At 71.4% G+C, this 113380-nt stretch carries 104 protein-coding genes and 1 pseudogene (2 of these 105 cut by a window edge); 61 read left to right on the top strand and 44 right to left on the bottom strand.

What is annotated here, in order from left to right:
- From ACGF3C_RS26100 to ACGF3C_RS26080, 5 genes are all read left to right on the top strand, one after another.
- Positions 1-300: the end of a glutamate--cysteine ligase gene (locus ACGF3C_RS26100; protein ID WP_393226089.1), read on the top strand. 2370 nt of this gene lie to the left of the window's left edge; the window shows 300 of its 2670 coding nt (coding positions 2371-2670); its start codon lies beyond the left edge, outside the window; the stop codon is at positions 298-300.
- A gap of 98 nt (positions 301-398) precedes the next feature.
- On the top strand, positions 399-2177 hold the full coding sequence (locus tag ACGF3C_RS26095) for an N-acetylglutaminylglutamine amidotransferase (protein ID WP_357233755.1): 1779 nt from the start codon (positions 399-401) through the stop codon (positions 2175-2177).
- Positions 2178-4025: a S9 family peptidase gene (locus ACGF3C_RS26090; RefSeq protein WP_393226086.1), complete on the top strand. Its 1848-nt coding sequence runs from the start codon at positions 2178-2180 to the stop codon at positions 4023-4025.
- A gap of 17 nt (positions 4026-4042) precedes the next feature.
- Positions 4043-4609, top strand: coding sequence for a hypothetical protein (locus tag ACGF3C_RS26085; protein ID WP_357234719.1), 567 nt, complete (start codon positions 4043-4045; stop codon positions 4607-4609).
- 73 nt (positions 4610-4682) lie between these two features.
- On the top strand, positions 4683-5237 hold the full coding sequence (locus tag ACGF3C_RS26080) for a dihydrofolate reductase family protein (RefSeq protein ID WP_357234717.1): 555 nt from the start codon (positions 4683-4685) through the stop codon (positions 5235-5237).
- 7 nt (positions 5238-5244) lie between these two features.
- Here ACGF3C_RS26080 and ACGF3C_RS26075 read toward each other — a convergent pair whose 3' ends face one another.
- Positions 5245-8286, bottom strand: coding sequence for a BTAD domain-containing putative transcriptional regulator (locus ACGF3C_RS26075; RefSeq protein WP_393226082.1), 3042 nt, complete (start codon positions 8284-8286; stop codon positions 5245-5247).
- A 430-nt stretch (positions 8287-8716) separates the two neighbouring features.
- On the opposite strand from ACGF3C_RS26075, the gene ACGF3C_RS26070 reads away from it, so the two are divergent.
- From ACGF3C_RS26070 to ACGF3C_RS26050, 5 genes are all read left to right on the top strand, one after another.
- Entirely contained in the window at positions 8717-8989 is a 273-nt protein-coding gene (locus ACGF3C_RS26070) for a GlsB/YeaQ/YmgE family stress response membrane protein (protein ID WP_393226079.1), read from the top strand.
- 511 nt (positions 8990-9500) lie between these two features.
- Complete coding sequence (locus ACGF3C_RS26065; RefSeq protein WP_393226343.1) at positions 9501-11294, top strand: adenylyl cyclase; 1794 nt, start codon at positions 9501-9503, stop codon at positions 11292-11294.
- 312 nt (positions 11295-11606) lie between these two features.
- Positions 11607-11687: a putative leader peptide gene (locus tag ACGF3C_RS26060; RefSeq protein WP_355006783.1), complete on the top strand. Its 81-nt coding sequence runs from the start codon at positions 11607-11609 to the stop codon at positions 11685-11687.
- 174 nt (positions 11688-11861) lie between these two features.
- Complete coding sequence (locus ACGF3C_RS26055) at positions 11862-12008, top strand: hypothetical protein (RefSeq protein ID WP_357207237.1); 147 nt, start codon at positions 11862-11864, stop codon at positions 12006-12008.
- Positions 12008-13210, top strand: a complete 1203-nt coding sequence (locus ACGF3C_RS26050; protein WP_393226076.1) for a YeiH family protein — start codon at positions 12008-12010, stop codon at positions 13208-13210. The genes ACGF3C_RS26055 and ACGF3C_RS26050 overlap by 1 nt, the downstream gene beginning before the upstream one ends.
- 65 nt (positions 13211-13275) lie before the next feature.
- Here the strand turns inward: ACGF3C_RS26050 and ACGF3C_RS26045 are convergent, their stop codons facing one another.
- The 6 genes from ACGF3C_RS26045 to ACGF3C_RS26020 all read right to left on the bottom strand — a co-directional run bounded on the left by ACGF3C_RS26045 (position 13276) and on the right by ACGF3C_RS26020 (position 19132).
- Positions 13276-14736: an acyltransferase family protein gene (locus ACGF3C_RS26045; protein ID WP_393226073.1), complete on the bottom strand. Its 1461-nt coding sequence runs from the start codon at positions 14734-14736 to the stop codon at positions 13276-13278.
- A gap of 127 nt (positions 14737-14863) precedes the next feature.
- Entirely contained in the window at positions 14864-16024 is a 1161-nt protein-coding gene (wecB, locus tag ACGF3C_RS26040; RefSeq protein ID WP_393226070.1) for a non-hydrolyzing UDP-N-acetylglucosamine 2-epimerase, read from the bottom strand.
- Positions 16025-16030: 6 nt separating this feature from the next.
- On the bottom strand, positions 16031-16894 hold the full coding sequence (locus tag ACGF3C_RS26035; RefSeq protein WP_393226067.1) for a choice-of-anchor P family protein: 864 nt from the start codon (positions 16892-16894) through the stop codon (positions 16031-16033).
- A 6-nt stretch (positions 16895-16900) separates the two neighbouring features.
- Positions 16901-18454 carry a glycosyltransferase gene (locus tag ACGF3C_RS26030; RefSeq protein ID WP_393226065.1) on the bottom strand — a complete coding sequence of 518 codons (1554 nt, stop codon included), beginning with the start codon at positions 18452-18454 and terminating at the stop codon, positions 16901-16903.
- Positions 18444-18986, bottom strand: coding sequence for a hypothetical protein (locus tag ACGF3C_RS26025; RefSeq protein ID WP_357234149.1), 543 nt, complete (start codon positions 18984-18986; stop codon positions 18444-18446). The genes ACGF3C_RS26030 and ACGF3C_RS26025 overlap by 11 nt, the downstream gene beginning before the upstream one ends.
- Positions 18983-19132 carry a peptidase gene (locus ACGF3C_RS26020; RefSeq protein ID WP_088989215.1) on the bottom strand — a complete coding sequence of 50 codons (150 nt, stop codon included), beginning with the start codon at positions 19130-19132 and terminating at the stop codon, positions 18983-18985. Before ACGF3C_RS26020 ends, ACGF3C_RS26025 begins: the two co-directional genes overlap by 4 nt.
- A gap of 245 nt (positions 19133-19377) precedes the next feature.
- Here ACGF3C_RS26020 and ACGF3C_RS26015 point away from each other — a divergent pair, with 245 nt between their 5' ends.
- On the top strand, positions 19378-20367 hold the full coding sequence (locus ACGF3C_RS26015) for an LCP family protein (protein WP_357234146.1): 990 nt from the start codon (positions 19378-19380) through the stop codon (positions 20365-20367).
- Positions 20368-20436: 69 nt separating this feature from the next.
- Here ACGF3C_RS26015 and ACGF3C_RS26010 read toward each other — a convergent pair whose 3' ends face one another.
- The 11 genes from ACGF3C_RS26010 to ACGF3C_RS25960 form a co-directional block, all read right to left on the bottom strand.
- Positions 20437-21300 carry a TylF/MycF family methyltransferase gene (locus ACGF3C_RS26010; protein ID WP_355006647.1) on the bottom strand — a complete coding sequence of 288 codons (864 nt, stop codon included), beginning with the start codon at positions 21298-21300 and terminating at the stop codon, positions 20437-20439.
- Between the two features lie 87 nt (positions 21301-21387).
- Complete coding sequence (locus ACGF3C_RS26005; RefSeq protein WP_393226061.1) at positions 21388-23397, bottom strand: hypothetical protein; 2010 nt, start codon at positions 23395-23397, stop codon at positions 21388-21390.
- On the bottom strand, positions 23397-24596 hold the full coding sequence (locus ACGF3C_RS26000; RefSeq protein WP_393226059.1) for a glycosyltransferase family 4 protein: 1200 nt from the start codon (positions 24594-24596) through the stop codon (positions 23397-23399). Before ACGF3C_RS26000 ends, ACGF3C_RS26005 begins: the two co-directional genes overlap by 1 nt.
- The gene (locus ACGF3C_RS25995) at positions 24596-25543 is read right to left on the bottom strand and encodes a glycosyltransferase family 2 protein (RefSeq protein WP_393226056.1); all 948 of its coding nucleotides are present in this window, start codon (positions 25541-25543) and stop codon (positions 24596-24598) included. Before ACGF3C_RS25995 ends, ACGF3C_RS26000 begins: the two co-directional genes overlap by 1 nt.
- Complete coding sequence (locus ACGF3C_RS25990; protein ID WP_393226053.1) at positions 25540-26856, bottom strand: hypothetical protein; 1317 nt, start codon at positions 26854-26856, stop codon at positions 25540-25542. Before ACGF3C_RS25990 ends, ACGF3C_RS25995 begins: the two co-directional genes overlap by 4 nt.
- Positions 26853-28019 (bottom strand): glycosyltransferase, encoded by a 1167-nt coding sequence (locus tag ACGF3C_RS25985; protein WP_393226050.1) that lies wholly within the window; start codon positions 28017-28019, stop codon positions 26853-26855. Before ACGF3C_RS25985 ends, ACGF3C_RS25990 begins: the two co-directional genes overlap by 4 nt.
- Entirely contained in the window at positions 28012-29319 is a 1308-nt protein-coding gene (locus tag ACGF3C_RS25980; protein ID WP_393226047.1) for a glycosyltransferase family 2 protein, read from the bottom strand. The genes ACGF3C_RS25985 and ACGF3C_RS25980 overlap by 8 nt, the downstream gene beginning before the upstream one ends.
- Positions 29319-30170, bottom strand: a complete 852-nt coding sequence (locus ACGF3C_RS25975; RefSeq protein ID WP_393226044.1) for a class I SAM-dependent methyltransferase — start codon at positions 30168-30170, stop codon at positions 29319-29321. The genes ACGF3C_RS25980 and ACGF3C_RS25975 overlap by 1 nt, the downstream gene beginning before the upstream one ends.
- Complete coding sequence (locus ACGF3C_RS25970; protein ID WP_387349637.1) at positions 30170-31018, bottom strand: class I SAM-dependent methyltransferase; 849 nt, start codon at positions 31016-31018, stop codon at positions 30170-30172. Before ACGF3C_RS25970 ends, ACGF3C_RS25975 begins: the two co-directional genes overlap by 1 nt.
- Positions 31015-32580, bottom strand: coding sequence for a lipopolysaccharide biosynthesis protein (locus tag ACGF3C_RS25965; RefSeq protein WP_393226041.1), 1566 nt, complete (start codon positions 32578-32580; stop codon positions 31015-31017). The genes ACGF3C_RS25970 and ACGF3C_RS25965 overlap by 4 nt, the downstream gene beginning before the upstream one ends.
- Positions 32573-33634, bottom strand: a complete 1062-nt coding sequence (locus tag ACGF3C_RS25960) for a sugar transferase (protein ID WP_393226038.1) — start codon at positions 33632-33634, stop codon at positions 32573-32575. Before ACGF3C_RS25960 ends, ACGF3C_RS25965 begins: the two co-directional genes overlap by 8 nt.
- Before the next feature lie 269 nt (positions 33635-33903).
- On the opposite strand from ACGF3C_RS25960, the gene ACGF3C_RS25955 reads away from it, so the two are divergent.
- Together ACGF3C_RS25955 and ACGF3C_RS25950 are read left to right on the top strand one after the other, a co-directional pair.
- Positions 33904-34956 (top strand): GDP-mannose 4,6-dehydratase, encoded by a 1053-nt coding sequence (locus tag ACGF3C_RS25955; RefSeq protein WP_393226035.1) that lies wholly within the window; start codon positions 33904-33906, stop codon positions 34954-34956.
- A 124-nt stretch (positions 34957-35080) separates the two neighbouring features.
- Entirely contained in the window at positions 35081-37468 is a 2388-nt protein-coding gene (locus ACGF3C_RS25950) for a discoidin domain-containing protein (RefSeq protein ID WP_393226033.1), read from the top strand.
- 90 nt (positions 37469-37558) lie between these two features.
- Here the strand turns inward: ACGF3C_RS25950 and ACGF3C_RS25945 are convergent, their stop codons facing one another.
- Positions 37559-38545, bottom strand: a complete 987-nt coding sequence (locus ACGF3C_RS25945; RefSeq protein WP_393226030.1) for an aldo/keto reductase — start codon at positions 38543-38545, stop codon at positions 37559-37561.
- Positions 38546-38673: 128 nt separating this feature from the next.
- Between ACGF3C_RS25945 and ACGF3C_RS25940 the strand changes: the two genes are divergently transcribed.
- Positions 38674-39522 (top strand): helix-turn-helix transcriptional regulator, encoded by an 849-nt coding sequence (locus ACGF3C_RS25940; protein ID WP_357233254.1) that lies wholly within the window; start codon positions 38674-38676, stop codon positions 39520-39522.
- Between the two features lie 57 nt (positions 39523-39579).
- Here the strand turns inward: ACGF3C_RS25940 and ACGF3C_RS25935 are convergent, their stop codons facing one another.
- Positions 39580-40446: a metallophosphoesterase gene (locus tag ACGF3C_RS25935; RefSeq protein ID WP_357233256.1), complete on the bottom strand. Its 867-nt coding sequence runs from the start codon at positions 40444-40446 to the stop codon at positions 39580-39582.
- Positions 40447-40583: 137 nt separating this feature from the next.
- On the opposite strand from ACGF3C_RS25935, the gene ACGF3C_RS25930 reads away from it, so the two are divergent.
- Positions 40584-41435: an alpha/beta hydrolase gene (locus ACGF3C_RS25930; RefSeq protein ID WP_357233258.1), complete on the top strand. Its 852-nt coding sequence runs from the start codon at positions 40584-40586 to the stop codon at positions 41433-41435.
- Positions 41436-41527: 92 nt separating this feature from the next.
- On the opposite strand, the gene ACGF3C_RS25925 is transcribed toward ACGF3C_RS25930, so the two are convergent.
- From ACGF3C_RS25925 to ACGF3C_RS25900, 6 genes are read right to left on the bottom strand one after another with little or no spacing between them, the layout of a single operon-like run.
- Positions 41528-42544, bottom strand: a complete 1017-nt coding sequence (locus ACGF3C_RS25925; RefSeq protein ID WP_357233260.1) for a methyltransferase — start codon at positions 42542-42544, stop codon at positions 41528-41530.
- Between the two features lie 42 nt (positions 42545-42586).
- Positions 42587-43216 carry a hypothetical protein gene (locus ACGF3C_RS25920; RefSeq protein WP_393226025.1) on the bottom strand — a complete coding sequence of 210 codons (630 nt, stop codon included), beginning with the start codon at positions 43214-43216 and terminating at the stop codon, positions 42587-42589.
- Positions 43213-44619 carry a selenium-binding family protein gene (locus ACGF3C_RS25915; protein ID WP_393226022.1) on the bottom strand — a complete coding sequence of 469 codons (1407 nt, stop codon included), beginning with the start codon at positions 44617-44619 and terminating at the stop codon, positions 43213-43215. The genes ACGF3C_RS25920 and ACGF3C_RS25915 overlap by 4 nt, the downstream gene beginning before the upstream one ends.
- 14 nt (positions 44620-44633) lie before the next feature.
- A complete protein-coding gene (locus tag ACGF3C_RS25910) occupies positions 44634-45365 on the bottom strand; it encodes an ABC transporter ATP-binding protein (RefSeq protein WP_393226019.1) in 732 nt (243 codons plus the stop codon).
- A complete protein-coding gene (locus ACGF3C_RS25905) occupies positions 45338-46171 on the bottom strand; it encodes an ABC transporter permease subunit (protein WP_357233146.1) in 834 nt (277 codons plus the stop codon). The genes ACGF3C_RS25910 and ACGF3C_RS25905 overlap by 28 nt, the downstream gene beginning before the upstream one ends.
- Positions 46168-47148 (bottom strand): aliphatic sulfonate ABC transporter substrate-binding protein, encoded by a 981-nt coding sequence (locus ACGF3C_RS25900; protein ID WP_393226016.1) that lies wholly within the window; start codon positions 47146-47148, stop codon positions 46168-46170. Before ACGF3C_RS25900 ends, ACGF3C_RS25905 begins: the two co-directional genes overlap by 4 nt.
- Positions 47149-47324: 176 nt before the next feature.
- Between ACGF3C_RS25900 and ACGF3C_RS25895 the strand changes: the two genes are divergently transcribed.
- The gene (locus tag ACGF3C_RS25895; RefSeq protein WP_393226013.1) at positions 47325-48500 is read left to right on the top strand and encodes an LLM class flavin-dependent oxidoreductase; all 1176 of its coding nucleotides are present in this window, start codon (positions 47325-47327) and stop codon (positions 48498-48500) included.
- An 83-nt stretch (positions 48501-48583) separates the two neighbouring features.
- On the opposite strand, the gene ACGF3C_RS25890 is transcribed toward ACGF3C_RS25895, so the two are convergent.
- Positions 48584-48994: a hypothetical protein gene (locus tag ACGF3C_RS25890; protein ID WP_357233153.1), complete on the bottom strand. Its 411-nt coding sequence runs from the start codon at positions 48992-48994 to the stop codon at positions 48584-48586.
- 323 nt (positions 48995-49317) lie between these two features.
- Here ACGF3C_RS25890 and ACGF3C_RS25885 point away from each other — a divergent pair, with 323 nt between their 5' ends.
- From ACGF3C_RS25885 to ACGF3C_RS25860, 6 genes are read left to right on the top strand one after another with little or no spacing between them, the layout of a single operon-like run.
- Positions 49318-49620, top strand: a complete 303-nt coding sequence (locus ACGF3C_RS25885) for an urease subunit gamma (RefSeq protein ID WP_030335444.1) — start codon at positions 49318-49320, stop codon at positions 49618-49620.
- Complete coding sequence (locus ACGF3C_RS25880; protein WP_393226010.1) at positions 49617-49964, top strand: urease subunit beta; 348 nt, start codon at positions 49617-49619, stop codon at positions 49962-49964. Before ACGF3C_RS25885 ends, ACGF3C_RS25880 begins: the two co-directional genes overlap by 4 nt.
- Complete coding sequence (locus ACGF3C_RS25875; RefSeq protein ID WP_355006678.1) at positions 49961-51664, top strand: urease subunit alpha; 1704 nt, start codon at positions 49961-49963, stop codon at positions 51662-51664. The genes ACGF3C_RS25880 and ACGF3C_RS25875 overlap by 4 nt, the downstream gene beginning before the upstream one ends.
- Entirely contained in the window at positions 51664-52440 is a 777-nt protein-coding gene (locus tag ACGF3C_RS25870; protein WP_393226007.1) for an urease accessory protein UreF, read from the top strand. Before ACGF3C_RS25875 ends, ACGF3C_RS25870 begins: the two co-directional genes overlap by 1 nt.
- 37 nt (positions 52441-52477) lie before the next feature.
- Complete coding sequence (gene ureG, locus ACGF3C_RS25865; RefSeq protein ID WP_393226339.1) at positions 52478-53230, top strand: urease accessory protein UreG; 753 nt, start codon at positions 52478-52480, stop codon at positions 53228-53230.
- Positions 53230-53946, top strand: a complete 717-nt coding sequence (locus ACGF3C_RS25860; protein ID WP_393226004.1) for an urease accessory protein UreD — start codon at positions 53230-53232, stop codon at positions 53944-53946. The genes ureG and ACGF3C_RS25860 overlap by 1 nt, the downstream gene beginning before the upstream one ends.
- A gap of 296 nt (positions 53947-54242) precedes the next feature.
- Here the strand turns inward: ACGF3C_RS25860 and ACGF3C_RS25855 are convergent, their stop codons facing one another.
- Entirely contained in the window at positions 54243-54707 is a 465-nt protein-coding gene (locus ACGF3C_RS25855) for a MarR family winged helix-turn-helix transcriptional regulator (RefSeq protein WP_393226001.1), read from the bottom strand.
- A 96-nt stretch (positions 54708-54803) separates the two neighbouring features.
- Here ACGF3C_RS25855 and ACGF3C_RS25850 point away from each other — a divergent pair, with 96 nt between their 5' ends.
- From ACGF3C_RS25850 to urtE, 6 genes are all read left to right on the top strand, one after another.
- Entirely contained in the window at positions 54804-55886 is a 1083-nt protein-coding gene (locus ACGF3C_RS25850) for a substrate-binding domain-containing protein (RefSeq protein ID WP_393225998.1), read from the top strand.
- 420 nt (positions 55887-56306) lie between these two features.
- Complete coding sequence (gene urtA / locus ACGF3C_RS25845; protein ID WP_355006684.1) at positions 56307-57551, top strand: urea ABC transporter substrate-binding protein; 1245 nt, start codon at positions 56307-56309, stop codon at positions 57549-57551.
- A 75-nt stretch (positions 57552-57626) separates the two neighbouring features.
- Entirely contained in the window at positions 57627-58514 is an 888-nt protein-coding gene (gene urtB / locus ACGF3C_RS25840; protein WP_357196276.1) for an urea ABC transporter permease subunit UrtB, read from the top strand.
- Positions 58511-59698 carry an urea ABC transporter permease subunit UrtC gene (gene urtC / locus ACGF3C_RS25835; RefSeq protein ID WP_393225994.1) on the top strand — a complete coding sequence of 396 codons (1188 nt, stop codon included), beginning with the start codon at positions 58511-58513 and terminating at the stop codon, positions 59696-59698. The genes urtB and urtC overlap by 4 nt, the downstream gene beginning before the upstream one ends.
- Positions 59695-60471: an urea ABC transporter ATP-binding protein UrtD gene (gene urtD, locus ACGF3C_RS25830; RefSeq protein ID WP_393225991.1), complete on the top strand. Its 777-nt coding sequence runs from the start codon at positions 59695-59697 to the stop codon at positions 60469-60471. Before urtC ends, urtD begins: the two co-directional genes overlap by 4 nt.
- The gene (urtE, locus tag ACGF3C_RS25825; protein ID WP_355006688.1) at positions 60471-61163 is read left to right on the top strand and encodes an urea ABC transporter ATP-binding subunit UrtE; all 693 of its coding nucleotides are present in this window, start codon (positions 60471-60473) and stop codon (positions 61161-61163) included. The genes urtD and urtE overlap by 1 nt, the downstream gene beginning before the upstream one ends.
- 15 nt (positions 61164-61178) lie before the next feature.
- On the opposite strand, the gene ACGF3C_RS25820 is transcribed toward urtE, so the two are convergent.
- Positions 61179-62237, bottom strand: a complete 1059-nt coding sequence (locus tag ACGF3C_RS25820; RefSeq protein ID WP_393225988.1) for a LacI family DNA-binding transcriptional regulator — start codon at positions 62235-62237, stop codon at positions 61179-61181.
- A 109-nt stretch (positions 62238-62346) separates the two neighbouring features.
- Here ACGF3C_RS25820 and ACGF3C_RS25815 point away from each other — a divergent pair, with 109 nt between their 5' ends.
- The 3 genes from ACGF3C_RS25815 (at position 62347) to ACGF3C_RS25805 (ending at position 66048) form a co-directional block, all read left to right on the top strand.
- Positions 62347-63294, top strand: a complete 948-nt coding sequence (locus ACGF3C_RS25815) for a hypothetical protein (RefSeq protein ID WP_393225985.1) — start codon at positions 62347-62349, stop codon at positions 63292-63294.
- Between the two features lie 37 nt (positions 63295-63331).
- A complete protein-coding gene (locus ACGF3C_RS25810) occupies positions 63332-65434 on the top strand; it encodes a PQQ-dependent sugar dehydrogenase (RefSeq protein WP_357232683.1) in 2103 nt (700 codons plus the stop codon).
- A 143-nt stretch (positions 65435-65577) separates the two neighbouring features.
- Positions 65578-66048, top strand: a complete 471-nt coding sequence (locus tag ACGF3C_RS25805; protein ID WP_357232681.1) for a molybdenum cofactor biosysynthesis protein — start codon at positions 65578-65580, stop codon at positions 66046-66048.
- Positions 66049-66063: 15 nt separating this feature from the next.
- Here ACGF3C_RS25805 and ACGF3C_RS25800 read toward each other — a convergent pair whose 3' ends face one another.
- From ACGF3C_RS25800 to ACGF3C_RS25785, 4 genes are all read right to left on the bottom strand, one after another.
- On the bottom strand, positions 66064-66441 hold the full coding sequence (locus ACGF3C_RS25800) for a nuclear transport factor 2 family protein (protein WP_393225982.1): 378 nt from the start codon (positions 66439-66441) through the stop codon (positions 66064-66066).
- Between the two features lie 105 nt (positions 66442-66546).
- On the bottom strand, positions 66547-66966 hold the full coding sequence (locus ACGF3C_RS25795; protein ID WP_357229916.1) for an ATP-binding protein: 420 nt from the start codon (positions 66964-66966) through the stop codon (positions 66547-66549).
- Positions 66967-67186: 220 nt separating this feature from the next.
- The gene (locus ACGF3C_RS25790) at positions 67187-68023 is read right to left on the bottom strand and encodes an oxidoreductase (RefSeq protein ID WP_357229914.1); all 837 of its coding nucleotides are present in this window, start codon (positions 68021-68023) and stop codon (positions 67187-67189) included.
- Between the two features lie 34 nt (positions 68024-68057).
- Positions 68058-68390, bottom strand: coding sequence for a nuclear transport factor 2 family protein (locus tag ACGF3C_RS25785; protein WP_357196243.1), 333 nt, complete (start codon positions 68388-68390; stop codon positions 68058-68060).
- A gap of 181 nt (positions 68391-68571) precedes the next feature.
- Here ACGF3C_RS25785 and ACGF3C_RS25780 point away from each other — a divergent pair, with 181 nt between their 5' ends.
- The gene (locus tag ACGF3C_RS25780; RefSeq protein ID WP_393225978.1) at positions 68572-68958 is read left to right on the top strand and encodes a DUF2267 domain-containing protein; all 387 of its coding nucleotides are present in this window, start codon (positions 68572-68574) and stop codon (positions 68956-68958) included.
- A gap of 161 nt (positions 68959-69119) precedes the next feature.
- Positions 69120-70088: a hypothetical protein gene (locus tag ACGF3C_RS25775; protein WP_393226336.1), complete on the top strand. Its 969-nt coding sequence runs from the start codon at positions 69120-69122 to the stop codon at positions 70086-70088.
- Positions 70089-70162: 74 nt separating this feature from the next.
- Here the strand turns inward: ACGF3C_RS25775 and ACGF3C_RS25770 are convergent, their stop codons facing one another.
- Positions 70163-72568 carry a ricin-type beta-trefoil lectin domain protein gene (locus ACGF3C_RS25770; RefSeq protein ID WP_393225975.1) on the bottom strand — a complete coding sequence of 802 codons (2406 nt, stop codon included), beginning with the start codon at positions 72566-72568 and terminating at the stop codon, positions 70163-70165.
- Positions 72569-72948: 380 nt separating this feature from the next.
- On the opposite strand from ACGF3C_RS25770, the gene ACGF3C_RS25765 reads away from it, so the two are divergent.
- Positions 72949-73467 (top strand): hypothetical protein, encoded by a 519-nt coding sequence (locus ACGF3C_RS25765; RefSeq protein WP_393225972.1) that lies wholly within the window; start codon positions 72949-72951, stop codon positions 73465-73467.
- A gap of 34 nt (positions 73468-73501) precedes the next feature.
- Here the strand turns inward: ACGF3C_RS25765 and ACGF3C_RS25760 are convergent, their stop codons facing one another.
- Positions 73502-74368 (bottom strand): copper resistance protein CopC, encoded by an 867-nt coding sequence (locus ACGF3C_RS25760; protein ID WP_393225970.1) that lies wholly within the window; start codon positions 74366-74368, stop codon positions 73502-73504.
- 103 nt (positions 74369-74471) lie between these two features.
- Here ACGF3C_RS25760 and ACGF3C_RS25755 point away from each other — a divergent pair, with 103 nt between their 5' ends.
- Genes ACGF3C_RS25755 through ACGF3C_RS25745 form a run of 3 tightly spaced genes read left to right on the top strand, consistent with a single transcriptional unit; the run spans position 74472 to position 77098 of the window.
- The gene (locus ACGF3C_RS25755) at positions 74472-74948 is read left to right on the top strand and encodes a hypothetical protein (protein ID WP_393225967.1); all 477 of its coding nucleotides are present in this window, start codon (positions 74472-74474) and stop codon (positions 74946-74948) included.
- A 5-nt stretch (positions 74949-74953) separates the two neighbouring features.
- Positions 74954-76294 (top strand): hypothetical protein, encoded by a 1341-nt coding sequence (locus ACGF3C_RS25750; protein ID WP_393225964.1) that lies wholly within the window; start codon positions 74954-74956, stop codon positions 76292-76294.
- Positions 76295-76330: 36 nt separating this feature from the next.
- Positions 76331-77098: a nucleotidyltransferase domain-containing protein gene (locus ACGF3C_RS25745; RefSeq protein ID WP_393225961.1), complete on the top strand. Its 768-nt coding sequence runs from the start codon at positions 76331-76333 to the stop codon at positions 77096-77098.
- Positions 77099-77125: 27 nt separating this feature from the next.
- Here the strand turns inward: ACGF3C_RS25745 and ACGF3C_RS25740 are convergent, their stop codons facing one another.
- Positions 77126-78520 carry an FAD-dependent oxidoreductase gene (locus ACGF3C_RS25740; protein WP_357231646.1) on the bottom strand — a complete coding sequence of 465 codons (1395 nt, stop codon included), beginning with the start codon at positions 78518-78520 and terminating at the stop codon, positions 77126-77128.
- A 267-nt stretch (positions 78521-78787) separates the two neighbouring features.
- On the opposite strand from ACGF3C_RS25740, the gene ACGF3C_RS25735 reads away from it, so the two are divergent.
- Positions 78788-79261: a hypothetical protein gene (locus ACGF3C_RS25735; RefSeq protein WP_393225958.1), complete on the top strand. Its 474-nt coding sequence runs from the start codon at positions 78788-78790 to the stop codon at positions 79259-79261.
- Between the two features lie 163 nt (positions 79262-79424).
- Here the strand turns inward: ACGF3C_RS25735 and ACGF3C_RS25730 are convergent, their stop codons facing one another.
- Positions 79425-81146 (bottom strand): hypothetical protein, encoded by a 1722-nt coding sequence (locus ACGF3C_RS25730; protein ID WP_393225955.1) that lies wholly within the window; start codon positions 81144-81146, stop codon positions 79425-79427.
- Between the two features lie 268 nt (positions 81147-81414).
- Positions 81415-82989 carry a methyltransferase domain-containing protein gene (locus tag ACGF3C_RS25725; protein WP_393225952.1) on the bottom strand — a complete coding sequence of 525 codons (1575 nt, stop codon included), beginning with the start codon at positions 82987-82989 and terminating at the stop codon, positions 81415-81417.
- A gap of 76 nt (positions 82990-83065) precedes the next feature.
- Between ACGF3C_RS25725 and ACGF3C_RS25720 the strand changes: the two genes are divergently transcribed.
- A complete protein-coding gene (locus tag ACGF3C_RS25720; RefSeq protein ID WP_393225949.1) occupies positions 83066-83662 on the top strand; it encodes a helix-turn-helix domain-containing protein in 597 nt (198 codons plus the stop codon).
- A 41-nt stretch (positions 83663-83703) separates the two neighbouring features.
- On the opposite strand, the gene ACGF3C_RS25715 is transcribed toward ACGF3C_RS25720, so the two are convergent.
- The 4 genes from ACGF3C_RS25715 to ACGF3C_RS25700 form a co-directional block, all read right to left on the bottom strand.
- Complete coding sequence (locus ACGF3C_RS25715) at positions 83704-85140, bottom strand: class I adenylate-forming enzyme family protein (RefSeq protein ID WP_393225946.1); 1437 nt, start codon at positions 85138-85140, stop codon at positions 83704-83706.
- The gene (locus tag ACGF3C_RS25710) at positions 85130-85948 is read right to left on the bottom strand and encodes a TauD/TfdA family dioxygenase (RefSeq protein ID WP_357223060.1); all 819 of its coding nucleotides are present in this window, start codon (positions 85946-85948) and stop codon (positions 85130-85132) included. Before ACGF3C_RS25710 ends, ACGF3C_RS25715 begins: the two co-directional genes overlap by 11 nt.
- A 59-nt stretch (positions 85949-86007) precedes the next feature.
- Complete coding sequence (locus tag ACGF3C_RS25705; protein ID WP_393225943.1) at positions 86008-87279, bottom strand: asparagine synthase-related protein; 1272 nt, start codon at positions 87277-87279, stop codon at positions 86008-86010.
- Between the two features lie 190 nt (positions 87280-87469).
- Positions 87470-88246, bottom strand: a complete 777-nt coding sequence (locus ACGF3C_RS25700) for an enoyl-CoA hydratase/isomerase family protein (protein ID WP_357223054.1) — start codon at positions 88244-88246, stop codon at positions 87470-87472.
- Between the two features lie 871 nt (positions 88247-89117).
- Between ACGF3C_RS25700 and argH the strand changes: the two genes are divergently transcribed.
- Genes argH through ACGF3C_RS25680 form a run of 4 tightly spaced genes read left to right on the top strand, consistent with a single transcriptional unit; the run spans position 89118 to position 93708 of the window.
- The gene (argH, locus tag ACGF3C_RS25695; RefSeq protein WP_393225940.1) at positions 89118-90671 is read left to right on the top strand and encodes an argininosuccinate lyase; all 1554 of its coding nucleotides are present in this window, start codon (positions 89118-89120) and stop codon (positions 90669-90671) included.
- A complete protein-coding gene (locus ACGF3C_RS25690; RefSeq protein WP_357223048.1) occupies positions 90668-91849 on the top strand; it encodes an argininosuccinate synthase in 1182 nt (393 codons plus the stop codon). Before argH ends, ACGF3C_RS25690 begins: the two co-directional genes overlap by 4 nt.
- 40 nt (positions 91850-91889) lie before the next feature.
- Entirely contained in the window at positions 91890-92834 is a 945-nt protein-coding gene (locus ACGF3C_RS25685; protein ID WP_393225937.1) for a methionyl-tRNA formyltransferase, read from the top strand.
- Between the two features lie 28 nt (positions 92835-92862).
- Positions 92863-93708, top strand: coding sequence for a DMT family transporter (locus ACGF3C_RS25680; protein WP_357223042.1), 846 nt, complete (start codon positions 92863-92865; stop codon positions 93706-93708).
- A 66-nt stretch (positions 93709-93774) separates the two neighbouring features.
- Here ACGF3C_RS25680 and argJ read toward each other — a convergent pair whose 3' ends face one another.
- The gene (gene argJ, locus ACGF3C_RS25675; protein ID WP_393225934.1) at positions 93775-94935 is read right to left on the bottom strand and encodes a bifunctional glutamate N-acetyltransferase/amino-acid acetyltransferase ArgJ; all 1161 of its coding nucleotides are present in this window, start codon (positions 94933-94935) and stop codon (positions 93775-93777) included.
- Between the two features lie 199 nt (positions 94936-95134).
- Here argJ and ACGF3C_RS25670 point away from each other — a divergent pair, with 199 nt between their 5' ends.
- From ACGF3C_RS25670 to ACGF3C_RS25595, 16 genes and pseudogenes are all read left to right on the top strand, one after another.
- Positions 95135-95830, top strand: a complete 696-nt coding sequence (locus ACGF3C_RS25670) for an alpha/beta hydrolase fold domain-containing protein (protein ID WP_393225931.1) — start codon at positions 95135-95137, stop codon at positions 95828-95830.
- A 16-nt stretch (positions 95831-95846) separates the two neighbouring features.
- Complete coding sequence (locus tag ACGF3C_RS25665; RefSeq protein ID WP_393225928.1) at positions 95847-95999, top strand: hypothetical protein; 153 nt, start codon at positions 95847-95849, stop codon at positions 95997-95999.
- Positions 96000-96008: 9 nt separating this feature from the next.
- A pseudogene (locus ACGF3C_RS25660) lies at positions 96009-96674 on the top strand (hypothetical protein); the annotation flags it as partial.
- Between the two features lie 1142 nt (positions 96675-97816).
- Positions 97817-98797 carry a DUF2804 domain-containing protein gene (locus ACGF3C_RS25655; RefSeq protein ID WP_393225925.1) on the top strand — a complete coding sequence of 327 codons (981 nt, stop codon included), beginning with the start codon at positions 97817-97819 and terminating at the stop codon, positions 98795-98797.
- Between the two features lie 150 nt (positions 98798-98947).
- A complete protein-coding gene (locus tag ACGF3C_RS25650; protein ID WP_393225922.1) occupies positions 98948-99931 on the top strand; it encodes a zinc-binding alcohol dehydrogenase in 984 nt (327 codons plus the stop codon).
- 2 nt (positions 99932-99933) lie between these two features.
- Positions 99934-100332 (top strand): 6-carboxytetrahydropterin synthase, encoded by a 399-nt coding sequence (locus tag ACGF3C_RS25645; RefSeq protein ID WP_357223027.1) that lies wholly within the window; start codon positions 99934-99936, stop codon positions 100330-100332.
- Positions 100329-101375 carry a glycosyltransferase family 4 protein gene (locus ACGF3C_RS25640; protein WP_357223024.1) on the top strand — a complete coding sequence of 349 codons (1047 nt, stop codon included), beginning with the start codon at positions 100329-100331 and terminating at the stop codon, positions 101373-101375. Before ACGF3C_RS25645 ends, ACGF3C_RS25640 begins: the two co-directional genes overlap by 4 nt.
- Positions 101372-102190 (top strand): class I SAM-dependent methyltransferase, encoded by an 819-nt coding sequence (locus ACGF3C_RS25635; protein ID WP_357223021.1) that lies wholly within the window; start codon positions 101372-101374, stop codon positions 102188-102190. Before ACGF3C_RS25640 ends, ACGF3C_RS25635 begins: the two co-directional genes overlap by 4 nt.
- A 66-nt stretch (positions 102191-102256) precedes the next feature.
- Complete coding sequence (locus ACGF3C_RS25630) at positions 102257-103195, top strand: lysylphosphatidylglycerol synthase transmembrane domain-containing protein (protein ID WP_357223018.1); 939 nt, start codon at positions 102257-102259, stop codon at positions 103193-103195.
- Positions 103196-103253: 58 nt separating this feature from the next.
- The gene (ribA, locus tag ACGF3C_RS25625) at positions 103254-103946 is read left to right on the top strand and encodes a GTP cyclohydrolase II (RefSeq protein ID WP_357223015.1); all 693 of its coding nucleotides are present in this window, start codon (positions 103254-103256) and stop codon (positions 103944-103946) included.
- On the top strand, positions 103943-104662 hold the full coding sequence (locus ACGF3C_RS25620; protein ID WP_393225917.1) for a RibD family protein: 720 nt from the start codon (positions 103943-103945) through the stop codon (positions 104660-104662). The genes ribA and ACGF3C_RS25620 overlap by 4 nt, the downstream gene beginning before the upstream one ends.
- 128 nt (positions 104663-104790) lie before the next feature.
- Positions 104791-105333 carry a DinB family protein gene (locus ACGF3C_RS25615; RefSeq protein ID WP_393225914.1) on the top strand — a complete coding sequence of 181 codons (543 nt, stop codon included), beginning with the start codon at positions 104791-104793 and terminating at the stop codon, positions 105331-105333.
- A 126-nt stretch (positions 105334-105459) separates the two neighbouring features.
- Positions 105460-106272, top strand: coding sequence for a TetR/AcrR family transcriptional regulator C-terminal domain-containing protein (locus tag ACGF3C_RS25610; RefSeq protein ID WP_357223008.1), 813 nt, complete (start codon positions 105460-105462; stop codon positions 106270-106272).
- A gap of 10 nt (positions 106273-106282) precedes the next feature.
- Positions 106283-106741: a GNAT family N-acetyltransferase gene (locus tag ACGF3C_RS25605; protein WP_393225911.1), complete on the top strand. Its 459-nt coding sequence runs from the start codon at positions 106283-106285 to the stop codon at positions 106739-106741.
- 102 nt (positions 106742-106843) lie between these two features.
- On the top strand, positions 106844-109582 hold the full coding sequence (locus ACGF3C_RS25600) for an Hsp70 family protein (protein ID WP_393225908.1): 2739 nt from the start codon (positions 106844-106846) through the stop codon (positions 109580-109582).
- A gap of 37 nt (positions 109583-109619) precedes the next feature.
- Positions 109620-110192, top strand: a complete 573-nt coding sequence (locus tag ACGF3C_RS25595; protein WP_393225905.1) for a nucleosidase — start codon at positions 109620-109622, stop codon at positions 110190-110192.
- A gap of 10 nt (positions 110193-110202) precedes the next feature.
- Here the strand turns inward: ACGF3C_RS25595 and ACGF3C_RS25590 are convergent, their stop codons facing one another.
- Positions 110203-111381 (bottom strand): low temperature requirement protein A, encoded by a 1179-nt coding sequence (locus ACGF3C_RS25590; RefSeq protein WP_357232277.1) that lies wholly within the window; start codon positions 111379-111381, stop codon positions 110203-110205.
- A gap of 171 nt (positions 111382-111552) precedes the next feature.
- Here ACGF3C_RS25590 and ACGF3C_RS25585 point away from each other — a divergent pair, with 171 nt between their 5' ends.
- On the top strand, positions 111553-112413 hold the full coding sequence (locus ACGF3C_RS25585; protein WP_393225902.1) for a S1 family peptidase: 861 nt from the start codon (positions 111553-111555) through the stop codon (positions 112411-112413).
- Positions 112414-112497: 84 nt separating this feature from the next.
- A protein-coding gene (locus ACGF3C_RS25580) for a sugar kinase (protein ID WP_393225899.1) crosses the window boundary here: on the top strand, positions 112498-113380 show its 5' portion. The gene runs 143 nt beyond the window's last position; 883 of the gene's 1026 nt are visible here — the first part of the coding sequence; its start codon is at positions 112498-112500; the stop codon falls past the right edge of the window.

The following is a 113380-nucleotide window of genomic DNA, read 5'->3' as shown; positions in this document are numbered from 1 at the left end:
GGCCCCCGCGCCGAGGCGGAGGAGTTGGACGCCGTCCGGGACCAGATCCTCGCGGCCCCGCACCGGTGGATCGCCCAGGAGATGATCGCGCTGACCACCCACCCGGTCTTCGACGGCACCGCGCTGGCTCCCCGCCACGTCGACCTGCGGGCGTTCGTGTTCCTCGGTGACACCGCCGAGGTCGCGCCGGTGGCGCTGACCCGGGTGGCGCCGGCCGGCAGCATGATCGTCAACTCGTCGCGCGGCGGCGGTTCGAAGGACACCTGGCTGCTCGGTGGAGCCGACGAACCGTCGGCGTAACCGACGCTTGACCCACCCGTCATCGGGACGCAACCCGGTCCGCCAAGCCTGGACCGGTCAGCGCCCCCAGCGGATCCAGCCGATGAGAGGTGTGAGCCATGTGTGGTATCGGAGGCGAGTTCCGCCTCGACGGGGCGCCACCGGACCTGGCCGCCGTCGAGCGGATGCTCCCCGCCCTGGCCTCCCGTGGCCCGGACGGCGAGGGTCGGTGGCAGCAGGGGTCGGTGGCCCTGGTTCACCGCCGGCTGCGCATCATCGACCTGTCCGACGCGGGCGCCCAGCCGATGGTCGACCACGAGCTGGGTCTGGCAGTGGTCTTCAACGGCTGCGTCTACAACTACCGGGAGCTGCGCGACGAGCTGACCGCCGCCGGCTACTCCTTCCGGTCCACCTCGGACACCGAGGTGATCCTCAAGGCGTACCACCGGTGGGGGACGGCCTGCGTCGAACGGTTCTACGGGATGTTCGCGTTCGCCCTGGTCGAGCTGGCCACGCACACCCTGGTGCTGGCCCGGGACCGGCTCGGCATCAAACCGCTCTACCTGGCCGAGGGGCCGGGCCGGCTGCGCTTCGCCTCGACCCTGCCGGCGTTGCTCGCCGCCGGTGACGTGGACACCGACCTCGACCCGGTGGCGCTGCACCACTACATGAGCTTCCACTCGGTGGTGCCGCCACCTCGCACGATCCTCGCCGGGGTCCGCAAGCTGCCGCCGGCCACCGTCCGGGTGATCACCGCGGACGGCCGGAGCACCGACACCATCTACTGGCGGCCGGAGTTCAACCGGGCCGCCGCCCCCACCATGTCCGCCGACGAGTGGCAGGAACGGCTCATGGCGGCGTTGCGCACCGCCGTACGACGGCGGATGGTCGCCGACGTGCCGGTCGGCGTGCTGCTCTCCGGCGGTCTCGACTCCAGTCTGATCGTCGCCCTGCTGGCCGAGCAGGGCCAGACCGGCCTGGCCACCTTCAGCATCGGCTTCGAGGCGGCGGCGGGGGAGAGCGGCGACGAGTTCCACTACTCCGACCTGATGGCCCGCCACTTCGACACCGACCACCAGCAGATCCGCATCGGCGCGAAGCGGTTCGTGCCCGCCGTGCACCAGGCCATCGAGGCGATGAGCGAGCCGATGGTCAGCCACGACTGCGTCGCGTTCCACCTGCTCTCCGAGGAGGTCTCGCAGCGCATCACAGTGGTGCAGTCCGGCCAGGGCGCCGACGAGATCCTCGCCGGCTACGACTGGTACCCGCCGATGGCCAACGTGGCCCGCGCGGACGCCGTCGAGGCGTACGCCCGGGTGTTCTTCGATCGTCGCCACGACGCGCTCGGCGGGCACCTGGCGCCCGAGTGGATGCTCGACCACGACGCCAGCCTGGAGTTCGTCGCCACGCACTTCGGCGCGCCCGGCGCGGACACCGCGCTGGACGCGGCGCTGCGCCTGGACAGCCTGGTGATGCTTGTCGACGACCCGGTCAAGCGGGTCGACAACATGACGATGGCCTGGGGGCTGGAGGCCCGCGTGCCGTTCCTCGACCACGAGGTGGTCGAGCTGGCCGCCGCCTGCCCACCGACCATGAAGCTGGCGCAGGGCGGCAAGGGGGTGCTGAAGGCCGCGAGCCGGGGCATCGTCCCGGACGAGGTGATCGACCGGCCGAAGGGCTACTTCCCGGTGCCCGCCATCCGGCACCTCTCCGGTCCACTGCTCGACGACGTGCGGGACGCGCTGACCGCCCGGCCGGCGCGCGAGCGGGGCCTGTTCCGCAAGGACTACCTGGAGGAGTTGCTGGACGCGCCGAACGCCCGGCGTACCACGCTGGGCTCCAACGCGCTCTGGCAGCTGGGGCTGCTGGAGCTCTGGTTGCAGCGGATCGGGGTTTAGATGAGCGTACGGATTGAGCCGCCGCGCACCACCCGGCGGACCCGACCCGCGAGCCACCGGCCGGTGTCGCTGCCGGTGCCGATCAGCGAGGACTTCGCCCCGGCACCGTCCCCCGACGGCCACCGGGTGGCGTTCCTCTCCGACCGGGCCGGCGCGCCCGGTGTCTGGGTCTGCCAGGTCGACGCGGGGGCGCCCGTCGCGCTGCCCGTCGGCGACGAACCGGTTCTCGCGGTGAGCTGGTCTCCGGACGGCCAGTGGCTGGCCTGTGTCGTCGCCCCCGGCGGAGCGCCCCGCACCGAGCTGTGGGTGCTGCGCCCGGACGGCACGCGACGCCACCAGGTTGCCGGGTTCGGCCGCCGCAGCGCCGCGCTGGCCGGCTGGCTGCCGCACGGCGCCGTGCTGGCGGTCACCGAAACCGACGAGCACGGGCAGGCCCTGCTTGTCGACGCGGCCACCGGGCACCGGCGGGTGCTCGCCCAGGGCGACCTGCTCACCCTCCTGGACGTGACCCCGGACGCGGGCACCGCGTTGCTGCGCCGCGGCCCCCGTAACGCCCGCTGGCTGGAGGTGCTCGACGTGGCCACCGGCGTCCGGCGGCGGCTCCTCCCGGACACCGGGCGGGGCAGCACCGACCAGGGTTGGTTCGGCCCGGACGGAACGAGCGTGCTGGCCCGCACCGACGCGTACTCCGAACTCGCCGCGCTGGTACGGGTCGACCTGACCCGGCCGGAGCAGCCGCCGACCCGGCTCGCCGGACGACCGGACGCCGAGCTGGAACACGTCACGCCCAGCGCGGACGGTCAGCGCGGCGCGTTGCTGTGGAACACCTACGGCGGGCGCAGCGAGCTGAGCCTGCTCGACTTCAACAGCGGTGTGCAGCGGGCCGTCGCCGCCCCCGGCGAGGTGCTCGGCGACGTCGTCTTCGCCGCCGACGGCGGCCTGCTCTGCCTCACCGCACAGGGGCCGGTGCAGCCCCGGGAGGTGTGGCTGGTCGACCCGCCGACCGGGGCGCCGCGCCCGCTGCGACCGGACACCGGCGTCCCGCGTACGGACAACGCCGGTGTCGCACCGCAACTTCTCGACCTGCGCGCCCGCGACGGGTTGCCGCTCTCCGGCTGGCTCTACCGCCCGGCCGGGCCAGGCCCCTGGCCGACCGCGATCAGCCTGCACGGTGGCCCGGAGGCGCAGGAGCGTCCCGGTTACAACCCACTGTTCCAGGCCCTGGTGGCGCAGGGCATCGCGGTCTTCGCGCCCAACGTCCGTGGGTCGTCCGGGTTCGGCCGTTCGTTCGTCGCCGCCGACAACCTCGCCGGCCGCTACGGCGCGATCGCCGACGTGGCTGCCTGCGCCGACTTCCTCGTCGACGCCGGCGTCGCCCGGCCCGGCCAGCTCGGCGTCCTGGGCCGCTCCTACGGCGGTTACCTGGTCCTCGCGCTGCTGGTGAACTTCCCCGGTCTGTTCGCCGCCGGGGTAGCCGAGTGCGGCATCTCCGACTTCCGGACCTTCTTCGCCGACACCGAGCCGTGGATCGCCGCCGCCGCCGTCAGCAAGTACGGCGACCCGGACCGGGACGCCGACCTGCTGCGCGACCTCTCCCCGCTCACCCACATCGACCGGCTGGACGTGCCGGTGCTGCTGATCCACGGCGCCAACGACACCAACGTGCCGGCGGGCGAGTCGGCCCAGGTCGCCCAGGCCCTCGCCGACCGGGGTGTGCCGCACGGGCACCTGGTGCTCGCCGGGGAGGGGCACGACTTCCTGTCGCGGGTCAACGCCGAGGCGGCCCGTGCGGCCACCACCGGCTGGCTGACCCGGCACCTCGCCGCGACCGCGACCGTCGTCGGCTGAGGCGTTATCCTGCGCCGGTGGAGGTCGCGGCGCAGGACGAGCGGTTGGCCGCGGACCTGGGTCGCTGGCTGGCCGAGGTCACCTTCGTCGACCTGGACACCGACGAGGTCACCGCGCGGGTGATCGACTCGGTGGTGCGGTGGGCCGAGGCCCAGGGCTGGCGGGTCTACCGGCGCGCGCCCAGCGTGCTGCCGTTGCCACCGCCGCTGGAGCAGCGGCACTCGGTGCTCGACGTGGCGTGTGCCCGTCCGGACGGTCCGCCCGTCGTGGTGGAGGTCGACCACACCGACCGGGCCCGTACGGTGCAGAAGCTGCGCGCGGAGGCGGACGCCGGCCGGATCCCGATCTGGGTGCGGTGGGGCGTCGGGCGTTTCACCGCGCCGCCACCGCCGGTGCGGATGGTGACCGTCGAGGTGACCCGGCGGGCCGGTCCGGCCGGGCGCGGACGGTTGCACAGCCGCGGCGGTGACCGCCCCGCCCCGGCCCACTCGACCGGCGGCGGCACGGTGACCCCGCAGGCGCTGCCGATCCCGTCGACCGACCCGGCGCAGGGCCCGGTCGACGACGCCGGTAAGCGCACCTGAAGCGAATCGTAAGCGGGCTCCGGCAGAGTTCTGGGTGTCACCGGAGAGCACGACAGACACCCAGGAGATCCCGATGCGCAAGCTCGTCAACTCGACCTACATCACCCTCGACGGCGTCATCGAAAACCCGATGTGGACCATGCCGTACTTCGACGAGGAAGCCGCCGGCCTCGCCGGGGCGCAGACCGAGGAGGCCGACGCGATGCTGATGGGCCGGGCCACCTACGACGGCATGTCCGCCGCCTGGCCCACCAGGGACGAGAGCGACCCGACCACGGGCGCCGCGTACTTCAACAACGTCAAGAAGTACGTCGCCTCGACCACCCTGACCAACCCCACCTGGAACAACACGGAGGTGCTCCAGGGCGATCTGGTCGAGGCAGTCACCGCGCTCAAGGCCCAGCCGGGCAGGAACATCATCCAGTACGGCTTCGGCTCGGTCACCGCCCAGCTGATCCGGGCGGGCCTGGTGGACGAGGTCCGGTTCTGGATCCACCCGGTGCTGGAGGGCGGCCCCAGCCTCACCGCGCCGCTGGCCGACGTCAAGGCATCGTTCGACCTGGTCGACACCCGGGTCCACAAGAGCGGCGTGATCGTCGCCTCGTACCAGCCGAAGGTGACCTCCTGAGCACCGGTCAGAGCTGGGCCCGGGCCTCGCCCGGGCTCAGCCGCGCGCCCTCGGCGAGCAGCGCGTCGAAGCGTTCCGGCCCGAGTTCGGCCCGCAGGCGTGCGGTCACCCGGTCGGTGTCGTCGCGTTCGGCCGGCGCGGCGGGGGACAGTGTGGCGATCCGGGCGGCGGCCGCGGCGCCCAGCAGCCGGGCGGCGACCTCGGGGGAGCGCACCGCCGCCGCCATCCCCTCCAGCGGGCCGACCGCGTCCCGCATCGTCGCCATCGCCTCGGCGACCTCGAACGCCTCGATGTGCAGGGCCAACGCGGCGTCCGGGTCGCCGCCCTGCTCGACCGCGTAGCCCAGCTCCACCAGCACCATCGGCAGGTAGAGCGCGGGTTGGCTCTCTCCCCGACCCAGGTCGGCGAGGCGGCTGAGGTGGGTGACGGCCAGGTCGAGCTTGCCGTCGCGGCGGGCGGCCAGCCCGAGGCTCATCTCCGCGAAGATCAGCGCGCCGGGCGAGCCCTGCTCCACCGCCAGGTCGTAGGCGCGTTCGGCCAGTTCCCGACCCGGGGCGTAGTCGCGGGTCTGCACGGCGAGCCAGGCCAGCCAGGACAGCTCGGCGCAGACCTGCGGCCACAGCGCCAACTCCTCGGCCCAGCGCAGCCCCTCCCGGTGCAGCGCGGCGGCGCGCTCGTGCTCGCCGCGCATGTCCGCCAGCCCACCCACCCACTCCGTCGCCCGGAGCCGACCCCACCGGTCGCCGAGGTCGGCGAAGAGCGCGGCGCTGCGGGTCGCGGTGCGCTCCAGGGTGGCCTGGTCACCGTTGGCGTGGGCGATGTGGGCCAGGGAGGTGAGCACCGCCGCCTCGGTCCACGGGTCGGTGGCGGCGGTGGGTAGCAGCTCCGAGACCAGGGCCAGGTCGCCGTGTTCGATCACCGCGTTGGCCGCGAACCACGCGGCGTGGCTGTCCGGGTCGGCGGCCACTGCGGCGCGCACGTCGTCCGGTGCGATCACCTCGCCCTGCGACAGCGCGAAGCCGACCCGCCAGGGTGCGGCGCGGGCCTCCTGCTCCGCGTCGCCGGGCACGGCCAGCGCCCGCCGTGCCTCGGTGAGGCGGCCGCGCAGGAACCAGTACCAGCTCAGCGCGACCGCCAGGCGCAGCCCGCCACCGTGCGCCAGCGCCGAGCGCAGGTTCGCCAGCTCGGTGTCGAGCAGCGCCAGCCAGCGTTGCTGGTCGGCCCCGCGCAGCCCGGGGTCGGCGCGTTCGGCCAGCTCGGTGTAGTGGGAGGCGTGCCGCCCGCGTACCTCGTCGGCGTCGCTGAGACGGTCCAGGCAGAACGCGGCCACCGATTCGAGCAGCCGGTAGCGGGGGGCCGCGCCGGAATCGTCCAGCACCACCAGCGATCGGTCCACCAGCCGGGCGAGGGCGTCCAGGTCGGTTCGGCAGACCTCCTCGGCGGCCTCCGGGGTGCAGCCGTCCGGGAACACCGCCAGTCGGGCGAGCACCACCCGGTCGGACTCGTCCAGGAGGTCCCAGCTCCAACCGATCACCGCGGTGAGCGTCCGCTGCCGGGGTGGCACGTCCCGCTGCGCGGAGGTGAGCAGCCGGAACCGGTCGTCGAGCCGGTCCACCACCCCGCGTACGCCCAGCGCGCGGACCCGGGTCGCGGCCAGCTCCAACGCCAGCGGCAGCCCGTCGAGGCGGCGGCACAGCTGGGCCACCGGCGTCGCGGTCAGCCCGTCGAGGCGGAAACCGCGCTGCTGCGCGGCGGCGCGGGCGACGAACAACCGCGCCGCCGCCGACCGCCGGACCGCGTCCAGGTCACCGTCGTCGGGCACCGGCAGTGGGGGTACCTCCCAGAGCCGCTCACCGGTCAGCCCGAGTGGCTCCCGGCTGGTGGCCAGCACGCTCACCCCGGGCACGTCGCGCAGCAGCCGGGCGACCAGCTCGGCGACCGGTTCGATGACGTGTTCGCAGTTGTCCAGCACGAGCAGCAACTGCCGGTGCCGCAGGGCCGTGACCAACCGGTCGGCGGGGGACTGGGTTGTTCCGGCGGCCTCGTGTGCGCCCAGAGCGCCGAGGACCTGTTCGGCGACGCGGGCGTCACCGGCCGGGAGCGGGGCCAGCTCGACCAGTCGGACGCCGTCCGGGTAGGACGCCGCGCGGGCCGTCTCGGTGGCCAGCCGGGTCTTGCCGACGCCGCCCGGACCGACCAGCGTGACGAGCCGCTGCCGGGGCAGCAACGCCCGCAGTTCGGCCAGCGCCTCGTCCCGCCCGATCAACTCGTCGAGCAGGGCCGGCAGGTTGCCCCGGACGATCGCGGCCTTCGGCGGGGCGTTCAGGCCGGCGTCCTGTTCGAGGATCCTGCGGTGCAGGGCGACCAGCTCCGGGCCGGGGTCGAGGCCCAACTCCTCGGCGAGGCGGGCCCGCAGCTCGGCGTAGCTCTCCAACGCCTCGGACTGGCGGCCGGCCGCGTACAACGCGCGAAGCTGCACCGCCCGCAGGCCCTCGCGCAGCGGATGCCTCGCGACCAGCTCAGCCAGGTCAGCGGCCACCAGGTCATGCTCACCCCGGGCCAGCCGGGCCTGCGCCAACCGCTCCTGAACGACGAGGCGCTGCTCGGCGAGGCGGGCCGCCTCGGCCCGCACGAACTCGGCGTCGGCCACGTCGGCGTACGCCTCGCCGCGCCACAAGGCGAGGGCCTCGGTCAACCGTTCGACGTCGGCGCAGCGTGCCAGCTCGTCGAAGCGGTCGACGTCGACCGCGTCGACCCGCAGCAGGTAGCCGGGTGGCCGGGACTCGACCAGCTCGCGGGCGCCGGGCTCGGCATCGTTGAGCGCCTTGCGCAGTTGCGATATCCGCACCTGGAGGGCCCCGGTCGGATTGGCGGGAGCGTCGTCACCCCACAGGTCGTCGATGAGGCGGTCCGCCGAGACCACCTGGTTGCGGTTGGCCAACAGGTCGGCCAGCAACGCCCGCACCTTGGTGCCGGGCACCACCACCGGCTCGCCGACGTCCGTGGTCACGGCGAGCGGCCCGAGCACCCCGAACTGCACGGCGGTCATCCTAGCGCCGGTCAGGCGACCCAAAGCACACAGCGACGGACGGAAACCACCGACCCGCTCCCGCACCACAGAGCGACCCACCAGCACCGACCCCCGCCCCGCCCCCCGCCCCGCCCCCCGCCCCGCCCCGCCCCGCCACGCCCACTCCGTCGATCATGGATTTATGGTGGCCGCTTCAGCCACGAACAACCGTCCTGTGCCCCACCACAACTCCATCATCGACGGAGGAGTTGCCGCCGTCCGGGAGACCCACTCTCGCGCGATCTTGCACTTTCTGCGGTGACATAGGTGGCGTAAGCCGCATTACAGCAGCACAAAGTGCAAGATCGCGTGGGATGGGGTGCGTGGGCTGGGGTGGGGATGTTTTGCGGTTGGTTGCTTGGGGCAATTAAGGCGTCGACTACATCTCTCTCTTGAAGGACGGCTTTCCGTGGAAATCTCCGGCTTTTTCGCCGCCATCATCATCGGCCTGGTCATCGGCGCGCTGGGCCGGCTGGTCGTACCAGGCAAGCAGAACATCCCCATCTGGCTGACACTGCTCATCGGTGTGGTCGCGGCGATCCTCGGCACACTCGTCGCCGGTGCCCTCGGCGTTGACGAGACCAGCGGAATCGACTGGATCGAGCTGATCCTGCAGGTCGCTTTCGCCGCTGTCGGCGTGGCGATCGTCGCCGGTACCCACGGCCGCCGTCGGCTGCGCTGACCTCTCGCACCGTCGCGCCGCTCGCGACATCGCACCATCGCGCCGGCCCGCCCTCCACAGGAGGGTGGGCCGGCGCTGCGTCACCGTTCGAATGGGCCGGCCGTTCGGCGACCCGTCTGCCGTGCGCTGATGAATGCGCCCCGGCCTGATGCACGTCTCAGGGGAACGGAGCTGCGCCGCTCAGCACCGGCCGCCACCACGAGGCCCCCCGGGCATGCTTGCGTCGGTGCTGCCTGGCTGACAACGAGGCGGCTCGCATCACCGCATGACGAAGTTCGCCTGTCCGTGGTCATGGCGCGCGGCCGGCTCAGGGGGTAGAAACATGTCAACCCTTCGGTGCGACCCCACCCTCGGCCGCAGGGCTCAGAGAGCGCTCTCACCGCCCCCAGCTGCGCCGGAAGTACGCCGGCCAGCGGAGAGGACGAACCACGTGACAACCCTGTCCCGACGCGTACGCCGGAGATCCGGTCGTACCCTCCTGCTCGCCCTGGTGTTGACCACCGCCACCACGATGACCAGCACGGTGGCCAGCGCCGACCGCCCGACGCACGGCGCACCCGACTTCGGTCCGAACGTGACGATCTTCGACCCGTCCATGCCGGTCGGCGAGATCCAGCAGACCCTCGACGCGGCGCACGCCCGGCAGGTCGACAACGAGATGGGCACCGAGCGGCACGCCTACCTGTTCAAGCCCGGCACGTACGGCACGGCCGCGCAGCCGTTGCAGGCCAAGGTCGGCTACTACACCGAGGTGTCCGGCCTGGGCGCCTCGCCCACCGACGTCACCGTCAACGGCAAGCTGGAGGTCTACAACCGCTGCCTCGCCGACGGCGGCACCGGCAACTGCCTCGCGCTGGTCAACTTCTGGCGCACCCTGTCCAACCTCTCGCTCACCATCAACGCTGCCGGCCAGGACGACTGCCGGTCGTCGGCGAACTTCTGGGCGGTCTCCCAGGCGGTGTCGATGCGCCGCCTGAACATCGGCGGCGGCGGTCTGTCGCTGATGGACTACTGCACCGCCGGCCCGCAGTACGCCAGCGGCGGGTTCATCGCCGACTCCCGGCTGCCGGCCACGACGAACGGTTCACAGCAACAGTGGCTAACCCGCAACAGTGAGGTCGGCAGCTGGTCCAACGCGGTGTGGAACCAGGTGTTCGCGGGGGTCGAGGGCGCGCCGGACGACGCCACCTTCCCCGACCCGCCGTACACCACCCTGGAGACCACCCCGCTGAGCCGGGAGAAGCCCTACCTCTTCGTCGACGGCAAGGGTCGCTACCAGGTGCGGGTGCCCGCCGCGCAGCGCGACAGCCGGGGCGTCTCCTGGGCTGACGGCATCACGCCGGGGCGCACCATCGGGATCGGCGACTTCTACATCGCCAAGCCGTCGGACTCGGTACGCGTCATCAACAGCCAGCTGGCGCGCGGCAAGCACCTGCTGCTCACGCCCGGCACGTACGACATCGCGCGCAGCATCGAGGTTCGGCGTCCGAACACCGTGGTGCTGGGGATCGGGCACGCCACGCTGACCGCCGTGAACGGCGCGATCCCGCTGGAAGTGGCCGGTGTTCCCGGGGTGATCGTCGCCGGTGTCACGATCGACGCCGGCCTCGTCGAGTCGCCGGTCCTGCTGCGGGTCGGACGTGAGCACGGCCGCAACGCGAGCAGCCCGCACAACCCGACCACGCTCTCCGACGTGTACTTCCGGGTCGGCGGCCCGCACATCGGGCGGACGAACACCGCGCTGGAGGTCAACAGCGACAACGTGCTCATCGACCACACCTGGGTGTGGCGTGGTGATCACGGCGTCGAGGGCTTCACCGAGGGCGTCAACGGTGACACCGACCGCTGGCGTACGAACACCGGCCGCTACGGGGCCGTCATCAACGGCGACCACGTGACAGCGACGGGCCTCTTCGTCGAGCACTTCCAGCGCTACAACACGGTCTGGAACGGCGAGCACGGCACCACGATCCTCTACCAGAACGAGCTGCCGTACGACCCGCCGACGCAGGCCGACTGGATGAACGGCGCGGTCGAGGGCTGGGCCGGGTACAAGGTCGGTGACCGGGTGCGTCACCACACCCTGTACGGCGGCGGGGTGTACGTGTTCAACCAGAACAACCCGTCGATCCACACCGAGAACGGCTTCGAGGTCCCGAACCGGCCCGGGGTGCGGCTGCACCACATCATGACCGTCAACCTCAGCGCCGGCACGATCGACCACGTGGTCAACGGCGTCGGGGACGCCGCCGACATGACGAAGGTCGGCGCTCCGGTCTATCTGACCCAGTACCCGACCCCGTAGCGGCTATCGGGCGTACCGACGGGGCCGGAGCCGGCGATGGCTCCGGCCCCTCTGGGCTGGTTTGTCGGGGCCCCGGCCTGCTGCGGGTGGTTGCCTAGCTCGACTGCGACCCGGCGGCCGGTCCATACCGCGGCCGCAATCGCCAACGCGTGCTGGCGGCGACGAAGGCCCTCGCAGGGCCTGATCCCGCCTGCTCAGGGGAACCTCTGACACGGCTTGAGCCGCAGGGTCTCCTCCGCCTGCCGTCGACGGCTGGTGGGGAATCTCGCTCACGGTCTTGAATTCCTATCGAGTCGATAGGAAAATGGGCCAATGCCGGATGGTCCGTTCCTCACCTCGCGTCGGGCCGTTGACCTGATGCGGGTCGCCTCCGAGCTCTGTCCGGGTCGCTGACCACCGACCGGCTGGCACCACCCGCACCCTTCCTCTGGCCCCGCTGCCGAATCGCGCCGCGCCGTGGCCCAACCGGCCCGGCGGCCCTTCGCGCGGTCACCGAGGCCCCGTCTTGCCTGCTCGCCCTCAACCGATCCCGTCACGGCCGGATCGGGCCATTCCTGGAGGTACGTCATGACCACCGATCCGTCACCGCCCAGTCCGGAGACCGCCGGAGATTCCCGGCTCGCGTTCAACGAGGACTGGGCGGCGACCATCCTCGGCCTGGCCCTGCTCGCCCTGGTCCTGCTCGGTGCCATCCCCGCCGGGCTGGTGCCCTGATGACCGCCGACGCGACCCGCACCGGCAACGAGCCCGGCACCTCTGCCGACGACCCGCCCACCGAGAGCGAGCGCGACACGTCGTCGACCACAGCCGATCCCGCCGAGCCGACCAATGTGGCGCGTGACGGGGCGTTCTGGGCGTGGACAGTGCTCGGCCTGCTGATCGTGGTCGGTCTCGCCGCGCTCACCCGCTATCTGGAGCAGAACGTCCCGGCCTGGGCCGAGGGCACCACCGTCGAGGACATCGGAGCGGCGATCGAATACCCGGTGTACGCGATCCTGCTCGGCCTGCTCGGCAACGTCGCCGCCACGCTGCTCGGGTGGCGGGACCGGATCGCCGCCGCGTTCCGGACCGAGTTCTTCATCAAGACCGGTCTGGTGCTGCTCGGGGCGTCGATCAACCTGGCCGTCATCGCCAGCGCCGCCGGCCCGGCGATCGCCCAGGCGATTCTGCTGATCAGCGGGGTGTTCCTGTTCACCTGGTGGTTGGCCGGCAGGTTCGGTCTCGACGACAAGCTGCGGGCGCTGCTCGCGTCGGCGGTGTCGATCTGCGGGGTCAGCGCGGCGATCGCCGCCGCCGGCGCCGTGCGGGCGCGCCGCGAGCAGTTGGCCTACACGGCGAGTCTGGTCATCGTCTTCGCGTTGCCGTCCATCTTCGTCCTGCCCTGGTTGGCCGACGTGTTCGGGCTCTCCGACGCGGTGGCCGGCGCCTGGATCGGTGGCAACATCGACACCACGGCGGCGGTCACCGCAGCGGGAGCGCTCGCCGGTGAGGAGGCGCTCCAGATCGCCAGCATCGTCAAGGTCACCCAGAATGCCCTGATGGGTGTGGTGGCGGTCGCGCTCACCGCGTACTTCACACTGCGGGTGGAACGACGGCCCGGCGTGGCCCGACCGGGCCTCGGTGAGCTGTGGACGCGGTTTCCGAAGTTCGTCCTCGGCTTCATCGCGGCCTCGGTCATCGCCACCTGGTACCTCGACGCCGCTGGCGCGGACGGCAAGGCCACCATCGCCATCGTCAACGACCTGCGCGTGTGGTTCCTGATCCTGGCCTTCGTCAGCATCGGCCTGGAGGTCCGGGTCGCGTCGCTGCGGGAGGCGGGTTGGCGACCGGTGGCGGTGTTCGCCAGTGCCACAGTGTTCAACCTGGCGTTGGCGCTCGCCCTGGCGTCCCTGCTGTTCCGCAACTTCTCGGCCTGAGTCAGCCGGTTGCCCCTGCGGACGGTGCTGGGGCCGGAGCCAGCCTGGCTCCGGCCCCATTCTGATCAGCGGGGCGGTGTGGTCGGCGCGCGGTGTGACCGACCCGACCGGGCGTGCGAGGTGGGCGTCTTCACCGGGTCGAACGGAAGGTCCTTCCTGGTCCGTACGGGCACCGCCAGGAACGACGCCGCCGTCCCGGTGAGCCGCTTGGCGCGGCGCGGGGTGGCTGCGGTGGCCGGGGCGTTCTTCGACGACCGGCTGTGCCGGGCACCCGCCTTGTGTCGGCCGGCGCGCGCCTCGGCTCCCTTGACGCTCACCGGGCTGGGGATCAGCACGGCGTGAGGGCTGGTGGTGCGGCCCGCGCGCCGGTGCCGTGCGCGTCCGCTGCCGGTCTTGAACCCGAGAGCGGGCCGTTCCACCAGGTGCCAGGAGAGAACGGCGAAGAAGAGGGCGCCGAGCAGGCTCAGCGCGATGTAGCCGAGCATCCCGAATCGGGCGCCGCCGAGCAGGGCGATCAGCTGCTGCACCGGGAAGCCGTAGATGTAGATGCCGTACGTGTAGTCGTTTCGGCGGCTGATCGCGGACAGTCGCTTCGGCAGCGCGACGGCTGCGAAGAGCACCAGGTAGGCGAACGCCGGCACACCCACCGCGAAGAACCCACCCAGCCACAGCGAGCCGACCAACGCGACCCCGGCCAGCACGGCCAGCTCTCTGGTCACCGGAACACGGTGCGCGTACAGGCGGGCGGCGGCGCCGAGCAGGAACAGGAAGCCGAGCATCAGCGTCCAGTCGGCGGCGAACGCGCCGAGCAGCGGGAACGGCCCGATCGCGCCGTGTTGCGGCGGACGTGAGCTCCAGGTCGGCCCCGTGAAGAAGTCGCGTAGGACCAGGGCGTAACAGACGGCGGTGAGGACGAGCACCGCGCGAGGTGCCCGGTGCAGCACCGAGGTCACCACCAGGATGCCGACAATCCCGTAGAAGGCAAGGTCGTACCGCAGCGTCCACAGTGAACCGTCGAACGCGCTCGGCCCGCCGACGATCAGGCCGTACGGGGTGTCGGCCAGCAACCCGGAGATGGGGAACTGCTCCATCGAGGCGAGGAAGTTCGTCGTGACGTAGTCGAAGGGCCCCTCCGGGTGCCCCCAGAACCCGTCGAGGTTGCCGTTCTCGTACAGCGCGGCCAGCGGCGCGAAGACGAACGCGGTGACCAGCAGGCAGGCCCACAGCCCGGGGAAGACCCGCAGCAGGCGGGCGCGGACGTACTGGCGCAGCGTGGAGCGCAGCGCGCTGTCGGTGATGAGGAACCCCGAGATCAGGAAGAATCCGTACAGGCACAGGGTGCCGAGGTCGCTCTGCCGGCCGAAGGTGGCCGCGCCGAGGTTGTGCTGGCCGAAGCCGAGCGGGCCGGCGTGCGCGATGATCACGCCACACGCCATCGCCAGGCGAAGGACGCCGAAGGCGTTGTGCTGGGCGGAGTATCTGCCCTGCAGCGTCGCGGAACGCTGCCCGTTCAACTTCGCCTGCACCTGACGACTCCTCTGATCACTGAACTGTTGGACCGACGGATCGGAGCGCTGCCGATCGATGTGCCAATTATCAGTGGATAAGGGAGGTTTGTCCGGAAATTTAGATGATTGTCCGTATCGGCCGGCGTCAGCTGACAGCGGCGGCGGTGCGGCGACGCTGCACGACCCGACGGGCCGGTACGTTCAGCAGCCCCGCCAGGGCAACGACGGAGCGGTCACTCGCCCGCCCGTCACCGAACGGCGACCCCACGACGGCAGTCCGCCCGCTGGCGAGGTGGCGGAGCCCGGCCGACAGGAGCCGTTCGGGATCGGTGCCCACCAACTCGCCGCGGCCCGGTGTCAGGGCCTCCGGACGTTCCGTGGTCTCCCTGGTGACCAACAACGGCACCCCGAGGGTGGCGGCCTCCTCCTGGAGCCCGCCCGAGTCGGTGACGACCAGGTCGGCCGCCCGCAGCAGCCCGACCATCTGTGGATACGGCAGTGGTGGCGTGACCCGGGCGTTGGTCACGCCCGCGAGGCCCGCGGTGACCTCCGCGCTGAGCTGCGGGTTCGGATGGGCGACCATCACGATCTGGGCGTCGGGGCACGCCTGTGCCAGGCGACGGAGCCCGTCCACAGTGGCCGTGACCCCGTGGCCCCAGTTCTCCCGTCGGTGCACGGTGGCCACGACGAGCTTGCGGGCCGGGTCGACCCAGTCCGGTGCCTGGGCCATGCCGCGCTCGACCAGGTCGTGCAGGGCGTCCACGACGGTGTTGCCGGTCACCACGATCGCGCTGGAGCGAATGCCCTCACCGATGAGGTTCGCCCGCGCCGCCTGTGTCGGCGCCAGGTGCAGTGCGGCGATACGGGCGAGCATGGCCCGGTTGGCCTCCTCCGGGAACGGCCGGTCCAGGTCGTTGGTCCGCAGTCCGGCCTCCAGGTGGACGACCGGGACGTGCCGCCAGAACGCGGCGGTCCCGCCGGCCAGGGCGGTCGTGGTGTCCCCTTGCACCACGACCGCCGCTGGACGGTGGTGTGCGAGCAGCTCGTCGATGCCCGTGATCAGTGCCGCCGCCAGTTCGGCGAGCGAGCCGGTACGCCGTTGCGGGCGCAGACTCACCTCCGGGCGGAGACCGAACGGGGCGAGTGCCTCGGCGACGCGTCCCGGCTGTTGACCGGTATCCGCCACCCGTACCGTGAACCTCGGATCATCGAGGAGACGGTGGATCAGAGGCGCGGTCTTCACTCCTTCCGGCCTGGTGCCGGCGAGGATCAGGACCTCTCGCGGTGTCGAGCTGCTCGCACACATGTCGGGTCAGCTCCTGGCAGCCGCGCGGCGACGCCGGTAGAGCGAGAACCCGCCGGTGGTGCCGGCCACGAGCGCGCCGAGACCGAGCGCGAGCGGTGCCCCGGCGAGCGGGATCACCGGAATGGGGGGAGCGACCGCGTTGGCCCCGCAGCTCGACGTGCCGATGGTGACACCGGCCAGCGCTCCACCGAGCGCCGTCAGGTTCAGCGCCGTGACGGTGAGCTGGCCGACGCCCGAGCTGGACTGGCCGTTGAGGGTCAGGTCGATCAGCCCCGGGATGCTCAGCCCGGTGTTCGGCGCCGGGTTGATCGGCAGGCTCAGCAGGGTCGTCTCCACACCCAGGATCGTCGAGACGATCCGGGCGTTGAGCAGGCTCGCGGTGCCTGTCGCCGAGGGGCTGCTGGTGGCGGTGCACGACGAGTAGATGGCGTCCGCGACCAGTGAGATCGTGGCGAGGCCGCTGGTCCCGAGGTTCAGTGTCACCCCGGTGCCCGGCGTGACGATGCAGGAACCGCCGGGACCGATGGTGATCGTGCCGCCCGGGCCGAGAACCCCGGCACAGGCCGCCGAGGTGCCGTCGTTGAACGCCCGGACGTTCTGACTCAGCACACCCGCCGTGATGACCGTCTGCCCACCGAGCACGCCCAGCGGGGGATTCTGGTTACCGGAGATCGACTCGGTGGTGCCGTCGTTGGTGGCCGACGCCGTGCCGGAGCTGGCGAGGCCACCACCGAGCAGGCTGATCTGGAGCGCCGAGGCGGAGGACTGGGAGGTGTCGGCCATCGCCGGGGAGGCCGCCAGGACGACCATGGCGAGACCACCGGCCAGCACCGCGGCGGTGCGGGCGAGACCGGATCTAACTCGTGGCATAGATGTCTACTTTCTGATGTGGGCGATTGCGGGGCGGTCTGTGGTGGGGGTGGTGGTGAGGTGCGTGAGGTGGCTGAGGTGCCGGGGCGGTCGGATCGACCGCGGTCCGTCGTTGCGGCCCGACCGGCGTGCCGGCTGGGCCCGGCGGGGCTGTGCCGGCACGGCGGCCCGGCCCACGGCCGCCTGGCCGACAGCCACCCGGCCCACGGCCCGGGCCGGCTGCGGCTGCGGATCGGCGGCACGGGCGGTCTTCTGCCAGTCCGTGCGGGCCGTCACCATGCGGGCGAAGGCCAACCAGACCGCCAGCGACTGGGCATAGCTGTACAGCCAGTGGCAGACGCCCAGCAGCAGGGCCTTGGGAATCGACAACTGCGGCTCACAACGGATCCGGTAGACGATGCCCCACAGGGCGAACGGTCCGATGCCGAAGACGAGCACCAACGGGGGTACGCCCCAGCCGCCACTGCTCCACCAGCCGCGCAGTCCACCCATTGTGTTGTCGATGTAGTAGGACATCACCACCAGGCAGGCGATGTAGATCGGCGTGCCGAGCAGTTGGGTCCACGGTGCGGCCAGGAAGTGGGCGATCTCCAGGGTGGCCGAGTTGCGGATTCGTGGCGAGCGCAGCACCCTACCGAGGTAGCGGCCACACTGCATCGACCCCTGGGCCCAGCGGGTGCGTTGCCGCACCAGCGGGCGGATCCGGGTCAGCGCCTCCTGGGCCACCCAGCTCTCCGGGCAGTACTCGGTGCGGCCCCCGGCCAGCAGGATGTGCAGGCCCAGCTCGAAGTCCTCCAGGAGGGCGCCGTGCCACGGTGTGCCGTGCTGGTCGGCGATCTCGTTGAGCAGGGACAGCCGGGTGAACTGCCCGTTGCCGCCCATCGCCACGCTGCCGGTGCGTCGCCGCAGCGACTGCATGGCGGCGATCGGGGCGCGGAACTCCATGTCCTGTAGCCGGATCAGCAGCCGTCCCCAGCGACCGACCTCGGTGGTCGGGGCGTACCGGCGCGGCGCGCACTGGAGCATTCGCACCTCCACCTGGACCGCCCCGATCTGCGCCGAGCCGAAGTACTGACGGCCGGAGAGCGCGACGGGACCCTGCGGGTCAAGTCGGCTGTCCGCGTCCAGCACGCCGACGATCACCCGGCTGCGGTCCGCGTTGGCGGGCAACGACTGATCGATGCGTCGCCAGGCGGCGTTGAGCGCGGCGCCCTTGCCCTGTCGCGCGTCCGGTAGCTGACGCTGGATCACGTGCACCCGCGGTTGGTCGGTGAAGGCCGCCAGTTCGGCCATCGTGCCGTCGTCGGACGCGTCGTCGACGCACCAGACGGTCGCCTGCGGGAAGTCGCAGAGCAGACGCCGCACGGTGTCGCCGATGACCGACGCCTCGTTGCGGCACGGCACGATGATGTGCCAGTCGAAGCCGTCCGGGCTGCCGCCCCGACTACGTCCGCTCTTCAGGTGGAACACCAGGATGCTCAGCACGTACGCGCAGAAGCTGACGCACAGCAGGAACGCCGCGGTGTTGAGCAGGGCGAGCGACTGCGTCTCAGTGGACACCGGCGACCGTCCCGGCGATCCGCTTGGTCCGGCTGACCAGGACCACAAAGAGGATCGTGACGGCGATCAGACCGGCGGTCGTGATCACCGAGCCGATCAGCACGTGGCTGCGTTCGTAGCCCAGTTTGAAGCCCCAGGTCTGCATCGAGACCACCACCGCGCCGAGTCGGATCTGGTTCACAGTGACCAGCAGCGCGACGGCCATCGCCAGGGCGTTGATTCCACGCGTCAGAGAGATGCGGCGGAACCCGATCAACGTCGACGCGAGCACGATCGGCGGGATCAGCAACATCGCGACCGAGCAGCCGCTGGAGACCATGAAGCCGACCCAGCGCTCGTCCAGTGGGAAGATCACGGCCGCGCCGATGGATTTGGTGTCCGCCAACCCGACGGCGTTGACGAGATGGGCGTTCAGCCACGCCTCCGCGCTGGCGATGTCGTGCCACCGCCAGAGCATGGCGACGGCGGCGGCGACTCCGATCAGGCCACCTGCGCTGGCGCGCAGCCACGACCCGCGTCGGGAACCTGTCATCGCTCGCGGCCCAACATGGCGACGAGCCACAGTGCCAGACCCAGCACTACCAGCCCGACGCCGACCAGCAACCAGGATTGAACGGCAACCCCGGTGGCGGCAAGGCCACCTCCGATGTGTGGCCCCTTGGTGGGTACTCCGTACATGCCAACTCCCTCGCTCACTCGAAGGCCAGAATGGCACCGCAAAATCGGGCAAAGGGGATAAAGCGGCATAGAGACCCTAAAGAGTGATTAAATGCTTCGTGAGTGTGGCAGGCACGTGTCCCGAGCGGTCGCATCCCTTGCCACACAACAGGTTCAGCGTCCCGAGAGTTCGTGCAGAGGTGGTCAATATGGTGACCGGTATCCCCGGACGCACGGCCACGCCGGCGCCGTCGAGGTGGCGGGCGATGGCCGGGTGGAAGAAGGCGGGCCTCGCCCTGCTCCTGATGTTCGGCGTGCTCTGCGCGGGCCTCGTCACCGTCGGCTTCGGTGTGAAGCACCGGTACGAGGGCCGGGTCCAGCGCGAGGACATCCTCGGCCAGGGCACCCACGACGACCGCCGGTGGGAGTCGGGGCCGCTCAATCTCCTGCTGCTCGGGTCGGACTCCCGCGACGGCGAGCCGGACCAGGCCCTCTACCCCGGGCAGCGGTCGGACACCATCATGCTGGTGCACGTCAACGCCGCGCGAGAGGCGGCCACCGTCGTCTCCATCCCCCGGGACAGTTACGTCGACGTGCCCGCGGCGGGGCAGACCTGGGCCGGCGGCCCCAACAAGATCAATGCCGCGTTCGCGTTCGGGGGCGCCGCCCTGGCCGCCGAGACGGTCGCCAAGCTCACCGGGCTACCACTCGACGGCGTGCTGGTGGCCAACTTCGCCGCCGTCCGCAAGCTGGTGGACGCGGTGGAGGGGATCAACGTGTGCCTGCCGTACACCGTCAAGTCCTCGGACACCGGCACCACCTGGCCCGCGGGCTGCCACGACCTGGACGGCAAGGCGGCCGACGACCTGATGCGGCAGCGGCACGGCGTGCCCGGCGGAGACTTCGGCCGCATCCACGACCAACAGCTCGTGGTACGCGCCCTGGCCGAACGGGTCACCGCGACAGATCTGCTCACCAGCCCGACCCGACTCGACCGGGTGCTCACCACCGCGGCCGAATCGCTTGTCGTCGACCGAGACCTGAACCTCACCGACCTCGCCCTCGTGCTGCGCAAGGTGAATCCGGAGACCGTCCAGTTCGTCACCGTCCCGTTCAGCGACGCGAACCTGCAGACCCCGGCCGGGTCCGCGGTGCGGCTGGACGAGGTTAGGGCCCCGGCGCTCTTCGCCGCCCTGCGCGAGGACCGGGTGGCGCAGTGGGTCGCGGCCAACCCGCAGACGCCGCCGGCCAACTGAGCACGAGCAAAAAGTTGGCGGGTGGGAGGTCCCAGGACCTCCCACCCGCCGCCCTTTGTCCGGCCAGGTCTAGCGCGACCGCCGCCAGTAGCGGCAGGTCCAGTCCACCTGATGCAGCTCGTCCTCGATGCCGTGTTCGGCGCGGAAGTCGTCGACGGCCTGCTTGCAGCCGCGTACCGCGTGGTAGTCGTCGATGATCACGTAGCCTCCGACGGAGAGCTTCGGGTAGAGCGAGCGCAGCGCCACCATCGTCGAGTCGTAGAGGTCCCCGTCGAGACGCATCACCGAGATCTGCTCCACCGGCGCGGTCGGCAGGGTGTCCGAGAACCAGCCCTTGAGGAACCGGACCTGGCCGTCGAGTAGTCCGTACCGTTCGAAGTTCGCCTTCACCTGCTCCAACGACACCGCCAGGAAGGGCACCTGCCAGAGCGCGTCCTCGACGTCCTCGACCCGGTGGGGAGCCGGCTTCGGCAGGCCGCGGAACGAGTCCGCGACCCACACCGTCCGGTCCCGGTCGCCGTAGGCGCGCAGCATCCCGCGCATGAAGATGACCGCCCCGCCCCGCCACACACCGGTCTCGATCAGGTCACCGGGCACACCCCGCTCCAACACGTCCTTGACGCATCGCTCCAGGTTGTCCAGCCGCCGCAGCCCGATCATGGTCTCGGCCTCCGGCGGCCAGTCCCGGCCGGTGGCCCGCGCCTCCGCGTCGAACGGGAACTGGAGCACCAGCTCCAGGCCCTTACGTCGCAGCAGGTGCCGGCCGTGCTGAAGGATCCGGCCGTGCAGGGAGCCCTGACGTGGGTGATAGGGCATCCACGTCTCGCGGAAGACATAGCGGGTCAACGCCTTCTTGAGCAGATCGCAGTAGAGGGCGCGGGGGTCGTCCAGCGACGGCTCGGACGCCTGTGTGGGTATCAACATCTCACTCATCGGCCTGTCTCCTTCTCAGTGTCGTTTGTAGCCAGCTGGGCGGGCCGCCTGTCGTGGGCGTGCCGCCGGCCGTCGCTCCGGCCGTCGTCAGCCCCAGCGATCTGCGTCGCCGACGGCTACCGCCCGTCGCAGCACGATGGGCCCGGTGGAGGGTCGTTCCGCGCTCGGCCGCCCGGCGGCCAGAAACTCCTGCCCGAAGGCCGGCCAGTGGTCCGTCTGGTCGGCCACCGGGGCGTTCGGGGAAGGCTCCGGCAGCGCTGCCTCCACCACCGGTGACCGCCAGACCGTCTCGGGCCGGGCCAACGGTCGGCCGAGAACACCCGCCACGGCGGGGGAGCCACCCCAGGCCGGAGCCGCGGGCTCGGGCTGGACGCTGGGCGTCGGCACCTGCTCGGGCCGGTCCGGGGCATCCGTCACCACCGGATTCGGCTGGGTGATGGCATCCTCGATCCGGGTCGGCTCGGCCTGCGCCTCCGGGGGCGCCACGACGCCGCCCCGGGCGCTCTCGACCGGTTGACGCTCGACCGGCACGCTGCCAGCCGTCGCGCTTGCGACCGTCGTGCGCTCGACCGTCGTGCGCTCGACCGTCGTGCCCTCGACCGTCCTACCCTCGACGGTCCTGCCGGCCGGGGCCGACTCACCCGTGCTCTGTCGGCGGTGCCGTCCGGGCGGCCCGGACTTGTCCTCGACCAGAGCGCTGACCAGCTCACGGATGACCGCGCCCTGCGCGCCCGCCTTCGTTGCCGGCAGCGCCAGGGCATCCTGGGCCGCGCCCGGCACCAGGGCCGGTTGCTCGCTGCTCGACCGGTGATCCGGTCGGGGCACCGCTCCGATCACCACGACACCCGCCAGCGGCAGCCCGAGCTGTTGCACGAGCCGGGCCGCCCGGGTGCTGTCGTCCAGGTTCGTCCGGCCGGCGCGGACGACCAGCAGCACGCCGTCCGCGTGCTGGGCGAACGCCGAGATCTCCCGTCCGGCCAGGATCGGCGGCGCGTGGACGATCACGCAGTCCTCGTCCTCGCCCAGCGCGTTGAGCAGGCCGCCCAGCTCGTGCAGGGCCTCCGTGTCGGCGCCCTCGCGGGGCTCGGCCGGCAGCACGGTCAGGGTGGGGAAGTCGACCAGGCGCACCGGCGGGCACTTCTGGGCCAGCACCTGCTGCCAGGTGTGCGGCGCCTCCGGGAAGTGTCCCGACAGCACCGGGTCCCGTACCGCCCCGTCCACCAGCGTGGCCCGACAGTGCTCATCGGCCATGCCGAGACCGAGCAGGGCGGTCACCAACGCCTTGCCGTCGTCATCGTGCGCGCTGGTCACCAGCAGCCGACGACGGGGCAGGGGAGCGGTGAGCACACTGAGCGTCGAGATCGTGGCGCGCACCGCGTCGGCGACGTTGGTGCGGGCGTACAGCGCGGCGGCGTGATGGCGGGCGAAGCGGCGCGGCAGCTTCGGCAGCACCCCGACCACCGGCAGGCCCAGGCGCGCCTCGATCTGGCCGATGTCGCGCAGCCGGCTGTCGAACCGGTCGCGCAGCATGGTCGCGCCCCAACCGGCCAGCAGCCCGGCCAGGGCTCCGAGCACGCCGTTCAGCAGCGGCCTCGGGAAGGCCGGCCGGGCCGGCGGGCTGGCGGTGTCGAGAACCCGTGCGTTGATGCTGGTGGAACCGCCCATGTCCAGCCGGCCCAGCTGTTGACTGACGGCGCGGGAGGCGGCGTTCGCGATCGCGGCGGCCTGCGTGCCGGTGCCGGCGCTCGCGTGCACGGTGATGATCTGGAGGCCCAGTTCGTACTCGCCGCTGACGTGACCGAGCACGGCCCGCTCGGGAAGTTGCAGTGAACGCGCCGCTTCCAGCGCGACCTCCCGGGACCCGACCAGTCGGGCGATGGTGGGCGTGAGGTTCTGCGCGAGGGCCAGATCCGCCGGTCTGTCCTCGTTGGTCTGCTCGGCGCTGACCAGCACCGAGGCCTCCGCCTCGTAGCGCGCAGGGAGGAGCTGGGTCACTCCCTGGGCGGCGGCCAGGCCCGCGCACAGGCCGAGCAACGGTACGCCCACCCGGCGCCAGGAGGCACCGAGCAGGCCCTTGACATCTATCGACGCGCTCATCAGGCGATCGCCTCTCTGGTTGGGTGCCCGGCCTCGGCGGGCGATGTGCGCAGCGACCGGGCCGGGGACCGCAGTCCGCGCCAGGTCGTGCAGAGTGTTTCGGCGATCCGGTCCCAGCCGAACTCGGCGCCGGCGCGGGCCAACCCACGGTTGGCCAACTGGCCGGAGAGCGCCGGGTCGTCGCGCAGCCGCGCGAGGCGGGCGGCGAGCGCGGAGACGTCGCCGGCGGGAAAGACGAGACCGGCGTCGCCCACCACGTAGGGGATCTCGCCGACGTCGCTGCCCACGACGGGTACGCCACAGGCCATCGCCTCGACCAGCACCCGGCCGAACTGCTCGCGCAGCGGGATACCGATCCACGGCAGGGTGTTGCGCTGCACCACCTCGATCGATGGCATCGCCAACACGTCCATGTCGTTCAGCAGCGTGGGCAACTCGGCGTGCCCGGCCCAGCCGTGCCGGTGCACCCGGCCCGGTCGGCGCGCGGCGGCCCGTTCGATCTCGGCGCCGAGGCTGCCCTCCCCGACCAGCGACACGTCGCAGTCGATCAGCTCGGCGGCTCGTAGCAGGTCGACCACGCCCTTGTGCGGCTCGAACCGCCCGACGAACCCGACAGTGAACGGGCGCGCGACCGGATCGGTGGGCAGCGGCCGGAACATCCGGGTGTCCACGCCGAGCGGCACGATCGTGGCCGGGCCCCGGTAACCCTTGATCCGCAGCACATTCAGCGCCGCTGGTGTGATCGGGAAGGCGTGGTCGACGGAGAGGTAGGACTGTCGCTCGATCCGGGGGAACGGCACCGGAAAGCGGGTGACCACGTTCTGCGCTGCGTACAACGTGGTGGGCACCCCGGCCCAGCAGCGTTGACGCAGCCGCAGCGCCTGCCAGGTGGTGAGGTACGCGGCCTCGCCGATGACGTGCAGGATGTCCGGGCGGGCGGTGGTCACGTCGTGCTGGCCGGGCAGCCGGAACAGCACCGAGGCCATGTGCCCGGTCAGCGACTCGCCGAGCAGGTGCGGGACGACGTGGTACCGCAGCCGGTGGTGTCGACGGGCCAGCCGGGCCAGTTCGCGTCGGGTCGCCGGGGACACGTCCGCGGCGAGCACCGTGAGGGTGACGTCCGGCTGTTCGCACAGGATGTCGAACAGGTCCGTCCAGTGTTCGGTGCGCTTGCCGACGACAGTTGTCAGGACGTGCATCACGCTCCTCCTCTCGTTTCAGGTCGGGTGACGGCGATTCGGCCGACGCGGGTCCAGGCGCGCAGCCGGGCCGTCCCGGCCCGGGGTTGCACTGGCATCCGCGCCCCGGCCAGTCCGATGCCGATCAGTGCGCGCAGCAGCACCAGGCCGCGTACCGCGCGCAGGGTGCCGGCGCGGTGGCGGGCGAAGAACCGCAGCATGCTGCGGTACAGGTGGGGCCAGATCCAGGCCGGGTCGGAGCTGCTCGCCCCGCCGGTGTGCACGGCGGTCACCGAGGGCACGTACAACACCTGGGCGCCATGTCGGGCCGCCTGGAGGCACAACTCCTCGTCCTCGTAGTACAGGAAGTAGCCCTCGTCGAGGCCGCCGATCGCCAGGAACAGGTCGCGACGTACCGCCAGGCAGGCACCGGAGAGCCAGTCCACAGCCACCGGCTGCGCCCCGCGCACACAGGCGTCGTACGCGGCCCGGCGCTGCCGACCGCTGAGCAGCCGGCGCAGCGAGACCGGCACCAGCGACCCACCGAACCGGCTGGCCAGCACCGTGCCGAGGGATTCGAAGCGGTGGGCGCTGATCGCGACCCGGCCGTGCGCGTCGGTGAGCCGTGGCCCCGCGATGCCCACCGACGGTCGGTCGCGTAGCACCCGGACCAGTTCCGCCACCGCGCCGGGGGTGACCACGCAGTCCGGGTTGACCAGGAGCACGACGTCGGTGTCGACCCCGGCCGCGGCCCGGTTCACGGCGGTGGCGAACCCGGTGTTGGTGGGGCTGGCGAGGACCGTCACCTCGGGGAATCGGCGTCGGACGAGGTCGACAGTGCCGTCGGTGGAGGCGTTGTCCACCAACCGCACCGGCACCTGCGCCTGCCGCAGCGCGCTCAGGGCGGCGACGATCTGTCCCGCCGAGTTGTGGGTGACCACCACCGCGGTGGCGTCGGCCGCGCTCATGCCGCCACACCCGTTCGGGTCAGGACGCCGCGCAGCAGCGGCGGCCGGGCGGTTCGCCGTAGCCGCGCCCCCTCGTGGTGTGCTGTGAGGAGGGTCAGCGCCGGCAACAGGCCCAGCTCCCAGTGCCCGTCGGTCGGCGCGGCGAAGAGGGCGGCGGCCAGGAAACCGCAGCACAGCGCCGCGAACGGCAGCGCGATCCCGTCCCGGCTGCGCAGGCCGACGCGGATACTGCGCAGGATCGGCCAGAGGACCAGCAGGAGGCCGACCAGCCCGAGGTTGGCCAGCACCGTCACGTAGAAGGCGTGGTACACCGGCCCGACGTCGGTGAAGGTGAAGCCGGACAGGTAGATGTCCGGCGTGGTCTGTCCGAGGCCGGCCCCGACCAACGGCTGGTCGGCGAAGACGCCCAGGCCAACCTCGGACTCCACCCCCCGGTAACCGGCGGACTGCTCGAACCCCTTGGTGATCTCCGTGGCGCGCTCTCGCACCCCCGGTTGCAGGGCCAGGATCGCGGCCACCGCGACCGCCGCCGCGGCGGTCGCGGTCAGGCCGGTGCGGACCGTGCGACCACCGCGAACCAGCATGATCAGCCCGGTCAGTGCCGCGGCGAGCCAGATCCCCCGGTACGACGCGAGGAGCACGTCGACGGCGAAGAACCCGCCGAGCAGGAGGGCACCGGCTCGACGCCAACCCCGCACCCGACCGGCGATCCAGATCAGCGCGGGGATGGCCATGAGGGTGATGAGCCCGCCGTGGCGCCCGGGTGCCGTCACCGAGATGGCGGTGAAGGCCCCCGCCAGCACCACGTACAGGATGCCGGCGGCCAGGATCCGACGGGGTGTGGTGAGGGTGTGGGTGGCGACGAAGAAGTACACCGGGATCGTGGCCACCTGGTACGCGGCTACCAGCACCTCCGCCGGGAGGTTGCCGACGGCCAGGCCGTAGGTGGCCGCCACGACGGTCAACCCGACCAGGACCAGCATCCCCACGTCGGCGGCGGTACGCCTGATGCCCCGCTCCGCCCCGAGCCAGTGGCGGGTGGCCAGGGCGGCGCCGCCGGCGGCCAGCAGCAGCACCTTCACCGCGATGTAGCCGCGCACGTCGCCGCCGCTGAGCACAGCACCCACCACGGCGCCGCCGATGATGCCGACCGGCAGCACGGCCCAGGGCCAGAGCAGAAACGCGCCGAAACACAGCACTCCGACGGCGGCGGCCAGGCCGACCGGCCCGGGCAGCAGGGTCACCACTGTCACCACACCGCCCAGCGCGGCGCCGACGAGCACCACACCGGGCGCGACGATGGGCACTCTCATCGCGGCAACCCTGCCAACAGGGAACGCAGCTGGACGCCCCGCGCCGACCAGCTGTTGCGGGTGGCGACCTCTCGGCGTTGGGCGGCGTCGTCGGGCGCGCCGGCGCGGTCCAGCGCATCGCCCAGCGCCGCGGCGAAGCTCGCCGGGTCACCGGCGAGGGCGATGGTGTCGCCCAGGGACCGCAGCGCCGGCAGCGGCGTCGCGACGACGGGCTTGCCGAGGGCCAGGTATTCGTAGCACTTCTTCGGGTGCACGTAGTCGATCAGCCCACCAACCCGGTAGGGGATCATGGTGACGTCGCAGGCCCGCAGGATGCCCGGCACGTCCGCGAAGCGGACGGCGTCGACAAGCACCACGTTGGACAGTCCGGCGAGCGGGGCACGGCCGGCCCGGGTGGACGGGCCGACCAACACGAACGTCCACTCCGGGTGGGCCCGCGCCACCGACGCGACCAGGTCCGCGTCGAAGGCCCGGGTGTCGACCGCCCCGCTGTAGCCGATCAGTGGTCGGCGCAGGCCGAGCAACCAGGGTGCGACCGGGCCGTCCGGCGAGAAGCGGTCCGGGTCGCATCCGTTCGCCAGGACCACCGGTGCCGGGTCGGAGGTGGGCATCCGGTCGGGTAGCGCGGTGGACGAGGCGAGGACGAGGTCGGCGGCGCCGACGGCGGAGCGCAGCGCGCGGCGCAGATGCCAACGGTTCCAGGGGCGGGTGAACGTCCAGTCCAGGTCGGTGGCGTCGTAGACGACGGCGGACGCGTCCAGCCGGGCGGCGACCGGCGCGGCCAGGTCCTCGTCCAGCCAGAGCAGTCGTACGGATGCCTCCCGCCGCCGGAACCAGCGGCGCAGCACCCGCGCGGCGAGCCAGCGGTTGACCCGGTTGACCGGAGGCAGGTGCCTACCGAACGGCAGCAGCGCCGGCCCGGCGCACTGCCACAGGCCGTCGGCCACCTCCCGGACGTGGACCCGCCAGCGCGGGAGGTGCCCGGCCGGGTCGACGAAGAGCACCCGGTGGTCGACGGCCAGCTCGTGGGCCAGCGCGTGCTGCCGGTGGGCGCCGTTCGCCCACTGCGTGCCGCTGAAGATGACCACCCAGTCGCGGTCGCCGTCGGCGGGCGGCACGACCGCCGCGGTCGCCGGTTGCAGGGTGCTGGTGTGCTCAGCCACGGCCGGACCGTTCCATCGGCCGTGGCGCTCCGGCGGGCAGCAACTCGTCCTCGCCGAGGCGGCCGAGCACCGGGCGGGCGCGCTCGTCGTCGAGTCGCAGCAGTCGGGCGCCCGCGTGCCGGTCGAGCCAGCCACGCAGCGCGCCGGCCGCGATCCGCCGGTTGATCCAGTTGACAAGCGGCACCGAATCACTCAGCGGCAGCGCTGTCGGTGCGACGGCGTGCCAGGCCGCCGCACCGATCGGGGTCACCTCGCACCGCCAGTGCGGCCGGCGTCCCGGCGGGTCGACGAAGAGCAACCGTTGCCCGGGCGCCAACTGCCCCAGCACCGCCGAATGCCCGTCGACGGACCATCGGGTCCGGCTGAACAGCACCACCCAGTCGCGGGTGTCACCGTCGGGCAGCGGACCGACGTCGCCGCGCAGCGCGGCGAGCAGGTCGCTCAGGCCCAGCGGTACGGATCGACCGAAGAGCCGCTTGACCAGGTGGTCGGCGAGCAGCGCGGCCCGGAACACCGGCAACCGGTACCGGGGCTGGGTCAGCCGCAGATACTCGACCAGGCTGCCCAGCAGGTGTCGGAAGCGGATGGTCGGCCCGAGCAGCCGGCAGGACGCGCCCCGGCTGTGCGTCACCACGGCGTCCGGGAGCATCCACAGCTGGTGTCCGGCCTGGTCGAGCTGCCGCGCGAGGACCGCGTCGTTCCAGTAGACGGGGAACGCCTCGTCGAAGATGGTCTGTTGTCCGAGCACCGAGCGGCGCAGCAGCATGCAGCTGCCCGAGGCGAGCTGCCGGGGACGGCTGAAGTCCTCGCCGCGCATCTGGAACCGGTGCAGCGCCTGGCGGAACCCGGGCAGCCGGCGCAGCGCGGTCACCAGCGCGATGGTGGCGGTGAAGCTGGGCTGTTGGACGTAGTGCTGCTGGAAGGTGCCGTCCGGGTTGAGGTACAGCGGGCTGACCCCCGCCACGTCCGGCCGCTCCCGCAGGTGGTCGATCATCCGCGACAGCGCGCCGGGGTGGAACCGGATGTCGCTGTTGAGCAGCAGGATCAACTGCCCGTTCGCCCGGCGGTACGCCTGGTTGACGGCGGCGGCGAACCCGGTGTTGTGGTTGTTGCGGATCAGCCGGACCCGGGGTTGGTCGCTGAGCATCTCGGCGGAGCCGTCGGATGAGCCGTTGTCGACGGCCACCACCTCGTAGTCCAGGTCGGGGTCGACGGTCGAGGCCAGCGACTCCAGGCACTGCCGGGTCTGCTCGCGGGTGTTCCAGCTGATCAGGAGCACCGACAGCAGCGGGGCGGCCATCAGGACACCGCCCGGTCGTCGCGGCGGGCGAAGATCCGCAGCAGGTCGCCGAGCTGTGGGTGCGTCACCCGGGGCGACCGGCTGGCGGCGACGTCGGCGACCAGCAGATCGCGGGCGTTGCGCAGCCGCGCCGCCGGTTGCCAGTAGAACCGGGAGAAGACCGTGTCGTGGGAGATCACCCGGAACCCGGACTCCACGAGCATCCGGCTCAGCGTGTCCGGGGTGAAGTGCCAGCGGTGGTACGCGGGAGCGATGGCGGGCCAGTCGGTGCCGAGTCGGTTGGCGGCGGCGGAGGCGATGTTGGGTACTTCGAGGGCGAGCCAGCCGCCGGGGGTGAGGGCGGTGTGTGCGGCGTGCAGGAAGGCGCGGGGGTCTTCGACGTGTTCGAGGACGTGGAAGGCGCAGACGACGTCGGCGGTGAGGGTGGGTGCGATGGTTTCGAAGTAGCCCTGGCGTACGGGCATGTGGAGGTGGTCGCGGGCGAAGCTGGCGGCGGCGTGGCTGACTTCGATGCCGCTGGCGGTGATCCCGGCCTGGTGGGCGGCTTCGAGGAAGTAACCCCCCGCGCAGCCGGCTTCGAGCAGCACTGTGGGGTGGACGGTGGAGAGCAGCCAGCGCAACCGTCGGCTCGCCTCGAACCGGCGCTGACCGGCGGAGGCGAAGTAGTCCTGGTACCCGTCCGTCGTGTAGTAGGCCTCGTCGTACAGCTCCTCGGGAGCCGGGGCGCTGCCCGCGGTCCAGACGAAGCCGCAGTCCGGGCAGCTCCACAGCAGCTCGCCGAGGGTCGGCGAGTGCCCACCGGCGCGGCCGCAGAGCTGGCAGCGGACCAGCTCGATCCCATCGAGTTTCATCAGGTGCTCCGTCCGGTTCGTGGCGCCCGGGCGATCACCCGAAGCAGGTCGCCGAGGCGTGGGTGGGTCAACCGCGGTGAGCGGAGCCCGAGCACGTCGGCGGGGAGTAGATGTCGGGCGTGCCGCAGCCGGTAGGCGAGCGGCATGTAGTAGCGGAAGACGGTGGTGTCCTGCCGGACCACCTCGAAGCCGAGGTCGGTCACCAGCCGGACCAGGGTGTCGGGGGTGAAGTGCCAGCGGTGGTAGCGCGGTTGCAGGCCCGGCCAGTCGGTGCCGAGTCGGTTGGCCGCGGCGGAGGCGATGTTGGGTACTTCGAGGGCGAGCCAGCCGCCGGGGGTGAGGGCGGTGTGTGCGGCGTGCAGGAAGGCGCGGGGGTCTTCGACGTGTTCGAGGACGTGGAAGGCGCAGACGACGTCGGCGGTGAGGGTGGGTGCGATGGTTTCGAAGTAGCCCTGGCGTACGGGCATGTGGAGGTGGTCGCGGGCGAAGCTGGCGGCGGCGTGGCTGACTTCGATGCCGCTGGCGGTGATCCCGGCCTGGTGGGCGGCTTCGAGGAAGTAGCCGCCGGCGGGACCGGCTTCGAGCAGCACTGTGGGGCGGACGGTGGAGAGCAGCCAGCGCAGCCGCCGCCGTGCCTCGAACCGGCGTGGCGCGGCCCGGAAGTAGTCGTCGTAACCACCCTCGGCGAAGTAGTCCTCGTCGTATCGCCCGTCCTCGGTGGCCTGCTCCTGCGCGGTCCAGCTGAAGCCGCAGCCTTCGCAGCGGCGCAGCAGCCCGCCGAGTCGGGGCAGGTGGGCCTGCCGTGGCCCACACAGCACGCACCGCGCGGTGCGGTGGTCGACGCTCATCGCGGACCGCCCGTGCTCGGCGACAGCACTGCCGTCGGCGCGTGCAGCAGCCGGTGCAGTCGCATCCGGTCGCTCGCGCCCAGGTGCCCGCCGGCGATCAGCAGCGCGCCGGCGACGAGCACTGTCAGACCCGCCCGGGACGACACGGCGAGGGCGGCGTCGAGGCGTCCCGGACCGTCCGGCAGGAACTGGCTGGCCGCCGCCGTGACCAACCCGGCCGCGACAGCCGCGGCGAGCGGCGGCCAGATCGCCCGCGCCAGCGGGGCCAGCGGCCGGGCCGTGGCGCTGTGGAAGTAGACCAGGAAGTACCCGGTGCTGAGCACCACCGCCAGCGCTGTCGACAGCGGTACGCCGAGCGGCCCGCACAGCAGCAGCATCGGCACGGTCAGGACCAGGTTGAGGACGACGGAGAGCAGTACGTACCGCGTCTCCAACCCGGGTCGGCCCTCGGCGCGGGCCGCGATCGTCGCCGCCCCGGTGATCAGGTTGAGGGCGTACGCGGGCGCGAGGATCATGATGTTCGCCGCGGCCCACGGGACCTGGTGGCCCAGCCAGAGCCGGACCAGCGGATCGGCGCTGACCATCAGCGCGGCGGTGGCCGGGGCCAGGAACAGCGCGAGGTACCGGGTGGCGGCCAGGTAGAACCGGTCCAGCCAGCCGGTGCCCCGGGACACCGTGCGGGCGACCGCTGCGGGGAACAGCACGATGAGGGCGAAACCCGGGGGCAGACGGAGCAGGTTGAGCAGGCGACCGCCCAGGTCGAAACCGCCGGCCACGGCGGGGCCGAAGGCGCCACCGAGGACGAGGCGGTCCAGCTCCACGTTGACCATGCCGGCGCCACTGGAGACCTGCACCCGCAGGCCGTAGCCGCCGATGCGGCGGATGTCGGCCAGGTCCGTTCGCCCCCACAGTGGGGACAGGTCCGGGCACTGGCGGTGGGTTGTCGCGGCGAGCAGCAGGGTACGGATCGCCCCGGTCGCGGCGGCCGAGGCGGCCAATGCCACCAGGCCGCCGCCGAGGCGTACCACCAGGATGGCGAGGGCTGCCCCGAGGATCGCGGTGCCGGCGCTGATCGCGGCGAGTGACCCGTACCGTTGGCCGCCTTCGAGTACGGCCCGCCACGGCAGCTCCACGGCGCCGGCCACCAGGCCGACGACCAGCCAGAGGGTGGCCTGCCACGCCTCGTCGGCCAGGTCGCCGAGGCGCAGCAGCCCGGCGAGCCACGGCCAGCCGGCACCGAGCGCCCCGAGGGTGAGCAGGCCCAGCAGCAGGGCCCAGCCCAGCCCCAGCCCGAGCAGCCGACGTACCAGGTCCCGGTCGGCCGCGCTCTCGGCTCGGGCGACCTCTCGGACCAGTGCGGAGCCGAGGCCGAGGTCGATCAGGGCGGCCATCGCCAGCAGACCGGCGAGCACGACCCAGATTCCGAACTCCCGCGGCCCGAGCCGCTGGTAGATGACGGGCACCGAGACCAGCCCGGACACCGCCATGATCACCCGCGCGGCCAGCATGCTGGCCGTGTTGCGGGTGACCCGGGTTTCGACGGCGTGGGTCGTGTCAGCCACGGGGGAACCCCCGGAACAGCTCGACCACTGTCAGCAGGAGCAGGGTGAGGTCGACCCGCATGGAGCGGCAGTTGAGGTAGAGCAGGTCACAGCGGAGCTTCTCCTCCACTGTGGCCGCGTATCCGCCGGTGAGCTGCGCGATGCCGGTCAGGCCCGGCCGGATCAGGTGCCGCAGGTCGTAGTCGGGCAACCGGGTGAAGCCGGCGATGAACTCCGGTCGTTCCGGGCGAGGCCCGACGAGGCTCATCTCGCCGCGCAGCACGTTCCAGAGCTGGGGCAACTCGTCCAGCCGGGACCGTCGTAGCCAGCGACCCAGTCGGGTGATCCGGACGTCGTCCGGCAGGGCCAGGACCGGGCCGGTGGTCTGCTCGGCGCCGACCCGCATGGTCCGGAACTTGACCACCCGGAACAGGCGGCCACCCGTGCCGACGCGTCGCTGGAGGTAGAACGGTGGGCCGGTGAACGACACCACGGCCGCGATCACCGCGATCAGTGGGATCACCACGAGGGCACTGAGCAGGATCACGCCGAGGTCGAAGAACCGCTTGAGCCGCTCGCCTCGGGGTCGGCCGGCGCCGCCCGAACCCAGCCGGATCCAGGGCAGCCCACCGAAGCGCGCCATCGCGGGTGCCCGCAGCAGACCGTAGACGGGACGGGCCAGCACCATGATCTCGACGCCGGCACTCATGCAACTGGTGATGATGCGGTCGTCGATGCTCTCCAGGGAGTGCTTGAGCAACAGGAGTCGAGGGCGGACGCCGGCCAGCACTCCGGCGAGTTCCTCGGCGCAGACCGGCACCGGCAGTCGGACGGCCACGTCGAACTCCTCGTCGAGGCGGTCGGGCGTGGTGGCTGCGTCGTTCGCCTCGAGCACCACCACGCGGGCCCGCCGCCTGTGCTGTTCGGAGCGGGTGGCCTGCTCGTAGCGGGTGAACAACTCCTGAAGCTGCAGCGGGATCTCCGGCCGTTTTCGCGTGTCGGACCCCGGTGTCCCGGTGAGGCCGTGGGAGGTCGCGCTGTCGTTGCCCGGCAACGGAGCTGAGTCCGCGGTCACGGGTCCCGGGGTCTTTCTCAACGCGCCGACCTCCTTCTCCGTCAGGTGCCTGAGGGCATGCGGACGAGCACCCCGGAAGTAAGCTACTAGTCACAAATGCCCCATTAGTCCCGGATAGGCAAAAACAGGACTTCTTGTCCAGAACCTCGCATAGCTGCCCAAACCATTGGGCGAAACATCCCTTTGGTGGGTATTCAGTGGGTTACGGTCGTGCCGGCCGTCCGGTTGCCGCTGAGGGCCGACAACCCCGTCGTTCCAAGGAGTTCCACATGGACCAGCCAGTTGTTGCCGTCGGTGTCGACCCGCCGAAGGACCTGATCCCCGGACGCGTGCTGGTGACCGGAGGCGCCGGCTTCATCGGCAGCCACGTGGTCGCCCGGCTGATGTTGATGGGCAGTCAGGTCCGGGTGCTCGACAACTTCTCCACCGGTCGGATCGAGAACCTGGCCGATGCCGCGTACGGCGGACTGACCGAGGCCGACGTCGTCTCGGGAGACATCCGTACACCGGAGGGTGTCGAGGTCATCCACCAGTGGCAGCCGGACGTGGTGGTGCACCTCGCCGCGCAGCCCAGCGTTCCCGCGGCCCGTCGGTCACCCCTGTACGACGCCGACGTGAACGTCTTCGGCACCGTCAACGTGCTGGACGCCTGCGCCCGTGGCGGCGTACGGCTGCTGATCAATGCGGCCAGCAGTGCCATCTTCGGCAGCGTCGCCGCCCACGACCTGCCGGTCCGGGAGGACCATCCGATCGCCCCGGTGAGCCCGTACGGCGTCAGCAAGGCCGCCGGCGTGCACTACCTCGACTGGTACGGGCGTCAGCACGGGCTGCCGTACACCTCGATGGTGTTCGGCAATGTCTACGGACCTCGGCAGGAGGGCAGCGACTGCGGCGTGGTGTCCCTGATGGCCGACGCGCTGCTCGGCGGCCGGCAGGTGGTGATCTACGACGACGGTACGCAGACCCGGGACTTCATCCATGTCAGCGACGTCGCCGAGGCGATCGCCGTCGCCTGTCACCACCCCGGGATAGGTCTGGTCAACATCGCCTCGGGTCGGCAGACGAGCGTCAACGAGGTCTACGACACGGTCCGGGAGGCGTCCGGCGTCGGCAACGCGGCCCGGTACGAGCCGCTGCCCTGGCCGGGCGAGGTGCGCAACATGGCGCTGGACACCAGGAAGGCGCGCGAGCTGCTCGGGTGGTACCCGAAGATCGGCTTCACCGAGGGCGTACGGATGACAGTGCGTGACGCCCGTCGCCGCCAGGCCGGCAGCCAGATCCTGTCCCCGGTGCGGGCGCTGGAGCGCGCCGTCAGCCACTGAGGACTCAGCGCGTAATTCCCGTCATCTGATCGGTATTTTCATCGATCAGTCTAACTCTTGCGGGTCGGCATCCACTGCTGCCACGATGGCCGTCAATGCCTTCCGTCCCGAAGGAGTGGTCGTCATGGCGGTCTCCCGCCGCAGGTTCGTCACATCGGTGCTGGCCGGGTCCGCCCTCGCCACCGCCTCCACCACCGAGCTGCTCACCAGCCTGTCCAGCCCCGCGCACGCCGCCAGTCCCCCCGGGGACGTGGTCGGCAAGGTGACCGTCGGCTACCAGGGCTGGTTCAGCGCACCCGGCGACGGGGCACCGATCGGCGGCTGGTGGCACTGGGGCCGCGACCGGTTCCAGCCGCCCTCACCCGCCAACACCACGATCGTGTCCTGGCCGGACATGCGCGAATACACCCGCACCTACCCCACCGCGTACCCCAACCTGGGCAACGGACAGCCGGCCACCCTCTTCTCCTCCTACGACCAGCAGACGGTGGACACCCACTTCCGCTGGATGCAGGAGAACGGCTGCGACACCGCAGCGCTGCAACGGTTCAACCCGATGGGCGACGAGGGCCCGACCCGCGACGCGATGACCCAGAAGGTGCGCTCCGCCGCCGAGCGCTACAACCGCAAGTTCTACATCATGTACGACGTCACCGACTGGCTGACCTTCCAATCGGAGATCAAGACCGACTGGACGACGAAGATGGCCGCGCACACCGCGTCGTCGGCGTACGCCCGACAGAACGGCAAACCGGTCGTCTGCATCTGGGGCTTCGGCTTCAGCGAGCCCAGCCGCCCCTTCACCCCCGGGCCCTGCCTGGAGGTCATCAACTGGTTCAAGGCCCAGGGCTGCTACGTCATCGGTGGCGTGCCCACCTGGTGGCGGCAGGGCATCGAGGACTCCCGCCCCGGCTTCCTCGACGTCTACCACGCGTTCCACGCGATCTCGCCGTGGATGGTCTACCGGGCCAGGACGGTGGAGGAGCTGGACTCCTACTACAACAACGTCAACGTCGGCGACATGGCCGACTGCGCGGCGCGCGGCATCGACTACCTGCCCTGCGTGATGCCCGGCGACCTCGCCGGAGGCCACCGCAAGCACGGCGACTTCTACTGGCGGCACATCTACAACATGGTCCGGCTCGGCTCCCAGGGCCTCTACGTGTCCATGTTCGACGAGTACAACGAGGGCAACCAGATCGCCAAGACGTCGGAGACCCAGGCCACCACCCCGGCCGGCGCGAACATCCGCGCCCTCGACGAGGACGGCGTCGCCTGCTCCTCCGACTACTACCTGCGGATCACGGCCGACGGTGGCCGGATGCTCAAGGGGCAACTCGCGCTCACCGCCGTCCGCCCCACCCCACCGATGGTCGGCACCCCGCCCCCGACCAGCGGCGACCTGGCGGCCGGCCGGTCCACCTCGGCCAGCAGCCAGAACGGCCCGTTCCCGGCGTCGAACGCGGTGGACTCCGACGCCGGCAGCTACTGGGAGAGCGGCGGCGGTGCCTTCCCACACTGGTGGCAGGTCGACCTCGGCGCCAGCCACCAGGTCAACAAGCTCGTGGTGCGGCTGCCCGCCGGCTGGGGCGCGCGCACCCAGACCATCGCCGTGCAGGGCAGCGGCGACGGCAGCACCTTCTCGACCATCGCTGCGGCCTCGGCGTTCGCCTTCGACCCGGCGACCGGCAACACCGTCACCCGCACGCTGACGACCACCGCGGCCCGCTACGTCCGGCTGAGCATCGCCGGCAACACCGGCTGGCCGGCGGGCCAGCTCGCCAAGGTCGAGGTGTACGCCGGCAGCACCACCCCGGACAACCCGCCGACCGCCCCGAGCGGCCTCGCGGTCACCGGCAAGACGTCGACAAGTGTGTCGCTGTCCTGGACGGCCTCCACCGACGACACCGGAGTCACCGGTTACCAGGTGCGCCAGGGCGGCACCGTCGTCGCCACCGTCACGGGCACCACGGCGACGGTGAGCGGGCTCAGCGCGTCCACCGCGTACACCTTCACGGTCGTCGCCCGCGACGCCGCCGGCAACACCTCCAGCGCGTCCAACGCGGTCACCGTCACCACGGACGCCGCGGCCAACTCGGACCTGGCCCGGGGCAGATCCACGTCGGAGAGCAGCCACGTTCAGAGTTACGGGTCGGGCAACGTGGTCGACGGTGACGCCAACAGCTACTGGGAGAGCACGAACAGCGCGTTCCCGCAGTGGGTGCAGGTCGACCTGGGGTCGACGCGCACGGTCGGGCGGGTGGTGCTGAAGCTGCCTCCGTCGTCGGCCTGGGCGACGCGGACGCAGACCCTCTCGGTGCAGGGCAGCACCGACGGGGGAAGCTTCGGCACGCTCGTCGGATCCGCGGGGCGCGTCTTCGACCCGGCCACGGGTAACCAGGTGACGCTGACCTTCAGCGCCGCGCAGACGCGTTACGTGCGGATCACCGTCACTGGCAACACCGGTTGGCCGGCAGGACAGCTCTCAGCCCTGGAGGTCTACGCCAGCTGACCGAGGCGTGGGCGGCCGTCGGGGAGCGGCGGCCGCCCAGCCCCAAGGTCCGACACCCGGACTACCCGTTCAAGGCTGCCTGACGAGGCACTAGTTGCCGACGCCGAGGCTCGACATGAACGCCGCCGGGTAACGGTCACCCCGCGCGGCACCCTTCGGAACGGCCGCCTCGATCTCTTCGAGATCATCGGCCGACAGCTTCACGTCCAGCGCCGGCAACGCCTCGGCCAGCCGCTGCCGGGTGCGCGCACCGACCAGCGGAACGATGAACGGGTCCTGCGTTGCCACCCACGCGATCGCCAACTGCGCCACCGTGCACCCCTTCGCGTTGGCGACCCGGCGCAACGCCTCCACCAGCGCGAGGTTGTGCGACGCGTTCTCGGCGGAGAAGCGGGGACTGTGGTTACGCGGATCGTCCGCCCGCCCCGGCGTCCAGTTCCCCGAGAGCAGGCCACGGCTCAGCACCCCGTACGCGGTCAGCCCGATGCCCAGCTCCCGCAGCGTGGGCAGCACGTCGGCCTCGACCGCCCGCGACAGCAGCGAATATTCAATCTGAAGATCAGCAACCGGATGTACGGCGTGCGCCCGCCGGACGGTCTCCGCGTCAACCTCGGAGAGCCCCACATACCGCACGTAACCGGCGTCGATCATCTCCTTGATCGCGCCGATCGTGTCCTCGATCGGCACCGACCGGTCGAGTCGGGCCGGCCGGTAGATGTCCACGTGGTCGACGCCGAGCCGGGTCAGCGAGTAGCTCAGGAAGTTCCGCACCGAAGCCGGGCGGGAGTCCTGACCGGCGAACCGCATGCCCGGCCCCACCTGCTGCCCGAACTTCACACTCAGCAGATAGCTGTCCCGGTCGCGTCCCCGCAACGCCTCCGACAGCAGCAGCTCGTTGTGCCCCATGCCATAGAAGTCGCCGGTGTCGAGCAGCGTGACCCCCGCGTCCAGCGCGGCCCGTACGGTGGCGATGCTCTCCTCGCGATCGGCCGGACCGTACGTGCCCGACATGCTCATCGCCCCCAGCCCCACTGCGGAAACCTTGGGACCCGTTGTGCCCAGAGTGCGTGTCTGCATCGAAACTCTCCTCATCGGTCGATTTCGCCTCCACCCTGCGCCGCTTTCCGGCCCGCCGGCAGCGGAGCGCTTATCGTGGGAGCGCCGCTCCCTGGCTCGGTGCCCAGTCCCCGAGGCAGCATGGAGGCATGCAGCGTGAGCAGCTCGCCGACTTCCTGAGGCGTCGGCGCGAGGCCATCCGTCCCGCCGAGGTCGGCATCGCCGGCGGCCCCCGCCGCCGCACCGCCGGCCTGCGCCGCGAGGAGGTCGCCATGCTCGCCGGCATGTCCGTCGACTACGTCGTGCGCCTTGAGCAGGGCCGCAGCAGCCAGCCGTCGAGCCAGCTGCTCGGTGCCCTGGCCCGGGCCCTGCGCCTGACCGACGACGAGCGAAGCCACCTGTTCCACCTGGCCGGTCACCAGCCGCCGCCCGCCGACGGCATCGCCAGCCTGGCCCGGGCCGGCCTGGTCCGCCTGCTCGACCTGGTTGGCGGCACCCCCGCCATGGTCCTGTCCGACCTCGGCGAGGTCCTCGCGCAGAACCGCATGTCGATCCTGCTCACCGGCGACCACACCGGGCTGACCGGCGACCGCCGCTACGTCGCCTACCGCTACTTCACCGACCCGGTCATCCGCGACCTCCACGGCCCCGAGGAATGGCAGCGGCACGCCCGCCAGCAGGTCGCCGACCTACGCGCGGTGGCCGGTCGGCGGGCCGGCGATCCGGCCGTGACCGGTCTGATCGAACGGTTACGGGCTGCGAGCGACGACTTCCGGCGGCTGTGGGCCGAGCACGAGGTGGCGGTGCGCCGGGCCGACCGCAAGACGTTCATGCACCCGCGCGTGGGCCGCATCACGATGGACTGCGAGACCCTGGTCACCCCCGACCTCGGCCAGCAGCTGCTGGTGCTGACCCCGGCCGACGCCGAGGCGCGGGAGAAGCTTGAGTTGCTGCGCGTGCTGGGGGTCGAGGAGTTCCCGGCCGGTGTGCCGCACTGACAGTGCCCGCGGCATCCCTCTACCCACGTCAGCCTCGTCCTCCGCGTTGGTCAGGGTTTACCCGCTGACGGACGATCGCCGGCGCACGTCGTCCGCCGGGTTGATGGTGCGCACCGGGTCGGGCACCGACCCCCGGGGCTGCCACTCGCGGGGGTAGCCGAGGGAGACCTCCTCGAAACGCACCCCGTCGTAGAACGTGGTGCGGGGGATGTGCAGGTGCCCGTACACGACGGTGGACGCGCCGAAGCGCAGGTGCCAGTCGCTGGTGCGGACGGTGCCGCACCACTGGGCGAAGACCGGGAAACGCAGGACGTCGGTGGGGTCCCGCACCAGCGGGTAGTGGTTGACGAGCACCGTCGGCAGCGTCGGGTCGCGTTCGGCCAGCCGGCGTTCGGTCTCGGCGACCCGTGCCGCGCACCACGCCTCCCGGCTCGGGTACGGGTCGGGGTGCAGCAGCGCCTCGTCGGTGCACACCACCCCGGCCTGGTACGCCAGGGCCAGTGACTCCTGCTGGGTGCGCGCCTGGGGCACTCGGAACGTGTAGTCGTAGAGCACGAAGAGCGGGGCGATGGTGGCCGGGCCGCCGTCGCCGTCCCACACCGGGTACGGATCCTCCGGGGTGATCACCCCCAACCGCTGGCACATCCGCACCAGCTCGCGGTATCGCTCCTCGCCGCGCAACGTGACCGGGTCGCGCGGTGGCGTCCACAGCTCGTGGTTGCCCGGCGCCCACACGACCCGGGCGAACCGGCTGCTCAGCAGCCCGAGCGCCCACTCGATGTCGGCGAACCGGTCGGCGACGTCCCCGGCGACGAGCAGCCAGTCGCCGGCATTCTCCGGGTGCAGCTCCTGGACGAACGCGCGGTTCTGCGGGTGCCCGACGTGCAGGTCACTGACGGCCCGCAGCCGGGGCGGAAGTTTCACCCCCCGAGGTTAGGGCGGCGGTGGAGGGTCGGGGAACCCCTGTTCCTGCTGTTCGGGCCGATCTGACGGCCGCATATCCGTCGACCGGGCGGGAAAGCGCGGGGCGTCCGACAGCCCAAACCGGAGCAGGAGTAAACATGCCTTTCATTACCGTGGGGACGGAAAACTCCGCGCCCATCGACCTGTACTACGAGGACCACGGTTCCGGTAAGCCGGTGGTGCTCATCCACGGCTTCCCGTTCAACGGTGCGACCTGGGAGAAGGAGACCACCGCGCTGCTCAACGCCGGATACCGGACGATCACCATTGATCGGCGCGGTTACGGTAACTCCGCCCAGCCGGCGTTCGGGTACGACTACAACACGTTCGCGGCCGACCTGGACGTGTTGATGACCGAGCTGGACCTCAACGAGGCGACCCTGATCGGTCACTCGATGGGCACCGGCGAGGTGGTCCGCTACCTGGGTAACTATGGCTCGCAGCGGGTGAGCCGGGCCGTGCTGCTCAGCCCACTGCAACCGATGCTGGCCAAGGCGAGCGACAACCCGGAGGGCGTCGACCGGAGCCTGTTCAAGGGCTTCCAGGACGCCATCATCAAGGACCGCTTCGCCTACCTGACGTCGTTCTGCGACGCGTTCTTCAACCCGGACCAGAACATGGGTAAGCGGGTCAGCGAGGAGGCGTACCGGGCGCACTGGCAGATTGGTGCGATGGCTTCCGGTAAGGCCACCCACGACAGCGTGGATGCCTGGCAGGAAGACTTCCGCCCGGATCTGCCGAAGATCAACATTCCGGTGTTGATCGTCCAGGGTGACCAGGACCGGGTGCTTCCCTACCCGGTGACCGGTCAGCGGCTCGGGCCGATGATGCCGACCGCCCAGCTCGTCACGCTCAAGGGCGCGCCGCACGGCATCCCGTGGACCCACGCCGACGAGGTCAACAAGGCGATCATGGACTTCATGAAGCAGCCGGCCAAGGCTCGCGCCTGACCCGTACCGGTAGCCGATCGGACGCCAGCGCCAACACGGCGCTGCGACACCCGGCCCACGGTTTCGCACCCGGGGCCGGGTGTCGTCCGCGTTCAGGCCCGGCGGGCCACCACCGCGCCGTTGGCGCCCGGTGCGTCGAACGGCACCGTACGCACGTCGACGAAGCCGGCGTCGGTGAGCCAGGCAGCATACTCGGCGCCCGAGTAGTTCCGGCCACCCTCGGTCTCGACGAGCATGTTCAGCCCCATCAGGGCCGCTTCCGGCGGCCCGGTGCGCTCATCGTTGAGCAGCAGTTCGCAGACCACGATCGCTCCACCGGGCGGCAACGCCGCGTGGCAGCGGGCCAGCAGCGCGCGGTTGGTCGGCTCGTCCCAGTCGTGCAGGATCATGCTGAGCAGGATGACGTCGTGCCCGTCGGGTAGCGCCGGGTCGGCGAGGAAGTCACCGCCCACCGCGTCGATCCGCCCGGTCAGGCCGGCCTCCGCTATCCGCTCCCGGGCCCGCACGCAGACGTGCGGCAGATCCAGGACGGTGGCGCGCAGCTCGGGCAGGCGGCGGCAGAACTCGATCGGGAACGCGCCGGCACCGCCGCCCACGTCGAGCAGTCGGCGGTGCGCCGAGAAGTCGTACGCGTCGGCCAGCGCGCTGGCGGTGAAGCTGGACGTGGAGAACATGGCGTCCCAGAACTGCGCCAGCATCTCCGGATCGGCGGTGTCGAACATCGACTGTTGGGCCTCCGGGTCCCAGGTCAACGGCCGATCCGTGCGCAGGGCCTCGCCGATGCGGTGCCAGGGCAGGTAGGTGCGCAGGTCCGAGTAACGAACCTGCGCTCCGAAGTAGTACGGGCGCCCCTCGACCAGGAACTGCTCGGCCAACTCCGAGTTGCGGTAACCGTCACCGGCCTTCTCCAACAGGCCGAGCGAAGCACTGGCGGCCAGCAACAGGTCCGCGGGCCGGTCGGGCAGCCCGAACTCGGCGCCGGCCTGCTCGACGGTCATCGTCCGCCCGCCGGCCAACCGGGTGAACAGACCGAGCTCGACGCCGGCCGCGAGGGTCTTGAACCCCCACACACCGGCCACCAGGCGCATGAGGGGAGTGGGAGTGATCATCCCGACATCAGATCACGATTCGCCGCCGTCCACGATGGTCGATCATGCCCGGATCAGCGTCACCAACCCCGCGGCCACCAGCACCCCGGCCCAGAGCCGGTCCACGTTGAACCAGGCCCGACGCAGCACACCCACCCCGAGCACCTGGTAGACCAGCAGGGCCACGGCCAGGGCGACGCCGAGCATGGCCACGGTGTGCACCCCGGCCGCCGCGAGGCCGGACAGCGCACCGACCGGCGCGGCGGTCAGGTGCCCGGAGTGACCCCCGGGCACCGGCTCGGCCACCAGCACCGGCACCAGCATGAGCCCTGCCCCGTGCGCCGACGACATGAGGAACGACCAGGCGGCGAGCTGTGCTGCCGACAGCCGCATCCCCGCCCAGCGGAAGTGCCGCTCGGAGAGCAGCCGCCACAGCCCGAAGGCCACCAGCACCACACCGCCGACCACCGCGAGGGTGCTGCTCGCCGTCACCGACCGGGTCGCGGTGACCAACGCGGCGACGATGGCCACCGAGGCGAGATGCCCCGCCGCGATCGGCGGCAGGGCGCGCAGCAGCGCCAGCCGGCTGCGCTCCTGGAGGCCCCGCGCCACGGCGAACAGCCAACCCATCGCCGGGTTCAGACCATGGAACGCGCCGAGCGCGGCGAGCGTCGCGAGGGTGGTGACGGTCATGGATAGCAGTACGAGTCGGAGGAGGCGTCCCCGCCCTGCAACCGGGTCTGGTGCACCCGCAGGCCCCGGAACTCATCCCCGTTCGGAAAGAACCGCTCATCGAGGGCGAGTCCACCGGCGTCCACGTCGACGTCGAGCTTGGCCAGCCAGGCGCCCACCCCGTCGGGGTAGAACTGGTCGTCCCACGCGCCGTAGAGCGAATTGCTGACGTAGACCCGCCGGCCGTCCCGGCTGACCTCCACCATCTGCGGGCCACCGGCCAACGCCTCGTCGGGTGCGGACGGGTGCGCGGTGCGGCGGACGATCCCGCCGAGGTGCACCGAGCCCGTCTGGACCGGGTGCAGCGGGTCGCTGACGTCGTACTGGCGCAGCTCCCCGGTGCCCCAGCAGGAGACGTAGAGGAACCTGTCGTCGACCGACAGGTCGATGTCGGTCACCAGCGGCGGCACCGCCCCGAACGGTTTGAGCAGGTCGGGCAGGTTCGCCGGGTCGGCCGGCTCGGCCGGGATGTCGATGACCCTGGTGACCGCCCAGGCGTCCCCGTCGCGGTGCCAGAGCCAGATCGAGGCGGACAGGTCCTCGACGCTGATCACCACGCCGACGAACCCGTACGACTTCGTCGGATCGTGTGCCGGCCGCAGCTCCAGCGGCATCTGGTACTGGTCGCCGAGATCGACCCGTTGGACGTGCCGGCGTTTCGCCAGATCCCAGAAGTGGATGGCGTGCCCGTAGCGTCGACCCAGCAGCAGCTCACCGATGATGCCGTCCTCGATCATCGGCGGGGTGCCCCACTCGCTGGTGACCAGCACGTCCTGGGTCAGGTGCCACCACACGTCGTACGCCAGGAACTGCGGCCCCCGGTCGGCCTCCCACGCCCCGCGGACCTCGAACGTGGTGTGGTCGAGAATGGCGATGCCACCGGGGCCCTCCGCGCCGTCCGCGCCGCCGAGAGCGGAGAGGTAGATGCCGTCCGGGCCACAGTGCACGGTGTGCGGCCGTGAGTAGCCGGCCCGCTTCGCCAGCTCGTCGGCCCCGATCACCTTGACGATCTGCGGCTGGCGCGGATCCGGCTGGGTGTCGAGCACGTGGATGCGCGACGACCGCAGGCCGGGGACGATCAGGTAACGCCGCTCGACATGCGGGTGCGGCGCGGTCGGGCAGAGCGCGCTGCTGCACGCGTTCCAGCCGAAGTGGTGCAGCTCGTCACCCACGTACGGCAGGTCGGTCCAGCCGACGACCCGGCCGTAGTCGGGGGAGTCGGGGTCGGTGTCCAGCACCACGATGGCGTCCGGACGACTGGCCGTCCGGTCGAAGGCCGCCACGTAGGCGAGCTTCTCCGCCGGTGCGGTCACCGCCTCGCGGGGCGAGGGGTAGAACGTGGGGTCGGGGGTCCAGCGGGTCATCGCAGCTCCGCTCGTCAGGTGGTGGGAACGCCGAGTCGGTCGAGCAGGTGGCGGCGCAGCGCGCCGAAGGCCGGATCGTCCGGCGTGCGGGTGGGGCCGAGGTCGACGGGCAGTTCCGCGGCGATGCGGCCCTCGTCCAGGAGAAGGATCCGGTCGGCGAGCAGCAGCGCCTCCTCCACGTCGTGGGTGACCAGCAGGGCGGCGAAGCCGTGCTCGGCGCGCAGCCGGCGCAGCAGGATCTGCATCCGCAGGCGGGTCAGCGCGTCCAGGGCGCCGAACGGCTCGTCGAGCAGCAGCAGGTCCGGCTCGCGGACCAGGGCCCGCGCCACTGCCACCCGCTGCGCCTGCCCACCGGACAACTCCTCCGGCCAGGCGCGATCCCGCTCGGCGAGACCGACCTCGGCCAGCGCCCGCCGGATCCGCCCCGGGCCGTCCGCGCCGGACAGGCCGAGCCCCACGTTCTCCGCCACGCGTTTCCATGGCAGCAACCGGTGCTCCTGAAAGACCACCGCGGCGGTGCCGTGCACGACGCTCGTCCCGCTGGCCTCGCCGTCCAACCCGGCGAGAATCCTCAGCAGCGTGCTCTTGCCGGAACCGCTGCCGCCCAGCAGGGCCACCACCTCGCCGCGGGCGATGGTCAGGTCGACCCCGGCCAGCACGACCGTCGGCCCGAACGCCCGGCGCACCGTGTGGGCGGTGAGCACCGGCTCGGCGCCGTTCAGGTGGCCCGCAGTCCGCGACGCCATGTCAACATCCTCCTCTCCAGGACGCGCAAGGCACTGTCGGATATCAGCCCGAGCAGCGCGTAGACGAGCAGGCCGAGCACCACCACGTCGGTCTGGCTGAACTCCCGCGCCTCCATCATCAGAAAGCCGATCCCGGTCTGGGCGTTGACCTGCTCGCCGACGACCAGGCTGAGCCAGGCCGCCCCGATCGCCAGCCGCAGGCCGAGGAAGAGCGACGGCAACGCGCCGGGCAGCACCACGTGCCGCAGTCGGGCGGCCTGCCCCAGACCACAGGTGCGGGCTGCTTCCACCAGCCGCTCGTCGATGTCCCGGATGCCGGCGTAGGTGTTGAAGTAGATGGGGAAGAACGCGCCCAGAGCGACCAGGCTGATCTTGAGTGATTCACCGATGCCCACCCAGATGATCAGCAACGGGACCAGCCCGAGGTGCGGCAGCATCCGGGCCATCTGCACCGGCGGGTCGACCAGGTCGTCGCCGAGTCGCAGCAGCCCGGCCACGGTGCCCAGGACCAGGGCCAGGAGACCGCCGATCAGCAGGCCGGCCCCGGCCCGGGTGAGGGAGTCCAGCAGGTGGATTCCGAGCGTCCCGTCCCGGCTCAGCCGCGCGCCGGTGGCCAGGACGTCGCTGGGCGCGGGTAGCTTCTCGGCCGCCAGCAGCCCGGTGCGCGCGGCCAACTCCCACCCCACGACGAGCGCCATCGGGCTCACCACCCGCCGCCAGCGCCGGGACGACCGCTGACGACGGGGTACGACAGGCGCCGCCGCTGTGACCTCTTCGGGCGCCTCGACGAGCGTCGTACGACTCACTGGAACACCTCGTTGAACCGGCCGTCGACCCGGGATCGGAGATCGACCGGCCCCGGGATGAGTTCCAGAGCGATGAAGCTGTCGGTGATCGCCTGAAGTTCGTCGCCGATGGCCGGGGTGACCGGGGCGAGGGGCTTGGCGCTGCGGGCCAGGGCGCGGCTGGTGACGTCCTGGGGGATCTTCAGCTCCGGCGCGAGGGTGCTGGCCCGCTCCTCGGGGTGGGCGATGCCCCAGTCGGTCACCTCGCGGTAGCGCCGGAGGAAAGCGCGGATCTCGTCCGTCCGCTTGTCGACCGCTCGGGGTGAGGCCAGGACGTACTCGCGGTTGCTGGCCAGACCGGTCGCGTCGGCGAGCACCTGGACCCCCGGTTGCTCGGCCAGGGCGAAGTACGGGTCCCAGATCACCCAGGCGTCGATCTGCCCGCCGTCGAACGCGGGCCGCCCCTCGGCGGGTTTGAGGTACTTGACCTGGATGTCCTTCAACGTCATGTTGTTCGCTTCCAGCAGCCGCACCAGCAGCCAGTGCACGTTGGACCCCTTGTTGAGGGCCACCGTTCGGCCCTTGAGGTCGGCGAAGCTGCGGTAGCCCCGGTCGGCCTTGACCAGCACGGCCTCCCCCTGCGGAATCGGTGCCGAGGTGCCGATGACGGAGAACGGGATCTTCCCGGCGGCGGCGAAGACGGGAGGCGCCTCGCCGACCTGTCCGATGTCGATCGAGCCGGCCTTGAGCGCCTCGGTGAGCGCGGGTCCGCTCTCGAACAGTGACCACTCCACATCCGGTGCGGCGCCGCGCGCCTTGACCAGGCTCAGCCCGCCGAAGCGCTGGTAGCCGATCCGGAGCTTCTGCGCGCTGCCGCCGTCCGCATCGGCGGATCCGCCGCACGCGCTCACCGCCACAGTGGCGAGCAGCGCCACTGTGCTGAGTGCCGCCGTCAGGAGGCGGCGGTGCGGGGGACGGCTCGTCGACGGGGTGGGCATGGCGGCTCCTCGGGTCGGGGCAGGCGGACAGCGGCGCATCGGCAGGTGTCGGCGCCGGCAGTAGCCTACTAACCCGATAGGTTTTATGGGTAGGCTGTCGGCGGGATCGTCCCACCCCTCAGGAGGTGCCCGCCTCGCCGCGTGCGCCGACCGCCCCCGCTGGAGGAAAGAGCCCCATGACCCTCACCTTCCACTGGTTCCTGCCCACCAACGGCGACAGCCGGGACATCGTCGGCGGCGGCCACGGCGTACCAACCGGTGCCGCGGGAGGCGCCCGCCCGGCCAGCGTGGCGTACCTCGGGCAGATCGCCCGCAGCGCCGAGCAACTCGGCTTCGTCGGCGCCCTCACCCCCACCGGGGCCTGGTGCGAGGACGCCTGGCTCAGCACCGCGATGCTCACCGAGGTGACCGAACGACTCAAGTTCCTGGTCGCCTTCCGGCCCGGGCTGCTGGCCCCCACGCTGGCCGCCCAGATGGCCTCGACCTTCCAGCGGCTGTCCCAGGGCCGGCTGCTGCTCAACGTGGTCACCGGCGGCGAGTCACAGGAGCAGCGGGCCTACGGCGACTTCCTGGACAAGGACGCCCGGTACGCGCGGGCCGACGAGTTCCTGCACGTGGTGCGTGCGCTGTGGCGCGGCGAGACCGTCGACCACGACGGCACCCACGTCCGCGTCGAACAGGCACGGCTGCACCGGCCGCCCGACCCGGTGCCGCCGGTCTACTTCGGTGGGTCCTCCGCCGCCGCACTTCCGGTGGCGGTGCGGCACAGCGACGTCTATCTCACCTGGGGCGAGCCGCCGGCCCTGGTCGGCGACAAGCTGGAGCGGGTCCGGGCGCTGGCCGCCCGCGCCGGGCGGGAGTTGCGCTTCGGCATCCGGTTGCACGTCATCGCGCGCGACACCGCCGAGCAGGCCTGGGCGCAGGCCCAGCGCCTGCTCGACGGGGTGTCCGAGGCCGACATCCGGGCCGTGCAGGAGGGACTGCGCCGTAGCGAGTCCGAGGGGCAGCGCCGCATGCTCGACCTCAACGGTGGCTCCCGCGACGGCCTGGAGGTCGCCCCCAACCTGTGGGCGGGGGTCGGGCTGGTCCGCGGCGGGGCCGGCACCGCGCTGGTGGGCAGCCACGCCGAAATCGCCGACCGGATCGCTGAATACCACGCGCTCGGCATCGACGAGTTCATCCTCTCCGGCTATCCGCACCTGGAGGAGGCGTACTGGTTCGGGGAGGGCGTGCTGCCGATCCTGCGCGATCGTGGGCTGTGGCGGCACCCCGACGGCCAGCCAGGGACCGGCGACCACGTCGACATCCCCTTCGCCGGCGTGCCAGCGCCGCAACCCGCCGTGGCCCGCTGACCAACCGCCGCAGGTGGCGTCGAGAGGGCTCGTCAGGTCAGGCACGCTCCCTTCTAGCGTGCCGCCGCGCACGAGGCGATCGGTTATCTCGCGGCGGGTCGCCCGGCGAACCGCTGGCCGACCCGCCGCGCCGCGAGGCTCACCACGGTGCTGCCGGCCGCCATCCCGACCAGCACCAGAATCCCCCCGACCACCCACAGCCCGCTGTCGTCGGTCCCGGCGGCCCGCCAGGACCAGACCGCCGTGAACGCCACGGTCATCACCGACGCCACCAGCCACGGGCTGAGCCGCGTCCCGGCGAGCGCAGCCAGCAACACGAGCGTCACCACACAGCCGATCACCTGCCACGGCTCGTACGGGCCGCTGCTCGCGCCGGTCTGCGCGTCGACCGTGTATCGGGTGTCCCAGCCCAGCCAGAGGAGCCACGTCCCGACCGTGGCCGCCGCCAGGAACAGAACACCGAGCAGTGCGCGCGTACCCCTCGTCGCCGTCATCCGGTGATCATCCCCTGCCTGCCGCCGCACGGGAACACGTACCCGCACCGGGCTGTGAACCAGGCCGATCCCCAGTGGACTGTTGCCTCGGTCGGTGGCGATCCTCTACGGTCTGCTCAGCGGTGGGCGGTGCGGTCCGCATCCGACCCGACACCGCCGGATGCCCGTCGTGCGGGCCGGGATGGTGGAGTCCCGGGTCGCCCCGTCGGCGGTGGCCCGGCGGTCGTGTGACTCCCAGCTCGTCCCCTCGGGTCCTGGTGCCCGGGTGGCTCCTCGTGGAGCCGACGGCGAGCCGGGGCACGCCGACCCACCGGGAGAGCCCCGTGTTCCTCAGCCCGCATGAGCAGGATCGCCTGCTCGTCCACGTCGCGGCCGATGTCGCCCGCGCCCGCCGCGAACGCGGCCTGCGCCTCAACTACCCCGAAGCCGTCGCGGTGATCACCGCGTTCCTCCTCGAAGGGGCCCGCGACGGGCGGTCGGTGGTCGACCTGATGTCGGCCGGCCGGGCGGTGCTGGGCCGCGACGACGTCCAGGACGGCATCCCCGAGCTGCTGAGGGAGGTGCAGGTGGAGGCGACGTTCCCGGACGGCACCAAGCTCGTGACGGTGCACCACCCGATCCCGTGATCCCCGGGGAGATCCTGCCGGCGGCCGACCCGGTCGAGATCAACGTGGGTCGTCCGGTGACCACGGTGCTCGTGGTCAACACCGCCGACCGCCCGGTGCAGGTCGGCTCGCACTACCACTTCGCCGAAGCCAACCCGGCGCTGTCGTTCGACCGCAGTGCGGCCTGGGGGCAGCGGCTCGCCGTCCCGGCCGGCACCTCCGTCCGGTTCGAGCCGGGCATCAACCGCAGCGTCGAGCTCGTACCACTTGGCGGCGCACGTGTCGTGCCGGGCCTGCGCGCAGAGTGCGCGGGACCGCTGGACCCCTCGCCGCACGCGGTCACTGCCGACGGGTCGCCGCGGTGAGCGCCGTGCGGCGGGACCGCTACATCGACCTGTACGGTCCGACGACCGGTGACCGGATCAGACTGGCCGACACGAACCTGCTGATCGAGGTGGAGACCGACCACTGCGTGGGCGGCGACGAGGCGGTCTTCGGCGGCGGGAAGGTGATCCGCGAGTCGATGGGGCAGTCCCGTGCCACCCGCGCCGAGGGGGCCCTGGACACCGTCATCACCGGCGCGGTGGTGCTCGACCACTGGGGCGTTGTCAAGGCCGACGTGGGGCTGCGCGACGGACGCATAGTGGCGCTCGGCCGGGCCGGCAACCCGGACACCATGCCCGGTGTGCACCCCGACCTGGTCATCGGCCCGTCGACGGAGGTGATCGCGGGCAACGGGCGGATCCTCACCGCCGGCGCGGTCGACACCCACGTGCACTTCATCTGCCCGCAGATCGTCACCGAAGCGCTGGCCAGTGGCATCACCACGATGGTCGGCGGCGGCACCGGGCCGGCCGAGGGAACGCGCGCGACAACCGTCACCCCGAACGCCTGGCACCTGGCCCGGATGCACGAGGCCCTGGACACCATGCCGGTCAACGTGCTGCTGCTCGGCAAGGGCAACACCGTCTCCAGCGAAGCGCTGTGGGAACAGTTGCGGGCCGGTGCGGGCGGTTTCAAGCTGCACGAGGACTGGGGCACCACACCGGCGGCGATCGACGCCTGCCTGCGGGTGGCGGACGCGTCCGGGGTCCAGGTGTCGATCCACACCGACACGCTCAACGAGGCCGGATTCGTCGCGGACACCCTGCGGGCGATCGGTGGACGGGCGATCCACTCGTACCACACGGAGGGTGCCGGTGGCGGGCACGCACCGGACATCATCACCGTGGCCAGCGAACCGAACGTGCTGCCGTCGTCGACCAACCCGACCCGGCCGTACACCGCGAACACCCTGGCCGAGCACCTGGACATGCTGATGGTCTGCCACCATCTCAACCCGTCCGTGCCGGAGGACCTCGCCTTCGCCGAGAGCCGGATCCGACCGTCCACGATGGCCGCCGAGGACCTGCTGCACGACCTCGGCGCCATCTCGATCATCGGCTCCGACGCCCAGGCCATGGGCCGGGTCGGCGAGGTGATCATGCGGACCTGGCAGAGCGCCCACGTGATGAAGGACCGGGTCGGCGCCCTACCGGGTGACGGGCCCGCCGACAACCACCGGGCCCGACGGTACGTGGCGAAATACACCATCTGCGCCGCGATGGCCAACGGCCTGGAACGGGAGATCGGCTCGGTCGAACCGGGCAAGCTCGCCGACCTGGTGCTCTGGGACCCGGCGTTCTTCGGGGTCCGGCCGCACCTGGTACTCAAGGGCGGCATGATCGCGTACGCCCAGATGGGCGACGCCAACGCCTCGATCCCGACACCGCAGCCGATGCTGCCGAGGCCGATGTTCGGGGCGTACGGCGCGGCGGCGGCCGCCACCAGCCTGGCCTTCGTGGCCCCGGCAGCCCTGGACGCCGGGCTCCGCCTGGATGTGCGTCGCCGGGTGGTGCCGGTGAGCGACGTACGGTCGCGGGGCAAGGCCGACCTGCCGGAGAACAACGCGATGCCGCACATCGAGGTGGACCCGGACACCTTCACGGTGCGGATCGACGGGCAGGTGGTGGAGCCGGACCCGGTGACCCGGCTTCCGATGGCCCAGCGGTACTTCCTGTTCTGATGGCAACGCCGAGCCTGCTGCTGCTGTTGGCCGACGGACGCTTCCCGGCCGGGGCGCACGCGCACTCCGGTGGTCTGGAGGCGGCCGTCGCCGCCGGCCGGGTCACCGACCTGGCCTCGTTGGAGGCGTTCCTGGCCGGACGACTGGCCACCGCCGGTCTGGTCGGCGCGGCGTTCGCGGCAGCCGCACACCGGGCGGCGGTGGCCGAGACCGCCGACTCCGCCAACCCGGCCCGGTCTGCCCGAGGGTCGGACGCGCCGGACGAGTCCGCCGCCCGGTCGTGGGCGCTGGCTGAGTCCGCCGCCCGGTCGGCTGCGCTGGCTCGGCTCGACGCGGAGCTGGACGCGCGTACCGCCGCCCCGGCGTTGCGGGCGGTCTCGCGCCGACAGGGCCGGGCGCTGCTGCGGGCCGGGCGGGCCATCTGGTCGGACGCCCCGTTCGCCGACCTGCCCGCGACGCCCGGTGGCGCACACCAACCGCTGGTGCTCGGGCTGCTCTGCGCCGCGGCCGGGCTGTCCCGCGTCGAGACCGCCACGATCGCCGCGTACGGGACGCTGACCGGTGCGGCCAGCGCCGGCGTACGTCTGCTCGGACTCGATCCGTACCAGGTCCAAGCGTTGCTGGTCGGCCTGGCCGACGCCTGCGACGGCACGGCCGCCGACGCGGCGCGGGCCGCCGATGATCCACCGGAGCGGCTGCCAGCCGCCGCCGCCCCACTCGCCGACATCCATGCCGAGATCCATGCCACCTGGGAGGTGCGTCTCTTTGCGTCCTGACACCGTTGTGCCGAGCGCTGTGCCCGCCGTCGAACCGATCACGCCGCCGCCGGGCACGCCGACGGCGGCCATCCCACCCCACGACGAGACCGTTCCGCACACCCATCCGGAGCCGGGGGTGGACCCCCATCCGCCGTTGGAGCGTGCCGGCCGTGCCCTGCGGGTCGGCATCGGCGGCCCGGTCGGTTCCGGCAAGACGGCCCTGGTGGCCGCGCTCTGCCGTGCCTTCGCCGACGAGTTGCAGCTCGGCGTGGTGACCAACGACATCTACACGACCGAGGACGCCGACTTCCTCCGGCGGGCCGGCGTGCTGGACCCGGCGCGGATCCGCGCGGTGGAGACCGGCTGCTGCCCGCACACGGCGATCCGCGACGACATCGGCGCCAACCTGGACGCCGTCGACGAACTGGCCGATGCGGTCGGCCCGTTGGACCTCGTCCTCGTGGAGAGCGGTGGGGACAACCTGACGGCGACCTTCAGTCGGGGGCTGGTGGACCGGCAGATCTTCGTGGTCGACGTGGCGGGCGGGGACAAGGTCCCCCGCAAGGGCGGCCCGGGGGTCACCGCCGCCGACCTCCTCGTGATCAACAAGACCGACCTGGCCCCGATGGTGGGCGCCGACCTCGCCGTCATGGATCGTGACGCGCGGGCCCGGCGCGGCGACCTTCCGACCCTCTTCCTGTCCATCGTGGGAGACCCCACCGCCACGTCGGTCGCGGACTGGATCCGGCACGAGTTGGCCCACCACGCCGCCCTGCACCCGCTCGCCGTACCGGCGGAAACGGCCTGATGCGAGCGCTCGCCCGGCTGGTCGCCCGGGCCGACGGGCGGGGCGGCACGGCCCTTGTCGAGCTGCACGGCGAGACGCCGTTGCTGCTGCGCCAGACCCCGACCGACGGTGGTGTCGCCACTGTGTACCTCGTCGGCGGGGCGGCCGGGCCACTGGCCGGCGACGATCTGCGCCTGGAGATCGAGGTCGGGCCGGGCGCGGCCGTGCGGGTGCGCAGCGTCGCCGCGTCGATCGCCCTACCGGGCCGCGTGGGTGCTGTCTCCCGGATGGCGGTGCGGGCGGTGGTGGACGCCGGTGCCACGCTGCACTGGCTTCCGGAACAGTTGGTGGCGGCGGCTGGCTGCGCGCACCTCGCCGAGTCCCGGATCGAGTTGGCCACCGGTGCGGGCCTGCGGTGGCGCGACGAGCTGATCTGCGGCCGGTACGGCGAGGCGCCCGGCAGCGCCGTCGTGCACACCCAGGTCGACTACGCGGGTCGACCACTGCTGCGGCAGTCCCTCGCGGTGGGACCGCACGCGCCGGGCTGGGCCGGCCCGGCGGTGCTCGGCGGCGCCCCGGCCACGGGATCGCTGCTGGTGGTCGACCCGTCGCGGCCCGCCGAACCTCCATTGGCCGAGGGCGGTGTCGCCCGGCTGCCGTTGGCCGGTGGCCCGGCGACCCTGTGGACGGCCACCGCTCCCGACGCGCACACCCTGCGCGCCCACCTCACCGGCTAGCCCACCTCACCGACTAGGAAGCCCAGTCGGTCCGCCTACCCCGGGGGCCGTTTTGGAGGCGGACACTGCGGAGAGCGTGATGTCTGTGAGTCATCACGATGACTCACAGACATCACGCTCTGCGGCGGGTGGCGTCTGCGGCTGGGTGCCGCGTGCGGTCGGGTGGCGTCTGCGGTCGGGTGGCGGCGGTTGGACTTGGGTCGCGATCGAGGCCAGATCGGGCCGATCCATGCCGCGTCGGGAGCAGGGTGAGACTGCGGCTCGCCCAGAAGTTCGGTCGGTGAGCCGGGGACGGATCAGCGGTGGGGGCCGGACGCGTCGGCGTGTTCCCGTGGCCGGCTCGGGTCGAGACGGCCGATCAGGTCGTCGATCTGGCTCACCAGGTCGGCGGCGTGCGGCACGCCCAGTTCGGAGATGCTGGCTCGGATTCGCTCGTCCAGGCGGGCGTGCTCGCGGCGGCCCCGAGCGGTCAGGTACGCCCGAATCCGTCGGCGGTCGATCGGATCGATCCGGCGGAAGACGAGGTTGCGGTCGACGAGTTGGTCGACCAGCTTGGTGAGGGTGCCCGGCGGCAGCGACGCCTCGATGGACACCTCGCTCATCGGGTGACCCTGGCCATCGGCGAGCAGGCAGAGAACCCTCCACGCCTCGATGCTGATCGCGTCGTCGGCCAGGACGGCGCCCAGCCGGCGGGAGAGCAGCCGTTCGGCGCGGGTGAGCGAGCGCAGCAGGTCGGCTGGCGCCCCGGGCACGTCTGACATGAAACTCCCTGGTCCGGTGGCCCTGTCATGGTAGCGAGTCGTCCCGGTCAGTGGTGAGCGCTGGTCTTCCGTCGTGGGCCGGGCAATCATGTGCTCATGTCCGCGCCGGCACCGCCGTGGCTGACCGTCGACCGTGCCGTGGTCAGCATCGCGCTGGTCTACCCGATGCGCGGGCCGGCCGGCATGTTCGGCCCCACCTGTGAGCTCTGCGCGCAGCTCGCGGTCGAGGAGATCAATAGGTGCGGTGGCGTGCTGGGCCGGGAGGTCCGCCTGGTGCCTGTCGACGGTGGCGCACCGCCGGCCGAGGTGGCCGCCGAGGTCGAGGCGTTGGTGTCGGTGGGGGCGGTACAGGGGGTGACGGGGTGGCACATCTCCTCGGTGCGCCAGGCCTTGGCACCCCGCGTCGCGCACCGGGTGCCCTACGTCTACACCGCACTCTACGAGGGCGGCGAACGCACCGAAGGTGTCTTCCTGACCAGCGAGACGCCCGATGCCCAGCTGTGGCCCGCGATGCGGATGCTCGCCGCCGAACAGGGGGTGCGCCGCTGGTTCGTGGTGGGCAACGACTACGTCTGGCCGCGTCGTACGTCGCGGGCCGCCCAGCGGTACGCGCTGCGCGGCGGTGGGCAGTTGGTGGGCCGGCACTTCCTGCCGTTGGACGCGCACGACTTCACCGAGGTGCTACGCCGCATCGAGCACAGTGACGCGGACGCGGTGTTGATGCTGCTGGTCGGTGCCGACGCGGTGCGGTTCAACAGGGCGTTCGCCCGATCCGGCCTGGATCAGCGCTGCCTGCGGCTGAGCACCCTGATGGACGAGAACATGCTGTTGGCCAGTGGTGCCGGCGCGACTCGAAGGCTTTACAGCACCGCGGGTTTCTTCGCGGGTCTTGTCACACAGGAGAACCTCGACTTCCACGGCGAGTTCGCGCGGCGCTTCGGCGTGGAGGCACCGCCGTTGGGCAGTCTGGGGGAGTCCTGCTACGAGGGCGTCATGCTGCTCGCCGCGCTGATCGGCCAGGCCCGCACCCTCGACGTACGGGCCATCGAGACGGCCGCCGACACGGTCGCCTACCACGGGCCGCGTGGGCGGTTACGGCTGCGTCAGCGGCACGTCCGGCAGCGCATCTACCTGGCCGAGGCCGACGGGCTCGACTTCACTGTGCTCGCTCAGCTCTGAACCGGGCACGGCAGTCGGCCCACCCGACTCTTGACAGCGCCACCCGATCCCGTCCTAAGATGCTTCCTGCGTGAAGTATCTGGCCGAGGAGTCAGATCTCACCATTGCGTGCCCACCGTTGGCGGATTCGCCGTCGACCAATGTGGTGGCACATATCCCTGCGTCTTTCCGAACGGCCGACACCGTTTCCTCCCCAACGGTGTCGGCCGCTTTTCGTGTGCGACTCGACGGTCCCTCGGAAACAGTCAATTAAGGACCGGGAAACACGCGCGCAATCATGCCGGTCAACGCTTTCCCTGCCCATATCCGAGCCGGTGCCCTGCGCGGCGTCCACCCGTCGATCTCGGCACCGCCCACGTCAGCTCCATCGGACCGCACCGACCGTCCTTTCGCCACTTGACTGCACCGCAGGGAGAGTAGATGTCATTATTCCGGGGCCGCCGCATCCTGGCGGGTGCCATGACCCTGGTCGCCGCGGCCGCGATGACCGCGTGCGGCAGCAAGACCACCGACGAGGGTGGCGCGACCGGCGTCACCGCCGATGTTTCCGGCGACACCGTCAAGGTGGGCCTGCTCAACTCGCTCTCCGGGACCATGGCGATCAGCGAGGTCACCGTCCGCGATTCCATCATGCTCGCCGTCGACGAGATCAACGCGGCCGGCGGTGTCCTCGGCAAGAAGATCCAGCCGGTCGGTGAGGATGGCGCCTCGGACTGGCCCACCTTCGCGGAGAAGGCCGAGAAGCTCATCTCCGAGGACCGGGTGGCGGCTGTCTTCGGCTGTTGGACGTCGGCCAGCCGCAAGGCGGTCAAGCCGGTGTTCGAGAAGAACAAGGCGTTGCTGTTCTACCCGGTGCAGTACGAGGGACTCGAGCAGTCGCCCTACATCTTCTACACCGGAGCGACGACCAACCAGCAGATCGTTCCCGGGCTGGACTACCTCAAGTCGCAGGGCGCGAAGTCGGTCTATCTGGTCGGTAGCGACTACGTGTTTCCGCGGACCGCAAACAAAATCATCAAGGCGTACGCGGCCGCGAACGGGATGACCGTGCTGGGTGAGGATTACGCGCCGCTGGGCTCCACCGAGTTCGGCACCATCGTGAACAAGGTCAAATCATCCGGCGCGGATGCGGTTTTCAACACGCTCAACGGCGACAGCAACGTCGCCTTCTTCAAGGAGTACAAGTCGGCGGGTCTGAGCGCCGCCGCGATGCCTGTGGTGTCGGTGTCGATCGCCGAGGAAGAGGTCAAGGGCATCGGCACCCAGTACCTGGAGGGCCAGCTGACGGCCTGGAACTACTACCAGACCACCCCGGGCGCGGCGAACTCGAAGTTCGTGGCCGCGTACAAGGCGAAGTACGGCGCGGACAAGCCGACCAGCGACCCGATGGAGGCCGCGTACGTCGGCGTGCACCTGTGGAAGGCGATGGTCGAGAAGGCTGGCGCCTTCGACGTGGAGAAGGTCCGCGCCGCCTCGGACGGGATCACCTTCGACGCTCCGGAGGGGTTGGTCACCGTCGACGGCAAGACCCAGCACATCGCGAAGACCGCCCGGATCGGCAAGATCGGCGCGGACGGCCTGATCACTGAGGTGTGGAACTCCGGCAAGCCGGTCGCACCGGATCCGTACCTCAAGACCTACCCGTGGGCGAGCGGCCTGAGCTGACGACGCCGGCCCGGGCGGAACGCGTTGCCGCGCGCTCCGCCCGGGCCACCCGACCAGCAGTTCGGAGTACCCACCGTGACAGTCCTCTTCGGTCAACTCTTCACCGGCATCAGCATCGGCGCGGTGCTGCTGCTCATCGCGCTCGGCCTCGCGCTGACCTTCGGCCAGATGAACGTGATCAACATGGCGCACGGTGAGTTCATCATGGCCGGCGCGTACACCACCTACGTTCTGCAGCAGAGCATCACCGGCGCTGGCCTGTCACTTGCGGTCGCGCTGCCGGTGGCGTTCGTGGTCGCCGGCACCATGGGTGTCCTGCTGGAGGTGCTGCTCATCCGTCGGCTCTACGCCCGCCCACTGGACACCCTGCTGGTCACCTGGGGTGTGTCACTGATCCTGCAACAACTGGCCCGGGACATCTTCGGCAGCCCGAACGTGCAGACCCGCGCGCCCGAGCTGCTCACCGGCAACGTGGCGCTGCCCGGCGGGCTGACCATCGCCAACAACCGGCTGTTCATCCTGGCCCTGGCGCTGGCCGCCGTCGCGGCGCTCACCCTGGCGCTGCGACTCACCCCGCTCGGACGTCGTATCCGCGCGGTGGTGCAGAACCGCGACCTCGCCGCCGTTTCCGGTGTCGCCACCTCCCGGGTCGACCGGACGACCTTCTTCCTCGGCTCCGGCCTGGCCGGGCTCGCCGGGGTGGCCCTCACCCTGCTCGGCCCGATCGGCCCGACCATGGGCACCAACCTGATCATCGACGCCTTCCTGGTCGTCGTGGTCGGCGGGATCGGCCAGCTCAAGGGCAGTGTGATCGTCGCCTTCGCCCTCGGCGTGCTCCAGGCCACCGGGGAATACCTGACCACCCTCAGCGTCGCCAAGGTGATCGTGTTCGTGGCGATCGTCGCGTTCCTCCAGTGGCGGCCACAGGGCCTGTTCACCCTGCGGACCAGGAGCCTCGCATGACCGCCGTCACCCCCGCGCCACCCAGCACCGCCGTCCGCCCGGCGCCTGCCGGCGCCGTACCACCGGGCCGCCCCGCCGGCCGCTCGCGGCTACGGACCCTGGCCGGCTTCGCCTTCGGCGCGGCGCTGCTGTTCGCCGTCGCCCCGCTGGTGTTGTCGGACTTCCGGCTGGCCCTGCTCGCCAAGTACCTCTGCGTCGCCATGGTCGCGGTCGGCATCGGGATCGCCTGGGGTCGGGGCGGGATGCTCACCCTGGGCCAGGGTGTCTTCTTCGGCCTCGGCGGCTACGCGATGGCCATGCACCTCAAGCTCGCCGACGCGGGCCCGGGTGGGATGCCCGATTTCATGCAGCTGTACGGGCAACTCGACGAGCTGCCGCTGTGGTGGCGGCCGTTCGCCAGCCCGTGGTTCGCGCTGCCCGCCACGGTGCTGCTGCCGATGGCTGTCGCCTTCGGGCTGGGCTCGCTGGTCTTTCGCCGCCGGGTCCGCGGCGCGTACTTCGCCATCCTCAGCCAGGCGCTCGCCGCCGCGATGGTGATCCTGCTGATCGGCCAACAGGGCACCACGGGTGGCACCAACGGGCTCACCGACATCAAGGGCTTCTTCGGCTACGACCTGGACGACCCGGTCAACCAGCGGATGGTGTACTTCATCATCGCCGGCACATTATTGGCGTTGCTCGCGCTGACCCGTCAGCTGATCCAGAGCCGTTACGGCGAGCTGCTGGTGGCGGTCCGCGACGGTGAGGAACGGGTCCGCTTCCTGGGCTACGACCCGGCGTCGGTCAAGCTTGTGGCGTATGTGGTGGCGGCGGGCATGGCCGGGCTGGCCGGGGCGCTTTTCGTGCCGGCGGTGGGCATCATCTCGCCCGCGCTGATCGGCATCGTCCCGTCGATCGAGTTCGTCATCGGCGTCGCGGTGGGCGGCCGGGCCACAGTGCTCGGGCCGGTGCTCGGCGCGGTGGCGGTGGCCTGGGCGCGTACCGCCCTCTCCGAGCGTTTTCCGGGCACCTGGACGTACCTTCAGGGGTTGCTCTTCGTGGTCGTGGTGGCGTTCCTCCCCGGCGGCCTGGCGTCGCTGTGGGCGTTGGCCCGCCGCCGTGACGTCGCCGCGCGGCCGCAGCGGCGCGGCTGGCTGTCACTGGGTCGCCGACGCGCCGAACGGACGGAGGTGCCTGCGGCATGAGCGGCGAGCGCTTGGACGGCTTGTCCGTCCGTGACGTGCGGGTCAGCTTCGACGGTTTCACCGCCGTGGACGGCGTCTCGTTGGAGGTGCCCGCCGGCGACATCCGGTTCCTGATCGGGCCGAACGGCGCCGGTAAGACCACACTGGTCGACGCGATCACCGGCCTGGTCAGGGCCAGCGGTTCGGTCCGGTTCGGTGACCAGGAACTGCTCGGCCGGCCGGTGCACCGGATCAGCCGGCTCGGCATCGGGCGGACCTTCCAGACCTCGACGGTCTTCGAGGAGCTGTCGGTGTTGCAGAACCTCGACATCGCGGCGGGCGCGCGGCGCAGCTGGGCGACCCTGGCCCGCCGCCGACGGGGCGTGCCTGACGAGATCGCCGCCGCGCTGGAGACGATCGGTCTGGCCGAGCGGACCGCGGACCTCGCCGGGACGCTCGCGCACGGCCAGAAGCAGTGGCTGGAGATCGGCATGCTGCTGGTGCAGGACGCGCGACTGCTGCTGCTGGACGAGCCGGTCGCCGGGATGAGCCATGAGGAGCGCGACGCCACCGGCGTCCTGTTGGAGAGGGTGAGCCGGGATCGCACTGTCGTCGTGATCGAGCACGACATGGACTTCTTACGTCGGTTCGCGCGCAGCGTCACAGTGCTGCACGCCGGCCGGGTGCTCAGCGAGGGTACGGTCGCGCAGGTCCAGGCGGACCCGCGCGTGCAGGAGGTCTACCTTGGCCACCCGGTCGACGCCGGGTCGGCCCGCACCGGCCGGGAGGCATGATGCTGACGCTGCGTGGGGTGCACGCCGGGTACGGGCGTTCCCGGGTGCTGCACGGGGTCGACCTGGCGGTCCCGCCCGACGGGGTCGCCTCCGTGCTCGGACACAACGGTGCCGGCAAGAGCACCCTGCTGCGGGTCGCGGCGGGGCTGCTGCGCCCGAGTGCCGGCACCGTGGAGTTGGACGGCGAGGACGTCACCCGCGCCGGGCCGCACGAGCGGGTGGCGCGAGGGATGGCGTACGTCCCGCAGGGTCAGCAGTGCTTTCCGCACCTGACCGCGGCGGAGAACCTGCGGCTGGTCGCCGACGGCCGGCGCGACGGCGCGGTGGCGACGGCGGAGGTGCTGGATCTGTTTCCGGCGTTGCGCCCGCTGCTGCGGCGGCGGGCCGGGCTGCTCTCCGGCGGTCAGCGCCAGCAGTTGGCCATCGCCCGCGCCCTGATCACCCGGCCGCGGCTGCTGATGCTCGACGAGCCGACCGAGGGCATCCAGCCGTCGGTGGTCGCGGAGATCCAGGAGCGGATCGTCGAGTTGACCCGGCAGTCCGGGTTCAGTGTGCTCCTGGTCGAGCAGCACCTGGGTTTCGCCCTGCGGGTGGCGGACCGCTACCACGTGCTGGAGTCCGGTCGGGTCACCTCGTCGGGCGACGGGGGTGTCACGGCCGAGCGGGACGTCCGGGCGGCGCTGGCCGTCTGATCGGGGTGGCGTCGGTCAGGTTCCCGGCGCGGGCCCGGTCGAGTCGCGGACGACCAGCAGGTGCCCGGTGGGGCGGCGGCGCGGGCGTGTCGTGCGCGGCTTGAGCGCGAGGGTGAGTGCCGTGCGACCCATCTCGGTCATCGGCAGGCGGATGGTGGTCAGGCTGGGTGCCAGGTCGGCCGCCACGGAGACGTCGTCGAAGCCGACCACGGACATCCGCGCGGGCACCGGTACGCGGCGGGACCGCAGCGTCGACAGCACACCCATTGCCATCGCGTCGTTGAGCGCGATGATCGCCGTCGTTTCGGGATGCTCGTTGAGGATCTGCTCGGCGGCGGCGCGCCCCCCGCCGCGGGTGAAGTCGCTGTGCACGACGGCGAGGTCGGCGGGGGAGCGTCCGCGCTGCCGCAGGGCCGACGACACACCGGCCAGCCGGTCGGCGACCGTGGTGAGGCCGGCGCTGCCCGCGGCGACAGCGATCCGCCGGTGACCGAGGTCCATCAGGTGCTGGGCGAGGGCGTGACCGCCGGCCTCGTTGTCCGGTAGGACGGCGTCGACGCCGAGCGTGTGCCGTCCGATGGCAGCGGCCCGTCCGCCGTGGTCCTGGAACGCGGCCAACTCGGCGCGGGCCGCGCTCTCCATCCGGGGGTCGTCGTAGCCGGAACCACTGATCAGGACGATGCCGACCCGCTGGGCGATCAGGTGGCGCAGCTGTTGCAGCTCGTAGCCGGGGTCGCGGCCGGACTGGCAGATCTGCACCAGCAGCCCCTGCTCGGCGGCGAGTTGGATGACCCCGGCGGCGATCTCGGAGAAGTACGGGTCGTCGATCTGATGGACGATCAACCCAACCGTGGAGGTGGCCCCGCTGGCCAGGGTCCGGGCGTACGGGTTGGCGACATAGCCCAGCTCACCGGCGATCTGCCGGATCCGGTCGGCGACCTCGGCGCTGACCCCCTCGCGGCCGGCGAGCGCCCGGGAGGCCGTCGCCAGCGAGACGGCAGCGTGTTCGGCGACGTCCACGAGGCGCGGCCGTTGGCTGGCCCTGGGCATCGGCAACCCTCCGAAGACATCCATGTCACCCGATCTGTTGCGATCGGCACCGATCGAAGCCTAGGGTACGTAAGCGCTTTCGTAAGCGCTTACGTGACCGGCATCCGTCATGCCGCGAAACGAGGTGACAGCCATGTCCAGGGCCCGACGAGCGGCCGTCTCCCTCCTGGCGATCGGCGCACTGACCGGCGCCAGCGCGCCACCGGCGCAGGCGGATCGCAGCATCCCGTCCGCCGTCCACCCGGCGCTGCGCGCGCACCTGGTCGCCGCGTACGACTTCGACCACCCGGTGCCCGGCGACCCCGTACTGGAACGCGACCAGGGGCGTTCCGGCACCGAGATCGAGCTGATCAACGGCGGTGCCGCCATGCGGGTGCCGGAGGGCGCCTACCGGGGCAGCCGCAACGCGGTGCAGACCCGGCAGGTCGACCCCGCCGTCGCCGGCAACGACGACTGGAAGGCCGGCACCTGGTCGGCCAGCGGGGTGCGGACACTACGTGCCTTCAGCGCCACCGCCGGCACCACGGTCATGGGCTGGTTCAAGCTGAACATGGACAGCCCGTCGCCCAACTCCACCACCGCCGACCCGGACGACAGATACAACGCGATCGGGCTGGCCGGGGTGCTGACCGGCGACTCCGACGGCCACGGCGTCCGCGCTCTGCTGGAGCTGATCGACGTCGACGGGGAGTTGCGTCTCGTCGCGCTCGGCCGGCGGCTCGACGGCGGCAACTCACAGACGTTCGCCGCCACCCGGGACTGGCGTGAGCTGCTGCCCGTGGGGGAGTGGGTGCACCTGGGCGCCACCTTCGACTTCGCCAACGGCGCGCTCGCCCTCTACCGCAACGGTGAACCGGTGGACGGGTTCTACACCCGCGCCGACGACCCGTGGCTGCTGTCCGGCCCCGGCCCGCACCTGACCACCGCGTCCGACCCCCGGGGCATCAAGATCGGCGGCAGCTTTCCCCAGGACACCCTCGAGCGCAACCCGTGCGACTGCCGGATGGACGGCCTGATGTTCCTCGACAGTGTGGTCTCCGCGACCGACGTGCGGAGGCAGTACCGCCACCTTGCCCGCTGACCACCCTCGGCACCGTCCCACCGAGAAGGAGACACGCGTGCGCACCCTGCACCGCCGCGCCGGCGCCGTCCGCCGGCCCACAGTGAGGGCCGGCCTCACCGCCCTCGTGCTGATCCTGTCCACACTGGTCGCCACACCCGCGCGCGCCGCCGACGCGGTCGACGACCCGATCCCCGACATGCCGGTCCAGTCCCGAATCGGGCTGGTCCTCAGCGAGTACGCCAGCTTCCCGCAGTCGTACCCGACACCGGCGCCGACCGACGCGCGGCTCATGCGTACCGCGCGGATCAACACCATCATGGAGGTGCCCGACGGCTCCGGCCGGCGGGCGGTGCCCGACCTCAACGGCAGCCTCTACCTGGTCGAGGGCGGCGTGCCGCACGTCTACCTGGACGTGGCCGCGACGTTCGCGCCGCGGTTCTTCTCCGGTCGTGGGCTCGGCCAGGGCTTCGGGTACGTCGCGTTCCACCCGGAGTTCGGGGTGAACGGCCGGTTCTACACCATCCACACGGAGTTGGCGTCGACGACGACCGCCACAGCGGACTACGCCCAGCCCAACACGCTCTTCCACGGCGTCATCACCGAGTGGACGGCGACGGATCCCGCCGCCGCCACCTTCGCCGGTACGCACCGGGAAGTGCTGCGCATCGGCTTCGGCGGCCAGGTGCACGGCATCCAGGAGATCAACTTCAACCCCACGGCCAAGCGCCACGACCGCGACTACGGGCTGCTGTACCTGGCCGTCGGCGACGGTGGCCAGGGTGCTCGCAACACCGATCCGCAGAACCTGGCCCTGCCGCACGGCAAGCTGCTCCGGATCGACCCCCGGGGCACCAACTCCGCGAACGGGCGCTACGGCATACCGGCCGGGAACCCGTTCGTCGGCCGGGCCGGCGCGCTCGGCGAGCTCTACGCGGTGGGTTTCCGGGACCCGCACCGGTTCAGCTGGGACCGGGCGACCGGCCGGATGTACCTAGGGCACATCGGCGAACACGCAGTCGAGGCGATCTACGAAGTCCGTGCCGGGGACAACTTCGGCTGGAGCGAGCGCGAAGGCTCCTTCGTGTTCGACAAGGCGGCCACGAACCCCTGCGACCGGCTGCTTCCGCTGCCCGCCGACGATGACAGCTACGGCTACACCTACCCGGTCGCCGCGTACGACCACGACCCCGCCGCCGGTTGGAACTGCACCGACGACGTCGGTGTCGCGGTGGCCGGCGGCTTCGTCTACCGGGGGCGGGCGCTGCCCGCGCTGCGCGGCAAGTACGTCTTCGGCGACCTGGTCGACGGTCGGGTGCTCTACACCGAGGCCAACGAGATGCGCCGGGGCCGGGAGCTGGCCACCATCCACCAGCTCGCGCTCTTCGACCAGGCGGGCACCCCGGTCCGGATGCGCGACCTGTCCGCACCGGGCGCGCCCGGTGACCCCAACCGGGTGGACCTGCGCTTCGGCACCGACGCCGCCGGTGAGCTCTACGTCGTCGCGAAGGCCAACGGAAAGGTCTGGAAGGTGACCGGCACCCGGGAGTTCGCCAGCGGTGACGTCGGGGACGTCACCCTCCGCCGTACCACCGGAGCCACCAACTGGGCACCGGTGACGCCGTCAAAGTGGCAGTTCACAGGCGACCAGGTCATCCTGGCCGAGGCCGGGGAGAGCCGGCCGGGCCCGCGCCGGCCCTTCGAGTACGCCGTGCTGACCAACGGACCGGCGTGGTCGTCGGTGCGGGTCGACGCCCAGGTACGACTCGACACCCCGGTGGAGGTCACCAACCGGGACGTGATCATCGTCTTCGGCTGGCGCTCGGACACCGAGTTCTACTACGCCCACCTCTCCACCGACAACACGATCTATCCGCACAACGGCATCTTCAAGGTGGACAACGCCGACCGGGAGCGCATCGACCACCAGTGGAACGGCCGCTCGCGGGGCGCCAACCCGGCGATCACCGACGCCAGGTGGCACCGCGTGCGGGTGGTGCACCTGCCGGCCACCGGCGAGATCGCCGTCTACGTCGACGGGCACCGGGACCCGCTGCTGACCGCGAAGGACACCACGTTCGGCTCGGGGCGGGTCGGCTTCGGCTCGTTCGACAACGTGGGCCGACTGCGCAACCTGACCGTCAGCGGCGCGCCGGCCTGAACCGGGTCAGGGTGGGGACGGTGACGACTCACGCCGCCGTCCCCACCGGGCAACAGTCGCGACCGTGCGAGATCAACGGCGTGGAGTACCCCGCATCCGTCGACCTGCCCCGGCGGTCCTGTCCGGTTCGTAGAATTCCTGCCATGCCGGAGATCGTCGAGTTGCTGGCCTCGCCCGTGCACCGCTTCCTGGGCCGGCCCGCCGACGGCCCGGCCCCGGCCCCACCCGGCGAGCTGGTCGACGCCGTCCGGATCCGGGCCGGCCTCGGCATCGTCGGCGACAGGTACTTCGGTCAGCAGGCACACCGCGACGCCAGCGTCACTGTCATCGCCCGGGAGTCGCTGCCGGTCGGCATCGGCCTGGCCGAGGTGCGGCGAAACATCCTCACCACAGGGATCGCCGTGGACGAGCTGATCGGCAGAGTGCTGGTGCTGGACTCCGGCGACGGCCCGGTCAGCCTGCGGGTCAACCGGGCGGCCCGACCGTGTGCCTGGATGGACGTCACGGTCGGACCGGGGGCGTGGAAAGCGCTGCGCACCACCGGCGGCATCCGCTGCACGCCCCTCAATGACGGCACCCTGCGCCTCGGCGCGATCGACGCCACAGTGAACTGAGGACGCCAGCCTGAGTCAGACCGGGCTGATGTGTGCGGCCAGGACCCGCCAGCCGTGCGGGTCGTCGTGGACCCACGTCCGGGTGTAGCGCAGCCGCGCGGCGAACGGCGTTCCCCCGAGGACGCCGGACACGCGGCCCAGGAAGAACGTCACCCCCGTCGCTCCGACCACGAGCAGGTCCAGCTCCTCCTCCACCAACTCCTCGACGACCGAGCGGCGGTCCCGGTGAGCGGCCAGGTCATCCTGCTTGCTGTGGGTACGCCCGTCCGGGCCGATGGCGATCAGCTGGTCGACCAGCAGCTGATCGAGGGCGGCGACGTCACCGGCCCGTTGGGCGGCCTGCAGGGTGCGCTCGGCGTCGAGCAGCTCGGCCTCGCGTGCGCTGTCCGGCATCGTGGCGTCCTCCCGTTCGGGTCCGACCCGGTGCCACCGTCGGCCCGAGCTGTCCGCATTGTGGCAGTCAAACTGGCGTGGGCGGGTGGGGATCGCCGCCGAGGTTCACAGACTCAGGCGAATCCGTACGACGGTCTCCCCGGGACTGGTGAGCACAGCGACCTCGTCACAGATCTGCTCCACGATCGCCAGCCCGCGACCACGTACCGAGTCGGTGGCCGGCATGCTTCGGCCGAACGCCCGCGTCGGCCCGTGGTCGACGACGTCGCAGATCAGCTGACCCGCCTCGGCCCAGAGTCGCACCCAGCCACCGCCGGTGGTGTGCTGCAACGTGTTGGTGGCCAACTCGCTGACGGCCAGCGTCAACAGCTCCGCCCCCTCGTCCGACAGGCCACGGGCCAGCGCCCCGGCGCTGACGAACGCGCGCAGCGCCCGTATGTCCGTCGCGACCTGATACGCCATGGTGTCCGCGGCGTGGGTGGAGACATTCTGCTCGGCCACGGTCTCCCGTCGCTCGCCCGGCATCAGCCCGCCCGATGCGGCTGCCCGACCAGCGGCACCGCGTTCCGCGCGGGTGTCGTGGGCGTGCGAGCCTCAAAGTGCGCCATCGGGCAGCGGAACCCTTCTCGTAGCTGTTGCCGCCACATCATGTCACCCACCGCCCTCTTGACTGTCTCGTCCGTTCGGCGGTTGATCACCTACGGGCCGGCCTGACCGGCCTCGCCGGTCCGGTAGGGCAGTCGGGTCAGGGTGCCGTGTCGAAGGCTATCGATTCGCTCAACTCCCGCCATCGCGCGTCCGACGCGGCGAGGGCCTCGGCGGCCGCGTGGGCGGCGGCCACGGCGTCGGCGCCGAGCAGCAACCGGAGCGGCGGGTCGTCGACCCGGGTGATCCGGATGATCGCCTGGGCGGCGCGGGCCGGGTCGCCCGGCTGGGCGCCGCTGGCCTGGCGCAGCCGCTGCACGGCCGGGTCGATGACCGGCCGGTACGGTTCACTGATCGGCAGGGCGCTCATCGACGAGCCGGCCCAGTCGGTGCGCAGCCCACCCGGCTCGACAGTGGTGACCCGGATCCCGAACGCCTCGACCTCTCTGGCGAGCACCCCGGAGAAGCCGCTGACCGCCCACTTGGCGGACTGGTACGCGCCCAGACCCGTGCTCGCGACCCGGCTGCCGACACTGGAGATCTGCACGATGTGCCCGCGCCCCTGCTCGCGCATCACGGGCAGGGCGGCCCGGGACAGATTGACCACGCCGAAGAAGTTCGCCTCGACCTGCGCCCGGAAGGCGTCCTCCGACATGTCCTCGATCGCGGCGACATCGGCGTACCCGGCGTTGTTGACCAGGATGTCCAGCTGCCCGAACGTGTCCACCGCGGTGCGGACGGCGGCACGGGCGGCAGCGGGGTCGTTGACGTCGAGGGCCACAGCGCGGACCCGGTCACCGTGCCGGTCGACCAGGTCCGCGAGCTGTGCCGGGTTGCGGGCGGTGGCCACCAGGTGGTCGCCGTCGGCCAGGACGGCCTCGGCGAGGGCGCGGCCGAGGCCACGCGAACAGCCGGTGATGAGCCAGACTCGCGGCACGGCGTTCCTCTCGTGTCAGTGGGCCCACTCGCCGTCAGGGACGGATGTCCAGGGCGCCGATCAGCCCGTCGCGCAGCGTGAACCGGTACCGCAGCTCGATCGGGCTGCCGGGGAAGTCACCGGACACCCGGGTGACAGCCAGGTACGAGTCGCCCGCCTGCGACGTGACCCGGACCGGCTCCGCGGTGTACGCGTAGGCGTCCATCGTCTTCTGCCGCCAGGCGCGGATCGAGGCCCGTCCGTCGTACAGGCGGTCCTCGTCGGCGACGCTCGCGGTGTCCGCGAAGCAGGCGACGAAGGCGTCCAGATCCCGGTCGTTGACGGCCCGGAAGTACCGGTCGATCACGTCGGGCAGGTCGAGGGCCATCTGCTCCTCCTGCGGCACGGGCCGCCGTCGGGCAGCCGTCGGGTTCCCGGTCCGACCTCACGGTACGAGAAGCCGACGGCACCGCGCGGAGCAACCAGCAGAACCATGCCCGCTGCGGCTGCCGGGTTTGCTGCCGGTGGGCCCGGGTAGCCACGCGTTTCCGAGAGCGAAGGGCGGGGGCATGGCCGAGCTGGCGTTCGTCGACAAGGTTGCGGCACGGGCGGGTCTCCCGCCGGAGCAGGCACGCCCGCTCACCGAGGCGGTCCTGCGGACCCTCGCCGAGCGGCTCAGCGGCGGGGAGGCGGGCGCGTTGGCCCCCCACCTGGCCGACGAGCTGAGCCCACTGCTGGTCAAGGCCGCCGAGCCGCCGGAAACGTTCGGCTACGACGAGTTCCTGAGCCGGGTCGCCGACCGCGCCGGGATCGACCGCCCGGCCGCCGAGCGGGGCACCCGGGCGGTGCTCCAGACGATGCACCGGGTGGTCGGGCACCGGGAGTTCGAGGACGCCCTGGCCCAACTCCCGGCGGACCTGCGGGCACTGGCGCAGCCGCTGCCGCACGGCCCCTGACCGACGCGCGCCTCATGCGTCGGTGACCGTTCGGTCCCTGGCGTGCCGCCACGACACCGGATCTACTGTGCGTTACCGATCGAACGCGCAGTGGCGGTTGCCCCGCGCCCGTCCGCCGGGTCGTCGCCGCTCCGATCCGAGGAGCGTCCCCCTTGGCGTCCATGGTGTCCCCGCGTCCCCTGCTGACCGCAGCGACGACCGCCGTCGCGATGATCACCCTCGCTCCCGCTCCCGCCGTCGCAGCGCCGGCACCCCCGCACAGCTATCGGCTCGCCGACCTCGGCACCCTGAGCGGAGGTGACGGCGCTGCGACGGCGATGAACGATCGCGGCGACATCGTCGGCTGGAGCACGGTCGCCAGCGGCGCCCGGCACGCCGTGCTGTGGCGTCACGGTGTCATCACCGACCTGGGCGTGCTACCGGGTGACACGGATTCCAGCGCCGTGGACGTCAACGAGTTCGGTGACGTGGCGATCACCTCGTTCGGCTCGGACTACCTGACCCGCGCTGTGCTCTGGCGCGACGGTCAGCTCCACGACCTGGGCACCCTGGGCGGGGAGAACAGTGTGGCAATCGGCGTCAACGACCGGCGGCAGGTGCTCGGCACCAGCGAACCGGCCGGAGACATGCCGCACCGCTTCCTGTGGCGCGACGGGGTCTTCACCGACCTGGGTCGGGAGTACTTCTACGAGTTCACCGCCGACTTCAACAACGCGGGCGACGTGGTGGGCGGGTTCAACGTGCCGCCGCAGGACTACCCGTGCACCTGCGTGGGTGGCCGGCTGCGTGACGGGGTGTTCACGCAGATCGGCAGCGAGGCCCTCGGGGTCAACAACCGGGGCCAGGTGGTGGGCGCGGCGAACGGCCGGGCGTTCCGCTGGCAGAACGGGACACTGACCGACCTCGGCACGCTCGGTGGCGACTGGAGCCGCGCCACCGCGATCAACGACCGGGGTGAGGTGGTGGGCCAGAGCACCACCACCGCTGCGTGGCACCCGTTCCTCTGGCGCAACGGGTTGATGACAGACCTGACCACCCGGGGCGTGTGGGAGACCGACTCGATCGAGGACATCAACATCAGGGGCCACCTCGTCGGCGCCCGGGGGAACCGGCCGGTGCTGTTCCGCTGAGCGGAGGTCTTCGTGCTGTGGACGGGCGGGGCGCGGCCTGACCCGCCGGTCAGACCGCGCCCCCTCGTGCGAGGTCAGCCGGTTACCCCGCTACTGACCACCCACTTCTGGTGTGCGCCGCCCGCGTACGTGCCGAGCTGGATCTGGGTGCGGTCGGCGCTGCTACCGCCGGCGGCCTCCAGGACCTTGCCCGACTGCGGGTTGCGGATCGACCCGTCGGCCTGTGGCTGCCAGACCTGCGCGGCGGTGCCGTTGCAGGTCCAGAGCTGAACCTTCGTGCCGTTGGCGGTGCCGCCGTTGTCCACGTCCAGGCACTTGCCCAGCACCCGGTACGTGTCGCCGACCTTCGTCCACGACTGCGCTGTGGTGCCGTTGCAGGTCCAGAGCTGGATCTTCGTGCCGTCGGCGGTGCCCGCGTTGTCGACGTCCAGGCACTTGCCGCCGACGCCGGTGATGGTGCCGCCGGTCGGCGGCGGGGGACTGCCCGGGATGGAGTTGAGCGTGTACCACGCCTCGGTGCTCCACAGTGACTGGCCGCTGGTCGAGGTGAACGGGCGCGGGGACCGCAGGTGCACCACCCGGCCGGCCTTGCGACCGGGCACCGTGAGACTGACCTTCTTGCCGTCCGCCGAGAGGGTGGCCGAGGTGACGGTCAGCGTCTCCTCATCGATCTTCGGACCGCCGTAGTTCGACGTCGCCACGTACCGCCACTGCTTGAGCTTGTAGCGCGCGGCCAGCTCGGCGGCGGTCGCCGTCGACACCGGCTCGGTGTACTCCACCTCGAAGCCGGTCGTGGTGGCGCGCATCGCGAGCATCTCGAAAGTGGTGGCGGTGTTCGGGGTGAGCTTCTGCAGGCCGTACGAGAGCTTGCCGGTCTGGCCCCAGTTGCCGCCCGCGCCGAGCCCGCCGACGTAGATCGCGCCGTCCGGGCCGACGTTGACCTCGGAGACGCCCGCCTCCAGGCCCTGGGTGAGCCGGAACAAAGCGCCCTGGTACTCGCCGTTGACCTTCTCCACGTTCGCCCGTTGCAGGCCGCCGTAGGTGACGTCACCGATGACGAACTGGCCGGCGTAGCGACCGCTGGTCAGGTAGAGCGGTGTGCTGGGCGAGTTGGCGATCTCATTCTGCGGCATCCAGAGCACCGGCTGCGTCACCGGTGCGGTGTCGAACGGACCCGCCGGGTTCGTGAAGTGGTTGAAGAACCTGCCCTGCTTGACGTGCACCAGCTTCGACGAGGGCAGCCAGCCGCCCTGGTTGTCGGTGACGAAGATGCCGCCCTCCGGGCCCCAGCCGATGCCGTGTGGCGTACGCAGACCGCCGGCGACGTAGCTGACCGCGCCGGTGTCCTTGTTGACCTTGAGGGTGGTGCCGCGGTTGGTGGCGGGTTGCGGGTTGGTGGTGGCGCCGCCGGAGTTGATCGACACCGACAGGTTCAGGTAGAAGAACCCGTCCTGGTAGAGCAGGCCGAAGGCGAACTCGTGGAAATTGCCACCGTACGGCCAGGTGGCGACGGTATCCAGGCGCTCGGCCGCCTCGTCACCGCCGGTGTTCACCAGCCGGGTCAACCGCTGCTTCTCGGTCACGTAGACCACCCCGTCGACGACCTTGAGCCCCATCGGTTCCTTGAGGCCGCCGGCGATCTTCTTGGTGGTCACGTTGCCCGGGCTCGTCGATCCGCCGGTGTTGCCGAGGATCCAGACCTCGCCGTCCTGGGAGGTGCCGGACTGGTCGCTGCCGCCCCAGGTGCTGATGACCAGCCGGCCGTCGGCCAGCCAGTCCATGCCGGTGACCTTCGGCTGGAAGCCGCTGGGCCGCAGGTTGGTCAGGGTGTAGCCGGGGTGCACGCCGGTCAGCGGCAGGCCGTCACCGGGGGTGTCGGAGACGCCCTCGCACTCCTTGCGTCCGGGTGCGGTCACCCGGACCACACCGGCGTCGGTGCTCAGCGCCGAGTTCGGTACGACAACGAAGGTCGACGAACCGGGCGTCTTCCACTCCAGGGTGATCTGCTGCCCGCCGCCACGCTCGAAGTGGTCGATCCGCAGCGGGTGCAGGCCGGTGGTGAGGGTGACGGTGCCCTCCTTGGGCGGGGTCGCGCCGTGCAGGCCGTCATGGTTGATCACGACCGCGTTGTCGATCGACAGCTTGGAGCCGTCGTCGCTGCTGAGCCGGAAGGTGTAGCTGCCGGCCTGGGTGGTGGTGATGTTGCCGAGCACCTGCGAGACGAAGTTGTCCTCGAAGCCGAAGTCGGCCGCCGAGGTCCAGTTGATGGTGGACATGAGCTTGTCCACGTTCGGGGTCTGGGCGGGCTTGAGGGTGCACAACTCGGACAGTGGCACCTGCACGTCGAAGACGCGCAGCGTGACGCCCGGTTCCTGTGCGGGGGCGGCGTTGGCGGGGGCGGCCCAGAGGCCGGCGGCGAGGACGAGTGCCAGCGCACCCAGGACGGGATGGTGGAGTCGGCGTAGCAGGCGTGTGCCCATCGTTCCTCCGGGAGGCAGTGGAGTGTCCGACGGCCGACGTGGATCAGCGGTGAGGATGGCCGTCGGCCCGGCTCCGTAACGTCCTCGACGCCGACGAGTGACGTTGCGGAAACACCGGGTGGATGGCTCGGAACATTAAGGCGTTTCGATTGGACTGTCCATGGCTTCGCGCCGATGCATCAAAAGTTACCGATGTCCATGCGAAAGTTCGCCATGTTACGCGCAGAATGTCTGGCCGATCGGCCTGCCGCTGGCAGTCAGCGGTGCCGCCGACGGGCCCGCCAGTGGGCGTCGGCAAAGCGGTCCACGTCCTTCTGCTCCGTTGACGACGAGGCCGGCGATCATCGATGCTCGGACTCGACGGTCACCACGGAGGTGTCATGGCGTTGCTGGAAGTCGCTGTCACGACGCTCGGCGGCGCGCTCTCGGCGACCGTCGGCGTTGTCGTCGGCGGGATGCTCACCCGCAGTGCACAGGACCGACACTGGCTACGGGACCGGCAGCTCGTGGCCTACCAGGACCTGCTGCGGGAGTACGCCACGTTCACGATGATCCTGCGGCGCGCTCACCTGGGACGCACGGCGTGGGACTACGACTGGGGGGTGTGGAGCGCCGCGCTGATGTCAGCCAGCCTCGTCGCCCCGAGCGCGGTCACCGCCGAGATCGACGCCTTCGGCCACGCGGTGCAGCGACTCCTGGACGTCGCCACGGGAATGGACACGACAACCGCGCCGCTGTCGCAGGATCAGTTCGAGCAGGCGATGGTGGCCCCGACCCGGGCGCAACTGGCCCTGGTCAATGCCATGCGCCGATCCGTGGGGCGGCACCAGGGGCCGCTGTCGACGTGGTTGGGCGGGGCGGGTGGCCGCCCGGCGCACTGGGAGACGGCTCGGCCCTGACGCCCACTGCCACGCGCCGGACCGGGCCGCCGGCCTACCGCCGTCCGCGCCGGGCCGGGCCGCCGGATCGATCGCCGGGCTTGCGGGCCGGGGTGGCGGCCTTGCGGCCCGGCGTGCCGCCCTTGCCTGCCGCGCCGGCCGGCCGGCCGCTTCGTGTGGTGGCTCCCGGCGTGGCAGGTCGACGGCGGGCCGCCACCAGCACGAGTACGGCGACCGTAACGACGGTCAGGGCCGGGACCAACCAGGCCGGGAACCCGCCGCCCCCCTGCTCCTTCGCGGCGCCGGCCGGGTCGCCCGTCGCGGCGCCGGTAGGGGCGACCGGGCTGCCGGTGGCCCCGGAACTGGTCGAGCCCTCACCCTCGGCCTGCGCGAGCAGCGCCGGGTCCGGCCCCGCCGTGGGCGCCGACCAGCCGGCCGGGGCCGCAGTGCCGGGGCCCTGGTAGTCGAAGGTCACCTCGCCCCGCACCGCCTCACCGTCCGAGGCGACCGAGAGGTAGCTCGCGGTGTAGCGGCCCTTCGCCGGCCAGTGCGCGACGGTGACCATGGCCGGGAAGCCGGTGTGGTAGAGCCGTGGCTCGAACACCCCGTTGACCATGAAGTATTCGGTGACCGGCTTGTCGAGTCGCTTCGGCTCACCGTAGGACCACCCGTTGTCCACTCGCGACCCGTTTGGGCCGCTGATGGCGAAGTGCGCGTTGGACGCCGGCTTCTCGGTGAAGTACAACGCCAACTGGGGCAGCGGCTCGCGGACGACGGTGCCCTTCAGAGGCATGGAGGTCGCCAGCTGGCCGTGCGCGGACGCCGGGGCGACCGGCAGCAGCAGCGACACCACCAGGGTCGCCGCCAGCGCCGCCACGACACGGCTGAGGGCCTTACGCACAGTGACCAGCTTCGATCGCATTCGTTCATCATGGTCATTTCCCCGGCACCGAACAAGACGTAGAGTTCTCCTCCCCGACGATCAACCCGACACCCGTCCCCCTCGCGTCGTTCGGAGTCCGCCCGTGTCCGTCCGTACCCCCGCTGCCCGGACCGCCGCCGCCCTCGCCGCCGCCACCCTCGGCGCCCTGCTCCTCGCCGGTTGCGGGCAGGACGACGACCCCTCCGTGGCCGCCCCCTCGCCGACACCCACGTCCGTCGCCCCGTCGAGCGCCACCTCCACCGGGTCGACCCCGACGGCGGCCAGCACGCCCAGCGCCTCCGCCAGCACCGCTGCGGTGGACCAACAGATCACCATCACGATCGCGAAGAAGCGGGTCGACCCACCGACCGGACGGGTCACCGTCAGTAAGGGACAGTCGGTCCGGATCACCGTCACCTCCGACGTCGCCGACGAGCTGCACGTGCACGGCTACGACCTGGGCGCCCGGCTACCGGCCGGCACGCCCGGCTCGGTGGAGTTCCGCGCCGACAAGACCGGGCTGTTCGAGGTGGAGACGCACGAGTCCGAGCTGGTGCTCTTCCAGCTCGTCGTCCGCTGAACGACATGACGGCCGCTCCCACGCTGCTGGCACACGGCGTCGGTGGCCGTCAGGACCTACCGATCACCCTGCCGCAGCTCGTCGTCGCCGCCGCGCTGACCCTCGTCGTCACGTTCGTGGCGCTGGGCCTGCTCTGGCGCGAACCCCGGCTCGACCGGGACGCCACCGGCGGTCGCCCGGTGCCGCACCGGCTCGCCCGACTCGTCGACGCGCCCGGTTTCCGGTGGGCGCTGCGCGGGCTCGGCCTGCTCGCCGCCGCCTGGTTCTGCCTCGGTCTGCTGGGCGGGCCCGACACCGCTGACAACCCGACCGCCGGCGCGCTCTACGTGCTGCTCTGGGTCGGGCTGGCCCCGCTGTCGCTGCTGCTCGGCCCGATCTGGCGGGCGGTCAACCCGCTGCGCACCGTGCACCTGCTCGCGGCGCTGGCGGCGCGGCGCGACCCCAACCGTGGGCTCCGTGAGCTGCCCGACAGCGTCGGTTGGTGGCCGGCAGCCGCCACCCTCTTCGGGTTCGTCTGGCTGGAACTGGTCGCCCCCGACCGGGCCACCCTGCCGGTCATCACCGCCTGGCTGACCGGGTACGCGGTGGTGCTGCTGGCTGGTGCCGTGCTGTTCGGCGCCGGCTGGTTCGACCACGCCGACCCGTTTGAGGCGTACAGCACAGTGATCGGTCACCTCGCCCCGCTCGGCCGGGCCGCCGACGGCGTGCTGGTCTGGCGTAACCCGCTCGACGGGATCGCCGGCCTGCGACCCCGCCCCGGGCTGGTCGCCGTGGTGATCGTGCTGCTCGGCTCGACCATGTACGACAGCCTCTCCAACGCGCCGGGCTGGTTGCGCTTCAGCCAGGAAAACGGCCTGCACCCGGCGGTCACCGGCAGCGCCGGACTGAGCCTCGTCATCGCCGCCGTCGCGGTGGCGTACCTCGCCGCGACCGGCGCCGCGGCGCACATCGGCCGGGCCGAAGCGACCGATGCCCGTCAGGTGCCGGGAGAGATCGCCCACTCCATCGTCCCGATCGCGGTGGGGTACGTGGTGGCGCACTACTACTCGCTGCTGATCCTGGAGGGCCAGCGCACCGTCGCGTTGCTCTCCGACCCCCTGGGCACCGGCGCCAACTGGCTCGGCACCGCCGGCTGGGAGCCGCAGACCGCGCTGATCACGCCCTCCGGGGTGGCGAGCGTCCAGATCACCGTCATCATCCTCGGGCACCTGCTCGGCACGCTGCTCGCCCACGACCGCGCGCTGTACCTGTTCCCCCGGGCCCGGGCGGTGGCCGGCCAACTACCCCTGCTGGCACTGATGGTCGCCTACACCGTCGCCGGTCTGCTGCTGCTCTACGCGGGGTGATCCCACCCGGCTCCGACCCGTGCGCCATCATGGCCCGTGGACTCCGATCTTCAGCGCTACCTCGACGACCTCGTCAACACCGCCCGGGACGTGCTGGGCGCCGACCTGGTCGGCGCGTACGCGGCCGGCTCGGTGGGGCTCGGGGCGTACCAGCCCGGCCGCAGCGACGTGGACGTGGCGCTGCTCAGCGCCGGGCCGCTCACCCGCACCGTCAAGCAGACGTTGGTCGCCCGGCTGCGGCACGACACGCTGCCCTGCCCCGCACGCGGGCTGGAGTTGGTCGTCTACGACCGCGCGGTTGCCGCCTCCGGCACCCCCGACCCCGGTTTCGAGGTCGAACTGAACACCGGGGCCGCCATGCCGTTCCGCCGCACCCTCGACCCCGCCGACCGCCCGGTCACCGACGGCCGATTCTGGTACGGCCTCGACCGCAGCATCCTGCACCAGAGTGGACTCCCACTGCTCGGGCCGCCGGCGGGGGAGGCCTTCGCCGACCTCGCCCCGGCCGACCTGCGCCGGCTGCTCATCGAGGCGCTGTCCTGGTGGCTCGCCCTGCCCACCCCGCCGGCCGACCAACCCGCGCCCGGCACGGAGGACGCCGTACTCGGCGCCTGCCGGTCACTGGTGCGCCACCGCGACGGCGTCTGGTTGGCGAAGGTGGCCGCCGGCCAGCGGCTGATCGACGCCGACGACCGGGCCGAGGTGATCCGTCAGGCGGTCGCCGCACGCCACGGTGGGCCGCCGCCCACCGGGGCGCAGGCCCGCGCCTTCCAACAACGGGTACGCGACGAGATCGCCGGGTAGCGGTCGCCTGGGCGGGCCCCGCGGCGCTCAGCGGACCGGGCTGGACACCAGCGAGGCGAAGAGCAGGTTGAGACCCTCGGTCATGGTCGGGTGGGTGATGACCGCGTCCCGCAGGGCGGTCCACGGCATTCCGGCGAGCATGGCCAGCTGCACCGAGGTGATCACCTCACCGGCCTCGGCACCGAGCAACGACGCACCGAGGATCCGGTCGCTGCTGGTGTCGATGACCGCCTTCCACATGCCCTGGGTCTGGCGCAGGGTGCGTGCCCTGGGGATGGCGGCGACCGGCAGGTGGGCGACCTGGATGTCGTACCCGGCGCGGCGCGCCTCGGTCTCGGTCAGGCCGACCCGCGCCAGCTCCGGGGTGGTGAAGACGGTGTACGGGATCAGCCGGTCGGCGGTGCTGCGTTGGCCTCCCGCGAGGTTCGCCCGGATGATCCGGTAGTCGTCCAACGAGACGTGGGTGAACTGCGGGCTCCCGGCGACGTCCCCGGCCGCCCAGGTGCGCTCGGCGCTGGTACGCAGGTGCTCGTCGACGTCCACGAAGCCCCGCTCGCTGAGCCGTACGCCGGCCACGTCCAGCCCGAGCCCGTCGGTGACCGGTTCCCGCCCGGCCGCCACCAGCACGTCGTCCCCGATCACCACGCTGCCGTCGTCCAGCGTCACCCGGAGCGATCCGTCGGCCTCCCGGTCGACGCGCGCGACGGCCACACCCACCCGTACGTCGATGCCATCGTCGAGGAAGACGCGCATCACCGCGTCGCTGACGTCGGGGTCCTCGCGGGTGAGCAGCCGTGGACCACCCTCGACCACTGTCACCGCGCTGCCGAACAACGCGAACATCTGCGCGAACTCCACCCCGACGGTGCCGCCGCCGAGCACCACCAGCCGGGCCGGCAGCCGGTCCAGGCGCAGCAACTCGTCGCTGGTGAGCACCCCGGCCTCGGCCATCCCGGGCACCGAAGGCAGATGGGGGCGGGTGCCCGTGTTGATCACCACGTCGCTGCCGCGCAACAGTCGCTCGCCGCCGTCGGCGAGTGCCACCCGTACGGTTCGTGGGCCGACGAACCGGGCCTCGCCGATCACCAGGTGCAGACCGGAGTCGAGGAACTGCTGCCGGTTGGCGGCGACCATCCCCTCCACCACGTCCTGCTTGTGCGCGCGCAACAGGTCGATGTCGACCCGGCCGCCCTCCACAGACAGACCGAGCGCCGACGCGTCCCGCAGCTGGCGGGCGGCCCGCGCGCTGGTCACCAGCGCCTTCGTCGGGATGCACGCGACGTTGATGCAACTGCCGCCGATCATGCCGCGCTCGACCATCGCGACCCGCTGACCGGATCGGGCCACGTCCATGCTCAACGTCTTGCCGGCCTTGCCGCCACCGACGACGAGCAGGTCGAACTCCTCCGGTTGGTTGGTCACCGGGCGCTCCTCTCGGTCACCGGCGGGGCCGGCGGCCACCGCTGGTGCGCGGCGGCCAGCCCAGCCTGCCAGCTCCGACCTGCGAGGCGACCCGGTTCCTCGCAGAATCCGCCCGAGCCATCACCCGTTCCTTGATCAGGTGATGGAAAGTAGGTCGTAGGAGGTTCGAAGACCTACTTTTCATCACTTGATCACCGCTGGTCAGCCATCGTCCATGAGCTTCGTCGGCGTACCCACGTGGCGAGCCCGGTGGGGGACTATTGCTGGATGCCTGACATCCCGCCGCGGTCCCGTACACGAGTTCGCCACGAGCCGGATCGCTCGTACGCGGTGTTGGTCGACGGACCTGACGGGGAGGTGCTGGTCGGCGCCACCGGCAGTCTGAGGAAGGTGCGCACTGTGGCACGCGAGGGTGCAGCTCGGCTGTACGGGGTGACGGCGGAGCGGGTCGACGAGGACCACCTCGACGTGGTCATCCCTCAGCCTCCGTATGGGCGCGACGGGCAGTGGGTGCGCATCATCTCGGCAGGCGAATCCGCCGCGCCGGACGACCTGGTCGACCTCGGCAAGGTCGGGCAGGCGCACTGGTTCGGCCACGAGGGCGCCTGGTTCGTCACGGTGGCCGGCTCCGGCACCGCCATCTATCCCAGCGAATACCTCGACTTCGCCCCTACCGTCACCGACGAGGAGGTCGCCGAGCTGCGGAGGTACCTCGCTCGGTCCGCCCCGTCCCCCTCGTGACTTGATCAGCGCTGGTCAGCCATCGTCCGTGAGCTTCGCGCTGGTTCGCCCCGGCTCTCACCTCGATCTCCCTCGTGAGTGGCTGGGTCGTCGACCGGCGGCCGGACGCTCGGCCCGGGCCCGCGCGGATCCGCTCCGGGCCCGGGTGCGACTGCGACTGAGGTCAGTGCCGGGCGGCGCCGTTCTCGCTGACCGGCTGCCCGAAGGCCAGGAACGGCACGGGCGTGGGTGCGTCAGTGCCGATGTGCCGGGGGAAAGTCCGCTCGGCGTCGTCGGCGCTGACCTCCCGGGCCGCCGTACGGTCGGACGTCCCCGACTCCTCCGCGACCGCCGCAGCGCCGGCATGCGCGTCGTCGGCCTGCTCCACCGGTGCCCGGTCCCCGTTCGCGTGCTCGGCCGGGGCCTGGTCGCCACTGGCCCGGTCCACCGGGGCCAGGTCGGCGTAGCCGTTCTCGGCCGAGCCCCGGTCGGCAGGTGCGGCGTCGAGCGGGGCGCGGTCGGCGGTGGCGCGATCGGTGTCCGCATCGTCCACTGTCGGGCGCTCCGCGGAGTACCGGTCGACGGTGAGCCGCTCGACGCGCTCCGGGGCGGGTCGGTCGGCGCTGGAGCGGGAGCCCACCATCGGGTACTCGGCGGTCTCCGTACCGCCGGCGGCCGCGGCCATGACCGCGGCGGCGGCGAGGTCGGCCACCCGCTTCGCCTCCCGCTGTACGCGGGCGCGGACCTCCTTGGCGTGCCGCTCGGCGGAGTCGCCGGCTCGCCGGGCCTCGTCCAATCGGGCGCTTTCGGCGGTCAGGTCCCGACGGACCTCACTGAGTCGCTGCTGCATCCGGGACAGCTCGTTCTCCAGCGTCTCGCCCTCCTGGCGGATCTCGGCGAGCTGCTGACGGCCGGTGTCCAGCTCCGCGTTCAGGTCGGCGGCCTCCTGCCGGCGCTCCTCAAGCTCCTTCTGCAGGGCGGCGAGCTGCTGCTGATGGCTGGCGGCCTGCTCGTCGGCGCGGTTGCGCAGCTCGGTCACGTGCTGCTGCGCCTCGGCGAGCAGCGCGGCTATCTGCTGCTCGGTCGCGCTGCGCTGCTCGGCCAGCTCCTGCTCGGCGGCGGCCTGCTGTTCGGCGATGTCCTGCTCGGCGGCGGTACGCCGTTCGTTGACCTCTCGCTCCACGCTGGCCTGCCACTGGGCCATCTCCTGCTGGTGCTTGGAGCGGGCCGACTGGAGTTCCTGCTGGATCTGGGTACGGGCCGACTTCATCAGCGCGTCGGCGGCGACCCTGGTCTGGTTGAGCTGCTGCGCGCTCTGCTCGGTGATCCGCTTGGCCTCGTGCTGGGCGCGCTCGTGCGCGGCCTCACCGTCGGCCCGCAACTGCTCGGCGTGCTCGCGGATCGCTGTCAACTCGGCCTCGGCGTGGGCGCGCCGCTCCTCGTGCGCCTGCTCCTGCTCGGCCCGCCGCGTGGCCAGCTCCTCCGACAGGTCCTGACGTGCCTGCGCGGCCCGCTCACGGGTGTCGGCGAGGATCCGCTCGGACTCGCTGCGCAGCTCGTTGGCCCGGTCGGTGGCCGACTCGGTGATGATGCCAGCCTGCTTCTCGGCGAGCGCCATGATCTCGCCGACCATCGGGCCCAGATCGTGGAACGAAGCGCGGTCCACCTGCACAGGTTGCTCCTGAAGCTCGGCCAGTTCGGCGCGCAGTCGCTGCACCTCGGCGGTCAGTTCACGGACGCGGACGGCGGAGCGCCCGTGCTCTCCGCTCAGCATCGCGATCTGGCCGTCGAGCTGCTCCAGGTGCCGGTCCACCTGGCGTTTGTCGTATCCGCGAAGGGCGAGCTCGAAGCTCGGCCGGGAGGCCGCATCGTCGCGTGCTGCGTGCGGCTCAGCGCCGATGGACATGCACCATCCTCCGTACGATCGGGGCGTCAGGGTCGGCGGTCGCCTGCCCCACGGGCCGTCAGTGTGGCGCAACGCTACCGCTGACCCGACCTCATGCGAAGTCCTGCCCCACCACCTCTCACGTTGCCGTCCCGCGTTCCCCCGTTCCCGCGCCGACCATGGACTCGTGCTGCGGCAAAGGTGGGGCTCCACCACCCTTTGTCATCCAGCATCACTCCATGATCGACGCAGGTCGACGTGGTGACCGCACGGCGACGCGCGCGCGGGGTCAGCGTCGGCGGGCGACCAGGACCGCGTCGTGAAGGGTGATGTCCTCACCGTTCTGATTGGTGGCGAGGCGGGAGCGTTCCTCGGCCGCCAGCACCTCCCAGTGGGCGGGTTCCAGATCGGCGGCCACGTCCTGCGCGGTGTACATCATGTCCGGCATGTGCATCCGGTGCGCCGACCCCCACAGATCCGAGGGGTGGTGCCCGACGATCAGCAGGACCCCGCCGGGTGCCACCGCGGCGGCCAGCCGGCCGAACAACTCCCGCCGCTCTTGCGGCGGCAGGTGCATGAACTGCGCGGACACCAGGTCGTACGCCTCCTCGGTGGGCGGCTTGTCCCGTAGGTCGGCGTGGGTGAACTCGATCCGGTCGCGCACGCCCGCGGTCTCGGCGTGCGCGGCGGCCCGGCTCAACGCCGTGGTGGAGATGTCCACCGCTGTCACCTGCCAGCCGCGCCCGGCCAGCCACACCGCGTCGGCACCCTCGCCGCTGCCCACGTCCAAGGCGCGCCCCGGGGTCAGGTCGGTGACCTCGGCGACCAGTTGCGGGTTCGGCCGGCCACTCCAGACCGAGGGGCGGGACTGGTAGCGCTCCTCCCACGCCGGTTCTTCGAACGTCGTGGCCACCAACTGCCGGTACGCGGCCACCGCGTCGCGGGTCTCCTCGGCGATGAGGTCGGCGTTGATCGCCGCCGCCGCGGTCAGGCCGGCCCCGGCGGACGTGATCACCTGACCGCGGATGTCGGCCACGTTGCCCGCGACCCAGACACCCGCGACGGTGGTCGCGCCGGTGGCGTCGGTCGGGATCTGGGCGCCGATGACGTGCTCGCCCATCGTCACCTCCTCCGGGGCCAGACCCAACCCCACCAGCACGTCGGCGCGGGGAGTCAGCCGCGTCGCCACGACGATCGCGTCGAGCGCCACCACCCGGCCGTCGGCGAGCCGTACACCGGTCAGCGCGTCGTCGGTCACCTCCACGGCGGCGACCGGTCCGGGCACCACCGCGATGCTGCGGGCGGCGAGCCGCTCGGCGGTCTCCACGTCGGGTGCCGGCGCGTCGTGCAGGAGGAGCAGCACGCTGGGGCTCCACTGTCGCCACATCTCGGCCTGGTGCACGCTCAGCGGGCTGGTCGCCAGGACGCCGATCCGGCGGTCCCGAACCTCCCAGCCGTGGCAGTACGGGCAGTGCAGCACGTCGCGACCCCACCGCTGGGCGAGGCCGGGCACGTCGGGCAGTTCGTCGGTCAGACCGGTGGTCACCAGCAGCCGGCGGGCCCGTACCGAATCCCCGCCGTCCAGGCTGAGCCGGAACCCGTCGTCGTCCCGGGTCGCGGCCTGCACCCGTCCGGTGCGGAACTGTCCGCCGTACCCGGACACCTCGGCCCGTCCGATGGCGAGCAGCTCGCCCGGCGGCGTTCCCTCCCGGCCCAGGTAGTTGTGCACCCGGTCGGCCGGCGCGTTGCGCGGCTCACCGGAGTCGATCACCAGTACCGACCGTCGGGCCCGGCTCAGCGCCAGGGCTCCGCTGAGCCCTGCGGCGCCGCCGCCCACCACCACCACGTCGTATGTCTCGTCCACCGGTATCTCCCTCTTGCTCTGTCGGCTGCGCCCACCATCCGTCGCCGTCGGCAAAGTGGCAACTATCCTTGCCGTTATGGCAAACGAGGACAACGCCGCGCTGGCGGCCGTCGGCCCCCGGCTGCGTGCCCTGCGTCACCAACGTGGGATCACGCTGACCCAGCTCGCCGAGCTGACCGGCATCTCGGTGAGCACCCTGTCCCGGCTGGAGTCCGGTAGCCGTCGCGCCACCCTGGAATTACTGCTTCCGCTGGCGAGGGCCTACCAGGTGGCGCTGGACGACCTGGTCGACGCCCCCGCCACCAGCGACCCCCGGGTACGCCCCAAACCGATCGTCATCCACGGCGTGACGTACCTGCCGCTGACCCGCCGGCCGGGCGGCGTCCAGGCGTTCAAGCAGATCTTCCCGCCCGACCCGTCCGCCGGGGGCCGAATCCCGCAGGCCCACGAGGGGTACGAGTGGCTCTACGTGCTCTCCGGCCGGCTACGCCTGCTGCTCGGTGATCGTGATCTGACGCTGGCCCCGGGGGAGGTGGCCGAGTTCGACACCCGCGTCCCGCACCTGTTCTTCAACCCCGGCCCCGGCACCGCCGAAGCCCTCAGTCTCTTCGGCCCGCAGGGGGAGCGGTTGCACGTCCGCGCCCGCCCGGCCACACCCGACAAGCAGCAGTAGTCGAGCCCGACCCCGTCGGCGGTGGAGTATCCAGGAGCTGCTCAGCCCCACCGTCGCAGGATTGTTGGTTTGTCGAGCTTTCCGACCGGGGTGTGCGGAAGCTCGTCGACCACCCGTACCCGGTCAGCCACACCGTGCTCGCGCAGGAGGCGGCGCGCCGCGGTGGCGACGTCCGCCGCCCGGGCTCCGTCTGCCGGCGTCACCACCACCAGCGGAGCCGCCCCGTCATCCGCCGCCGACGGGGGCACGACCGCCGCCTCACGCACCGCCGCGTCGGCTTCCAGCGCGCCTTCGAGCTGAGGTGCGAAGATCGGTCGCCCGGACGTGGTGGCCAGTACGTCGGCGACCCGGCCCAGCACGCGGTACTCGCCGGATTCCGTCTGCTCGCCCACGTCGCCGGTCCGGTACCAGCCGTCCCGGAAGGCACGTGCCGTCTCGACCGGGTTGCCCTCGTATCCGATGCTGGTGTGCGGCGAACGGGCCAGGATCTCACCGAGCGCCGGCGTCTGCGCCGAGAGCGGTTCCAGCGCCACCTCGACCGCTGGCAGCGGATACATGCCGCGGGATTCCTGCGCGACGTCGTCCATGTTGCCCAGGACGATGCCGAACTCGGTGGACCCGTAGATGCGACGGATCCGGATCCCGAGGTGTCGGCGTGCCTGCGTGATCACCTCCGGGCTGAGATAGGCCCCGCCGCAGAGCGGGAGCCGCAGCGACGGCAGAGCTGTCGCGCCGCTGTCGGCAAGCAGCTGATAGTGGCGTGGCAGGGCGCTGAAGATCGTCGTGCCCGATTCGGCGAGAGCGCTCAGTAGCCGGTCCGGCGGCGCGGCAGGGTCGGAGAACACGAGCCGGGCGCCGGCCAGGAGCGCCGGAAACATGTGCACATCGACACCATGGGCCACATCCAACGGATGCATGGTCAGGAAGACGTCCTCGGCGGTCACCTGAAGATAGGACAGCCACTGCCTCCGGTCGGCCAGTAGGTCTTCCTGACGCCAGGCGACGAGCTTGGGGACCCCGGTGGATCCGGTGGTCTCCAGCAACCGGAAGACGCCGGCCCGAGACTCGACCGGCAGCGCCTCGACGGTGCGCGGGGCGGGCTCGGCGAGGAGCGTGTTGACGGCGAGGGTGTCGACCGGGGTCTCGAACAGGTCGTCATGCTTCTCGTGGATCAGGAATCGGACCGGGACCTGGGCCAGCGACCAGCGGAGCCGATCCCGGTCCGACTGCACACTGATCGGCAGGTGCACCGCGCCGAGCCGAGCCAGGGCGAGGATGGTCGCGACGTACGCGGGGCCGTTGTGCAGACGGGTGGCGACGTGGTGACCGGGCTGTACCCCGACGCCGAGCAGGCCGACGGCCGCCCGGTCGACGAGGTCGCTCAGCTGGGCGTACGTGAGCTCCTCGCCGTCGACTGCCTGCACCGCCACCCCGTCCGGGTGGGTCCGAACCACCTCCTGGAACGCCTCATGCAGCATGCAGATCATCCCGGCGTGCCGTGTTCAGAGTGACCTGTCCGCGCAGGAGCAGCCGCACCCCGTCGGCACCGATCGCGGTGCGCCCGTGCAGGGTGCGCTGGTTGTCGATCACGAGAAGGTCGCCCACCTGCCAGCGGTGCTGGTAGAGGAATCGGGGGCGGTGCAGGAAGTCACTGAGCTGGGTGAAGAAGGTGTCGGTGGTGGTCTGGTCGCCGCCTTTGACCCGTACCTGCCAGCCGTGGTTGGCACCGGCGGGGAACGGCAACGTCAGGTTCAGCGACCGAACCCGACCGTAGTCGCGGACGGTGGGGATCTCGTACCAGTCGTCAGGGACCGTCGGGAAGTAACCCCGGTCCTCGACCAGATACTCCAGCCCTACGGTCTCGATCGTCTGCCGCAGGTCGTCCGGCATCTCGTCCCATGCCGCCAACTGGTCACAGACCGTCGTCTCGCCGGATCCCGGCTCGTCGCGGAACTCGCTGGCGTAGAGGACGATCAGATCTGTCTGCTCTCCTACCAGGATGCCGTCGGTGTGCAGCGGGAGCGGGCCGCGCCCGGTGACCACTTTCCCCTCGTCTGCTGAGGCGTTCAACTTGAGCAGGTCGGCGCGGCCCTCGCCGAACTTGTGCTCAACGGTGTCGCCGAGCTCATGCACCAAGCGTTGAAAGGCTGGTTCGTCGAGATCGAGCCCTCGTACGAGGGCCGCACCGGTCCGGGTCGCGGCACTGCGGCAGGCGCTCGCCAGATGGTCCGTGGGGGCGGGGTCGAGTACCAGCCCGAGACCTGACGGGGTGAGGCTCAAGGTCATCTCCTGAGGTGTGGCGTTGGGTGGTTTGACGCGGCTGGGGTGAGCGGGCTTCGGGGTGGTCAGCGCCGGGCGTCGGCGATGCCGCGCTCGTACACCTGAAGTGGGTCCCAGTCGTCGATCGAGCCTTCCTGCGCCAGGTTCACCAGTGCGCGGAAACAGGCAAGATAGATCGCGGCCCGGTCGACGCCGGGGGCATCCGCCTCGAGTCGCTTCACGACGCCTCGCTGCAGACCACCGCCGTGATGAACGGCGATCTTGCGACGCCAGGCGATGTCGTGCGACACCCGTCGGCTCATAGCCTGGCGAAGGTGGAACTTCTCCCTGCCGTCGCGCACCTTGCAGTCCGGCGCCGTGTCCAGGGCGACCTGGATCACCGGCCACGCCCAGAACGGGTGGTGGACTTCCCGGCCGTACGCCAACGGCAGCCGGCTGGACAACTCGTTGGTGAACCGGGTCTGGTGGATGGCCGCGATCGTCTGATCGATCAGCTCCTCCGGCGTGCTGAACGGACGGTAGATGCCGGCGTTGATGAGGTCGCTCCCATATCCGGTCAGCAGCACCTCGTCGCGCGGGATCTCGGTCCCGTCGTAGAGCGCCGTCGCGGTCAGCGCGACCTCCACCACCTCGGGCTCCGTGACACCCAGCCCTCGGATGGCCTGCGGGACGGCAGCCAGGATGCGTTCCTCGGACAGCTCGACCCGGCGCACGGAGAGACCCAGGTGATCGCCCAGCTCCGCGGCGTCGTCGAACTCGTCACCCCAGGGAGTGCCGGCGCTGTACGGCGTCAGGGCGAGCCCCTCCGAGGCGGCGAGCACTGTGACAGTGCCGGAGTCGATGCCGCCGGACAGGAGGGTCGCGAACCGGTCGAGCGGTCGGTCTCGGGTTACCGACCGGATCTGCTCCTGCAGGGCACTGACCTGATCCTCTCCGGCTTGCAGCGCGTCGGTACGCCCGGGACGACGCAGATGCCGCAGGGGATCGTCGGCCACTGTGGTGCGTAGGGTCCATCCGTCGCGCAGCCGCCTGCCCTCCTGCACCGCGCCGAACGGTATCCGGCTGACGTGCAGCAGTGCGGTCTCGTCGCTGCGCGGCTGAGGTCCCTCCGGGCGAACCTCGACGGGCAGACCGAGCGCGGGCAGGATGAGCGGGGCCAGGAACAGGTCGGTGAAGTAGGCGAGCTTGCCCTCAGACCGGTTGAACGCCAGGTAAATGGCATCCTCGTTCAGTGCTGTGGTCCGCACGACGACGCGGTCCTCGTCGACGAGGATCCGCGCCCTGTCGGACTCGGTCGTGGCGGGTGTGGCGCCGCCGTTCGCGGTCCGGACCGACATCGTCCGCACATCGATCTCCAACGGCGTGGTGCGTGGGCTGTCACCCGCCAACCCGCTGGTGTGAACTCTCAGGTCACCGACGTGGACAGCGGGTCTTATCCGTTCCAGAGGGGTCAGATCGCAGTTTCCGACCGCCGCCCACCTGCTGGCCGCCATGATGGTGTTCCTTCCGCGTCGATGGTCTGCGACGTCATCGACCGCTGTCGATGACCTGTCGCATGTTGCGCTGCGCCTCACCGGCGGCGAATGCCGCGCGGTGCGCCTGCTTGCCGATGACTCGAAGCTGTTCGAGCCCGTCGACGAAACCCCTGTTGAGGTACGGTTTGGTGCTCCGGAAGCCGGCCGTCGGGTAGGCCGCGAAGGACCGGGCCCGCTGCACGGCGACGGACAACAGCCGATCCACCGGGACCACGTCGTGGAGCAACCTGTCCTGCAGGCTCCGCTCGGCCGACCAGTCCGCGCTGGACATCAGCATCTGCTGCATGACGCTGCGGCCCACGGACCGTTCGAGCATGTATCCACCGAAGGTGCAGGCGATGCCCACCTGGAACTCCGGCATCTTCAGCACGCACCGGTCGCTGCCCACCCGGTAGTCCGCGGTGAGCGCGATCTGCAGGCCGATACCGATCGCGAAGCCGTCGATCGCCACCACCAGTGGGCGGTTGAGCTGTAGACAGGCGACGTACAGGTCGGTGATGTGATCGATCCACTCGTCAACCTCGTCGCCGCCTCGGAACGTCGACGTCTCGTGGAAGTCGCCGCCCACGCCGAAGGACCTGTCGACGCCGCTGAACAGCACGACCGCACGGACGTCCGGGGCGTCGAGCTCGCGAACCGTCTCGGTCAGTGCCCGCATCCGGGGCATCGACCACATGTTGTGCCGGTGCCCCTCGGAGAACTCCACCACGGCCACGCCCTCGGAGACGTCGAGGCTGAAATAGGTCTGCGTGCTCAATTCCGCTGACATTCGCTTCCGCTCTTCCGACTGGTTGGTGTCGCTCCCGGCGTATCGGTGCCGCAAGACGGCCGGGCAGCTCAAGACACGCCGGCGTACGGCGAAGAGCGGCGGGATCGTCAAGCACAGTACGACAGGAGCACGGCTGGTGGCAACGGGCGGGCCATTGCTACGCCGACCTTGCTCAGATAACCCTCATTTTGTGCATCATCGCGCTCAATGTCAATAGCCGCAATTTCGAAGCCTTGTTGTTCGTTCAAAGCCGGCCCTGCTGGAGATCGGCGCATGTTTCGGTCAATTTCTACTCAGCGTCAGTGGTGCTGTCCCCACCACATCAAGAATCGCTCCCAGATGGCGAGAAGGGGCACCCGGCCCAACGTCCCCTGACATAGTGTGGTCGCACGTGGACGGTCAGTGCGGGCTAGGGCATGTGCATATCAGCAGGTCAAAGACGTGAACAACACGCGGGGTGTTTGAAATCAGACAAAGAGTGATCAGCTCGACGGAAGCGCTGCTTTCGTCGACGCCATTGCCTGCACCGGTCCCCAGTCGGTCCCGGGGTGTTGGTCGACTGCATGGAGGGTTGGCCCGCCAGATGTCGGGGTTGTGACAAACGGAAATAGGCGGTCGCCATAAAGCCACGAGCATCCCACGCGACCTCCTCCCGAAATTCGGAGCATTTCCCGGTCGCCTTTGTCGTCGACCTGCGGTAATCGCTGCCCCAGTCCGCCCTGACCGGTGAGCCGGGCTGCACCGCCTCAATAGAAAACAATTGCTCGACAATTCTGCGCTCAATTGGCCGCAGAATGGATGACGCCTGCGCAAAAACAGAAGCCATGGCGTTGTGACATGAGGTCCCGACGGGCCCGGAAAGGCGTGTCCGATGACCCAGAAGCTCTGGGGCGGTCGCTTCGAGGAAGACATCACACCCGAGGTACTCGACTACACGCTCACTGTTGACATCGACGTCCGGCTGATCCCACACGACCTGTGGCAGAACATCGCGCACGTGCTGCTGCTGGCTCGTCAGCGCATCGTCCCGCCGGATGCGGCGCGATCCATCGTCGCGACGTTGGTCAAGCTGGACCAGCAACATCGAGACGGCGCGCTCACTCTGCGAGCCGAGTACGAGGACGTCCACCTCAACATCGAGCAGATGGTCATCGAGGAGTTGGGGCTGGACGTCGGTGGCCGGATGCACACGGCCCGGTCCCGCAACGATCAGGTGTCCACCGATGCCCGGATGTACCTCCGCGACGTCCTCCTCGAGGCGATCGACGCCAACCTCGACCTGATCGACCGGCTGACGCAGCTCACCGATCAGGATTTCCGCACGGTGCTGCCGGGGTACACCCACAGCCAGGCCGCCCAGCCGATCAGCGTCGCCTTCTGGCGGACGGCACACGCCAGCGCGCTGCTTCGTGATGTACGCCGTCTGCGGGACGCCTTCGGCCGGGTCAACGAGTCACCGCTCGGGGCCTGCGCGCTCGCCGGCACCTCCTTCCCGCTCGACCGCGAGGCGACCGCACAGCTCCTGGGCTTCGACCGGGTGCTCAGCCACGCCCTGGACGCCACCAGCGCCCGCGATCACATGATCGAAGCGGCTGCGGCCTTCGCCCTCGGCAGCAACAACCTGTCACGCATGGCGGAGGAGATCGTCATGTGGAGCGGTCACGAGTACCGGCTCTGCGAGGTGGGGGACGCCTTCACCACAGGCAGCTCCATCATGCCGCAGAAGAAGAACCCGGTGGTCGCCGAGCTGGTACGCGGACGGTCCGGCCGGGCCACCGGAGTGCTTGTGCAACTGCTGACAGCGGTCAAAGGTGTCACGCTCGGGTACAGCTGCGACCTGCAGGAGGACAAGCCGTTCCTGTGGCAGAGCATCGACTCGTACCTGTCCAGCCTGCGCGTGGTGGAGAGCCAGACCCGTACCCTTCGCTTCGACCCGCAGCGCGGCGAGGAGCTGTGCTGGGACAACTTCTCGACCGCCACCGAGCTGGCCAACTATCTCGTGTCGGCGGCCGGGGTGTCGTTCCGCCAGTCGCATCACATCGTCGGCAAGGTGGTCGGTCAGCTGATCAGCCGGCAGGCGACGCTGCGCGACCTCGAGCTGGTGTCGTCGATGCTGGCCGCTGAGGGCCATCCGGTCGCCGTGGACGTGCTCCGTGAGCTGCTCGCGCCACTGAACGCCATGAACGGCTACACCAGCGGTGGCGGCACCTCCACCGCCAGCGTGACGGACGTCGCGGCGGAGCTGCGCACCAGTTCCGCCGCACACCGCAGCTGGAGCCGTACCCGTCGCGACGGCCTGGCCGCGGCCCGCGCCGGCACGCTGCGCGGTGCTGACGACGTGGCGGGCGGCGCCCCGATCGACAAGACACTCGCCGCTGTCCTCGACGAACTCGCGCACGACCACCCTGAACAGGAGCAGTCATGAAAATCGTTCTCGCCTACTCCGGTGGCCTGGACACCTCGGTGGCGCTGCACTGGCTGCGTGACCGGTACGACGCCGAGGTGATCGCCTTCTGCGCCGACATCGGGCAGCTCGAATCCGTACCGGACGTGCGCGAGCGCGCCCTGCGGACCGGCGCGTCCGAGGTGCGGGCGGAGCCACTGACCGATCGGTTCCTGACCGACTTCGCGTTGCCCGCCCTTCAGGCACACGCCCGGTACGAGAGCAAGTACCTGCTGGCCGCTCCGCTGTCCCGACCCCTGATCGCACAGCGGATGGTCGAGATCGCGCACGCCGTCGGCGCGGACGCGGTGGCGCACGGCGCCACGGGCAAGGGCAATGACCAGGTCCGATTCTTCACCAGTGTGGCGGCGCTCGACCCGTCGCTGAAGGTGCTGGCACCGGTGATCGACTGGGAGTTGAAGACCCGCGAGGACGAGCTGGCGTACGCCGACAAGCACGGCATCCCGGTGCCTGTCGGCAAGGAAAAGCCCTACAGCATCGACACGAACGTCTGGGGGACCAGTATCGAGTGTGGCGAGCTCGACGACATCACCCAGCCGCCGCCGGCCGACGCGTGGCAGCTGACCGGTGATCCTCGCCAGGCCCCGGACGAGCCGACCCGGGTACGGATCGGCTTCACCGGGGGTGTTCCGGTGAGCCTCGACGGTGAGTCGCTGAGTCTGAGCACTCTGGTCGGCCGCCTCAACGCGCTCGCGGCGCCGCACGGCATCGGTCGGATCGACATCACCGAGAGCCGGATCGTCGGATTCAAGACCCGGGGCATCTACGAGGCGCCGGCGGCGACCGTGCTGATGGCCGCGCACGCGGAGTTGGAGTCGCTGGTGCTGGACCGCGAAACACTGCACCACAAGCAGTCCATCGCCCTGCGATACGCCGAACTCGTCTACTACGGGTACTGGTTCAGCGATCTGCGTCGGGCACTCGACGGATTCGTGGCGACCCTTCAGCCGGCGGTGACCGGCGAGATTGCCGTGGACATGTTCAAGGGGAACTGCACGGTGGTCAGTCGGTCCTCACCGAACTCCCGCTACAGCCGGGCGATGGCCACCTACGAAGCCGGCGACCAGTTCGATCACCAGGCGGGTGCCGGCTTCGCCTACGTGTGGTCACTGCCGCTGACCGCCGGTCACCGGGCCTGAGAAGCAGACCGGGCCTGAGAAGCAGAGAGGAGCGACACCCGTGCGAGTAGTGTTCATGGGCTACCAGACGTGGGGGCATCGAGTGCTGCAGGCGCTGATGGACTCCCGCCATGAGGTGGTGCAGGTCATCACCCATCCCGACAGCGGGCACGAGTACGAAACCATCTGGAACGACTCGGTGGTCGACCTGGCCGAGAAGCACGACCTGCCGATCCTGGTCCGTCAGTACGCCAATGACGACGAGGTCACCGCACGGCTGCGGGAGCTGGCCCCGGACATCATCGTGTCGTCGGACTGGCGGACCTGGCTGGCGCCGGCCGTGTACCGCCTGGCGCGGCACGGGGCGATCAACGTCCACGACGCCCTGCTGCCTCGTTACGGCGGCTTCGCCCCACTCAACTGGGCGATGATCAACGGTGAACGCGAGGTCGGGGTCACCGTGCACTTCATGAACGACGATTTCGACCTCGGCGAGATCGTGTTGCAGCGCCGGGTCGAGGTGAGCGACAAGGACACTGTGACGAACCTGTTCGAGCGCACCATCGAGATTTTCCCGGAGATCACCCTGTCGGCGCTGGACCTCATCGAGAGCGGCACCGGGCAGTGGATCAGCCAGGACCCGGCCCAGGCGACGTTCTTCCACAAGCGATCGGTGGAGGACAGCCGAATCCACTGGACGTGGCCGGCCGACCGGTTGGCCAATCTGATCCGGGCGCAGAGCGACCCCTACCCGAACGCCTTTGCCTACCACAACGGTGTCCGGCTGCGAGTTACCGCAGCGGCTGTGTCGTCCAAGCGCTACGGAGGGACGCCGGGCCGGATCTTCTGCCCCGAGGCAGACGGCGTGGTCGTGGTGTGCGGACCGGATGCCCACACCGGACGTGAGCAGGGGTTGAGAATCCTGCAGGTGCGCACGGACGATGGCACGCAGCTGCCGGCGCGGGCCTACTTCACGTCCATGGGGGGCTATCTGACATCCCACTGATCCGGCCACCGACAACCCAAGGCGGAACATGTTCAGCATTCTGATGTCGCTGGCTTCGGCAACGGTTCTCGGAGCCGCCGACTTCGTCGGTGGCTTCGCCACCAAGCGCGCCGCGGCGGTGACCGTCGTGCTCTGGTCGAACATGGCAGGGCTGGCGACCGCCGTGGTGTTCGTCGGGACCGTTGGCGGCGGAAACCTCCGGGCCGCCGACGCCGGCTGGGGGGCACTGGCCGGGTTGGCCGGCAGCGTCGGCGCCATGCTGCTCTATCACTCCCTCGCCCACGGAGTGATGAGCGTGGTCGCTCCGACCACCGCCGCCATGGCCGCGATCCTGCCCGTCCTCGTCGGCCTGGCCGGCGGGGACACCGTGTCGGTGATCGGGGCGGCCGGGCTGGCCTGCGGACTGATCGCCATCCCCTGCGTCTCGGTCACCTCGGGCGGCGACCGGCCGGGTCGACAATCGCACCTGCGGACTGTCGCCGGGGCGTTGGCGGCCGGTGCCGGCTTCGGCCTGTTCTTCGTGCTGCTGTCCCGTACCGGGGACGGGTCGGGGCTCTGGCCACTGGTGGCCGCCAGATGCGCCTCGTTGACACTGCTCGTGCTCGCCTGGCCGATCGGTCGTTGGCCGATCAGAGCCCCCCGTAACACGGTGCTGCTGGCCCTGCTCTCCGGTGGCCTGGACATGCTGTCGAGCGTGCTGTATCTGCTGGCGGTCCGTGAGGGCTACCTGTCCGTGGTGGGCCTGCTGGCATCGCTCTACCCGGTCAGCACGCTCCTGCTCGCGCGGGTCGTGTTGCGCGAACGCGCCACCCGCGTGCAGTGGGCAGGTGTCGCCCTGGCGCTGGTCGGGGTGTTCCTGCTGGCGTCCCGCTGACCCGCGCGGTTCGGCCACGACCCTCCGGGCGGTACCTCGTGGGGTACCGCCCGGATGCGTCGTCGCTCAGGTGGTGTAGTCAGCGTTGATCCGGATGTATCCGTCAGTGAGGTCGCACCCGTACACGGTGAAAGCGCCGGCGCCGATCCCCAGGTCGACCTCGATCACGACGTCGTCGCCTTCGAGGTGGCGCCGCAGCCGAACCAGGGTCTCCTCAGTGGCCTGCGCCGGATAGACCTCGATACCGCCGAAACCGATCCGCACCCGTTCCTGGTCGATGTCCTCGTCGTCCTCGCACTTGCCGATCGCCATGGCCACCCGGCCCCAGTTCGGGTCCGCGCCGTGCACGGCTGTCTTGACCAGCGGCGAGTTGACGATGGCCTTGCCCACCCGCTTGGCCTGCTCGCCGTCGCGGGCACCGCTGACCCGGACCTCGATGAGCTTGCTGGCACCCTCACCGTCGCGGGCGACCATCCGCACCAGGTCCAGTGCGACGGAATACAACGCCTGCTCGAACTCGCCCAGATCGACCGGCCCGGCCAGGCCGTTGGCGAAGATGGCAGCGGTGTCGCTGGTGGAGGTGTCGGTGTCGATGCTGACCGCGTTGAACGTGCGAGCGATGACCGACCGGAACACCCGGTCCAGGTCGGCCGGCTCGATGCGGGCGTCCGTGCAGAAGAACGTCAACAGGGTCGCCATGTTCGGCTCGATCATGCCGACGCCCTTCGCGACGCCAACGATGCTCGCCGCTCCGCAACTGACCCGCACCACCTTGGGCGTGGTGTCGGTGGTCATGATCGCCCGTGCTACCCGGTCGAAATCGGCAGGCGGAAAGGGCCACCGAAGCTCGGCCAGGCGCTGTCGGACCCTCGGCATCGGATACTGCTTCCCGATCACCCCTGTCGACGCGATGAGCAGCTCGTCGTCGTCCAGACCGACGGCGCGAGCCACAGTGGACCGCACCTCTCGGGCGTTCTCGAGCCCTTCTTTGCCGGTGGCCACGTTCGCGTTGCGGGAGAGCACCACGACGCCGCGGGCAGACGACGTCGACGCCGCCGAACGGCTGAGCACGACGCTGGGGCCGGCGAACCGGGAGCGGGTGAACACCGCGGCGCTGACCGCAGGCACCTCGGAGACCAGGGCGGTGAAGTCGTCCTCGTCGTCCTTGAGCCCGGCGTTCGCGACCACCGCGCGGAACCCCTGCGGAACGATCATGTGCTGCTCCATCCTTCTCATCTCGGCCCGGTCCTGGCCCCCCGAACGCAACAGACACGCCTCGTAACCCACGGTATCAATGGGCTGTCTGTCTGTCGGGGTCGCCGTGAGCTCGGCGGAGGCCGGCGCGGAGCGTACCGACGCTGGTGGTTCCGGTCCGGGGATGGTCGGCTGGTCGGCACGCCCGGACCGTCGGTGCGACGATGACGCGATGACCGATTCGGAACCCCCACGCCGGAACGACCGGATTGAGCACCGCGACATCGTCGTGCACGAAGTCCCGGGCTTCCGCCCGCTGACGTTGGACCTCGTCGTGCCGATGACGGCACCCCGACCGGCCCCGGTCCTGCTGTGGATCCACGGCGGCGCGTGGCTGTTCGGCTCGCCCAAGCAGCCGCCGGACTGGCTGATGACTGTGGACCCGTTCACCGCCGCCGTCCGGGCCGGGTTCGCTGTCGCCTCCGCGCAGTACCGGCTCAGCGGCGAGGCGCACTTCCCCGCCCAACTCGACGACGTCAAGGCGGCGGTGCGTTGGCTGCGCCGACACGGCCGCACGGTGGGCGTGGACGGCGAGCGGATCGGGGCGTGGGGCGAGTCGGCCGGTGGTCATCTGGCCTCGATGGTCGCGCTGACGGGGGACGACCAGGACGACACCCACGTTCGTGCAGCGGTCTGCTGGTACGCGCCGTCGAACCTGTTGACCATGCAGTCGCAGGCACACCCGTCCGGGACGATCGACCACGACGCGGCCGATTCACCCGAGTCACTTCTGATCGGTGCCCCGTTGCCAGACAACCCGGGGCTGGGCCGGGCGGCAAGTCCGATCACCTACGTCACCGACCAGGCCCCGCCGATGCTGCTGATCCACGGCGACCAGGACCTGGTCGTACCGGTAGGGGCAGAGTGAGGAACTTGCCGCAGCGTTGACCAAGGCGGGTGCCGAGGTCGAGTTGTCGGTGGTGCAGGGGGCCGACCACTGCTTCGCCGGAGTGCCGCTGGAACCGCTGATCCGCGACACCCTGGCGTTCTTCACCCGGGTCCTCGCCCCCGGGACCGGGGTGCTGCCGCCTCACTAGGGTGACCCGGTGACCGCCTACGACGTCGCCGCCAAACTTCCCGACATCGACCTGCTGCGGCAGCGCTGCAAGGCGCTGGCCGTGCTCGAGCGCATCATCGATGGCGGGGATCCCTACTACGCCTACGCCTCGAACTGGGGCCCGGACGAGGCGGCGTCGATGAGCAACGGCAGCGGCGACGAGTGGGCCGTTGTGTTCACCGCCGACGGCGCATTCATCCGACTCTTCGATCATGAGTCGGCGATGTCGCCGTACTGTCATCCGGACCACGAGCTGTGGCCGGGCCTGGTCGACGGGGTACCGGAGGTGCTGCGTCCACAGCTGACGGAACCCGCCTTCTGCGACGAGGACGGGCAACTCGTCGCGACGACCGTGCTGTGGCGGCTGGCGGGGGACGATCGCTGGCACGCCGGCGACGGCATCGCCTTCCCACCACCGAGCGGGCCGTACGACGACGCCGGCCCGGACGGGTCCGGCTTGCTCGACATCCTGTTCGACGACATCGTCGACCGCTTCGTGGAGTTCGCCGCCGACTACTATGAGATGGCGGTGGACCGGGCGGCAGTCGAGCACGTCGTCGCCCATCGACCGCTCACCGACACCGTGACAAGGGCCCTGAATCCGCAGCTCACCGTCGCCGACCTGCGGGTGGACCTCACCGAGATCGGCTACCCGATCGCCGGGGACGGCGCCGCGACGGTAGAGGTCGGACCCCACGGCGCGTTCTCCGCGAACAGCGTGGGACTGGAACGCGCGCCCTTTCCGTTGAGCTTCAGCGTTCGCGAGGCAGGCGGCTCCTGGATGGTGACCGCGACCGCGGCGCAGGCCGCCGAGCTGGCCGACGTGCTCATGCTCGCCGGGAACGACAACATCATGGTAGTCGGCCTGGAGACCAACAGCTTCCTGGACGAGGAGTACCAGCAGTGGCGGCCGTCGCGGATCGCGGCGGAGCAGGGCGTCAGTTTCGAGACGCACCAGGTCGGTGCGCTGGCGGCCGGGGTCGTCGGCCTCAGCGAAGAGGCCCTGGTGATCCGCCGGGAGCAGCTGCCCCGGTTCCTGGCCGGCTGGTACCCCTACGAGCTGACACTTGTCGACGTGCCGGGTACGCCTTCCGCCGCGCGGGCCGACGAGATGATCGTCGTCATCGGAACGGCCACGTACGACGAGCCGGTCCTGCCCGCGCTGGCAGGCTCACGCCTGCTGTTCTCCGGGCACGACGACTGCTACGTGCTCGTCGAAACGACGGACCGCGCGGTGCCCACGGCGGTCCTCGGCCGGCTCCTGGCCTTGCTGGTCGGCTCGGCGCTTGTCGACACCACGGTGGTGGAGGTGACGGCGCCCGACGTCGAGGCCGTGCAGAGGCTGATCGAGGAGAGCCGGCATTGGGTCGGCCAGTTGGGCGCCACGACGGCGGGCTCGGTGACTGTCGATCTGCACGCCACGTCCGGGTCGTGGCGACTCGGCCAGTCGCTTCCGAAGCAGGTCAACCGCACGATGGTCTACGACATCGCGGACAGGGTCTGGCGGTGACCGAGGCGGTTGCGCCACCCCCGAGGTGGTGAGCCCAACCATGGGTACGCCAAGGAGCCTCCGGCGCGATGCCGGAGGCTGCGGGCAGCCGGCGTCGCTGAACTCCACCAGGACCGGGAGCATCTTCCTCTTCACCGGTGCGGCGGTCGCGGGGGTGCCGGGGAGCGTGGCGGTGGCCAGCACGGTGATGCCTGTGGCCAGAGCGATACGGCCCAGGGCAGACAGCTTCATGGGGTCCTATTCCGTCAGTCAAGCCGGCGGGAACGTGGCCGGATATCGTGCCCCTCGTGACGCATGAACGTGAACTGATTTCGCCTGTCGACCTGTGCCAACGGGATGGGCGACTCAACCCCGCGGCGGTGGGTTGGACCCGGCGTCCCCTGCACACCGCGAACCTGCGCGGCTGGGGCCGGACCAAACGATGGGAGTACTGGGGCATCGTGACCCCACGGCACATCATCGGGCTGGTCGCCTCATCGCTGGACTACGCCGGCGTGCACAGCGTCTACGTGCTCGACCGGGACAGCGGCACCGAGACGAAGGCCGACGTGGTGGTGCCGCTGGCGCGAGGGACGGTGCTACCACCGCACTGCGGCGTGGGCGAGGCGGGCGCACGCGGCGGTGGCCTGGCGATCCGGATCGTTCAGCGCCCGGACGGCACCACGATCTCGGCGAGCGCCACCGGAGTACGGCTGGAGGTGGACGTGCCGTTGCCGGCCGGTCACGAGTCACTCGGGGTCGTCGTGCCGTGGAGCACCAGGCGCTTCCAGTACACGGTCAAGGACGTCGGCCGCCCGGTGCTCGGCACGCTGGAACTGCACGGCCAGACGTACGAGATCGGTGGACCGGACGCGTTCGCCGTGCTGGACCACGGTCGCGGCAGATGGCCGTACTCGATCATGTGGAACTGGGCCGCCGGTGCGGCGCCGGGACGAGCGATCCAGCTCGGCGGCCGGTGGACCGACGGCACCGGGGTCACCGAGAACGGCCTCTTCGTCGACGGCCGCCTGCACAAGATCGGCGAGGAGCTGCGCTGGACCTACGACCGGGCGGACTGGCTGCGCCCCTGGCGGATCAGCGGCGACCGGGTCGAGGTCGAGTTCCAGCCGTTCCACGAGAAGGTGTCCCGCACCAACCTGGGTGTCGTCGCGAACGAGACGCACCAGTGTTTCGGGCACTTCTCCGGCTGGGCAAAGACGGACGACGGGACGACGGTGAGCCTCGACGGGCTCGTCGGCTGGGCCGAGGAGGCACGCAACCGCTGGTAACGGGTTGGCGCCGCCACGCGCACACCCGCGGTCAGCGCACGGCAGCACTTCGAACTGTGGACACCTCGCCTCCGTGTTTATGATCGACAACCCGACCGGGGCACGGAAGCCTGGCCGTTCGGCCCAGAACACGAGGTGAGGTGCGCGACGGTGATCCGCGAGGCGTACGCCTGCTGGGTGCGCGAACCCGGCGTTGCCGAGATCCAGCCGGTGTCACTGACCGCCCCGGGCCCCGACGAGGTGCTGGTCCGGGCCCGCTACTCCGGTGTCAGCCGGGGCACCGAGACGCTGGTCTTCGCCGGCCGGGTGCCCGCCGATCAGTACGCCACCATGCGCGCGCCGTTTCAGGAGGGCGAGTTCCCCGGCCCGGTCAAGTACGGCTACCTGAGCGTCGGCGTCGTCGAGCAGGGCCCGCCGGAGCTGCTCGGGCGAACGGTGTTCTGCCTGCACCCGCACCAGAGCGCGTACGTCGTGCCGGTGAGTGCCGTGGTGCCGGTGCCGGAGGGGGTGCCGGCCGCCCGAGCGGTGCTCGCCGGCACTGTGGAGACCGCCGTCAACGCGCTGTGGGACGCCGCGCCGCTGGTCGGCGACCGCGTCACCGTCATCGGCGCGGGCATGGTGGGCTGCTGCGTCGCGACGCTGCTGGCCCGGTTCCCCGGCGTGCACGTCGAGTTGGTCGACACCGACACGCGCAGGGCCGGCGTGGCCGGGGCCCTCGGTGTCGACTTCGCCAGCCCGGCCGACGCCCGCGGTGACCGGGACCTGGTCGTGCACGCCAGCGCCACCGCCGCCGGCCTGCAACAGTCGCTGGACCTGCTCGCCCCGGAGGGCACAGTCATCGAACTTAGCTGGTACGGCGACCGCCCGGTGCAGGTGTCGCTGGGCGGTGCGTTCCACTCCCGTCGACTCAGCGTCCGCAGTAGCCAGGTCGGCATGGTGGCACCCGCCCGACGGGGACGGCGCAGTTACGCCGACCGACTGGCGCTCGCCCTGGACCTGCTCGACGACCCGGCCTTCGACGCGTTGATCACCGGCGCGTCGCGTTTCGCGGAGCTGCCCGACGTGCTCGCCAGACTGACCTCGGGCGACCTGCCCGCGCTCTGCCACCTCATCACCTACGAAGACGGAGAGTGACAGTGTTCAGCGTGACCGTTCGGGACCACATGATGATCGCCCACAGTTTCCGAGGCGAGGTGTTCGGGCCCGCCCAACGCCTGCACGGCGCGACGTTCGTTGTGGACGCGACGTTCCGCCGTCCCGACCTGGACGCCGACGGGATCGTGGTGGACATCGGCCTCGCCACCGAGCAGCTGCGGGCCGTGCTGAGCGAGCTGACCTACCGCAACCTCGACGACGAGGCGGCCTTCGCCGGAGTGAACACCACCACGGAGGTGCTGGCCCGTACGATCGCGGACCGGCTGGTCGAGCGGGTGCACGCCGGTGAGCTGGGCGCCGGGGCGCGTGACCTGAGCGGCATCACGGTCACCCTGCACGAGTCGCACATCGCCTGGGCGAGCTACGAGCGGTCGTTGTGACTGATGCGGGCCGGGCGGTGCACGTCGTCCTGCCCGGTGACATCGATGATCCGGCCACGCCCAGCGGCGGCAACTCCTACGACCGGCGGATCTGCGCGGGGCTGGGCGAGGGCGGCTGGTCGGTGCGCGAGCATCCGGTGCCCGGCGCGTGGCCGCACCCCGACCCGGCTGCCCAGGCGACGCTGGGCGCGGTGCTCGCCGCCGCGCCCGACGACGCCGTGGTGCTGATCGACGGCCTCATCGCCTCGGCCGTGCCGGACCTGCTCGCCCCGCACGCCCGTCGGCTGCGCCTGGTGCTGCTGGTGCACCTGCCGCTGGACGACGAGCCGGAAGCCCGCGCCCTGGCCACCGCCCGGGCCGTCGTCACCACCAGCGAGTGGACCCGCCGCGCCCTGCTGGCCCGCCACCCGGCCCTCGCCGGCCGGGTCCGGGCCGCGCCGCCCGGGGTGCGGCCCGCGCCGCCCGCGGTCGGCTCGGTGGCCGGCGACCGCTTGCTCTGCGTCGCGGCAGTCACCCATCACAAGGGGTACGACGTGCTGGTCGACGCGTTGGCCACGCTGGTCGGCAGGTCCTGGACGATGGTCTGCGCGGGCTCTCTGGCCCGGGAACCGGATCTCGTGCACCGGCTGCGCGACAGGTTGACCGGGGCGGGCCTCACCGAGCGGGTGCGACTGGTCGGCCCGGTGACCGGCGCGGCGTTGGACGACGCCTACGCCGCCGCCGACCTGCTGGTGCTGCCGTCGAGAGGCGAGACGTACGGCATGGTCGTCACCGAGGCGCTGGCCCGCGGCCTGCCGGTGTTGACCACCGAGGTGGGCGGGCTGCCGGAAGCGCTCGGTCACGCGCCCGACGGTGAGCGCCCGGGACTGCTGGTCCCACCCGGTGACCCGGCGGCGCTGGCCGCCGCTCTGATCCGCTGGCTCGACGATGACGGGCTGCGCGACCGGCTGCGTCGTGCCGCTCTCGCCCGGCGCGACACCCTGACCGACTGGCCGGTGACCACCGCGTTGCTGGCCGGAGTGCTGAAGGAGGTGGCGGAATGACCGCCGAGGAGACCCTGCCGTTCGCCGACTGGCTGCGCTTGCGTGAGCCGGCCGACGCGGCGGCGCGTGCCGAGGACCTGGTGGATGCCGTCCGGGCCCGGCTGACCGGGGACACCCCGACGGTGATCCACGACCTGGGCAGCGGCACCGGGTCGATGAGTCGCTGGCTGGCCGCCCGGCTACCCGGACCTCAGCACTGGGTGCTGCACGACCGGGACGCCGACCTGCTGGCCCGGGCCGCCGAGGGCATGCGGGGGGTGACCGCCGCCGACGGCGCCCCGGTCACCGTCCACACCCGCTGTGGCGACCTCACCCGGCTGACCGCCGCCGACCTCGCGGACGGTTCCCTGGTCACCGCGTCCGCGCTGCTGGACATGCTCACCACCGAGGAGGTCGAGCGGGTGGTGGCGGCGTGTGTCGGCCGGCCCGCTCTGTTCGCCATCTCGGTGACCGGGCGGGTCCGGTTCACCCCGGCCGACCCACTCGACGAGGCGGTCGAGGCCGCGTTCAACGACCACCAGCGGCGTACCGTCGAGGGCCGGCGGCTACTCGGCCCGGATGCCGCCGCCGCCACCGCCGCCGCGTTCACCCGGCGCGGTGTCGACGTGCGGGAACGACCCAGCCCGTGGCATCTCGGCCCGGAACAGGCCGACCTGACCGCCGAATGGTTCCGGGGATGGCTCGGGGCCGCCTGCGAGCAGCGCCCCGACCTGGCCGGACCCGCCCAGGCGTACGCCCGTCGTCGACTGACCGACGCGGCGGCCGGCCGGCTCACGGTGCTTGTCGAACACACTGACCTCCTCGCCGGTGGATGAACCGTTCACGCCCTGGGTACGTGGACTAGGGCAAGTGGACGATCTTCAAAGGGAGGGCCGGCGCCGATGTTCTGGGCCTGGGCACGAGTGGTCGGCGGGGTGGGTCTGCTCGCCGTCCTGCTGTGGCAGGTGGGCACCGGCCCGTTCCTCGCCGGAGTGCGACTGATCGACGCGCCGGCGTTGGCAGCGGCGTTGGTCATCGGTGTGCTGACCACTGTCTGCGCGGCGTGGCGGTGGAGCCTGGTCGCCGGCGGTCTCGGCGTACGCCTGCCACTGGCGACAGCTGTGGCGCACTGCTACCGGGCCGTTTTCCTCAACGCCACACTGCCCGGCGGGGTGCTCGGCGACGTGCACCGCGCGGTACGCCACGGCCGCGACGCCGGTGACGTCAGCCGGGGCATCCGCGCGGTGGTCTGGGAACGTGCCGCCGGGCAGGTGGTCCTGGTCGGGGTTGCGCTGGTGGTGCTCGCCGCCTTCCCGTCCCCGGTACGGCAGTACCTGCCGGTCGCCGCCGCGCTGCTCGTCGCCGGTGGGCTGGCCGTCGTGCTGTTGGCCCGGCTCCTCCCGAACGGTGGCGGGTCGCGCTGGGCGACGGCACTGCGCACCGCCGTGGCGGACGTACGGTCGGGGCTGCTGGCGCGGCGTACCTGGTTCGGGGTGCTGGTCGCCTCAGCCGTGATGGTCGCCGGTCACCTGGCCACCTTCCTGGTGGCGGCGCGCACCGCCGGGTCGGACGCCCCGCTGTCCCGCCTGCTGCCGTTGACGTTGCTCGCCCTGCTCGCGATGGGCCTACCGCTGAACGTGGCCGGTTTCGGGCCCCGCGAGGGGGTGGCGGCATGGGTTTTCGGCGCGGCCGGTCTCAGCGCGGCCGAGGGCGTCGCCACCGCCACCGTCTACGGCGCGCTGATCCTGGTGGCCAGCCTGCCCGGGGCTGCGGTGTTGCTGGCCCGTCGACGTCGAATTCCGGTCGCCGCCCGGGAAGCCGCCTCCGGCGGCGGATGTTGAGTCGGTTGTGAGACGGTACGCGTCGCCGGACGACGGTGGCGCCGGACGAAGGAGTCCCATGCCCGAAGCATTGCCCGTTGCCACGATCCGCACGCAGGTCACGGTGCCGCTGGCGTTCCCGGACGGCTACACCACGACGGCCCGGGTGTTCACCTTCAAGGGCCTGGTGGACGGTCGGGAGCACCTTGCCATCGGCCTCGGCGACTGGGCGGGCGCCCTGGACCGGCTCGCCACCGGGGGAACAGCCCCACTGGTCCGCCCGCACAGCGAGTGCCTGACCGGCGACGTGTTCGGCAGCCAACGTTGCGACTGCGGGCCGCAACTGCGCGAGGCGGTACAGCGGATCGCCGAGACCGGCGGTTTCGTGCTCTACCTCCGCCAGGAGGGCCGGGGCATCGGCCTGTACGCCAAACTCGACGCGTACGCGTTGCAGGACGCCGGGTTGGACACCTACCAGGCCAACGTCGCGCTGGGCCGGGGCGAGGACGAGCGGGACTACACCGTCGCCGCGCAGATGCTTGCCACGTTGGGCGTGCCGCGGGTCCGACTGCTCAGCAGCAATCCGGACAAGGCCGAGCAGTTGACCCGGTTGGGCGTGGACATCGCCGAACGGGTGCTCACCAGCGTCTTCCTCTCGCCGGCCAACGCCGACTACCTGGCGGCGAAGGCGGCCAAGGCGGCGGAGGTCGAGGCGGCCGAGGCGGCGGATGCGCTCCCGGGTCGTCCTTCTGAGCGGCCCGTCTCCCGATGAGTTGGCGGCCGGGGCCCACGCGGCCGTACGTGCTGCTGAGTTGTGCCGCCTCCATCGACGGGTACATCGACGATGCCTCCGAGCAGCGGTTACTGCTGTCCAACGAGGAGGACCTGGACCGCGTCGACGCGGTCCGGGCCAGCTGCGACGCCATTCTGGTCGGGGCCGGCACCGTCCGACGAGACGACCCTCGGCTGCTGGTGCGTTCGCCGAGCCGCCGCGCCGAGCGGGTGGCGGCCGGCCGGCCCGCCTCACCCACCAAGGTCACCCTGACCGCGCAGGGTGACCTCGACCCGACCGCCCGCTTCTTCACCGCCGGTGATTCGGCCCGGCTCGTCTACTGCGCCACGGGCGCGCTGGAGAAGACCGAGGAGCGGGTCGGCCGGCTGGCCGCCGTGATCGACGCGGGTGAGCCTGTCGACCCGGGGTGGCTGCTGACCGACCTGGCCGCGCGGGGCGTACAGCGGTTGATGGTGGAGGGCGGCGGGACGGTGCACGCCCAGTTCCTCGCCGCCGGTCTCGCCGACGAACTGCACCTGGTGGTCGCCCCGTTCTTCGTCGGTGACGGTCGGGCACCACGGTTCGTGGGGGAGGGTAGCTTTCCCTGGCACCCGGGTCGACGTGCCCGCCTGGCCGAGGCCCGCCAGATCGGCGACGTGGTGCTGCTCCGCTACGCACTCTCCGACCGCTGCCCCGCCGACCGCGCCCGCGGCTAACGGTTGATCATGAGGTTGGCGGGGAATTCGATCTTCGTAGAACCCGCCAACCTCATGATCAACCCGACTGGGGTGGGTGTGGGGTTATTTTTGTGGACGGCGGGGGTAGGTTCGGACAGGATTTCCGGATGCCCGTACCGAGCCTGACGTTGCTGCGCTGGCAGTTCGACCTGACGTGGTCGCTGTTCGAGTACCACCTTGAGCGACTCGAACCCTCGGACTTCCTTTGGGAGCCGGCCGACCACTGCTGGTCGGTGCGGCAGAGCACCGACGGCACCTGGACGCCGGACTGGGCCGACACCGAACCCGAACCGGTCCCGGTGCCGACGATCGGCTGGCTCACCTGGCACGTCGGCTGGTGGTGGACAGTGGCGATGGACCATCTTCGGGGTGGATCAGCGCGGCAGCGCACCGCCGTCGCCTGGCCGGGAGCGGGCGAGCCCAGCGTCGCCTGGCTGCGGGGCCTGCGCACCGAATGGCTCGGTCTGCTCGACCAGTTCGGCGACAGCGACCTCGACCGCATCTCGACGTACCCCTGGCCGGACGGGACCGACCACACCGTCACGCACACGATCGGTTGGGTCAACTCGGAGCTGATGAAGAACGTCGCGGAGATCGGTCAGCTCCGGCTGCTCCGCGCCGCGGGGACCGATCGGTACGGCCCGACCTGACGCCCCGGGCGCCAGGGCATTGCCTGCTGCGGCTGGGCGGATTCATGCCGCCGATCCTGTCGCCGCCGGTCGGACGACGTGCAGTACTTTCGTCACACGGAGTGCCGCGACGAAACCGGAGGCGGCGTGCTCAATGCCCGGTGTGTCGAGTGCGAGGCCGAACTGTCCGTCGGCCCCGGCCGGGGGCGCCCGCGCCGCTACTGCTCCCGGAGCTGTCAGGCCCGCGCGTACCGGAGACGTCGTGAGCACGGCCCCACCAGCGGCCCGCGTCGGATCCGTGACCTGCCCTTCCCGACCGGCGGCGACCCGCGCCACCGGTTGGTCGCCCTCGCGGTCGAGTTGGCGGATGCCGGCGGCCTGGACGCCGTCTCGCTGCGGGTCCTCGCCCAACGCGCCGACCTGCCCGCCCACGGCGTGTACCGGCACGTCCGGAATCGGGCCGACCTCCTCGCCGCGATGGCCGAGCAGATCACCGCCACTCACCCGCCCGGCACCGCGCCACTACCGCACGATCCGCGCCAACGGCTCGAACGGTTGGCCGGGGACGAGTGGGCGATGTACCGCCGCCATCCCTGGCTGCTGGCCATCCTCGCCACCGACCGGCCACCGACCGGGCCGGCGGTGCTCGCCATGGTCGACCGGGTGGTCGCGGCATTCACCAGCGCCGGATACGACCCGGCCGAGGCGTTCCGCGCCTACCTGGCACTCAGCGGCTACATCCAGGGCATGGCCCTGCTCATCCGGCGTGACCCCGGGGACACCACCTACCACGCCTGGTGGTCGGCGACCCGCACCCGGCTGGAGCGAACCGGCCGTACCCGGGACCGACAGTGGCTGGCCGCGGCCGGGCAGACCAGACCCGACACCGACCTGGAAACCTGGTTCCAGTTCGGCCTGCGCGGGCTGCTCGACGGCCTGTTGCGCGGCCCCGCTCGGTAGGGTGGCCGGCGTGCCGAGACTGGTGAAGGTCACTCAGGACAATGTGGAAGCCGCGTGCCGGGTGAGCGTGCGGCCCGAGCAGGAGAAGTTCTCGTCTCCGGTCGCCTGGTCCCTCGCCGAGGCGTACGCGCAGCCCGAGATCGCGTGGCCGCGTCTGATCGTCGAGGATGACGAGATCGTCGGCTTTCTGATGGGTTTCTTCGACATCGTGTGGGATCCGGCCCAACCTGACGACAGGCGCTCGGGGCTGTGGCGGCTGAACATCGCCGCCGAGCACCAGGGCCGGGGGTACGGCCGCTTCGCGGTACAGGCCGTCCTCGACGAGGCCCGCCGACGTGGGCACGGCCGCGTCTACACGACGTGGGAGCCGGGGCCGGACGGCCCGGAGCGGTTCTACCTGAAGCTCGGATTCCAGCTGACCGGGGAGACCAGCGAGGGCGAGGTGGTGGGCGTCCACTCCACCCACTGACCGGACGCCGTCGACCACCCCGGACCGAGTGATCAGCGGTGCGGCGGGGCCTGCGTACGATGCGGGGTCGAGTTCCCCTCGTCGCGGCGGAGGTATCGGGCAATGGCAGGCCAGCACGAGGGTTTCGCCCTCGGCATCGACCTCGGCACGTCCAACACCGTCGCGGTGCTGCGCTGGCCGGACGGGCGGACCCGTCCGCTGCTGATGGACGGTCAACCGCTCAGTCCGTCCGCCGTGTACGCCGACCCGGACGGCACCCTGCACACCGGCTGGGACGCCCGCCGGTTGGCGCAGGCCGACCCGGCCCGCTTCGAGGCGAACCCCAAGCGTCGGGTGGACGAGCCGACAGTGCAGCTCGGCGACCGCGCGTACCCGCCGGCCGACCTGCTCGCCGCGGTGCTGGCGGCGGTCGGCCGGGCGGCGGTGAACGCTGTGGGTTTCCTGCCGCCGGCAGTGGTCACCTGCCCGGCCGCCTGGGACGCGACGCGGCGGCAGGTCCTCGCCGACGCGCTGCTGCGGGCGGGCTGGCCGCAGGCGGCCGAGCACACCCTCGCCGGGCCGACGCCGCCCGGCACCCGGCTGCTGCGGGAGCCGGTGGCCGCCGCCCGGTACTACACGCAGGTGCTGCACCGTCCGGTGCCGGTCGGCGGGGCGATCGCGGTGTTCGACTTCGGTGGCGGGACGCTCGACGTCGCCGTGCTGCGCAACGAGGGCGCGGACCCCTGGGGCGACTCAGGCTTCAGCGTGGTCGCCGACGGTGGCCTGCCCGACCTGGGCGGTCTGGACCTCGACGCCGCGCTGGTGCGGCGGGTCGGCGAGTTGGTCGGTGAGCGGCACGCCGGGCAGTGGGCCCGGCTCACCCGACCGGCGGATCCGGCGCAGCGCCGTGACCAGGTCCGGCTCTGGGACGAGGTACGTGGGGCGAAGGAAACCCTGTCCCGGTCTTCTGTCGCCCCGGTCGCGGTGCCCGGAGTGGCCGAGACGATCCAGCTGACCCGCGCGGACGTCGAGCGGGTGGCCACGCCGCTGCTGCGCCGGGCGGTGCAGCGGGCCCGGGAGGTCATCGCCGCCGCCGGGCTGCGACCCGATCAGCTCGACGGGCTGTTCCTCGTGGGCGGGTCGTCACGGATCCCGCTGGTGGCCCGCATGCTCCACGCCGAGCTGGGGATCGCGCCGACGGTGCTGGACCAGCCCGAGTTGCCGGTGGCCGAGGGTGCCCTGACCGACCTGCCGCTGCGCAAGCCGCTCCTCGCCCCGGCGTACGCGGGACCGCCGCTCGCACCACCCGCGCCGGCCCCGGTGAGCCCGCCCGCGCCCCGTCCCGTGAGCCCGCCGATGGCGAACCCCGTCAGCCCGCCCGCCCCGGCCGGAGCCCCCGCGCCGGTCGTACCGTCGCAGCCCTGGCCGGGATCCACCCCGCCGGCAGGCCCGCCCCAGGGGCCGGGCCTGGTCGGCGCCACCCCGACCCCGCCGGCCGGCGCGACCCGCTGGCCTCGGGCGCGCTGGGTGGTGCTCGGCGCGGTGCTGGCCCTCGCCGGGGTGGCCACCGCGGCGACGCTCTACCTGACCCGGGACCGCTACCCGGATCTGGAGTTCGCCTCGCTGCGCGAGCTGTCCCGCCTGTCAGCCGGCGCCGAACGGCCGCTCGACATGTGGACTGCGGTGCTCGACGACCGGGCCTACCTGGCGTTTGCGCTGCCGGACGACCGGCTGGAGGTGGTGGCCGTCGACGCGGGCAACGGCCGCGAGTTGTGGCGCGAGCAGACCGACGTGCGGGCCAACGACTGGGAGGCGATCATCGCCGTCCCCGGGGCGGTCGCGGTCCTCGCCGACGCGCCGGGCGACGGCACCCCCCGACCGCTGGCCGTCCTCGACGGCCGCACCGGCGAGCAGCGCTGGCAACGCGTTCTGCGTGGTGACGACGACGTCTACTTCGCCGACGACACGGCGGTGCTGGTGGACCGGACCGCCGACGAACTGGTCGGTCTGCGCCTGACCAACGGCTCGGCGAAGTGGACCGAGCCCAACCCCCGCGGCCAGTACGCCGGCGGCCGTACCGTGGTCCGACCGGTCGGCACCGACGCGGCGGCGGGCGGGCCGGCCTTCCTCGACGGCACGCCCCGCAACCCGTGGACGAGCAAGGGGCGGCGACTCGTCCAGGTGGGTGCGGGCCGGTCGGTGCGGCTGCTCGACATGGCATCCGGCGCCGTGCTGCGCCAGTGGGGCAGCGTCGCCGACCTCGACGATCTGGTGGTCGCCCACGAGGACCGCCTGTACGTGGCCGCCAACGAGGGTGGTTACCAGCTGCTCGCGTACGACCTGAACTCGGACGCCGAGCCGGTGGTGCTGCACCGCTCCGGCAACGACGAGTACCGCCCGAAGGAACTGGTGGCCTGCGGTGAGCGGCGAGCCTGCCTGTTGCAGGTGCCGAACAACGACGTCGCGCGCACCGAGGTGGTGGCGGTCACCGAGGGCGAGCGCATGAAGAGCTGGTCGGCGCCGGGCGTGACCGGTCTGGTTCCGTTGGGTGAGCAGGTGCTCGCCCAACGGGAGCTGCCGGAGCCGACCGTCGCCGTCTTCGACGCCGCCGGCAAGCCGGTGCTGCGGGACCGGGGCGGGGTGGCGGTCCGCCTGGACGCGGGCAACCTGCTGGTCTTCGCCAAGGCGCCCAGCGTGGTCGCTGACAACCGGGTGCTGGCCGGGGTGTGGGCCGAGTCCGGGGAGGTCGACGAGTTGGGTGAGCTGAAGGACGTGCGCAGCTCCTCCTGCTCGTGGAACACCCGCGTGATCGCCTGTGGCGCGGAGAAGGACTTCGTGCTGTACCGCTTCACCGACGACTGACCTCGACGGCCCACCGGCCGGCTCGTACGATGCTCCGGTGAATCTTCGAGGTACGGTCCGCGCCGATCGTCCGCTGGTGGTTCTTGCCGTGGGGGAGGAGGCCCGCTACCTGCCGCCCGAGCTGCCGGTCCTGCTCACCGGCATGGGCAAGGTGAACGCCGCCAGCGCGGTGGCCGCGGTGCTGGCCGCCGGGCCGCGCCCCGCCCTGCTGCTCAATCTGGGTACGGCGGGCGCGTTGCGCCCCGGGTTGGCCGGCATCCACGAGGTCGCCACAGTGCTCCAGCACGACCTGGACACCGACCTGCTGCGCACGCTCACCGGCGAGACCTACGGGGCGCCGCTGTCGTTGGCCGCCGAGGGCGCGGTGCTCGCGACCGGTGACACCTTCGTGGCCGACGACGGGGAGCGGGACCGGTTGGCGCAGCGCGCCGACCTGGTCGACATGGAGGGGTACGCGGTGGCGTGGGCCGCTGCGCAGGCCGGCGTACCGTGCCGGCTGGTCAAGCAGGTCAGCGACGAGGCGGGCGACGGCGCGGCCCGGAGCTGGCAGGAGTCGGTGGACGCGTGCGCCCGGGAGCTCGCCGAGTGGGCCGCCCGACACGTCGCCTGAGTGAGCAGGGTCAGTCGCCGGATTGTCGAAACCGCAGGCCCGGCGTGGTCTCCCGGGCCGCTCCAGGGAGCAGGACGTGAGCGGCCAACCCCAGCGCCACGACCACGGTGACCAGCACCGGCGGCCAGTGGCCGGCCCAGGGCAGCACCAGCAGCGGCACGATCAGGCAGCTCATCCGCCGCCACGGCACGTTCGTCGACACGAGCAGGGTGAACAGCGCGCGGCCGACCACGAACAGGATCGGGCCGCCGATGATCAGCAGGAGCCACCGCGCCGGTGTCGTCCCGGTCGGCCGCGAGACGACCAGGTCGAACGCGGCCGCCGTGCCGACCACGCCGGCCAGCATCACCAGATGGGTGTACGGGGCCACCCGCGCCGGCCGGCCCGCCCTCGCCCCGGCTTCCAGCAACTCGCCGGCTCGGAAGACGTAGACCTGCCACATCAGCAGCATGAGGCCGAAGGCGCAGAACAACGCGGTGACCCGTACGCCGTCGAGATCGGTGCGGCTGACCCGCATGGTGGGCACCAGGATGATGTCGCCGAGGGCCAGGATCACGAACTGCTGGTACCGCTCGCCCAGGTGCCCGGTGGTCCGCTCGTACTGGTCGATCGGCACCCGGCCCAACCGGGGTGTCGGGTAGCGGGCCGCCGACGAGAGCAGGTCGATCGCGATGGCGATGGTCCAGAGCGGCCAGTTCACGTCGCCGGTCACCCCGCCGGTGATCCAGAAGACGCCGGACACCACGAACCAGAACAGGAACCGGGTGGCCCGGATCGTGGCCGCCCGGTGGCGCTGCCGGAGCAACGTCGTGATCAGGATGATCCCGCGAGAAATGTGCGTACCGACGTACGCGACCGCGAAGATCATCGCGTGCCCGTCGGTGATCATCGGCAGGGACGCCGCCATCCCCACCGAGCCGACCATGGCGATCATCAGGATGGCCTGGATGGGGCGTTGCTGCGGGTCGTAGAACTCGGTGGTGGTGGCGGTGACCGACCAGGTCCACCAGATGGCCGTCAACATCAGCAGCACCTTCGCGCCGCCGGACCAGGAAAGGTTCTCGGTCAACAGCGTCGAGGTCAGCGCGAGGGCCGCCACGAAGACCACGTCGAAGAGCAACTCCAGCAACGTGGCCCGGGTCGACCCGTCCGGCCGGCGTACCAGTGCCGCGGTGCCTCCGGTACTCATGCCCGGCCTCCCGCCGTGTCTTAAGAGGATTATCGGCGGTGCCGGCGCGGCCCGTCCCCGGATCGGCGATTCCCGCCGGTCGGGGAAGCGGGCGGCCGAAGGTTGCCAGGGCGTCGGAGGCCGGGCGATGCTTGACTGCATCCATTAATCTCGATCTCTCCGGAGGTTCGGATGCGCCGCTCCCCGCTGGTCGCCCTCGTCCTGACCGCCCTGCTGCTCGTCGCTCCTGGCGCGGCGCAGGCCGCCGTCCCCGACCGGGCCGCCGCGCCCGCCGCCGACCCGACGGCCACGCTGACCGGGGTACGCACCGCGGGCACCGCCTGGGGTCTCGACCCCGCCACCGGTCGGATGACCCTCACCGTCGACGACACAGTGGCCCCCAGCGAGGTGGCCGCGCTGCGGTTGGTGACCGACCGGGCCGGCGTGCTGCTGCGCCGCGAACCCGGAACCCTGCGCCCGCTGATCGCCGGCGGGCAGGGCATCTACGGCAGCGGCGCGCGCTGCTCGCTCGGCGCGAACGCGCGCAGCGGCAGCACCTACTACGTGATCACCGCCGGGCACTGCACCACCGCCGCCGCCACCTGGTACACCGACAGCGCCCAGACCACGGTGCTCGGCACCCGCACCGCAACCAGCTACCCCACCAACGACTACGGGCTGATCCGCTACACCGGCCGGATCGCCCACCCGAGCGCGGTCTACACCTACCCCGGCCTGCTGACCATCAATGGCACCGGCAGCGCGTACATCGGTCAGGCGGTGTGCCGCAGCGGCAGCACGACCGGCGTGCGCTGCGGCACCGTCACCGGTCTCAACCAGACCGTCAACTACGCCACCGGCGTGATCTACGGCCTGATCCGCACCAACATCTGCGCCGAACCGGGGGACAGCGGGGGACCGCTCTACGTGGCCTCCACCGGCAGGATCCTCGGCATCCTCTCCGGCGGCACCGGTAACTGCACGGCCGGCGGCACCACCTACTACCAGCCGATCGCGGAGGTGTTGGCCGCGTACGGGTTGACGTTGCCCTGACCAGCGGGACACCGCTTGCCCGTCCCGCGCGGGACACCTAGGCTCGGCGACGCCCAGCACCCCCGCCGCGAGGATGTGTGCCCGATGCCGACCGCCCCCCGACCTGACCAGCCGAGTGTCCCGGCCGGCCTTCCGTCGATCGAGGTGGCAGCGGTAGGGGAGACGATGGTGGTGCTCTGCCCCGCGCCGGGTGAGCCGCTGGAGCGCGCCGAGCGGGTCGCCGTCTCGGTCGGCGGGGCCGAGTCCAACGTGGCCGGTTACCTGGCCCACCTGGGCCACGTGACGACCTGGGTGAGCCGGGTCGGCGACGACCCTTTCGGTCGGGCCGTCGTCCGGCACGTCGCCGCCGCCGGCGTCGGCGTCGACCAGGTCTGCGTGGACCCGACCGCCCCCACCGGCCTGTACGTCAAGGACCCCGGCCCGGAGGGGACCACCGTGCACTACTACCGGGCCGGTTCGGCGGCCGCCCGGATGGACCCCGCCACGCTGGCCGACCCGGCGCTGGCCGGTGCCCGGGTGCTGCACCTGTCCGGAATCACCCCGGCGCTCTCCGCGTCCTGCCGGGCGCTTGTCGAGCACGCGGTGACCGACCGGCCGTTGGCGCAGGCGTTGGTCAGCTTCGACGTCAACCACCGGGCCCGACTGTGGTCCGCCGAGCAGGCCGCACCGGTGCTGCGCGACCTCGCCAACCGCTGCGACCTCGTCTTCGTCGGGCAGGACGAGGCGGAGACCCTCTGGGGCACCACCGACCCGACCGCCGTACGCGAGTTGTTGCCCGATCCGCAGACGGTGGTGGTCAAGGACGGCGCGGTGGGCGCCACCGCACTGGTCCGTGACGCCGAACCGGTCTTCGTGCCCGCGCCCCGGGTGACAGTGGTGGAGCCGGTCGGCGCCGGAGACGCGTTCGCCGCCGGTTACCTCGCCGGGCTGCTACGCGGCCTCGACCCGGTGCGGCGGCTGCGCCTCG

Source organism: Micromonospora sp. NPDC047762 (assembly GCF_043204655.1).
Taxonomy (GTDB): Bacteria; Actinomycetota; Actinomycetes; order Mycobacteriales; family Micromonosporaceae; genus Micromonospora.
Note: the sequence above shows the minus strand (reverse complement) of the source record. Positions and strands in the feature narration are given on the sequence as shown.

Coding starts and splice junctions, on each gene's coding strand:
- ACGF3C_RS26055 (WP_357207237.1), top strand. CDS start 11,862: ATGACCACCGATCCGTCACCGCCCAGTCCGGAGACCGCCGGAGATTCC.
- ACGF3C_RS25705 (WP_393225943.1), bottom strand. CDS start 87,279: ATGTCGGTCCGGACCGCGAACGGCGGCGCCACACCCGCCACGACCGAG.
- urtD (WP_393225991.1), top strand. CDS start 59,695: ATGAGCGGCGAGCGCTTGGACGGCTTGTCCGTCCGTGACGTGCGGGTC.
- ACGF3C_RS26050 (WP_393226076.1), top strand. CDS start 12,008: ATGACCGCCGACGCGACCCGCACCGGCAACGAGCCCGGCACCTCTGCC.
- ACGF3C_RS25700 (WP_357223054.1), bottom strand. CDS start 88,246: ATGTCAGCGGAATTGAGCACGCAGACCTATTTCAGCCTCGACGTCTCC.
- urtA (WP_355006684.1), top strand. CDS start 56,307: ATGTCATTATTCCGGGGCCGCCGCATCCTGGCGGGTGCCATGACCCTG.
- ACGF3C_RS25760 (WP_393225970.1), bottom strand. CDS start 74,368: ATGCGATCGAAGCTGGTCACTGTGCGTAAGGCCCTCAGCCGTGTCGTG.
- ACGF3C_RS26010 (WP_355006647.1), bottom strand. CDS start 21,300: ATGAGTGAGATGTTGATACCCACACAGGCGTCCGAGCCGTCGCTGGAC.
- ACGF3C_RS25930 (WP_357233258.1), top strand. CDS start 40,584: ATGCCTTTCATTACCGTGGGGACGGAAAACTCCGCGCCCATCGACCTG.
- ACGF3C_RS25615 (WP_393225914.1), top strand. CDS start 104,791: ATGCCCGTACCGAGCCTGACGTTGCTGCGCTGGCAGTTCGACCTGACG.
- ACGF3C_RS25855 (WP_393226001.1), bottom strand. CDS start 54,707: ATGTCAGACGTGCCCGGGGCGCCAGCCGACCTGCTGCGCTCGCTCACC.
- ACGF3C_RS25925 (WP_357233260.1), bottom strand. CDS start 42,544: ATGATCACTCCCACTCCCCTCATGCGCCTGGTGGCCGGTGTGTGGGGG.
- ACGF3C_RS26090 (WP_393226086.1), top strand. CDS start 2,178: ATGAGCGTACGGATTGAGCCGCCGCGCACCACCCGGCGGACCCGACCC.
- ACGF3C_RS26080 (WP_357234717.1), top strand. CDS start 4,683: ATGCGCAAGCTCGTCAACTCGACCTACATCACCCTCGACGGCGTCATC.
- ACGF3C_RS25975 (WP_393226044.1), bottom strand. CDS start 30,170: ATGAAACTCGATGGGATCGAGCTGGTCCGCTGCCAGCTCTGCGGCCGC.
- ACGF3C_RS25680 (WP_357223042.1), top strand. CDS start 92,863: ATGTTCAGCATTCTGATGTCGCTGGCTTCGGCAACGGTTCTCGGAGCC.
- ACGF3C_RS25860 (WP_393226004.1), top strand. CDS start 53,230: ATGCGAGCGCTCGCCCGGCTGGTCGCCCGGGCCGACGGGCGGGGCGGC.
- ACGF3C_RS26025 (WP_357234149.1), bottom strand. CDS start 18,986: ATGACAGGTTCCCGACGCGGGTCGTGGCTGCGCGCCAGCGCAGGTGGC.
- ACGF3C_RS25870 (WP_393226007.1), top strand. CDS start 51,664: ATGGCAACGCCGAGCCTGCTGCTGCTGTTGGCCGACGGACGCTTCCCG.
- ACGF3C_RS25785 (WP_357196243.1), bottom strand. CDS start 68,390: ATGGCCCTCGACCTGCCCGACGTGATCGACCGGTACTTCCGGGCCGTC.
- ACGF3C_RS25815 (WP_393225985.1), top strand. CDS start 62,347: ATGTCCAGGGCCCGACGAGCGGCCGTCTCCCTCCTGGCGATCGGCGCA.
- ACGF3C_RS26000 (WP_393226059.1), bottom strand. CDS start 24,596: ATGCACGTCCTGACAACTGTCGTCGGCAAGCGCACCGAACACTGGACG.
- argJ (WP_393225934.1), bottom strand. CDS start 94,935: ATGGAGCAGCACATGATCGTTCCGCAGGGGTTCCGCGCGGTGGTCGCG.
- ACGF3C_RS25775 (WP_393226336.1), top strand. CDS start 69,120: ATGGTGTCCCCGCGTCCCCTGCTGACCGCAGCGACGACCGCCGTCGCG.
- ACGF3C_RS25940 (WP_357233254.1), top strand. CDS start 38,674: ATGCAGCGTGAGCAGCTCGCCGACTTCCTGAGGCGTCGGCGCGAGGCC.
- ACGF3C_RS26060 (WP_355006783.1), top strand. CDS start 11,607: ATGCCGGATGGTCCGTTCCTCACCTCGCGTCGGGCCGTTGACCTGATG.
- ACGF3C_RS25980 (WP_393226047.1), bottom strand. CDS start 29,319: ATGGCCGCCCCGCTGCTGTCGGTGCTCCTGATCAGCTGGAACACCCGC.
- urtC (WP_393225994.1), top strand. CDS start 58,511: ATGACCGCCGTCACCCCCGCGCCACCCAGCACCGCCGTCCGCCCGGCG.
- ACGF3C_RS25995 (WP_393226056.1), bottom strand. CDS start 25,543: ATGAGCGCGGCCGACGCCACCGCGGTGGTGGTCACCCACAACTCGGCG.
- ACGF3C_RS25945 (WP_393226030.1), bottom strand. CDS start 38,545: ATGCAGACACGCACTCTGGGCACAACGGGTCCCAAGGTTTCCGCAGTG.
- ACGF3C_RS26005 (WP_393226061.1), bottom strand. CDS start 23,397: ATGAGCGCGTCGATAGATGTCAAGGGCCTGCTCGGTGCCTCCTGGCGC.
- ACGF3C_RS26075 (WP_393226082.1), bottom strand. CDS start 8,286: ATGACCGCCGTGCAGTTCGGGGTGCTCGGGCCGCTCGCCGTGACCACG.
- ACGF3C_RS25805 (WP_357232681.1), top strand. CDS start 65,578: ATGCCGGAGATCGTCGAGTTGCTGGCCTCGCCCGTGCACCGCTTCCTG.
- urtE (WP_355006688.1), top strand. CDS start 60,471: ATGCTGACGCTGCGTGGGGTGCACGCCGGGTACGGGCGTTCCCGGGTG.
- ACGF3C_RS25715 (WP_393225946.1), bottom strand. CDS start 85,140: ATGCTGCATGAGGCGTTCCAGGAGGTGGTTCGGACCCACCCGGACGGG.
- ACGF3C_RS25910 (WP_393226019.1), bottom strand. CDS start 45,365: ATGGCGTCGCGGACTGCGGGCCACCTGAACGGCGCCGAGCCGGTGCTC.
- ACGF3C_RS25950 (WP_393226033.1), top strand. CDS start 35,081: ATGGCGGTCTCCCGCCGCAGGTTCGTCACATCGGTGCTGGCCGGGTCC.
- ACGF3C_RS25970 (WP_387349637.1), bottom strand. CDS start 31,018: ATGAGCGTCGACCACCGCACCGCGCGGTGCGTGCTGTGTGGGCCACGG.
- ACGF3C_RS25735 (WP_393225958.1), top strand. CDS start 78,788: ATGCCTGACATCCCGCCGCGGTCCCGTACACGAGTTCGCCACGAGCCG.
- ACGF3C_RS25620 (WP_393225917.1), top strand. CDS start 103,943: ATGAGTTGGCGGCCGGGGCCCACGCGGCCGTACGTGCTGCTGAGTTGT.
- ACGF3C_RS25585 (WP_393225902.1), top strand. CDS start 111,553: ATGCGCCGCTCCCCGCTGGTCGCCCTCGTCCTGACCGCCCTGCTGCTC.
- ACGF3C_RS25800 (WP_393225982.1), bottom strand. CDS start 66,441: ATGCCGGACAGCGCACGCGAGGCCGAGCTGCTCGACGCCGAGCGCACC.
- ACGF3C_RS25635 (WP_357223021.1), top strand. CDS start 101,372: ATGACCGCCGAGGAGACCCTGCCGTTCGCCGACTGGCTGCGCTTGCGT.
- ACGF3C_RS25795 (WP_357229916.1), bottom strand. CDS start 66,966: ATGCCGGGCGAGCGACGGGAGACCGTGGCCGAGCAGAATGTCTCCACC.
- ribA (WP_357223015.1), top strand. CDS start 103,254: ATGCCCGAAGCATTGCCCGTTGCCACGATCCGCACGCAGGTCACGGTG.
- ACGF3C_RS25720 (WP_393225949.1), top strand. CDS start 83,066: ATGGCAAACGAGGACAACGCCGCGCTGGCGGCCGTCGGCCCCCGGCTG.
- ACGF3C_RS25890 (WP_357233153.1), bottom strand. CDS start 48,994: ATGACGGCGACGAGGGGTACGCGCGCACTGCTCGGTGTTCTGTTCCTG.
- ACGF3C_RS25920 (WP_393226025.1), bottom strand. CDS start 43,216: ATGACCGTCACCACCCTCGCGACGCTCGCCGCGCTCGGCGCGTTCCAT.
- ACGF3C_RS25955 (WP_393226035.1), top strand. CDS start 33,904: ATGGACCAGCCAGTTGTTGCCGTCGGTGTCGACCCGCCGAAGGACCTG.
- ACGF3C_RS25590 (WP_357232277.1), bottom strand. CDS start 111,381: ATGAGTACCGGAGGCACCGCGGCACTGGTACGCCGGCCGGACGGGTCG.
- ACGF3C_RS25900 (WP_393226016.1), bottom strand. CDS start 47,148: ATGCCCACCCCGTCGACGAGCCGTCCCCCGCACCGCCGCCTCCTGACG.
- ACGF3C_RS25630 (WP_357223018.1), top strand. CDS start 102,257: ATGTTCTGGGCCTGGGCACGAGTGGTCGGCGGGGTGGGTCTGCTCGCC.
- ACGF3C_RS25770 (WP_393225975.1), bottom strand. CDS start 72,568: ATGGGCACACGCCTGCTACGCCGACTCCACCATCCCGTCCTGGGTGCG.
- ACGF3C_RS25710 (WP_357223060.1), bottom strand. CDS start 85,948: ATGACCTTGAGCCTCACCCCGTCAGGTCTCGGGCTGGTACTCGACCCC.
- ACGF3C_RS26035 (WP_393226067.1), bottom strand. CDS start 16,894: ATGCCACGAGTTAGATCCGGTCTCGCCCGCACCGCCGCGGTGCTGGCC.
- ACGF3C_RS25765 (WP_393225972.1), top strand. CDS start 72,949: ATGGCGTTGCTGGAAGTCGCTGTCACGACGCTCGGCGGCGCGCTCTCG.
- ACGF3C_RS25600 (WP_393225908.1), top strand. CDS start 106,844: ATGGCAGGCCAGCACGAGGGTTTCGCCCTCGGCATCGACCTCGGCACG.
- ACGF3C_RS25780 (WP_393225978.1), top strand. CDS start 68,572: ATGGCCGAGCTGGCGTTCGTCGACAAGGTTGCGGCACGGGCGGGTCTC.
- ACGF3C_RS25915 (WP_393226022.1), bottom strand. CDS start 44,619: ATGACCCGCTGGACCCCCGACCCCACGTTCTACCCCTCGCCCCGCGAG.
- ACGF3C_RS26065 (WP_393226343.1), top strand. CDS start 9,501: ATGACCAGCACGGTGGCCAGCGCCGACCGCCCGACGCACGGCGCACCC.
- ACGF3C_RS25750 (WP_393225964.1), top strand. CDS start 74,954: ATGACGGCCGCTCCCACGCTGCTGGCACACGGCGTCGGTGGCCGTCAG.
- ACGF3C_RS26015 (WP_357234146.1), top strand. CDS start 19,378: ATGGCCGGGTGGAAGAAGGCGGGCCTCGCCCTGCTCCTGATGTTCGGC.
- ACGF3C_RS25730 (WP_393225955.1), bottom strand. CDS start 81,146: ATGTCCATCGGCGCTGAGCCGCACGCAGCACGCGACGATGCGGCCTCC.
- ACGF3C_RS25690 (WP_357223048.1), top strand. CDS start 90,668: ATGAAAATCGTTCTCGCCTACTCCGGTGGCCTGGACACCTCGGTGGCG.
- ACGF3C_RS26020 (WP_088989215.1), bottom strand. CDS start 19,132: ATGTACGGAGTACCCACCAAGGGGCCACACATCGGAGGTGGCCTTGCC.
- ACGF3C_RS25820 (WP_393225988.1), bottom strand. CDS start 62,237: ATGGATGTCTTCGGAGGGTTGCCGATGCCCAGGGCCAGCCAACGGCCG.
- ACGF3C_RS25850 (WP_393225998.1), top strand. CDS start 54,804: ATGTCCGCGCCGGCACCGCCGTGGCTGACCGTCGACCGTGCCGTGGTC.
- ACGF3C_RS25895 (WP_393226013.1), top strand. CDS start 47,325: ATGACCCTCACCTTCCACTGGTTCCTGCCCACCAACGGCGACAGCCGG.
- wecB (WP_393226070.1), bottom strand. CDS start 16,024: ATGTGTGCGAGCAGCTCGACACCGCGAGAGGTCCTGATCCTCGCCGGC.
- ACGF3C_RS25990 (WP_393226053.1), bottom strand. CDS start 26,856: ATGAGAGTGCCCATCGTCGCGCCCGGTGTGGTGCTCGTCGGCGCCGCG.
- argH (WP_393225940.1), top strand. CDS start 89,118: ATGACCCAGAAGCTCTGGGGCGGTCGCTTCGAGGAAGACATCACACCC.
- ACGF3C_RS26095 (WP_357233755.1), top strand. CDS start 399: ATGTGTGGTATCGGAGGCGAGTTCCGCCTCGACGGGGCGCCACCGGAC.
- ACGF3C_RS25670 (WP_393225931.1), top strand. CDS start 95,135: ATGACCGATTCGGAACCCCCACGCCGGAACGACCGGATTGAGCACCGC.